This is a genomic window from Micromonospora sp. DT201, assembly GCF_049841575.1.
Classification (GTDB): Bacteria; Actinomycetota; Actinomycetes; order Mycobacteriales; family Micromonosporaceae; genus Micromonospora.
Map to the genome: position 1 here is coordinate 189,618 of NZ_JBNCKP010000001.1, position 112,314 is coordinate 301,931.

The window sequence follows — 112,314 nt, forward strand, 5'->3', positions numbered from 1 at the left end:
AGCCAGCCCTTCTGCTCGGCCGTCGGCTCGCTGGGGATGTTCGCGCCCAGATTGTTGGCCGCATCGACGACGAGCTGGTCGAGCTTCTGGTGCTCGCCGGCAATGCCGGCACCGATCTCCCGGACCTTGGCCGACTGCCCCTTCTCGGCGGCCATCTGGCCGGCCGGCATCTCCCACAGCCCGGCCAGCCGCACCCCGTTGAGCAGCGTCATGTCGGCGGCGTTGAGCTGTTGGCCGCCAGCGGGCGCGGCAATGGCGACGCCGGGCAGGACAGCGATCCCCGCGATGATCGCGATGAGCAGCAGCGCCGCTCGCTGGGTCCGGATGCCCAGTCGGCGACGGGCGGATCTGAGCGGTGCCATGTCTGTGGTGCCTCCTCGGTCCGGACCGAAACGCGTCTGGACCGGGCAGCCATAACCTGCCGGCTGCCCGTCCGCCCACTGGTACGGACTGATCGCGCGATCAGTTCATCGGAGGGCGAGGCGGATCAGCGGGAATGGGTCAGGCGGATCAGCGGGTGACAGCGAGGAAGCCGCCGAGCAGCAGCAGGGTGAGTGCGGCGGCGGCGAAAAGCATCAGCAACTCCCGACGCCCGTGCCCGACGGGATCGTCACCGTCTTTGGCCGGGGCGGGCAGGGCCGGCAGGTCGCGGGTCAGCGCGGCCAGGTCACCGAGGGTGCGCGCCGTCCACACCGCACCGGCGCGATCGGAGAACTCGTCCAGGGTCAGCCGGCCCGCCGCAGTGTGCCGGTGCAGCTCGGCGACCACCCGGTTACGGTCGTCGTCGGAAGCGCGCAGCTCGACATCCACGCCGGACAACGTACGCGGATCAGCCCACGTCAAGGGGGTCAGCGAGGAGTCGTTCGAAGGCCAACTCGGCGGCCCCGATCAGAGGGGCGTCCTCGCCCAGCTTCGGCGTACGAAGCCGGACGTGCTCCAGGCAGGCACCGAGCGCGTTGGAGTTGAGTCGGCTGCGCATCTGGGCCGCTGCCGCAAGGTAGAGGTCGCGCATTGTCCCGCCGAAGATGACCATCTCCGGGTTGAAGACGTTCACCAGGTTGGCCACCCCGAAGCCGAGCCAGTCACCGGCCTGGCGGACGGCCGTCTGGGCGCGGGCGTCACCCCGGTCGGCAGCGTCGAAGACGGCCAGCAGCGCGGCACGTCCTCGAGCGTCGGAGCGTCCGGCAGCGCGCAGTAGACCGTGCTCGCCGATCTCGGTCTCCCAGCAGCCCCGGGAGCCGCACTCACAGGGCCTGCCGTCGAGGACCACCTTCATGTGGCCGACCTCGCCGCCGTACCCACCGTGCCCGGTCAGCCGGCGCCCGCCAGCGATGATGCCGGCACCTACGCCGACGTCGCCGTACAGGTAGAGGACGTTGTCGCAGCCGGCCGCCACACCCCGTGCGTGTTCGGCGAACGCTGCCACGTCTGCCACGTTGCCCACGGTGACCGGCACATCGATGCCCAGTTCGGCACCGAGTGCCGCGCCGATCGGTTCGTCCACCCAGCCGGTGGTCGGGCCGAGCCGCACCAGGCCGTCGGGGCGCCGGACCATGCCGCAGACGGCGACGCCGGCACCGACGCAGATCGCGTCGGCCGGCACCGTCTGCTGCATGTCCTTGACTGCGCCGGCCAGCAGCGGCGCGGCCTCCGCGGCCAGCAGGTTACGCGGTCGGTCCAGATCCCGGCGGTCCAGGACCGCGCCACCCAACCCGATCCGGGCCGCGCGCAGCCGGTCCACCTCCACTGAGTACGCGTACGCGTAGACCCGGGCCGACTCGGGCCGGACGACCAGTGACGGTCGGCCGGCCCGGCCGGTCTCCTTCGGTGCGCCCTCGCTCACCAGTCCCACAGCGGACAGGTCGGCGGTGAGCGCCCCGATGGTGCTGCGGTTGAGGCCCAGCGTGGTGGTCAGTTCGGCGCGTGTGGTCGCTCCGTGGACGTGCACGTGCCGCAGCAGGGCCCCGAGGTTCTGCCGTCGGACGTCATCCTGGCTCGGTCCTGGGCGCATCGCGGTGCTACCTCCCGCGGTCAGCGGGTGCCGGTGGCTGCCGCACGGCGGCGGGAGAGCGCGTCGACGCTGGCGGCGAGGAGCAGCACAACGCCGGTCACCACGTACTTGACTCCCGCGCTGTAACCCATCAGGCCCATTCCGTTTTCGATGACCGCGACCACCGCGCCGCCGAGGACGGCGTCGAGGACGCGGCCCTTTCCGCCGAAGAGGCTGGTGCCTCCGATCACCGCTGCGCCGACCGCGTAGAGGAGTACGTTACTGCCCCCGGTGTTCGGGTCGACGGAGTTGGCCCGGCTGGCCGCCACGATGCCACCGATGGCGGCCATGGATGAGCAGATCACAAAGACGGAGATCCGGATCCGGTCGACGCCGATACCGGCCCGGCGGGCCGCTTCCCGGTTGCCGCCCACGGCGTAGATGTGCCGGCCGTAGCTGGTGCGTTGGAGCACGAAGGTCCAGATGACCAGCAGCACCGCGATGATCGGCACCACGATCGGCACACCCTTGAGCGAGACGATGAGGACGTTGCGGCTGCGCTCCAGGTTGAGGACGTACACCGCCGTGCCGAGGATGACGGCGAGCCCGCCGATCCGCAGCGCCACCACCGCGATCGGGTCGGTGATCAGACCACGGGCCGCCCGGTTGCGGTGCCGCAGCAGTTGCACCGCGCCATATCCGACAACCGCGAGGGCGGCCAGCGCCCAGCCCAGGGTGGGGGCGAGGTTGCGGTTGGCGATGGCGACAAGCGTTTCGTCGCGTACGGAGATGTTGGTGCCGTCCTTCACGAGCATCAGCACGACGCCCTGGAAGGCGAGGAAGCCGGCGAGAGTGACCACGAAGGACGGAATTCCGATCTTCGCGACCAGCAACCCGAGCGTGGTGCCGATGACCACGCCGGTGGCGACCGCGGCGAGCACGGCGACCCACCAGGGGTAGCCGAGCACGGTGACCACGTTGGCCAGCACCGCCGCGCAGACGCCGCTGGCGAAGCCGGCGGAGAGGTCGATCTCGCCGAGCAGCAGTACGAAGACCAGGCCCATCGCGATCAGCGTGACCGCCGCGCCCTGGGTGAAGAGGTTGGCGAAGTTGCCGGCCGACAGGAACGACGACGGTCGCATGATCGCGAAGACGGTGCAGAGCACGATCAGGCCGAGCACGGCTGGTAACGCGCCGACGTCCCCACCGCGTACCCGACTCAGGTAGTTGCGGACGTGGCCTCCGACGGTCGGCGGCGGTGTGACGGCCGCCGGGCCGTCCTTCCGCACGGCGGTGGTGGTCATCGGGCGCCTCCTGAGATCGAGTCGGCCGGCTGCGGGCCGTCGCCGTTGCTGCCCGGGTCGGTGGCGAGGCCGAGCCCGCCCGAACGCCCGGCGGTGATCAGCTCGACCACCTGGGCATGCGTGATGTCGGTGGTCTTCACCTGGGCGACCATCTGGCCGAGGTACAGCGCGGCGATCCGGTCGGAGACGGCGAAGACGTCGTTCATGTTGTGCGAGATGAGCACCACGGCCAGGCCGTTGTCGGCGAGGCGGCGGACCAGTTCGAGCACCTGGGCGGTCTGTGCCACGCCGAGCGCCGCGGTCGGCTCGTCCAGGATGACCAGCTTGCTGTTCCACAGCACCGCCTTGGCGATGGCCACGGTCTGGCGCTGGCCGCCGGAGAGGCTGGACACGTGTTGACGCAGTGAGGTGACGGTGCGGATGGAGAGCCCTGCCAGGGTTTCGGCGGCGAGCTGTTCCATGGTCGGCTCGTCCAGGACGATGCCGCTGCGCCGCTCGCGGCCGAGGAACATGTTCTGCACGATGTCCAGGTTGTCGCAGAGCGCGAGGTCCTGGTAGACGACCTCGATGCCGAGCGTGGCGGCGTCGCGGGGGCTGCCGATGTGCACCGGTTCACCGTTGAACAGGAACTCTCCGGCGTCGGTGGGGTGGATGCCGCTGATGCACTTCACCAGGGTCGACTTGCCGGCGCCATTGTCGCCGACCAGAGCTGTCACCTCGCCCGGGTGAACGGTCAGGGCGACGTCGCGGAGCACCTGGACGGGGCCGAAGCTCTTGTCGATCCCGCGGAGTTCCAGCAGGGGGGTCGCGGACACGGGGGTCTCCTTAAGGGAGGGTCGGGGCCCGTCCGGCCGGCGCCGCCCGGCACGGGAGGGTGCTCCCGTGCCGGGCGGCGATGGTCGTCCCGGCGGGTACTGCGGCGTCGGTCAGCTGATGCCGGCTTCGCCGCAGAGCTTGGCGTACGTCCCGGTGCAGAGCTGCTCCTTGGTCACGTAGCCGTCGGCGACGACGTCCTTGACGTTGTCCTTGTAGATCGCCTTCGGGGTGAGCAGCACCGAGGGGACGTCGCGGCCACCCTCCGGGTCCTTCACCGTCTGACCGGTCTCCTTCTTCTCGCCCTTGGCTAGCGCGATGGCCAGGTCCGCGGCGGCCTTGGCCTCTTCCCGGACGGCCTTGTAGACGGTCATGCACTGGTCACCGGCGAGGATGTTCTGCAGGCCCTCCACGCTGGCGTCCTGCCCGGTCACCGGCACCTTGCCGTTGATCTTGTTCTTCTTCAGGATCGAGATGGCGGCGTTGCCGAGAGTGTCGTTGGCGGCCAGCACGCCGTCGATCTTGCCCTTGGTCGCGGTGAGCTGCTGCTCGAAGATGGTCGCGGCGGTGGGGCCGTCCCAGCCCGGCACGGCGTCGTCCGGACCCTTGGTGTATTCCTTGGCGTCGAACTTCGGCTTGAGCACCGAGTCGTAGCCGGCCTTGAACAGGGTGGCGTTGTTGTCGGTGGGGGAGCCGTTCAGGTACGCCACGACCGGGTTCTTGGCGTTCTTCTCGGTCAGGCACTTCGCCAGACCCTCGCCCTGGAGCTTGCCGACGGTCTCGTTGTCGAAGCTGACGTAGTACTGGGCGGAGCCGCCGAGGGTGAGCCGGTCGTAGTCGATGGTGGCGACGCCCTGCGACTTGGCCTTGTCGAGCACGGCCTTGCCGGTGCCGGAGTCCAGGTTGACGATCATGAGGGCGGTGACGCCGCCGGTGATCATCTGGTCGGCGATGGTCTGGAAGGCGGCCTTGTCGTTCTGGGCGTTCTGAATGTCGGACTGGACGCCGGCGGTCTTGAACGCCTCCTCCAGGAAGCGACGGTCCGCGGTCTCCCAGCGGGGGGAGGACTTACTGTCCGGAAGAATCACGCCGATCTTGGGAGTCTTTTTGGAGTCGGCCGAGCCGGTGCCGGAGTCGTCGCTGCAGGCGGTCAAGCCGCCGGTCGTGAGCAGGCCCACGGCGGCGATGGTGAGGATCCCCTTACGCATGTGCAGGGTCCTTTCGGGGGTGGGGGAGGTGTTGTTTTTGTTGTGTCCGGCAACGTATTGCGCGTCACACCGCCTCCACAAGACCGCGCAGGCACCGAGTTTGTTGGCAGCGATAACAATTCAGCAACGCGACTGTTACTCCGTGGGTATCCCACGGGTCCGTCCACGTAACGACTGTCGTCAGCGGGCCTGAAGCGGTGCGGTACGGGCGTCCGTCAACGCCACTAGATCCGCCGCGGCCAGTTCAAGTTGCAGACCGCGTCGACCGGCCGAGACATAGATCGTCGGGAAGTCCGACGCGGAGTCGTCCAGCACCGTGGGCAACCTTTTCCGCTGCCCGAGCGGGCTGATCCCCCCGCGTACGTAGCCGGTGGCCCGCTCGGCGACCGCCCGGTCGGCAAGCGCCGCCCGCTTGCCGCCGACCGCCGCCGCGAGCGCCTTCAGATCCAACTCGCCGGTGACCGGGACGACCGCCACGGTGAGCGCGTCGTCGACCTCGGTCACCAGTGACTTGAACACGCGCTCCGGCGCCACGCCGAGCGCCACCGCCACCAACGCGCCATAGTTCGGGGCGTCTGGTGCCACCCGGTACGGATGGGTGCGATGCGCGATCCCGCGCTTGACCACCAGTGCCGTCGCCGGCGTGCCCTGTCCCGCCACATTGGCGACGCTAGTCGACCGGCCGGCCGATCAAAACGGTCGGTGCGCCGGCGACCCGGGTGAGCACCAGACTCGCCGCCGCATCGCCGGCCAGCCGCAGGTCCCGCCGGAGCTGCTCCGGGGTGAGCGCCGAACCCCGCTTCAGGATCTCCACCCGGCCCACCCGACGCTCCCGCAGCAGGGCCCGCAGGCGCTTGAGCGAGAACGGCAGCACGTCAGTGATCTCCAGACAGCGCGCGTACGGGGTGCGGGTCGGGCGGTCGGCGTAGAGGTAGGCGATGCTCGGGTCGCCGAGGGTGGCGTCCAGTTCGACGGCCAGCTCGGCGACGAGGTGCGCGCGCACCACCGCCGGGTCCGGGTCGAACAGGTATCGGCGGGGTGGCCCGACCGGCGCCTCGTCGGCACCCGAGCCGGTCAGCTGGTGGCGGTGGGCCTCGGCACCCCGCTCGCGGTAGAGGGTGGCACGGCGGGGCACCTCCGCCAGTTCGCCGCACCAGAGCGCGGCCTCGACCAGGTCGCCGTCCACGCCGACCCACTCCGCCTCCGCGCCGGCCGGAATGAGCGCGTGGTCCAGGCCCGGCGCCACCTTCACCACGGTGCGCGGCACCCGCTCGGCAAGCCCGGTGACGAAATCCCACGGTGGCGAGTAGGCGCGTGGGTCGAAGATCCGCCGTCCGGTACCGGTGGTGCGGCGGGCCGGGTCGCAGAAGACACCGTCGACACGGGAGACGTCGAACGCGGTGGCATCACCGCACTCGACCGTGAACAGGTCGGCCAGCCCGGCCGCCGTCGCGTTCGCGGCGGCCATCGCCGCGGTCACCGGGTCGGCCTCCACCCCGTACACCCGGATGCCGGCGCGGGCGGCGGCCAGTGCGTCCGCGCCGAGGCCGCAGCCGAGGTCGGCCAGGGTGCGGACGCCGGCCGCGTGCAGCCGGGCGGCCCGACGGTCGGCGACCACCCGGCGGGTGGCCTGCTCCAGGCCTGGGCGGGTGAGGAACATCCCAGCGGCAGCCGGGCCGAACTTGCCGACCGCCCGTTGGCGCAGCTCGGCCTGGGTGAGCGCCGCCGCGGCCAGCGTCGGTGGCACCCCGGCCGCGCGCAGCGCCGACGCCGCGGCCAGCGGATCACCGCCGGCCAGCTCGGCCGCCGCCGTGAGCGCGGCCGACCCCTCAGGGGTACGCAGCGCCGCCAGCTGATCGAGATCCACCCGGTCATTGTCCGGGTCGACCCGGAAATACAGGCTGGCGGGGCGCGACTCGCTGGCACTCTCCTTGACGGAGTGCTAGCCACGGAATAACCTGCGATTAGCACTCTCACCCTGAGGGTGCCAGCTTCCGGGTCTCGCGACCCGGGCGCGCACGCCAGGCGGACCGGCACCCGCGACGACGGCCCCGCCCGGTGGCATGAGGCAGATTGACGCTGGTCGGCCCCGCCGGCCAGCAACGAAACCAGTACCCCAGGAGGGTATGCCCGTGACTACCGCGACCAAGGTTGCGATCAAGCCGCTCGAGGACCGCATCGTGGTCCAGGCGAACGAGGCTGAGACCACCACGGCGTCGGGCATCGTGATCCCCGACACCGCCAAGGAGAAGCCGCAGGAGGGCACTGTCCTCGCTGTGGGCCCGGGGCGCGTCGACGACAACGGCAACCGGGTTCCGGTTGACGTTCAGGTCGGCGACACCGTTCTCTACTCGAAGTACGGCGGCACCGAGGTCAAGTACGCCGGCGAGGAGTACCTGGTGCTCTCCGCCCGCGACGTCCTCGCGGTCATCGAGAAGTAAGCAACCGATCAATGCCATTGCCCCGGTCCGGCTCGCCGGGCCGGGGCAATGGCATTTCGAAGGGACATTCATGGCGAAGATCCTGAGCTTCTCGGATGACGCCCGACACCTGCTGGAGCACGGTGTCAACGCCCTCGCGGACGCGGTCAAGGTCACCCTCGGCCCGCGCGGGCGCAACGTCGTCCTGGACAAGAAATTCGGTGCGCCGACGATCACCAACGATGGTGTGACCATCGCCAAGGAGATCGAGCTCACCAACCCGTACGAGAACCTTGGCGCGCAGCTGGTCAAGGAGGTGGCGACCAAGACCAACGACGTCGCCGGCGACGGGACCACCACCGCGACCGTGCTGGCCCAGGCGATGGTTCGCGAAGGTCTGCGCAACGTGACCGCCGGGACCAACCCGGCCGGCCTCAAGCGGGGCATCGACGCGGCGGCCACCAAGGTCTCCGAGGCGCTGCTCGGCCGTGCCGCGGAGGTCACCAGCAAGGAGTCGATCGCGAACGTGGCGACGATCTCCGCGCAGGACACCACGATCGGCGATCTGATCGCCGAGGCGATGGAGCGGGTCGGCCGCGACGGTGTCATCACCGTCGAGGAGGGCTCCATGCTCACCACCGAACTGGACGTGACCGAGGGTCTCCAGTTCGACAAGGGCTTCATCTCGCCGAACTTCGTCACCGACCTGGAGGGTCAGGAGTCCGTCCTTGAGGACGCGTACATCCTGGTCACCACCCAGAAGATCTCGGCGATCGAGGAGCTGCTGCCGCTGCTGGAGAAGGTCCTGCAGAACAGCAAGCCCCTGCTGATCATCGCCGAGGACGTGGACGGCCAGGCGCTCTCCACCCTGGTGGTCAACTCGCTGCGCAAGACCCTCAAGGTCTGCGCGGTCAAGGCCCCGGGCTTCGGTGACCGGCGCAAGGCGATGCTCCAGGACATCGCGATCTCCACGGGCGCCGAGCTGGTCGCCCCGGAGCTGGGCTACAAGCTCGACCAGGTCGGCCTTGAGGTGCTCGGCACCGCTCGGCGCGTCGTGGTCGACAAGGAGAACACCACGATCGTCGACGGCGGCGGCCAGAAGGCCGACGTTGCCGACCGGGTGTCCCAGATCCGCAAGGAGATCGAGGCCTCCGACTCCGACTGGGACCGGGAGAAGCTGGCCGAGCGGCTGGCGAAGCTCTCCGGTGGCATCGCCGTGATCAAGGCTGGTGCGGCGACCGAGGTCGAGATGAAGGAGCGCAAGCACCGCATCGAGGACGCCATCGCGGCGACCAAGGCTGCGGTCGAGGAGGGCACCGTGCCCGGCGGCGGCGCCGCCCTGGTGCAGATCCTGTCGGTCCTCGACGACGACCTGGGCTTCACCGGTGACGAGAAGGTCGGCGTCTCGGTCGTGCGCAAGTCGCTCGTCGAGCCGCTGCGCTGGATCGCGCAGAACGCCGGTCACGACGGCTACGTCGTGACGCAGAAGGTCGCCGACCTGAAGTGGGGCCACGGCCTCGACGCTGCCAAGGGCGAGTACGTCGACCTGGTCAAGGCCGGCATCATCGACCCGGTGAAGGTGACCCGTAATGCGGTCACCAACGCCGCCTCGATCGCCGGGCTGCTGCTCACCACGGAGAGCCTCGTGGTGGAGAAGCCGGAGCAGGCCGAGCCGGCCGCCGCCGGTGGGCACGGCCACGGCCACGGCCACCAGCACGGCCCGGGCTTCTGACCCGGTAGCGACACCCGTCCCGGGGCACACCGTCATACGACGGTGTGCCCCGGTTCGTCTTCGCCGGTCATTACCGGACGCTGACGTTGTTGGCGAGCGGGCGAGAAGATCGCGCACACTGGGCCGATGAGCACCACGTCGCGGCGCTACGCCGCGCTGGCCGGAGTGACCGCCGCCGCCGTCGCGATCGGGATCGCCGAACCGGTGGCAGTGTTGACCGGCCCTCGGTCAGCGCCCCTGGTCGCGGTCGGCGGGGTGGTCGTCGACGCCGTCCCCGAGTCGCTGAAGCAGTTCGCCATCGACATCTTCGGCACCGCCGACAAGATCGCACTGCTGGTCATCACGGGCCTGTTGCTCGGAGCATTCGCCGCGCTGTTCGGTGTGCTGGCGGTCCGCCGGCTGGCACTCGGGCAGGCCGGCATAGCCGCGTTCGGTGCCATCGGCGTGGCCGCCGCGCTGACCCGCCCCGGTGCGGACGCCGCCGACGCGCTGCCGTCGCTGGTCGGCGCTGGTCTTGGTGCTCTGGTGCTCTGGCTGTTCATCGCCGGTCCGTTCGAGTTGGACCCCTGGCCCTGGACGTCACCCGCACCCACCGCGCCGGCCAACCCGTCGGCTCGGGAGGGCCTGCCGGTGCCGGTGACTCCCGCCGCGCCGGTGCCGGTGACCCCGGCCGAGCCGCCGACGGCGGGCCCGCCGACCCCCGAGGACCTGCCGGTGCCGGTGACCCCGGCTGAGCCGGCGGCAGCGGCCACGACCGCGCTGGGCAGGCCGGAGGGAGTCGACCCGGAATCGCGGCGGCGGTTCCTCACCAGCAGTGGGGTGCTCCTCGGCACGGCCGTAGTCGCCGGTCTCGGTGGGCGCTGGCTGGCCGGTCGACGCGGGGTGTCCGCCGCCCGGGACGCGATCCGACTGCCCGCGCCCGTCGCCCCCGCACCGGCCGTGCCGGCTGGCGCGGACCTCTCGCTGGCACAGGTGGCGCCCTACGTCACCCCGAACTTCGGGTTCTACCGGATCGACACCGCGCTGGTGGTGCCGCAGGTGGACCCCGACACCTGGCGGCTGCGGATCCACGGGCGGGTCGGCACCGAGCGCACCTACAGCTACGCGGACCTGCTGGCCCGACCGCTCGTCGAGCGCTACGTCACGCTGGCCTGCGTCTCCAACGAGGTGGGAGGGGATCTGATCGGCAACGCCCGCTGGCTCGGCGTACCCCTCAAGGAATTGCTGGACGAGGTCGACCCGGACGCGGACGCCGACCAGGTCGTCGGCCGGTCGGTCGACGGCTGGACCTGCGGCACCCCCACCGCCGCGCTGCGCGACGGGCGGGACGCGCTGCTGGCCGTCGGCATGAACGGCGAGCCACTGCCGGTCGAGCACGGCTTCCCGGTCCGGATGGTGGTGCCCGGCCTCTACGGTTACGTGTCAGCCTGCAAATGGGTGACCGAGCTTGAGCTGACCCGGTTCGCCGACTTCGACGCGTACTGGGTGCCGCGCGGCTGGTCCCCCCAGGGGCCGATCAAGACCCAGTCGCGGATCGACACGCCCCGGGGGCGCAACAAACTGACCACCGGGCCGGTGACCGTCGCTGGCGTCGCCTGGGCGCAGCACCGGGGCATCAGCCGAGTTGAGGTACGCGTCGACGGCGGAGAGTGGCAGCAGGCGGAGTTGGCCCCGACCGTGTCGGTGGACACCTGGGTGCAGTGGTCCTGGCGCTGGGACGCCACGCCGGGCGAGCACCGGCTCCAAGTCCGGGCGACAGACGCGACCGGCGAGGCCCAGACCGAGCGTAAGCAGGGCGTGGTCCCGGACGGCGCGACCGGCTGGCACACGGTCACCGTCACCGTCCGCTGACCGCCCGGTCGGATGCCGCCGGGGTCTTAACCCGCCGTGGGAGCAGCGCCGGGCCCCTGTGCACGTGTGGCTCCAAAACCGTGCCCCACACGCGCGCCGCACGTCTGCCCTCGTCGATCAAGCAGTTGTGGTGGGGGATAAAGCTGTCCCACGCATCCTCGACCGGGCACCACAACTCCACGATTGGCGTTGGCGTTGGCGTTGGCGTTGGCGTTGGCGTTGGCGTTGGCGTTGGCGTTGGCGTGGGTGTGGGTATGCCGGTGGCCGGCACCCCGGGTTTGGGGTGCCGGCCAGCGGTTGTCTTGCCGTTCGGGTGGTGCGGTGGTTTGGTGGTCAGCTGTTCCAGTACTGGCCGACGAGGTCGGCGGCCTGCTGTTCCCACTGGGCGTAGGCGTCGGGGTAGGCCGAGACCTGTACGGTCTGCGCGGCCTGGGTCAGGGGCATGTCCTGCCACCCGTCGACCTGCTTCAGACCCTTCAGGAACGCGGTGGTCGAGTACTCAGGGTTGGTGATCTGCTCCGGCGTACCCCAACCGCTGGAGGGGCGCTGCTGGAACAGGCCCAGCGAGTCGTGGTCGTTCATGTCGCCGAGGTGGCCCAGGTTGTTCAGCTTCGACTCCTGCAGGCTCGTGGCGATGGAGATGACCGCGGCGCGCTCGGGCAGGCCGGCCTTCTTCGTGGCGGCGATGATCGCCTTGGCGTTACCGATCTGCTCGTCGTTGAGGGTGATGTGGGACTGGTCGCCCTGGGTGCCGTGCGGGATCAGCTTGGTCGTGTCGGGCTTGTCGGCCTGCACGGCGACTGCGACGGGCTTGGCGTCGACCGGGTTGGCGTGCGCGGCGATCGGACCGGCGAAGACACCACCGGCGAACGCGAGACCAGCAACGGACAGCACACTCTTACGCATGATCGTGTTCATGGGGGTAGCTCCTTCGGGGGTAGGAAACACCCGCACCGACGGGGGTCGGTTCAGGGTGTGAGCACCTCGTCCGGCGCTGCACATACACAAAGGGGAAAGTCTGCGGGGATCGGCGGCCTACAAGCGCGGGGGCTCGTGGCGCCTGGAGCGGCGGCCTGCAAGCGGGGCTTGTGGCGCCGGGTCTGTGTGTAACGACCGGGGGGCCGGGGTCATTCCGGGTCGCGGCTACGGGCGCCGGGTCCAGATGTAATGACCGGGGACCGGAGTCATTCCGGGGGGTGGCCCATCCATCGGCACCCTCGTGAAGGCGGTAGCCGGGTGGTCGTTCGTGGGGACTACAACGACCGGGCGGGGGCCGGCATTCCAACCCCGGGTCGCGGGGTGGCCGGGCCGTGGTGCTGCGATCGTCAGGGTACGTAACGACCCCGGCCCCGCCATGATTCCGAGCCACAGGTGCGACCGGTCACAGACCAGAGCACCCTAAACTCGACAAGTCGCCCACACGTACACCAGGGTCTGGCCGGGCCCGACAGTCATAGGCCGGACAAATCACCCAAGTGTGGCGGGACGTGACCTCGCCTCGGCCGCCCCGGGCGGTGATCCACTCCATATCGCCGACATTGGGGCATCCGAGGCGCGGGTTACCCCAATGTCGGCGATGTCGTGTCGATCATGTTCCGGACGGGACGGGCCGGGGCGGGGCGGCAAGGGACCGGGCCGTGCCGTCGGTCTGTACTCGGCAAACGCGTGACCGCGCCCCGGTGACGGGGCGCGGTCACGGTTGGTAGGGACGTCAGGCGACGTTGCGTTGGGCCGGAACGGTCGACTTGTGGGGTCGGCCCAGTCGGGCCTCCAGCCGTGCGACGTCGACCCGGGCGTGCCGGCGGTCGGCCAGGTCTTCCCAGCCGACGGCGAGCAGCCGCAGCCGCTCCGCCTCGCTGAAACCGCCCCACACGCCGTACGGCTCGCGGACCGACAGCGCGTGCGCGGCGCACTCGGCTCGGACCGGGCAGGCGCGGCAGACGGACTTGGCGGCGGACTCGCGGCGTAGTCGGGATGAGCCTCGCTCGCCGTCGGGGTGGAAGAACTGGGCGCTGTCCCGCCCTCGACAGGCACCGAGTCGCTGCCAGTCCCAGAGATCGACGATGGGTCCGGGCAGTCTACGTACGTTCGACATCAGCACCCCTCCTCCCGCGCGGCTCCGCGAGAATCCTTATGGCCGGCATCCGGGCGGCGGGCCGCGCAGGCGCACCGTTCCCGGCCTGGACCTCCCGGTACCCGGGCTGTCGTCAACTCACACTTCTGTGATCGAAAACGTCCGAGAAATTGCGGCTTCTGCCCTATTTGTCGGAAAAGTTCGAAGGATTGCCGGGAACCCCCTCCCCAGCCGACCCGGTCATGGTCTGCTCGTTGGCGGAGAGGAGACCACAGTGCGTACCGTTCTTGTGTGCGTTCGGACACCACTCGCGGCCCAGCACCTAAACTCTGCTGCCGCGCGGCTGGGGTTGTCCGCAATCGTTCGTACCGCCGTCTCCGATCCTGAGGTGATGCTGCGGCTGGCTGAGCGACCGGCAGACGTGGTGCTGGCCGATACGGCCCTCACTCGGCCGGACAGCGCTGGCTTCGTCCGTCGGGTGCTGGCTCGCGCGCCGCAGGCTGCGGTGCTGCTGCTCGGCACCGAAGAGTCCGAGGCGGCGGCGGCCACCATCAGCGCTGGCGCCCGAGGTCTCATTCAGAATGTCGACCAGGACCTGACCAGTGCGGTTGCCAAGGCTCTGCTGCTGCTCACGGCACCCGGCCGAGCCTCCCGGCAGAGGATCACCGATCCGGCCCGGGACGCCGCGGCGGTGGGCGGTTCCGGTCGTTCGGGGCCGTCGCCGCGTGGCTCTGGTGAGCCCGGCTGGGCGGCGACGCCCGGCGAGGGGCAGGCGGGGGTGCCGTCGGTGCCGGTGCAGCGGGGTGACGACGAGGCCGAGTCTGCGACCGGCGAGTCGGCGGCCGAGCAGACGGACCCGGCCCGGCCCGCCCCGAACGCCCGGTCCACCCGCGCGTCGATCGGGCTGACCGAACGCGAGCTTCAGGTGTTGCTGGGCATGGCCGAGGGCAAGAGCAACGCGGAGATCGGCCGGGAGTTGTTCGTCTCGGAGGACACCGTCAAGACGCACGCCCGCCGGTTGTTCCGCAAGCTCGGTGCCCGGGATCGGGCGCATGCGGTGGCGGCCGGCTTCCGGGCTGGCCTGGTCGCCTGAGGCGCGCCGTCGCGCGCCACCGTCACCCGGTGACGGTCGGGGTGCCCGGCTCGTCCTCGGTGCCCTCGGTCAGGGTGTCGTGCACCCCGTCGGCGTAGCCGCGGGCGTAGTCCCAGGTCACGTAGTGGTCCGGGTCGGGGTCGTACGCGGGCTCGTGCACCCGGGGGCGACCCGAGTTGAGAAGGTGCCGCAGGTTGCCCCGGAGCAGGTCCCAGTCGAAGTAGTGCGGCTCCCGGCAGTCCTCGCATTCGATCACCAGCCCGCGGACCCCGATCGGGGCCAGCAGAGCCTGGTAGATCTCCAGGTCGGCGAGGTCTTCCAGTACATCCTGCCGCTCGACGTCGGTCAGCGGATCCGGCGTCGCGTCATCGCCCGGGTCCTCCAGACCCGCTGTCGGATCGGCCGGGTCACCATTGAACGGGTCGATGGGCTCGTCGTGCACCCCCTCACCGTAGACCCAACGCGGCGGGGACGCCCGCCCCCCGGCTTGCGCCGGGCCGGCCCACCACGGACGAGTCGCCCAGCTCACTGGGTACGATAAGGAGACGTGCCGGCACCGTGGCGCGCTCCGGTGCCCGCCCGCGCCACCTCGCTGAAGCCCATCCGAGCAGCTCAGGGGAGCAATCGTGGAAAATTCGCCCAGCGTCGACTTTGCGGCCGGCGTCGAGTACGCCGACCTGGGCGGCCACCTGCCCGAGATGCCGACCGGCTCTGCCCGAGTGGTTCCGCTCGGTCTCACCTTCGATGACGTGCTGTTGCAGCCGGGCGAGTCGGATGTGGCGCCCAGCGAAGTGGATACCCGCACTCGGCTGACCCGGGAGATCGAGATCGCCATCCCGCTGGTCTCCAGCGCGATGGACACGGTGACCGAGGCGCGGATGGCGATCGCGATGGCCCGCAACGGCGGCATCGGTGTCCTGCACCGCAACCTTTCGATGGAGGACCAGGCCCAGCAGGTCGACCTGGTGAAGCGCTCGGAGTCGGGCATGATCACCAACCCGGTGACCTGCTCGCCCGAGGACACGGTGCGCGACGTCGACCGGCTCTGCGCGAAGTTCCGAATTTCCGGGCTGCCGGTGACCGACGCCAGCGGTGCCCTGGTGGGCATCATCACCAACCGCGACATGCGGTTCGTCTCCGACCCGGCCACCGCGGTCCACGAGGTCATGACGAAGCTCCCGCTGATCACCGCGCCGGTCGGGGTCAGTAAGGCCGACGCGCTCGACCTGCTGCGCAAGCACAAGGTCGAGAAGTTGCCGCTCGTCGACGAGGGCGGCCGACTGCGCGGTCTGATCACGGTGAAGGACTTCACCAAGAGCGAGCAGTTCCCGCTGGCGACGAAGGACTCCTCGGGCCGGCTGCGGGTCGCCGCCGCGATCGGCTTCGGCGAGGAGTCGTACAAGCGGGCTCGGACCCTGGTCGACGCCGGGGTGGACGTGATCGTGGTGGACGTGGCGCACGGCCACAGTCGGGCGATCGTCGAAATGATCCAGCGCCTGAAGCGGGAGACCGACGTCCAGGTGATCGGGGGCAACTCGGCCACGTACGCCGGGGCTCGCGCGCTGGCCGAGGCTGGCGCGGACGCCGTCAAGGTCGGAGTCGGCCCGGGGTCGATCTGCACGACCCGAGTCGTCGCCGGGGTCGGCGTACCGCAGATCACCGCGATCATGGAGGCGGCTCGGGCCTGCCGGCCGTTGGGTGTGCCGGTGATCGGCGATGGCGGGATGCAGTATTCCGGCGACATCGCCAAGGCGCTCGTCGCCGGCGCCGACTCGGTGATGCTGGGCAGCCTGCTCGCGGGTTGCGAGGAGAGCCCGGGTGAGCTGATCTTCATCAACGGTAAGCAGTACAAGTCCTACCGGGGGATGGGCTCCCTCGGCGCCATGCAGAGCCGGGGTGTGCAGAAGTCCTACTCCAAGGACCGCTACTTCCAGGACGACGTGATCTCCGACGAGAAGCTGATCCCGGAGGGGATCGAGGGGCAGGTCCCCTACCGTGGCCCGCTCGCCACCGTCGCCCACCAGCTAGTCGGCGGGCTGCGGCAGGGCATGTTCTACAGTGGCGCCCCGACCATCCCTGAGCTGCACCGGCGTGGCCAGCTGATCCGGATCACCGCGGCCGGGCTGAAGGAGAGTCACCCGCACGACGTCCAGATGACCGTCGAGGCGCCCAACTACCACTCCCGCTGACCCACCACCCCCAACCACCTGGAGTCCCCCATGCGTGACGTGGTCGAGATCGGGCTGGGCAAGACCGCGCAGCGCGGCTACCACCTGGACGACATCGCCATCGTGCCGAGCCGCCGCACGCGGGACGTCGACGACGTCTCGACCTCCTGGCAGCTCGACGCGTACCCGTTCGGCATCCCGTGCGTCGGCCACCCCTCCGACGCCACCATGAGCCCGTCGTCGGCGGTGCGGCTCGGTCAGCTCGGCGGTCTCGGCGTGCTCAACGTCGAAGGGCTCTGGACCCGCTACGAGAACCCGACCAAGGTGCTGGAGGAGCTGGCCGGCCTCGACGAGGACGCCCGCGCCACCAAGCGGCTCCAAGAGGTGTACGCGGAGCCGATCCGCCCGGACCTGATCGCCGAGCGGGTCCGCGAACTGCGTGCCGGTGGTGGCACGGTGGCGGTGCGGGTCTCTCCGCAGCACACCCTGGCGCTGGCTCCGGTGATCCTGGACGCCGGGGTGGACATCCTGGTCATCCAGGGCACCATCGTCTCGGCCGAGCACGTGTCGACCACCGACGAGCCGTTGAACCTCAAGGAGTTCATCGCCGACCTCGACCTTCCGGTGATCGTCGGCGGCTGCACGGACTACAAGACCGCTCTGCACCTGATGCGTACCGGCGCGGCCGGTGTGATCGTGGGCATCGGTGGCGACGAGTGGTCGACCACCGAGTCGGTGCTGGGCATCCGGGTGCCGATGGCCTCCGCGATCGCCGACGCCGCAGCGGCCCGCCGCGACTATCTCGACGAGACCGGCGGCCGGTACGTGCACCTGATCGCCGACGGTGACATCCAGACCTCTGGCGACATCGCCAAGGCGCTCGGCTGCGGTGCGGACGCGGTGATGCTCGGTGAGCCGCTGTCGCTCTGCGACGAGGCTCCCGCCGGTGGTGCCTGGTGGCACTCCGCGGCGAGCCACCCGTCGCTGCCCCGGGGCGCTTTCGAGGTTGCCGGTGAGCCGTTGGGCGCGATGGAGCAGTTGCTCTTCGGCCCGGCGGACGAGGCCGACGGCCAGCTCAACCTGTTCGGGGGGCTGCGTCGGGCGATGGCCAAGTGCGGGTACCGCGACCTGAAGGAGTTCCAGAAGGTCGGCCTGGTCCTCGACCGCTGACTCTTCCCGTCACACGCCGGAAGGCCGGCCCCGCGTAGGTGCGGGGTCGGCCTTCGTCGCGTTGAGCAGGGAAGCACTTCTCCGACGAAAGTAACCCACGATCGTCCATACAGGTCGCGTGGCCGACGGCGCTGACTACGCTCGTCCTGACCGGGGAAGCCGCGGGAGGAGTGTGCATGGTCCGCACCGCAGGGACGCCGGCCGGCAGTCGGCTGGCCGCCACCGCCACCGCGCTGACCTGCGTCTTCGGGTTGGTCGCGGCGGGTTGTACGGGCGACGACAGTGCCGGTTTCCGGCCCGGCGCGGCCGACGCCGGCGACCCGTACGTGCCGGGGAGTGGCAACGGTGGTTACGACGTCACGCACTATGGCCTGGACGTCCGCTACGACCCGTCGACCGACCGGCTGACCGGGCGAGCCGTCATCACCGCCACGGCCACCCAGGATCTGTCCCGTTTCAATCTGGACCTGGCCGGCCTGGACGTCGGCGCTGTCACCGTGGGTGACGCGCGGGCCGACCACCGTCGGGGCGACGGCGAGTTGGTGGTGACCCCGCGCGACGGGCTTCCGCGCGGCCGGCAGTTCACCGTGACTGTCGACTACGCGGGCGTGCCCACCCCCGTCGTCGATGGGGAGTTGGGCAGCGGCGGCTTTCTGCACACCGCCGACGGCGCGGTCGCGCTCGGCCAACCCGACTCGGCCGCCACCTGGTTCCCGGTCAACGACCACCCGTCGGACAAGGCCAGCTACGACGTGGCGGTGACCGTCCCTGACGGCCTGGCCGCGTTGAGCAACGGAGTGCCCGGGCCGAAGAGCAGCGCCGACGGCTGGACCACCTGGCGCTGGTCGGAGCACGCCCCGATGGCCAGCTACCTGAGCACGCTGGTGATCGGTGACTATCGGGTGGTGGTTGGCACTCACGCCGGCCTGCCGATGGTGACCGCGGTGGCGGCGAGCCTGCCGCCGGCTGGGGGCGCGGCCACCTCACTGGCCCGCACCGGTGCGATCGCCGACTTTCTGGCCAGCCGCTTCGGCCCGTACCCGTTCGACTCGTACGGCGGGATCGTGATCGCCGACGACCGGATCGGGTACGCGCTGGAAACCCAGTCACGCCCGGTCTACGGGCCCGCCTTCTTCACCGACGATCGGCCCAACCTCAGCGTCGTCGCGCACGAGCTTGCCCACCAGTGGTTCGGCGACAGTGTGTCGGTGGGCAGGTGGGGCGACATCTGGCTCAACGAGGGCTTCGCCAGCTATGCCGAGTGGCTGTGGGAGGAGCACGACGGCGGCCGGACCGTCCAGCGCAACTTCGAGCTCCAGTACGCGGCGACCGACTGGACACAGCCGTCGGTCGAGCCGGGCCGGGAGCGGATGTTCGGTGCGGCCGTCTACAAGCGGGGGGCGCTCGCCGTGCACGCGTTGCGTCGGACCGTCGGTGACGAGATGTTCTTCCGCATCCTGCGAACCTGGACCACCGAGCGTGCGGCGGGTAACGCGACCACCGCAGACCTCGTGGCGTTGGCCGAGCGGGTGGCGGGCCGGCAGCTGCGTCCGCTCTTCGACGCCTGGTTGGTGGGTGGGTCGGCGCCCACACTGCCCTGACGGTGCCGTGCTGGTCGGTCGATATGCTGCCGCCTACGAACGGTGGGGAAACGCCCGTTCGCGCGGAGCGGCGCGGGCCGTCACCGCCACCGTACGCGGGAGGGTGTGGGATGCGGTTGACGCGGCACGGACTGCGGATGGGCGCGGCTCTGCTGGTGACCGGGGCACTCGCACTGTCCGGTTGCGACTCGGCGGGCACGGAGGCGGAGCCGTCATCGAGCGTGTCCCCCACGCCGTCGCGGACGTTCACGGCGGGCGCGGCGGGTGTCGGGGACGCCTACTTCCCGAGCTACGGCAACGGCGGCTACGACGTGGCCCGCTACACGGTCAAGGTGCGCTACGACCCGGCGAAGGACCGGCTGACGGGTACGACCACCGTGCAGGCCACCGCGACGGCCGACCTGTCGACGTTCAACCTCGACCTGGCTGGCCTGACCGTCACCGCGGTCACGGTGGACGGCGCACCGGCAACTCACCGGCGGGAGAAGAACGAGCTGGTGATCAAGCCAGCCTCCGGCCTGATCAACGGCAACGGTTTCGTCGCCGAGATCGCCTACGAGGGAGTGCCCAAGCCGCTGAAGAACGAGACGCTCGGTGACGGTGGGTTCCTGCACACCTCCGACGGTGCCATCGCGCTGGGTCAGCCCGAGTCGGCCAGCACCTGGTTCCCGGTCAACGACCACCCGTCCGACAAAGCAGCCTACGACTTCGAGGTCACCGTTCCGGACGGCCTGACCGCGGTCAGCAACGGCGTTCCCGGCGGTAAGGCCAGCACGGACGGTTGGACCACCTGGAAGTGGTCGGAGAAGTCGCCGATGGCCAGCTACCTGAGCACGCTCGTGATCGGCAAGTTCCGGATCACCACTGGCGAGCACAAGGGCCGCCCGGTGTTCAGCGCGGTCACCACAAATGTGTCCAAGGGCGCCGCGGACACGTCGATCGCCCAGACCGTGAAGGTGGCCGACTACCTGGAGAGCGTGTTCGGGCCGTACCCGTTCGACGCGTACGGCGGTGTGGTGGTGTCGGACAGTCGAATCTCCTACGCCCTGGAGACGCAGAGCCGCCCGGTCTACGCCGCCAGCTTCTTCCGACAGGGCGAGAACACCGAGGTGGTCGCCCACGAGTTGGCGCACCAGTGGTTCGGTGACAGCGTCACGCTGGCCAAGTGGGAGGACATCTGGCTCAACGAGGGCTTCGCGACGTACGCGGAGTGGCTTTGGGCCGAGCACACCGAGGAGTACACCGCCAAGCAGGCGTTCGACATCCGGTACGCCGAGGTGCCCGCCCAGGTGTGGAGGACTCCGCCGGGCAAGCCGGGGGTGAAGGAGCTGTTCAGCGAGTCGGTCTACCAGCGTGGCGGGATGACCCTGCAAGCCCTGCGGGTGGCCGTCGGCGACAAGGCGTTCTTCGAGATCGTCAAGACCTGGGCGGCGGAGAAGCGCAACGGCACCGTCACCACGGCCGAGTTCGTGGCCCTCGCTGAGCGCATCTCCGGCAAGCAGCTCGACGCGCTCTTCGATGCCTGGCTCTACGGCACCGAGAAGCCTGCCCTGCCCAAGCGGCTCTGACCGGGGTCAGTTCTTGACGACCAGGGTGGGGTGGGCCGCCAGGTAGGCATCGGCGCGGCCGGCGCGGAGTTCGGTGATGAACTTCCGGCCGTCGTTGGTCAGTTGTTCGCCGCGGTAGGCGCTGCCCTTGCCGACGCCGGCCCCGGGTAGGCCGACAAGCGTGAAACGGTTTTCCGGCACCCCGCTGAGGGCGTATGCCACGTCGAGGATGCGGGGCCCACCCGCGTAGATGAGGGTGTCGCCCAGTGCCGCGACCACCTGGTCGACCCGCTCCGGTTGCCGGGCCAGGCCCTCGTCCAGGATCTTGCGGGTCAATGCCCGGACCAACTGCTGCTGATGGCGCTGCCGGGCGTAGTCACCGCCGGTGATGTAGCGCTGCCGCGCGTAGTCCAGCGCCTGCCAGCCGTTGAGGTGCTGGTTGCCCTTTTCGTAGACCTGCTGCGGCCCCTTGTAGCCGCCGGGCGCGCTCTCCCGGTAGCGGCCGTCCGGCCGGCGGTGCAGCGAGGCAACCCGCTGGTCGACGTAGATGTCCACCCCGCCGAGGGCGTTGACCAGCTTGTCGAACCCGTTGAACGTGAGCACCGCGCCGGCGTCGATGCGCAGCCCGGTGTATCCGCTGACCGTGCTGCGCAGCAGCTCGTACCCCTGGGCGGTGCTTGGTTGTTTGGGTTTGCCCGGCACCCGGCTGCCGAAGCTCATCGCGTGCGTGAGCTTGGTCTTGCCGCCCTTGTAGCCAGCCTTTCCGAAAGCCGGGATGTCCACCAGCAGGTCGCGGGGGAGGGAGAAGAGGTACGCCCGACCCAACCCCTTGGGTACGTGCAGCACCAGCACGGCGTCCGAGTGCGGCTCCCACCCGGGCTCGCTGACCCGGGTGTCCACGCCGACCAGCAGCAGGTTGAGAGGGCCGGTGATGTCGGCGCCCGGCGGTGGGCCGCTCGGGCTGGGCGTGGGCGTGCCGACCGGCGACGGGGTCGGCGAGGCGGCGATCGGGGCACCGCCGGGCTTGCTGTCGCCGGTCAGCCGGCTGATGACCACCGCGCCGGCTGCGATCAATGCGACGGCGGCGAGGGCGACCAGGCCCAGCAGCAGCCATCGCCGGCGCGGTGCCATCGACCCGAGGACCATCTTGGATTCCTTCCACCCGTCTCGTGACCAACGCTCCGACGGGTGCTCCGGGTTGCGGTCGGGGAGCGTCGGCTCGGTAGGCCGGTGCATGATCGCGCAAAAACTGCCGCTGGCGCGAGCGCTACTCGCGGGTAATGATGCGTCCATGCGGTACGACGTGGTCGTCATCGGGTCCGGCTTCGGTGGCAGCGTCACCGCGCTCCGGTTGGCCGAGAAGGGCTACTCGGTCGCTGTGCTGGAGGCTGGCCGGCGTTTCGCCGACGACGAGTTCCCGCAGACGTCCTGGCGGGCCCGCCGATTCCTCTGGGCACCGAAGCTGGGTTGCTACGGCATTCAGCGCCTCACCCTGCTCCGCCCGGCCGACCGGCGTTCGGGCAGCGGACTGCTGGTGCTCTCCGGCGCCGGTGTGGGCGGCGGCTCGCTGGTCTACGCGAACACCCTCTACGAGCCGCTGCCGGCCTTCTACACCGACCCGCAGTGGCGGGACATCACCGACTGGCGTGACGAACTGGCCCGCCACTACGACCAGGCGAAGCGGATGCTCGGCGTCACCGCGTACCCCCTGGACACCGGCGCGGACCGCGCCATGCGGGCGGTGGCCGAGCGGATGGGGGTGGGGCACACCTTCCACGCCACCTCAGTGGGCGTGCACATCGGCCGTCCTGGCCAACGGGCCGCCGACCCGTACTTCGGCGGCGTCGGCCCCGAGCGCACCGGTTGCCTGCACTGCGGCTCGTGTATGACCGGCTGCCGGCACGGAGCGAAGAACACGCTGGTCAAGAACTACCTCTGGCTCGCGGAGCGGCTCGGGGTCACGGTGCACCCGCTGACCACGGTGACGGCCGTCCGGCCGACCACAGGCGATGGCGGGTACGAGGTGCACACCGTCCGCACCGGCACCTGGCTGCGCACGGGGCGACAGGTGATCCGCGCCGATCAGGTGGTCTTCGCGGCCGGGGCGCTCGGCACCCAACGGCTGCTGCACGAGATGAAGGCCGGCGACGTGCTGCCCGGGCTCTCGCCGCGCCTCGGCGAGCTGACCCGCACCAACTCGGAGGCGATCCTGGGCGCCTCGGTGCCGCGCCAACGAGCCCGGTCCGAGGGGTTGGACTACACCGAGGGGGTCGCCATCACCAGCTCGTTCCACCCCGACCCGCAGACCCACGTCGAGCCGGTCCGCTACGGGCGGGGCTCCAACGCGATGGGGCTGCTCCAGTCGCTGCTGGTCGACGGCGGCCCGCACCGGGTGCGGCGCTGGTTGGGCAGCATCGTGCGGCATCCGGGGCTGGCCGCCCGGATGCTGTCGGTGCGCGGCTGGTCGGAACGGACGGTGATCGCCCTGGTGATGCAGTCGGTGGACAACTCGCTGACCACCCGGTGGCGGCGCGGCGCGTTCGGCCGCAGGCTGGTCACCGGCCCGGGCCACGGCACGCCGAGCCCGACCTGGATCCCGGCCGGCAACACTGCGGCCCGCCTGCTCGCCGCCGAGATCGGCGGCACTCCCGGCGGCTCGGTCACCGAACCGTTCGACATCCCGATGACCGCGCACATCCTGGGTGGGGCGGTGATCGGTGCCACACCGGCCGACGGGGTGATCGACCCCTGGCACCGGGTGTACGGGCATCCGGGGCTGCACGTTGTCGACGGCGCTGCGGTCTCGGCCAACCTCGGCGTGAACCCGTCGTTGACGATCACCGCCCAGGCGGAACGAGCGATGTCCTTCTGGCCCAACAAGGGCGAGGAAGATCCCCGCCCACTGCTCGGCAATCCGTACCGCCGCCTGGCACCCGTACCCCCGCACAACCCCGCGGTCCCGACGGACGCCCCGGGCGCGCTGCGACCCTGATCCTTGCGGCGATCTTGCAGTTTCGGTCGTCGTTATGCGGCAGATGTGGCTTTTGGTGCGACAGGAAGTGCAAGATCGCGGGGGGGAGGGGGTCGGGCGGCGAGCCGGTGGTCGGGTCGGTCGTGACACTGGGTAGGCTTTGTGCACATGAGCCTGCCTCGCCCCGTCCTCGTGGTGGACTTCGGAGCCCAGTACGCCCAGCTCATCGCGCGCCGGGTTCGCGAGGCGAAGGTCTACTCCGAAATCGTGCCGCACTCGATGCCGATCGCCGAGATGCTGGCGAAGAACCCCGCTGCGATCATCCTCTCCGGCGGCCCAGCCAGCGTCTACGCACCGGACGCGCCGCAGATCGACGCGGGCGTGTTCACCGCCGACGTGCCGGTCTTCGGCATTTGCTACGGCTTCCAGGCGATGGCCCAGGCGCTCGGCGGCACGGTCGCGAAGACCGGCAACCGTGAGTACGGTGGCACGCCGCTGCGCCCGCGCCTCCTCGACCCCGGTGTGCTGCTGCGCGACCTGCCGGCGGACCTGCCGGTCTGGATGAGCCACGGCGACGCCGTCACCGAGGCGCCCGAGGGCTTCACGGTGACCGCCGAGTCGGCGGGTGCGCCGGTGGCCGCATTCGAGGACCTGGCCGGGCGGCGTGCCGGCGTGCAGTTCCACCCGGAGGTCGGGCACACCTCCCACGGTCAGGAGATGCTGACCCGCTTCCTCTACGACATCGCCGGCATCGAGCCGACCTGGACGCCCGAGAACATCATCGACGAGCAGGTTGCCCGGATCCGCGCGCAGGTCGGCGACAAGGAGGTCATCTGCGGCCTGTCCGGCGGGGTGGACTCCGCAGTCGCCGCCGCGCTGGTGCACAAGGCCGTCGGTGACCAGCTCACCTGCGTCTTCGTCGACCACGGCCTGCTGCGCGCCGGCGAGGCCGAGCAGGTGGAGAAGGACTACGTGGCCGCCACCGGCATCAAGCTGAAGGTGGTCGACGCGGCCGACCGGTTCCTCGGCGCGCTGGCCGATGTGACCGACCCGGAGCAGAAGCGCAAGATCATTGGCCGGGAGTTCATCCGGGTCTTCGAGGCCGCGGCCCGCGAGATCGCCGCACATGGCGACGTGGAGTTCCTGGTCCAGGGCACCCTCTACCCGGACGTGGTCGAATCCGGCGGCGGCACCGGCACCGCCAACATCAAGAGCCACCACAACGTCGGCGGCCTGCCCGAGGACCTGAAGTTCGCGCTGGTCGAGCCGCTGCGCACGCTCTTCAAGGACGAGGTCCGCGCGCTTGGCCTGCAGTTGGGCCTGCCCGAAGCGATGGTCTGGCGGCACCCGTTCCCCGGCCCCGGCCTGGCTATCCGGATCATCGGCGCGGTCAACCAGGAGCGCCTCGACCTGCTCCGCGAGGCCGACCTGATCGCCCGCGAGGAACTGACTGCCGCCGGCCTGGACCGGGGCGTGTGGCAGTTCCCGGTGGTGCTGCTCGCCGACGTGCGCAGCGTCGGCGTACAGGGAGACGGGCGCAGCTACGGGCACCCCGTGGTGCTGCGACCCGTCTCCAGCGAGGACGCGATGACTGCGGACTGGTCACGCCTGCCCTACGAGATCGTTGCCCGGATCTCCACCCGGATCACCAACGAGGTGGCCGAGGTGAACCGTGTGGTCCTGGACGTGACCAGCAAGCCGCCGGGCACCATCGAGTGGGAGTGAGCGCGGCTCACGCTGCCTGCGGTGGGCTGCTGTCGTGCGGGTTCTGCGGCGGGCTCGGCGGCGCGTGGAACGGGGTCGTCGGCGGGTAGTGCGGCGTCGGGGCGTACCCCGGCTCCGGCCCGCCGGGCGCGGGCCCGGCGGTGGGCGGTGGGCCTGCCTGCGGCGCGACGCCCGCCGCGTGCGGCCAGGCCGGCGCGCCGGTGGGCTCCTCCGGCATCAGGAACCACATGATCGGGTACGCGAACAGCGCGAGCCCGCCGGTGAGCAGGCCGCTGACTGCGAAGATGACCCGGACCAGGGTGGGGTCGACGGCGAAGTAACGGCCGATGCCGCTGGCGACTCCCGCAACCATGCGGTCGGTCGTGGGTCGGCGGAGCTGCCGGTACGGGGCGTGGGGAGCGGTCGTGGATGTCATACCCCCACAGTCCGCGCCGGGGCCCGGCGTGCCCTCGGTGACCGCCCGGATCCTTACCCTGACCAATCCCTGAGCGGCGCCAAACAGTCAGGAATCCGACTCTTTTCCGTTCCGGTAACCCGGCCCGGGGAGAATTTGATTTCGTGACCACCTTGCTGGAGCCGCTCCGCAGGATCGCGGCATACGCAGTCTGTGCTGATTCAAAAGGCCGAGTCTTGCTGGTCCGCGCCTCGGAGCGCTCCGGCACCCCCGGCACGTGGTCCCTGCCCGGCGGGGCGGTCGACCACGGCGAGGACCCGAACCACACAGTGGTCCGCGAAACCGCCGCCGAAACCGGCCTCTCCGTCGCCGTCTCGGGCCTGGCCGACGTGCTCGCCGACATGCGGGCGCTGCCCGAGCGTGGCATCACCATCCACACCGACCGGCTGATCTACCGGGTGGCGGTGCGCGGAGGCACCCTCGCAGACCGGGTCGGCGAGCGCTCCACCGACCTGGCCCGCTGGTACACCCTCGACGAGGCGCGCGAGCTGCCGCTGCGCTCGTTCACCGCACGTGCCCTCGGGCTACCCCCCTCCTCGGCCGATGTGGTGCCCGACGAAGCACCCGAATTCCCCTCCTTCTACGCGGTGCCCGGCCCCGACGGGCTGCACCGGGCGCAGCGCTTCGCCGCGTACGCGGTGTGCACCGACCCGGCCGGCCGCGTGCTGCTCACCCGGATCTCCGACGGCTACCCGGGCGCCGGCTGCTGGCACCTGCCCGGCGGCGGCACCGACTACGGCGAGCAGCCCGGCGCCGCACTGATCCGGGAGCTGGTCGAAGAAACCGGCCAGGCTGGTCGCCTCGTCGAGCTGCTCGGGGTCGCCAGTCACCGCGACGCCGCCTCGCTCGGCCCAGAGGGCTACCCGATCGACTGGCACGGGGTACGCGCCTTCTACCGGGTCGTGGTCGACCAGCCCAACCCGCTGACCGTGGCCGACGTGGGCGGGTCCACCTGCGAGGCCCGCTGGTTCGCCCGCGAGGAGTTGGGCGCTCTCCCCACCCACCACCTCACCGAGGTAACCGCCGAAGCAGTCCAAGCCGCCCAGCTCACCTGACCCGGCCCTGCCCAACTCGGACGCTTCCGGGTCCCGGGTCCCGGCTCCCGTGTTGCGGTCGTGGGTCTCGGCGGTGCGTTCCGGGTTCCGGCTCCCGGGTTCCGGCTCCCGTGTTGCGGTCGTGGGTCTCGGCGGTGCGTCCCGGCTCCCGGCTCCCGGCTCCCGGCTCCCGGCTCCCGGCTCCCGGCTCCCGGCTCCCGGGTCCCGGGTCCCGGCTCCCGCGTCCCGGCTCCCGGGTCCCGGCTCCCGGCGGTGCGGCTGGGCGTCCCGGTGGGTGCGGGCGGGTGGTTGTAGGTGGGTTTGCGCCTGCGTGTGCGGTCGTGCGTTTGGGTGTCTCGGCGGTGGATGCGGGCGGGCGGTCGTAGGTCGGCTTGCCCGTGCGTTCGGTGGTCCTGGGTCGGGGTGCCTGTGCGTGCGGTTGTGCGTCGGGGTGCCCATGCGCGCGGGCGGTGGCGCGCCTGGATGGTCGTGCGGCGGCTTGCCGGGGCGTGATCGGCCGGAAGCCCGCGGACGAGCGGTGCGGCCGATTGATCGACTCCATTTCGCCGACATTGCGCTATCCCAGCGCTGCGATACCGCCATGTCGGCGAAACGGAGTCGATCATCGTTCAATGCGCCTCCAGTTGGCGCGAACCGAGCCCGACCAGGTTGGGGAGCGACGGGGCCCAACCAAGTCAACCCCGCCGGGCCCCTGGGCTGCGCCGGGCCCCTGCCGGTCTGCGCCGGGCTCCTGCTGGGCTGCGCCGGGTTCCTGCTGGGCTGCGCCGGGCTCCTGCTGGGCTGCGCCGGGCTCCTGCTGGGCTGCGCCGGGCTCCTGCTGGGCACTCCCGACCCTTCTCTGCGTTGATCATGAAGTTATTGTCGGGACACGTCGAGATGGACGGCGATAACTTCATGATCGACGGGCGGTTCGACGGGGGAAGCGGAGTGGGCCGGGATGAAGCTTGTACGGCGTGTCGGGGCTTATGGGATTTTGTGGGATTCGGGCCGGGTCCTGGTGGTCCGGGACGGGGGCGAGGGCGAGTTCCCGGGGGTTTGGCGGCTGGCGGGTGGTGCTGTCGCGCACGCCGAGCATCCGGAGCGCGCCGTGGTCCGTGAGGTCGCCGAGCAGACCGGACTGACTGTGACGGTGGGTCGGCTCCGCGCGGTGAGAGCCGACGTGGCCACCTATCCGGAGGACAACGTCGCTCTGCACACCGATCGGCTGTTGTTCGAGCTGAGTGTGCGGCGCGACGATCCTGCACTGCGTGACGATCCTGCACTGCGTGACGATCCTGCACTGCGCGACGGTCCTGCACTGCGCGACGCCGGAGGCGGCTCGGTCGACCAGGCCCGCTGGCTCACCCTGCCCGAGGCGGCGCAGGCGCCGCTGGCACCGTTCAGTGCCGAGGCACTCGGCCTGCCGGTCACCCCGCTGCCGCCCGGAACGCACCGGTCGCACGAGCCTTTCCCGCCGCCGCATCCCGATCGCAGGCTGCGCTTCGGGGCGTACGGGCTGGTCACCGACCCGGCTGGGCGGATTCTGCTGACGCAGATCGCGCCCGGCTACCCGGGTGCCGGCCAGTGGCACCTACCCGGCGGTGGCACCGATCACGGTGAGCAGCCGACTACCGGGCTGCTCCGAGAGTTGGTCGAGGAGGGTGGTCAACTGGGCCGGGTGGTGGAGCTTCTCGGGGTGGACAATCTGCACAATCCCGCCGCGTTCGGCCCGGAGGGTCGGCCTTTGGACTGGCATGGCGTACGGGTGATCTATCGGGTGCTGGTGGACGTACCTACCGATGCGGTTGTCACCGAATCCGCCGGAGGTTCGACGGCGCGGGCTGGGTGGTTCACCCATGCCCAAGCTGTTGACCTGCCGTTGAGCGACATCGCTGTCTCGGCAATCGGGCAGAGTGGCCGATAGCACCCCGCTCGATGAGCCGAGATGGTGACCCTCCGGTACAGTCAAAGGCGGGAATGATGGAGGAAACGGGCGATGAGGCCCGGGATGGGAATAAGCGAGCGGTTCGCGCGGTTTAACCCAGTTGTAAGCACCGCCGGCAGCTATCGCCAAGCCATGTTCCCCTATGCGATGGTGTACTCCGCAAAACGGCTGCCGGGCCAGCACGGTCCGGCACGAGACAGCCGGACACCCGCCCCACGGCGGACAGCCGATCCGGTGATGGAGGAAACGTGCCGAGAGCCCCATGGCGCCGGCGTCGTACTACTGACAGTCCGCGCCCCGCAGGGCGTCGCTGGGCGGGCCGGTTGCGCCGCAGCAGCACGTTCGCCCGCCAGGTGCTGTTGGTCCGGGTCGGTCGCCGTGACGGTGACCTGCACGCGACCGACGTGGCCCTACCCGAGCGCCGGTACGCCGACCGGCAGCGCCGTCGCTACGGCCTGGACCGGCTCAGCCGACCGGCACTGAACGTCGGTCGATCGGAGATCGAGGCGGTCATGCCGATCAGCCCGGCGATGCCGCCGATGGCGCACGCCGACGAGGCTTCGCCGCGGTCGATCCCGCTGCTCCCCGGCGAGCGCACGATCGCCCGCCGGATGAAGTTCGGCCTGGTCAACGCTTGCACGCTGGCCAGCCTGATGCTCGGCATGCTTGCCATCTTCCTGGCCATGCAGGGCGAGGTGCGTATCGCCGCGCTCTGCCTGATCGCCTGCGTCGGCTTCGACGGTCTGGACGGCGCTCTGGCCCGCCGGCTCGGCGTGGCCAGCCCGTTCGGCGCGCAGATGGACTCACTGGCCGACATGTGCTCGTTTGGCCTCGCCGCGCCGGTCGTGGTTTACGCCTCGCTCGCTGGCTCCGTCTCCACGGCCGCGGCGGCGGTGGCGTGCGCCCTGGTCGCGGCGTGTGCCGCGATTCGACTGGCCCGCTTCAACGTCTCGCCGAAGGACGGCCGCTTCTTCTGCGGTGTGCCCACCACCATGGCGGCCGCGGTGCTCGCGGTGACCGTGGCCATCGGCCTGCCCGTGCCCGGTGCCGTGCTGGTCGCGGGGGTCGCGCTGCTCGCCTTCGCAATGGTGTCGAGCTTCCCGTACGCCAAGCTCGCCCGCCTGGTGAAGCTGCCGCCGTGGCTCTGGCTGGCCCCGGTGATCGGCGCGCTGATCGACATCCGGCTCACGTTCGCCCTGATTGTGGTGGGCTACCTCGTCAGCGGGCCGGTCCTCTGGCTGCGGCAGCGTCACACCGCCTGATTTGAGCAGTCGAAACGGGGCGCCGCGGACAGCGGCGCCCCGTTCTGCGTGAGCGGGTCAGCGCCAGCGGGCGATGACCGTGGACCCGCCGATCACCTTGTCGCCCGGCCCGACCAGTGGGTCCGCAGCTTCGGCCGGGAGGTAGACGTCGGTCCGTGAGCCGAAGCGGATCAGCCCGAAGCGCTCGCCCTTGGCCAGCAGCGCGCCGATCGGCGCGCGCTGGACGATCCGGCGGGCGATCAGCCCGGTGCGCTGCGCGACCACCACCGTGCCACGGGCGGTGTCCAGCACGGTGTACGCCGCGACGTTGTGCTCGGCGTCCGGCTTCATCGCGTTGACGAAGCCGCCGTCGGCGACGAAGTAGTCCACCACCTTGCCGGCGACCGGGGCGCGGTTGACGTGCACGTCCAGCACCGATAGGAAGACCGCGATCCGCAGCCACTCACCGTCGCCGAAACGCTCGTCGTGCAGCCGCTGCACCGACAGGACCTTCCCGTCCGCGCTGGCGACCACGGCGGTCGGGTCTTCTGGCACGTCCCGCTCCGGATCCCGGAAGAACGCGGCGACCGGCCCGGCGGCCAGTGCCGGCAGTAGCCAGAGCTTGGACGACGGACGCGCCACCCGAGTCAGCGCCGCGAGGCCCAGCGCGATGCCGGCAGCGGCCACACCGTTGGAGTCGATGTGCATGCCGCGGGTCAGCGGGACACTCGACGGCCGGTACGCGGGGGTCAACCTGTCGGCCGTGGCGGGGCTGGCCGGGGTGAAGCGCAGTCGGTAGACCCGTACCGGTGGGGAGTTGCGCAGCACCAGGTCGGCGCCGACGCCGTAGAGGGCGTCCTGCCGGGCCAACTCGGCGGCGGCACCGGTGGTCCGGCCGGGCGTGGCGTTGGTCGCCACGCTGAGCACTGCACCGTCGGACAGGTATTTGGCCAGGCCCTCGATGCCGCTGCGGGTCTCCTCGGCGGTGCCGCTGAACACCTCTCCGGCGATGACGACCGCAGCGGCCTCGGCCTCGGCCAGCGAGTCGACGACGCCCACCCGGTCGGCGACCCAGCGGCCCTGGGCGGTGACGTGCTCGCGGAGCGCGGCAGCGCCGAACGGCTCGGCGGGCACCACGGTGAGCCGGTCACCGGGGAGCAGCGCCTCGATCGCCGCGGCCAGCACCGCGGACTCCGGGCCCACCCCGACCAGCAGAGCGGCCTTGGGGTCGTTGATCCGGGCCAGTTCGGTGACGAGCGTACGGGCGGCTCGCTCGCCGATGCGGACCGGACCGGACCGACCGGTGGTACGCACGGCGGGGGACTGGGTCATGTCGGGCGGGCTCCTGACGGGGGTAGAGACGGGAATCGCGGCGGGACCGCCATGGCGGGACGGGCCGGCCGGCGGAGGCGAGATCTCCACCGGCCAGCATATGCGCCCCGCCGTGTCAGCCGCACCGCCGTGTCAGCCGCACCGCCGTGTCAGCCGCACCGCCGTGGTGGTGGAGTAGGCCAACGCCGGCAGGTGCCCGACGTCAGGCCTCTCCGCGCCGACCCTCCCGCTCGTTGCCCGGTTGGTCGTCGACCGCCTCAACCGGTTGGTCGGGCCGGGTCGGCTCATCCCCCTCTACCGGCGTCGCTCGGGTGCGGATCCCGACGGTCGGTTCTTCGGTCTCGTCGTCGGGCTGAACGGGGATCGGGGCGGTCTGTGCCTCCGACGGCGGGTGAGCCAGCCAGGCCGGGTGGATCACGTCGGTGGTGGGCGCCTCCGGCGCCCGTACCGCGGTGGTCGACGTCTCCGGTGCCGATCCCGGCAGGGGCGCGTCCCAGGTGGACTGTTGGGCTTCCCAGACCGGCAGAGCCGCACCGGAGGTCGGCGCGGCGGCACCGGAAACCGGGGACGACGCGCCGGAGACGGGTGCGGTGGCCTCGGTGGCGCCGGCGTCGGCGGTCTGGCCCGGCCGACCCGACCGACCGGAGCGCAGCGCGCCGACCAGACCGAAGATCCCGATCAGGATGAGTGCGCTGGCCAGGAACCAACCGACCGCGGGCAGCGCGAGCCCGAGTATCTGGCCGAGCAGCCACCAGGCGGAGAGCGCCAGGAACACGAGCCCGAAGGCGAACGACACCAGATCTGTGCGGTGAGCCTTCACCGGGTCACCTCCAGGTTGCCAGCATTGACGTGGATGTACAGGCGCAGCGTCCCGCCACCGGGACCGTCGACGCCGAGGTCGGTGGTCTCCTGCAGGCGGCCGTCCAGCCCGCCGGAACGGTTGCCGAAGATGACGGCGTCGCCGGCGTTGACGTCGGCCACCGTTGTGACGTCGACGTTTGGCGGCACGACCACTGTCGCCTTGCCGAAGTTGATCGCGACCGTCACCTGGCTGTCCCGTTTTGCGAAGTCGATCCCCCGCAGGTCGAGCACGGCGTCACCGAAGCTGTTCTCGTACCTGTCGGCGAGGTCGCGGTAGTCCGTCGGTGCCCAGGTCACCGCGCCGTCGACCCCCCGGATCCGGTCGTAGGACTCGGCGACCGTCGCCGTGCCGAGCGCCGCCGCGGTCACCAGGCCGAGCGCGATGAGCCAGCGGGCCCGTCCGAACCAGGTGCCGACCAGCAGCCCTAGCCCGATCGTGGCCAGCGCGGCCGCGAAGTACGCGGAGGCGCTGATGGCGAAGACGTCCAGCAGGTCGAGCAGGGCGACCACACCGAGGACCAGGAAGATCAGCGAGAAGGTCACCGCGCCGAGTGGCGAACGCTCGCGGGGACGCTTCGGCGGCTTCGGTGGCTTGGGCGGCGGGGGGAGGGTGGCCGGGGCTGGCGAGGCGTACGGGCCGTGCGGCGCGAACGGGGGACGGTATCCGGACGGGGGCGTGGCGGTCGGATAGCCGGGCGGTGCCGCGGGCGGGCCGGGCACCGGTGGCGGCGGCCACCCGGCGCTGGGCGTGCTGGTGCTCGGCCAGCCCGTGCTGGGCGCAGGCCAGCCGGCCTCGACAGCTGTCGTGCGAGCCGGTTGACCGGACACCGGGCCCATTCCGGATATTGGCTCCTCCGTGGCGGACGGTTGCGGAAAACTGGTCGGCCGCACGTCGTACGCCGGGGTGGTGACGGTGGGCGCGCCCTGTGTCGTCGCGGTGGCGTACGCCGGATCACCGCCGGCCATCGGTGCCGTCGCCAGCGGGTGGGTCGATGGCGCCGCGCCGTACGACGGCGCGGGCCAGGCCACCGGCGGGACCGGACCGGGCGGGGTGGCGGACGGTGCCGGCCCGCCCGGGGTGCCCGGCTGTGGGTTGCGGTTCTCCCGGTTGAGCAGCAGCGCGCCGGCGACCAGGATGGCCGCGCCGAGCAGCACCGCGCGGAAGGCGTCGGTGACGATGTAGCCGAAGCTGGCCGCGGCCAGGATGCCCAGAATGATCACGGTCACCGGCGACATGTTGGAGCGGCCGCGGCCGAGCATGGACTCGATCGGGGACGCGGTGTCGCCCTCATTCGGGATGATCAACCAGGCGGCGACGTACACCAGGATGCCGATGCCCCCGAAGAACCCGAGCACCGCGAGCAGCACCCGCCAGAGCACCGGATCGGTGTTGGTGGCTCGTCCGATCGCCGCGCAGACACCGGCCAGATACCGTCCGTCGCGCGGTCGGACCAGCCCGTACCGCGAGGTGAAACCAGCGCCTCCCAGCGGCGGTGGCGGCACGGACGGACCGGGACCACCCTGCCCGGGTGGCGTGCCGCCGGCCCCGCCGGCCCCGTAGCCGGTGCCGGCCGCGAACCCCGGGCCCGCGCCGGCGGCGGGTGGCCCGTAGCCGCCGGGTGGTGTGCTGCCGGCGGCCGGGCCGGAGCCGGTGTACGGACCAAACGTGCTGGGCTCGGTCCAGTGGGCGGGCGTCGCGGCTGGCGGGGGCGGTGATGAACCGCCCGGTTGTGCCGACCCCGGTCGGGGTGTCGGGGCAGCTTCCTCGGTCATGCTTCGATCCTGCTGCCAGGTGAACCCGAACGACCTCAGGACCCGACCCTGACCCCACCCTGAGATCCGGCGGCCGGAATGTCGGGGGCGTCCCCGTGGTCGTGGACGCCGCAGCGTGTGACGATCGGTTTCACCGACCTCGACCAACCCGCCACCACGACCAGGGAGCCTCCGATCAGCACCGTGAATGTGCCCCCGCGCCTCTACCGCGCCCCCGAGCACCGGATGGCCGCCGGCGTCGCCGCCGGTATCGCCGACCATCTCGGCATCTCGGTGCTGCGGGTGCGCGTCGGATTCATGGTTCTGCTCGGCCTGAGCGGGCTCGGCCTGCTGCTCTACGCGGCGTTCTGGGCGGTGGTGCCGTTGCGACCCGGTGACACCGCGGTGCCGTCCCGGCGCGACGTTGCCCAACTCCTGCCGTTCGTGGGGATCGGGCTCGGCGTCCTGTTGATCCAGGTGATGGTCTTCGACTCGGTCGGCGCGGCTGGCACCGCCGGTTGGCTGGTGGCCATCATCGCGGTCGGTGCCGGGGTCATCTGGCACCAGTCCGCGCCCGAGCGTCGGCGGCAGTGGGGTGACGCGATGCCGGTGCCCTGGCTCGGCGCGGTCGTCGAGGAGAGTGACCGGCGGGCGTTCGTGCTCCGGTTCATTGGTGGGGGAGTGCTGGTCGCGGTCGGCATCATCGGCGTCGCGGCCGTCTACTCACCAGCGCAGAACTTCGACGCGGTGATCAACGGCGTGATCTTCGCGCTGGTCGGGCTGGCCGGGGTCGGCGTGGTCGCCGCGCCCGTGCTGTGGCGGACGTACAGCCAGCTCCGCTCGGAGCGCGAGGGGCGCATCCGCGAGCAGGAGCGGGCCGAGCTGGCCGCGATGGTGCACGACCAGGTGCTGCACACGTTGGCGCTGATCCAGCGCAACGCTGCCGACGTCAAGATGGTGCAGCGGCTGGCCAGGGGGCAGGAGCGTTCCCTGCGCAACTGGCTCTACAAGCCGACCGCGTCGCCGAGCGAGCGCTTCGCGGCCGCGCTTGAGCAGGCCGCCGCCGAGGTCGAGGACACTTACGCGATCACCGTAGAGGCGGTGGTGGTGGGGGACCGGGAGACCGACGAGAAGGTCGGGGCGCTGGTCGCGGCGGCGCGGGAGGCGTTGGTGAACGCGGCCCGGCACGCCGGCGTGCAGACCGTTTCGCTCTACGCCGAGGTGGAGCCCGATCAGGTCAGCGTCTTCGTCCGGGACCGGGGGAAGGGCTTCGATCCGGATACGGTGGAGGACCACCGGCACGGCGTGAGCGGCTCGATCATCGGGCGGATGAAGCGGCACGGCGGACGGGCCGAAATCCGGTCCGGCCCGGGGGAGGGGACCGAGGTCCGGTTGATTCTGCCGATCTCCCGGGACTCGTCCGCAGCGGAAAGGAACAGATGACCATGGCCGAGCAGTCGACCGAGCACCTCGACCCGGCGGATGCCCGCCCCGAGCGGCTGCGGGTGTTCCTGGTGGACGATCACGCCATGTTCCGGGCCGGGGTGCGCGCGGAGTTGGGCGCCCACGTCGAGGTGGTGGGCGAGGCGAGCACAGTGGCCGAAGCGGTCACCCGGATCGCCGCCGCCGGACCGGACGTGGTGCTGCTCGACGTGCACATGCCCGACGGTGGCGGACGCGCGGTGTTGGAGGCGATGCGGCGCACCCACCCGCAGGTCAAGTTCCTGGCGCTGAGCGTCTCCGACGCGGCGGAGGACGTAATCGGGTTGATCCGTGCCGGTGCTCGGGGTTATGTCACCAAGACCATCTCCCCGGACGAGCTTGCCGCGGCGATCCGCCGGGTGGCGGACGGGGATGCGGTGTTCAGCCCACGGCTGGCCGGGTTCGTGTTGGATGCCTTCGCAGCCCGACCGGACGCCCCGGTGGCCGACCCAGAGTTGGACCAGCTCACCAACCGTGAGCGGGAGGTGCTGCGGCTGCTGGCCCGGGGGTACGCGTACAAGGAGATCGCCAAGGAGTTGTTCATCTCCATCAAGACCGTGGAGACGCACGTGTCGAACGTGCTGCGCAAGCTTCAGATGTCCAACCGCTACGAGCTTTCCCGCTGGGCGGCGGATCGCCGGCTCGTGTGACGTTGCGGCGTTTTGGCTGAAGGAGCAGATCAAGGATCTCGGCGCCCTCGGCCACCCAGCCGGTGATCGTGCCCGTAGAGCCGTAGTCGACCCGTCCGGATGGGTGGAAACGCGAGTGGTGGCGGACGTCCGATCGGGCAGGGCCCAACCCGGGGCGGCTCATCGAGGTTGATCCCGGGTGTTCGGATGAGCTTAGGTATTGCCTGCTCAGGGCTGCCCGCGTCGACCGTTTTATGATCATTTTTCAAGTATCGGCAACGTGGCGGGCAACTAACGGCTTGATAACGGCACCTTCACGGAAGCAGCCAGTGGGTGTCACAGTGGCAGCACCTCACCATCGGTGTGTGGCACTCCGTACGGCCCATGACCACGTCCTCGTCGATTGCGACGGTTCGTGGCCGTGCCTTCTGCGTCGTGTCGCGCCTCGTTGGAGAGGGAGCCCGGCGGATCGGAACATCAGGGGTGTCCCCAACTTCCCTGTGGTCCCGGCGACCCGCGCCCCGGGGTGGTCGGGCGGTGTCACCCCCAAACGTGCGTGAAACCCACGACGGAACCTGGTTAGAAAGAGGAGGCCCCTCGGAATGAGAGTCTCGAAGCGGGCGACGAGCGCCATCGCGCTCAGCGCGGCTGCCGCGCTTGTCGCGAGCGGTTGCTCGAGCGGCGGCGGCGACGAAACTGCCGCTGGCGCGGAAGGCTCCATCGTTGTCCACGGTGTCCAGCCGGAGAACCCGCTGGTTCCGTCGAACACCACGGAGACCGGCGGCGGCAAGATCATCGACTGGATGTGGACCGGCCTGGTCGAGTACCCGAACGACGGTGGGGCCCCGCGCAACGCGCTGGCGGAGTCCATCAACACGACGGACTCCAAGGTCTTTACGATCAAGATCAAGAAGGGTACCAAGTTCCACGACGGTACCGAGGTGAAGGCGAAGAACTTCGTCGACGCCTGGAACTGGGCCGCCTACTCGCCGAACGGCGCGCAGAACGGCACCTTCTTCGCCGACATCCAGGGCTTCGAGCAGACCTACACGTCTGACCCGGACGGCGCGGAGGGCCCGAAGAAGGCCCCGACGCCGGCGGCCGACAAGATGTCCGGCCTGAAGGTCATCGACGACCAGACCTTCGAGGTCACCCTGGCAGCGCCGACCGCGGTCTTCCCGACCAAGCTCGGCTACAGCGCCTTCATGCCGCTGCCGGACGCCTTCTTCACCATGAAGCCCGACGAGTTCGGCAAGAACCCGATCGGCAACGGCCCGGTGAAGTTCGTGTCGTGGAGCGACAACGTCCTCATCAAGCTGACGCGCTTCGACGACTACAACCTGCGCGACAAGATGAAGATCAAGGACGTCGACGTCAAGCTGTACCAGGACGAGACGGCCGCCTACGCCGACGTGCTCTCCAACAACCTGGACTTCCTGGAGTCGCTGCCCACCTCGGCGCTCGCCGGTGACAAGTGGAAGACCGACCTCGGTGACCGGGGCCGGTCGACCGTCACGCCGACGACCGCGCTGATCGCGTTCCCGATCTACGACAAGCGCTTCCAGAACGCGAAGCTGCGTCGTGCCGTGTCGCTGGCGATCAACCGGCAGGAGATCTCGGACAAGATCTTCTTTGGCACCCGCAAGCCGGCCGACAGCTGGGCGAACCCGCTGACCCCGGGCGCCAAGCCGGGTAACTGCACCGCCTGCAAGTTCGACGTGGCCACGGCCAAGACCCTGCTGGCCGAGGCCGGCGGCTTCACCGGTGAGATGGTCTTCTACTACAACGCCGACTCCAGCCACGGGGACTGGATGGACGCCGTTGCGCAGCAGATCAAGACCAACCTCGGCATCAACGCTCGGGCCGAGGGTGTGCCGACCTTCGCGGTCTTCCGCCAGAAGGTCAACGCCCACCAGATGACCGGCCCGTACCGCGCTGCCTGGCAGCAGGACTACCCGGACGTCGAGAACTGGATCAACCCGCTCTACATCACGGGTGGCTCCTCGAACGACGGCCTGTACAGCAACAAGGAGGTCGACGCCCTGGCGAAGCAAGCCAGCTCCGCGCCGAGCCTGGAGGCCTCGCACGAGGCGTTCACCAAGGCCGTCGAGAAGGTCGACCAGGACGTCCCGAGCATCCCGGTCTACTTCTACGGTCAGCAGTCGGGCCACTCGGAGAAGATCAAGAAGCTCGAGCTGAACAACGTCGGCGAGCTCGACATCACCTCGGTCGAGCTCTGATCCGTTCGGTCTGACCCCGGGTCGGGCTCGCCATATCCGGTGAGCCCGACCCGGGGCCGTTCCGCGAGAGAGTGTCACAACACTCCACTCGCACGTTGTCGCCACCGTGTCGGCCGTCCGGCGCGCCCCCTGTCTGGAGGACCACCCCATGGGCCGTTATCTGTTGAGACGGCTGCTGCAACTCGTGCCGGTCTTCATCGGTACGACGTTCCTGATCTACTGGCTCGTCTGGGCTGTCCCAGGCGATCCGTTCGCAGGAAAGTGCGGCGAGCGTCGCTGCCCGGACCAGTACATCGCCTTCATGACCGATAAGTACCACCTGGACCAGAACGTCTTCGTGCAGTACGGCAACTACATGAAGAACCTGCTCCAGGGTGACTTCGGTCAGACCTTCTCGCAGCAAGAGATCAGCGACATCATCGCGACCGCGTACCCGAACACGCTGAAGCTGGCCCTGGTGGCGCTCGCCATCGAGGCCGTCATCGGCCTCGGCGCCGGCGTGCTTACCGGTCTGCGGCGCAACGGCTTCCTGGACAACCTGGTCCTGGTCTCCACGCTCTTCCTGATCGCGCTGCCGGTCTTCGTGGTCGGCTTCGTGCTCCAGTGGCTGCTGGGTGTGCAGTGGCACATCGTCAAGCCGACCGTCTCCTCCGAGATGCGGTGGTCCGAGCTGATCGTGCCGGGCTTCGTGCTCGGCAGTGCGTCAGTGGCGTACATCGCCCGGGTGGCACGTACGAGCATCGCGGAGAACCGTCGCGCGGACTACGTGCGTACTGCCATCGCCAAGGGTCTGCCGATGCGCCGGGTGGTGGGCGTTCACCTGCTGCGCAACTCGCTCATCCCGGTGGTAACCCTGCTCGGCACCGACCTCGGCGCCCTGATGGGCGGCGCGATCGTCACCGAGGGGATCTTCGGCATCAACGGTATCGGCCGCTCGGTGTATCGCGCGATCGTGACCAAGGAGAGCGCCACTGTGGTGGGCATCGTGGTCGTCCTAGTGTTGGTCTATCTCGTGATGAACCTGCTGGTTGACCTGCTCTACGCCGCCTTGGACCCGAGGATTCGTTATGAGTGACCCGAGTACCGCATCGATCGTCAGCACCCCCGCCGCGCACCCGACCGAATCCGCCGCCCCCGCCGCGGGCCAGCCGCAGAGCAACGAAAAGCCGCGGGGCCTGCTCGGTGACGCCTGGCGGGACCTGCGGCGCAAGCCGCTGTTCTGGATCTCGGTCACCCTGATCGTGATCTTCCTTCTGATGGCGGCCTTCCCGTCGCTGTTCGCCCCCGGCGACCCGGTAAACGGATCGCTGACCAACAGCCTCAAGAAGCCGTCCGCCGATGGCTGGTTCGGCTACGACGTCCAGGGCCGCGACGTCTACGCCCGGACCATCTACGGTGCGCGGGCCTCCATCATCGTCGCTGTGCTCTCCGTGCTCGGCACTCTGCTCGTCGGCGGAGCCATGGGCATCATCGCCGGCTACCGCGGTGGCTGGGTGGACGGTCTGCTGAGCCGGATCGCCGACGTCTTCTTCGGTCTGCCCTTCGTGCTCGGCGCGATCGTCATCCTGACCACGTTCAACGGTTCGGGCTCCGGCAACAGCAAGGCCCAGATCATGAGCCTGGTCATCGCCTCGCTGGTCGTGCTGAGCTGGCCGGTCGTGATGCGGTTGATGCGCTCCTCGGTGCTCTCCACCAAGGAAGCCGACTACATCGTCGCGGCCCGCGCCCTGGGTGCCGGCACCGGCCGGATCATCCTGAAGCACCTGCTGCCGAACTGCCTGGCCCCGCTGCTGGTCTACGGCACGATCATGGTCGGCTCGTTCATCGGCGCCGAGGCCACTCTGTCGTTCCTGGGCGTTGGTCTGAAGTCGCCGGTGGTGTCCTGGGGCATCATGATCAGTGGCGGTAAGGATTTCATCCGGGTCGCGCCAGGGCTGGTCTTCTTCCCCGCCGCGTTCCTCGTCACCGCAGTGCTGAGCTTCGTGATGCTCGGTGAGGCGGTCCGCGAGGCCCTCGATCCGAAACTCCGCTAGGGGATATCCAGTGTCCGACATTCTCGTGTCTGAGCAGTCCGCGCCGGGATCCGGCGGATCCGGACGTCCCTCCGGCCGGCTGCTCGAGGTCGACGACCTGCGGGTGGAGTTCCGCACCCGGGACGGCGTCGCAAAGGTCATCAACGGGGTCACGTATCACGTCGACGCGGGGGAAACCCTCGCCGTGCTCGGCGAGTCCGGCTCCGGTAAGAGCGTCACGGCGCAGACCATCATGGGCATCCTCGACACGCCACCCGGCTTCGTCACCGGTGGGCAGGTCCGCTTCCACGGCAAGGACATGCTCGGCATGTCCAACGAGGAGCGCCGCCGCATCCGCGGTGAGGGCATCGCGATGATCTTCCAGGACGCGCTCTCCGCGCTGAACCCGGTCTTCACCGTCGGGTTCCAGATCGCCGAGCAGTTCCGGGTCCGGCGGGGTATGGGTCGCGCGGAGGCCAAGAAGCGCGCGATCGACATGCTCGACCAGGTCAAGATCCCGAACGCCAAGGGTCGGTTCAACAACTACCCACACCAGTTCTCCGGCGGTATGCGGCAGCGCGCGATGATCGCGATGTCGCTGGCGCTCGACCCGGAGGTGCTGATCGCGGACGAGCCGACGACCGCACTCGACGTGACCGTGCAGGCCCAGATCATGGACCTGCTCGCTGAGCTTCAGCGTGAGCGGCACATGGGCATGATCCTGATCACCCACGACCTCGGTGTGGTCGCCGACGTCGCGGACCGGATCGCGGTCATGTACGCGGGCCGGATCGTCGAGGAAGCCGACGTCTACGACCTGTACGCCAAGCCGGCGCACCCGTACACGATGGGCTTGATCGACTCGATCCCGCGGATGGACGAAAAGGGGCAGCAGCTCCGGACGATCAAGGGCCTCCCGCCGAACCTGATGAACATCCCGCCGGGCTGCCCGTTCAACCCGCGCTGCCCCATGGCTCAGCCGGTGTGCCGGGAGAAGGTGCCGCCGCTGCTGCAGGTGGGCTCCGCCCGGGCCAGCGCCTGCCACTTCGCCGAGGAGCTGGTGAACCGTGTCTGAGAACATCCTCGAGGTCCGTGACCTGGTCAAGCACTACCCCGTCACGCAGGGCGTGGTGTTCAAGAAGACCGTCGGTCAGGTCAAAGCGGTCGACGGTGTCTCGTTCGGTCTGCGCGCCGGCGAGACGCTCGGCGTGGTCGGCGAGTCCGGCTGCGGCAAGTCGACTCTCGCCCGGGTGCTGATGAACCTGGAGAAGCCGACCGCCGGCAGCGTCGTCTACAAGGGCGAGGACACCTCGAAGCTGTCGGGCGGGGCGCTGCGGCGCCTCCGCCGGCAGATTCAGCTGGTCATGCAGGACCCGTACACCTCGCTGAACCCGCGGATGACCGTCGGCGACCTGCTTGGTGAGCCGTTCGAGATTCACCCGGAGGTGGCGCCGAAGGGCAGCCGTCGGGCCAAGGTCCGGGAGCTGCTCGACCTGGTCGGGCTGAACCCGGAGCACATCAACCGGTACCCGCACCAGTTCTCCGGCGGTCAGCGTCAGCGCATCGGCATCGCCCGCGCGCTCGCGCTGCGGCCCGAGATCATCGTCTGCGACGAGCCGGTGTCGGCGCTGGACGTCTCCATCCAGGCCCAGGTGATGAACCTGCTGGAGCAGTTGCAGGGCGAGTTCGGGCTCTCGTACGTCTTCATCGCGCACGACCTGTCGGTGGTCCGTCACCTCTCCGACCGGGTCGCGGTGATGTACCTCGGCAAGATCGTCGAGATCGGCACCGAGGACGAGATCTACGAGCGGCCGACCCACCCGTACACCCAGGCTCTGCTCTCTGCCGTGCCGGTTCCGGACCCGACGCAGCGGCACAACAAGACGATCATCCGGCTTACGGGTGACGTGCCGTCGCCGATCAGCCCGCCCTCGGGCTGCCGGTTCCGGACCCGCTGCTGGAAGGCGCAGGATGTCTGCGCCGAGCAGGTCCCGCTGCTGGAGATCCGGCAGGAGTCCGACCACCCGAGTGCCTGCCACTTCGCGGAGCGGCGCGAGATCGTCGCCACGCACGAGGCGTAGCTCTCCCGAACCGCCTGCCGACGTCACCACGACGACGGCAGGCGGTTTCGTCGGTCCGTGCCCGGATCGGGCCGCTCCCGTGCCGAATGGGTCGGCCGGTGCTTCGCGGCCGCCTCGGAGGCCAGCGGCCCGTTGACGCGGCCTACAGCGGGCCGCGGCCCGCGCGGAGCAGCAGCAGAGCCAACTGGGTGCCATCCGCGCCGAGCTCGACCCGGAACCGCTCCAGGATCTCCCGTTCCCGGGAGAGCACGAGACGTGTCCCGCCGGACGCCATCCGGGTCGCCCCCACCTCTTGGGACAACGCGGCCCGCTCCTGCCAGAGCGTGATCAGCGCGTGGTCGATCTCGTCGATCCGTTCCCTGATCTGCACGATCCGCGCGGAGGCGGCTGGCTCCCTGGTGCCGGTCAGTGGCTCGGCCGGCCCATCGCCCTCGACCGCTGGCGGCGTGGACGCCGCTGGCTCGCCCCCGGCCGCCGCAGGCTGCTCAGCCTTCGGTCGGATCGGGCCGCCGTTCTGCTCCATCACGTCTGTCATCATCGGGTACCTCTCGCACTGTGGTGCCCGGTGCCCGAAACCTGGGACGGAAAAAGCCCCGGACTCCAGGAGCCCGGGGCTTTCGAAGGTCTGAATCGATCAGGCGCGACCTACGGCAGCCGGACTCCCGGTGCCATAGTAAAAGTGGTAGCGCGCAGCGATCACGTCGTCGAGTATGCCCACGTCGGCGCCGGGTGCGCAAGGCCTCCCTTGCGCCTCGGCGCAGCGGGAGGGGAAGTGTCTGGCCGGCGGCATAGACTTGTCGGGCGATGCATCCTCTCTTCGACATCCCCGCGTCCCCGCCTGCGCCGGAGTCCGCGCCGGCCCGCCCGCACCGACCTGGGCCGGCCGCTGCGCGCCTCGATCCGCAGCAGCTGCTTGCCGGGCTGAACGGGCCACAGCGCGACGCCGTCAGCCACGCCGGCTCGCCGCTGCTCATCGTGGCCGGCGCTGGTTCCGGCAAGACCCGGGTGCTCACGCACCGGATCGCCTACCTGCTCGCCGCACGGGACGTGCATCCGGGGGAGATCATCGCGATCACCTTCACCAACAAGGCGGCCGGCGAGATGAAGGAGCGCGTCGCCGCCCTCGTGGGCCCCCGGGCCCGCCTGATGTGGGTGTCGACGTTCCACTCCGCGTGCGTCCGGATTCTGCGCGCCGAGCACGAGCACGCCGGCCTCAAGTCGACCTTCTCGATCTACGACGCGGACGACTCCCGCCGGCTGATGCAGTTGGTCACCCGCGAGCTGGATCTCGATCCAAAGCGCTACCCGGCGCGCGGGCTGGCCGCCCAGGTCTCCAATCTCAAGAACGAGCTGGTCGACCCGGAGCAGTTCGCGGCGCGGGCCACCGGGCCCAACGAGCGGGCTCTGGCCGAGGCGTACACGCTCTACCAGCGCCGGCTGCGCGAGGCGCACGCACTGGACTTCGACGACCTGATCATGACCACGGTGCACCTGCTTCAATCCCACCCGCACGTCGCGGAGAGCTACCGTCGGCGGTTCCGGCACGTGCTGGTAGACGAATACCAGGACACCAACCACGCTCAGTACACGCTGATCAAGGAGCTGGTCTCCGGCACCGACGGGCTGGAGGCCGCAGAGCTGTGCGTGGTCGGCGACGCCGATCAGTCGATCTACGCGTTCCGGGGTGCGACGATCCGCAACATCCTGGAGTTCGAACGGGACTTCACCGATGCGCGGACGATTCTGCTGGAGCAGAATTACCGCTCCACGCAGACCATCCTCAACGCGGCCAACGCGGTGATCGACCGGAACACCTCCCGCAAACCCAAGCGGCTGTGGAGTGAAGCCGGCGCCGGTGAGCAGATCGTCGGCTACGTGGCCGACACCGAGCACGCAGAGGCCGACTGGGCGGCCCGGGAGATCGACCGGCTTGTCGACGCCGACGAGACCCGGCCCGGGGACGTCGCGGTCTTCTACCGCACCAACGCCCAGTCGCGCGTCTTCGAAGAGGTGTTCATCCGCGTCGGCCTGCCTTACAAGGTGGTCGGCGGGGTGCGCTTCTACGAGCGCAAGGAGGTCCGCGACGCACTGGCGTACCTGCGTTCGGTGGTCAACGACGACGACACGGTGAGCCTGCGGCGAGTGCTCAACACTCCCCGCCGGGGGATCGGCGACCGCGCCGAGGCGTGTGTCGAGGCGCTCTCCAGCCGCGACCGGATCTCGTTCGGCGCGGCGCTGCGCCGCGCCCGCGAGGCGCCGGGCATCTCCAGCCGGGCGGCCAACGGCATCGGCGACTTCGTGGCGCTGCTCGATGGCGCCCGGGAACTGGCCGAGACCGGCACCCCCGAGGAGGTGCTGGAGGCGCTACTGACCCGCTCGGGCTACCTCACCGAGCTGGAGGAGAGCCTGGACCCACAGGACGCCGGCCGGGTGGACAACCTCCAGGAGCTGGTCAGCGTCGCCCGGGAGTACACCGAGCGGATAGAGGCGCAGGGCGAGGAGGGGGAGCGGGCCACCCTGGCCGGCTTCCTGGAGCAGGTGGCGCTGGTCGCCGACGCCGACCAGATCCCCTCGGACGACCCCGACCACCAGGGCGTGGTCACCCTGATGACGTTGCACACCGCCAAGGGGCTGGAGTTCCCGGTGGTCTTCCTGACCGGGCTGGAGGACGGCGTCTTCCCGCACCTGCGCTCGCTGGGCGACACCCGCGAGCTGGAGGAGGAGCGCCGGCTGGCGTACGTCGGCATCACCCGTGCCCGGCAGAGGCTCTACCTCTCCCGGGCGGTGACCCGCTCGGCGTGGGGGCAGCCGTCCTACAACCCACCGTCGCGGTTCCTGGAGGAGTTGCCGTCGGAGCTGGTGCGCTGGGAGCGCACCGAAGGGTCGTACACCTCGTGGGCTGGCGGGGGCGGCGGCGTCGGCGGTCGTGCGGACCGCGCGCCCGGCGGTCGAGGCACCTTCACCGGGGGCACGCCGAAGGCGGCCCAGCTGGCCCAGCGGCTCGGCGTGGACGCCAGCCGGCTGACCACGGCCAGCGAGCTGCCGCAGGGGCCGAAGGTGTCTGCCGGCGACCGGGTCAATCACCAGCGGTACGGGCTGGGGCGAGTGCTCGCCGTCGAGGGGCACGGCCCGGGTGCCCGTGCGCAGATCGACTTCGGCGACCAGACCATGTGGCTGGTGCTACGGCACGCCCCGGTCGACAAGCTCTGACCCGCCGGGCTGGGTCGGCGCCCGCCGCCCGCGAGATCACCGCCCGCAAGATCGCACTGAATCAAGGAAAGAGTGGCCTCCGGCACCACTGAGGCCACTCTTTCCTTGATGTTGCGCGCGGACCACCCGGGGGAGCAGGTGCGGTCGCGCGGCGATGCGGCACTCTGCCTCAGCAGCCCAGGTCCACGCCGTGCGCCCGCATGAACGGGGCCGGGTCGATCTGGTTCCACATGCCCTGGTGCACCTCGAAGTGCAGGTGCGGGCCGGTGGCGTCGCCGGTGGCGCCTTCGTAGCCGATGACCTGGCCGGCCTTGACCTTCTGGCCGACCGTGACCGCGATGCGGCTCTGGTGGGCGTAGTGGGTGAGGTACCCGTTGCCGTGGTCGATGAAGACGGAGTTGCCGTACCCGTCGGAGGCGTCCCCGGCCTGGGTCACGGTGCCGGCGGCCGCGGCGCGGATCGGGGTACCGGAGGGCAGCGCCAGGTCGATACCGGCGTGCAGGGTGCCCCAGCGCTCCCCGTAGCAGGAGGTGACTGCGGCGCCCGGCATCGGGTCGACCCAGGCGGGCGTGGGCTTGGTGGTCTTCTTCGGCTTCGGCTTGGCCTTCGCGGCGACCGTCGTCGTGGGTGTCGGGCTGACGCTGGCCGCTGACGGGCTCGGCGTCGGGCTGGCCGAGGGGGCGACCGGCGTGCTCGACTCGCGGGCGGAGCGGTCCGCCCGGCTGGCGGCCTCGGCCCGGGACTGCGCGTCGAGTGAGACGGCGGCCGGTGCGGGGTGGTCGGTGCCGGTGGTGGCGACGGCGACGCCACCGAGGCCGAGGGCCACCAGAGCGGCGGCGGCAAGCACGATGAGGCGGTTACGCCGACCGGCGCGCTGCGGCTGCTCGGTCCGGGTTGTGTCGGGGGTGTTCTCGTTCTGGACGGGGCTGTCTTCCTGCACGGCGGGCCTTCACAGTCGAGGGGCACTTGACCTCGAAATACTGGTGTCGGGCCGAGCGGCGGTCGGTACGGGGATCGCGCGGCCGGGCGGTGGACCGTGGGCCGCGTGCCCGGATATGACCCGATGTGCAGCGCTACATCCGGAAAAGTGATCATGTTGCCTGGTGTCGCCGGTCACAGTCGGCGCTGTGACCCGGCAGACATCGGCCGGGAGTCCGCAACGAAAAACCGCCCGGATCGACAGATCCGGGCGGTCAGCGGTCGTTACGCAGCGTCAGGAGCCGGCTACCTCGCTGTAAATTGCCTCGACTTGCAGCTTGATGTCCACTCCGCGCCTCTGGAGGAAGGGCACCGGGTCTTCCGGCTGGCCCTTGACATGGATCTCCAGGTGCAGGTGGGTGCCGTAGGCATGGCCGGTCTGGCCCACCAGGCCGAGCTGGTCGCCAGCCTTGACCTGCTGGCCTTCCTTGACGCTCACCGCGGAGGAGTGGCCGTAGATGGCCTCGCTGCCGTCGGCGTGCTGCACGATCACGGCGTTGCCGTAACCGCCGAACCAGCCGGCCTTGGTGACCAGGCCGTCGTGGATCGCCACATAGGGAGTGCCCTCAGCGGCGACCAGGTCCACGCCGGTGTGCAGCTTGCCCCAGCGCACCCCGTAGGGGGAGTTGAAGTCGTAACCCTGCAGCGGCAGCAGCCAGACCTCGGGCTCGGCGCTGTCCTTGCTGCGGCTGTCCCGGGAGGCGCGGTCGGCGTTGTCCGCACGCTCTGCGGCCTGCTGGCTGGTGACCGACGCCTGCTTGAGCTCGTCGAGGACCGTCGGGCTGACGTCCTTGGCATCCGGCAGGGCGCTCGCGCCCAGTGCGACGATGCCGGCACCGACGAACGCGGTGGTGACGACGGCGGCGTAACGGCTACGCGGTGGGGTGGGCACGCGGCGACGACCGCGATATCGATCGGGCTCAGACGACAGGCGCTGGCGCACGCACACCCTCCGTTGTCGGGGTTCCGAAGCGGCCGGTGGGCGTTCGTGAAGCTGCGATGAACGTCCGCTGACCGCGTCGTCACCCGTCCATGGACCTGATGACAACCGTGGACACGTTAGCCAACCACCAGACGAGTCACAAGCTAGACCGGAAAATTGGCGTGTCGATCTGTCCGATTGCGTCCATGATTGTCACGCATCGCGACGCTGAACGGTGCCCCTGTTGCTGCCCGTTCGTCGCCGAGCGTGACCGGTCCGGCGGAGTCGTCCAGCTTGACTGCGGGGCAGTGCAGGAACACCTCGGCGGCACAGCCGGATCGTCTCGGCCGCCCACCGAGGGCTGCTTCGTGGTCGCACCGACGGTGACCAGTCATCGAGCCCGGTTTCCGGCCCCGATTTCCCGGGCCGGGTCCGCCAGGTTACCGTTCGTTCAGGTGAAGGCCGTGGAGCCGGTGAAAGGTGTGCGCTGATGAGCTCTCGTATTCGGGTCGTCGTCGCCAAGCCGGGCCTGGACGGCCACGACCGGGGCGCGAAGGTCGTCGCGCGCGCCCTGCGGGACGCCGGGATGGAGGTCGTCTACACCGGCCTGCACCAGACCCCCGAGCAGATCGTGGAAACCGCGATCCAGGAGGACGCCGACGCGGTCGGCCTGTCTGTTCTCTCCGGCGCGCACATGACGCTCTTCCGGCGGGTGCTGGAACTGCTCGGTGAGCGGGACGCCCGCGACATCGTCGTTTTCGGCGGCGGCATCATTCCGAACGGCGACATCCCCGAGTTGGAAAAGCTGGGCGTCGCAAAGATCTTCACGCCGGGTGCCACCACTCAGTCGATTGTCGAGTGGGTCCGACAGAACGTCGCGCAGCCGGTCTCCTGAGGCAGGTCGCCAAAGGCATGCCACGGCAGGCCGCAACGGGTGACGACGACTGAGGCCGGGCACGGGGGGAGGGACCGGACGCACCCCTCACACGTCCGGCCCCTCTATGCACGATGCCCCGCCGCCACCCCTCGACCGACAGGGCATCGGCCGTCTCCCGTCATCGCGCTGTTCAGCGCTCCGACACCTGACTCAACGACGCCCCCACGGCCGGGTTACGCAACCCCGACAACATCGCCCGGACGGTGGATGCCGCCCGAGTCCGGACCGGAAATCAGCCGCGTCCGATGCCCGCATGTGCATTACCGCACACCGCGCACCCGCTCGGTTGCCAGTGGTGCCGACCTCGCTAGGCTGCGGCCAATGGCCTGTTTCAACTGATGACAGGCGTCAAACTGTTTTCTGAACGCTGGTGGCGGCGCGACGGCGCGCCGCGGAGACGGGACGGGACGCGCAAACGTGGACCTGTACGAGTACCAGGGGCGGGACCTGTTCGAGCGGCACGGCTTGCCCGTGCTGGCCGGCGGCGTCGCCACTACCCCGGAAGAGGCCCGCGCGATCGCCGAACGCCTCGGCGGTCGCGTGGTCGTCAAGGCGCAGGTGAAGGTCGGCGGCCGAGGTAAGGCCGGCGGCGTCAAGCTGGCCGAGGGCCCGGATGAGGCGGTGGCGAGGGCCACCGACATCCTCGGCATGGACATCAAGGGTCACACCGTCCACAAGGTCATGATCACGGTGACCGCGGACGTGGTCGACGAGTACTACTTCTCGTACCTGCTCGACCGGGCGAACCGCACCTTCCTCTGCATCGCCAGCGTCGCCGGCGGCATGGACATCGAGCAGGTCGCCGCCGAGACTCCCGACAAGGTCGTGAAGGCCCCGATCGACGCCGTGAAGGGCGTGGACGAGGCCAAGGCTCGCGAGATCGTGACCGCTGCCGGCTTCCCGGCCGAGGTCGCCGAGCAGGTTGTCGAGGTGGCCGTCGGCCTGTGGCAGGCGTTCGTCGCCGAGGACGCCACGCTGGTGGAGGTCAACCCGCTGGCCAAGAACGGCGACGGTCGGCTGCTGCTGCTCGACGCCAAGATCAGCCTGGACGAGAACGCGGCGTTCCGGCACCCGGACCACGAGGCACTTGTCGACCAGGCTGCGGTGGATCCGCTGGAGCAGGCCGCCAAGGCCAAGGACCTCAACTACGTCAAGCTCGACGGCGAGGTCGGCATCATCGGCAACGGCGCGGGTCTGGTCATGTCGACCCTCGACGTGGTCGCGTACGCCGGTGAGCGGCACGGCAACGTCAAGCCGGCCAACTTCCTCGACATCGGCGGCGGCGCGAGCGCCGCGGTGATGGCGAACGGGCTGGAGATCGTGCTCTCCGACCCGGCCGTGAAGAGCGTCTTCGTCAACGTCTTCGGTGGCATCACCGCCTGCGACGAGGTCGCCAACGGCATCATCCAGGCGCTGGCCCTGCTGGAGCAGCGTGGCGAGCAGGTCACCAAGCCGCTCGTCGTCCGTCTCGACGGCAACAACGCCGAGGCTGGTCGGGCGATCCTGGACAGCGCGAACAACCCGCTCGTACAGCGGGTGGACACCATGGACGGTGCGGCCGAGCGGGCCGCCGAGCTGGCAGCTGCGGGGGTCTGAACATGGCTATCTGGCTGACCAAGGACTCGAAGGTCATCGTCCAGGGGATGACCGGTTCCGAGGGTTCCAAGCACACCCGGCGGATGCTCGCCGCCGGCACCAACGTGGTGGGCGGCGTCAACCCGCGCAAGGCGGGCCAGAAGGTCGACTTCGACGGCACCGAGCTGCCGGTCTTCGCGTCCGTGGCGGACGCCATGGCCGAGACCGGTGCGGACGTCACTGTCATCTTCGTGCCGCCGCAGTTCACCAAGGCCGCCGTGGTCGAGGCGATCGACGCCGCGATTCCGCTGGCCGTGGTGATCACCGAGGGCGTTCCGGTGCACGACACCGCGTCGTTCTGGGCGTACAACGTGGCGCAGGGTGAGCGGACCCGGATCATCGGGCCGAACTGCCCGGGCATCGCCTCGCCGGGTGCCTCCAACGCCGGCATCATCCCTGCCGACATCACCGGCTCCGGCCGGATCGGCCTGGTCAGCAAGAGCGGCACGCTGACCTACCAGATGATGTACGAGCTGCGCGACATCGGCTTCTCCACCTGCGTCGGCATCGGCGGTGACCCGATCATCGGGACCACCCACATCGACGCCCTGGCGGCGTTCGAGGCCGACCCGGAGACCGACGCCATCGTGATGATCGGTGAGATCGGCGGCGACGCCGAGGAGCGGGCCGCGGAGTTCATCAAGGCCAACGTCACCAAGCCGGTGGTCGGCTACATCGCCGGCTTCACCGCCCCTCCCGGCAAGACCATGGGTCACGCCGGGGCGATCATCTCCGGCTCGGCGGGCACCGCCGAGGCGAAGCAGGCGGCGCTGGAGGCGGTCGGCGTCAAGGTCGGCAAGACGCCGACCGAGACCGCCCGTCTCATGCGGGAGATCATGTCCGGCAGCTGAGCCGGCCAGGCAACACACCGGAGGGGGTCGACCGCAGCTTGGTCGGCCCCCTCCGGCGTACCACCGGGCCGCCGAACGGACCGTAGGCTGCCGGCGTGCTGACAGTGCAGCGGCTGAGGGCCGACCACGCGGACGCTCTGCTGGCGTTCGAACGGGAGAACCGGGCGTACTTCGCGCGCTCGGTGCCGGATCGTGGCGACGCGTACTTTTCCGGGTTCGCCGATCGGCACCGCGCGTTGTTGGCGGAGCAGGAGGCGGGCCTGTGTCACTTCCACGTCGTCCTGACCGAGCAGGGTGACCTGGTCGGTCGGGTCAACCTCGTGGATGTCGCGGCCGGGTTCGCCGAACTCGGCTACCGGGTCGGTGAGCGGGCCGCCGGCAAGGGCGTCGCCACCGCGGCTGTCGAGCAGGTGTGCCACCTGGCCGCCGACGACTACCGGCTCGCCGGTCTCACCGCGCTGGCCACCCTCGACAATCCGGCGTCCCAGGCGGTGCTGGCACGCACCGGGTTCACCGTGACCGGTGAGACCAGCATCGGCGGCCGCCCCGCTCTGCGCTACCAGCGTCAGCTCGCTGGCCAACCAGCCCGCTCAGTCGTTGTTCCAGAACGGGTAGTTGCCGGTCGCGCGCAGGATTGCTCCGCCGATGATGTTGATCACGCCGAAGACGATGGCGAGGTAGCCGAGCAACGGTGACTGCCCGTACCGGCGGGCGTCTCGGATGGACAGGTATCCAAAGATGATGCCGAGGATGCCGCAGCAGATCAGCCCCAGCACGATGCCCAGCACGCCCCAGAGCGTGGTCCGGTCCCGTCCCTGGGCCGGTGGCGGCGGGGGCGGCGGGTATGGCGTCGTCACAGCTTCCTCCGCGTGGTCGTGGGCTGTGTATCGACCCGGACCGTGATCGGCGGACCGACCCGGGTGGCAACCACTCGCGCCCCTCTGGGCCGAGGCTAGACCGGACCGGACGGTCCGGACGCAGGTTCGGCCAACTCGCCGCCCTTTGGACGGGTTAACGGACTGCCGCCGCCCGCACGACGTGCCAGAGTAGAGCGGATGTCCCCCGTCACCCCTGACCGTCCCAGCCGTCCCGGCGGTGTACGCGCCGACGACCGGCCGGTCGACCGTGCCGCACGGGCCCGGCGGGTGCCCGCGCCCCGCACGGGCGGGTCACCACGCGGGCGTGCACCGTTGCCCGTCGCCGCCGCGGTGGCTGCCGGCTGGGCTGCCCTCACCTCATACCTGCCGGTCGCCATCGTGCTGGGCCTGGTCCAACTCGGCGCGGATTCCACCACCCTGACCAGCACCCTGCGCACCGCACTGGCCGGCTGGCTGCTGGGGCACGGCGTGCCAATGCACACCGAGTCCGGTCCACTCGGGCTCGCCCCGCTGGCGCTGACCGTGCTCGCGCTCTGGCGACTGACCCGAGCCGGCGTGCACGTCAGCCGCGCGATCGGTGCCCGCGACACCCGCTCACCGCGTCGGGCGCTGCTCGCCGCGGGCGCGGTCGGCATCGCGTACGCGCTGCTTGGCGCGCTCGCGGCGGTGCTGGTCGGCACCGACGGGCCGAATGTGTCCCCGATCCGTGCGGGAGCCACCTTCGCGGTGGTCGGCACACTCGCCGCGCTGGTCGGCGCGACCCGCATCACCGCGGTGACCCGGCTTCTCGTCGCCCGGCTGCCCGGCCCCGTGCGCGACGGTGTTCGCACCGGTCTGGTGGCCGGGCTGCTGGTGCTCGGCGCGGGCGCCGGCGCGGCCGGCCTGGCGGTGGCGACCGGCGGCGGCGACGCGGCGGACATGATCGGCGCGTACCGGACCGGGGTTGCCGGGCAGGCCGGAATCACCCTGGTCAGCGTGGCGTACGCGCCGAACGCGGCGATCTGGTCTGCCAGCTACCTGCTCGGGCCGGGCTTCGCGGTCGGCATCGACACCGCGGTTCGCACCAGCGAGGTTTCGGTCGGCGCGCTGCCGGCCGTGCCATTGCTCGCCGGCCTGCCGCGTGGCCCGGTGGACGGCTTCGGCACCCTGCTGCTCGCGGTGCCGGTGCTGGCCGGGATGGTCGCCGGCTGGCTGCTCGCACGCCGGGTGGCCCGACTCGCCGGGCCGGAGCGGGCCCCACAGCGCTGGGCCGAGTTGCTGGCGCCCGCGGCGCTGGCCGGGCCGGTGGCCGGCGTGCTGCTCGGAGTAGCCGCCGCGGTCTCCGGCGGGCCGCTCGGTGCCGGTCGACTGGCGCAGGTCGGGCCGGTGGGCTGGCAGGTCGGGGCGGTGGCGGCCACTGTCGTCGCGGTCGGGGCACTGCTCGGTGCCGCCGCCACCCGAGCGCTCACCCGCACCCCCTAGAAACGAGCGCGGGGCGCCCCGGACGAATCCGGAGCGCCCCAGGCGTGCTGGGTCCGTCAGGGCTGGGTCGGCAGGCCGAGGTCCAGCGCGATGCTCAGGATGATCCCGATGATGCCGAGCCCGACGCCGACCGCACCACAGATCAGGCCGGCCTTGGCCTGCCCGGCGTTGTTGGCCTGACCCTGGGCGACCTTCTGCCGGGCGAGGTAACCCGTCACGATGCCCGCGATGCCGACCGGGAGGCCCAGGTAGAAGCAGCAGAGCAGCGGGATCGACGCGATACCGAGGATCATCGACACCAGGCCGAGGGTGTTGTTCTGCCCCTGCGCCTGCGGGTAACCGGCGTTCGGGTACGTCGGGCCGCCGCCGTACTGGGGCTGCTGCTGGCCGTACTGGGGCTGCTGCTGGCCGTACGGGTCCTGGTAGGGCTGCTGCTGGCCGTACGGCTGACCGGAGACCGGCGGCTGGCCGTACGGGGCGGCCGGCGGTTGACCGTACTGGGGAGCCGGCGGCTGGCCGTACGGGGCGGCGGGCTGCTGGCCGTACGGAGCGGCCGGTTGCTGACCGTAGGGGGCGGCCGGCGGCGGGGCGTACGGGTCGTGCGGCGGCTGGGGAGCGGTCGGGTCCTGGTTGGGCTGCTGGCCGTACGGGTCCTGGCCGGGGTTACCGGGTTGCATTCGAGAAACTCCTTGAACTGGTTCCGTCAGTTGCTGCTGTTGTTTCCACCCATGATCGCTGCCAGCCCTCGGAATGCACAGCACAGCAACACGACGACATCGTCATATTGCCAGGGATTGACGGCTGCCGTTGAGAGCGGGGATCGGGCGGCATGGGTGCTCCTCAATTCAGCGACACGGCTGGCCTGCCGGGTCAGTGACGGGGCGCGGGTCGGCGCGGCGTTCGGCCCGAGCGAGCGGCAGCGTACCGGGTCGATGCTCGTCAGCCCTGTCAAGATCGGCGTGCCGCCCAGCCGAAGGGCGTCCTGACCTGCCCGATAGGGTGGCCCGGTGACCGAGCCTGCGTCTGTCGCCCGCATCGTCGTCCTCATCTCCGGCTCCGGGAGCAACCTTCAGTCGCTGCTGGATGCCGCCGCCGACCCCGCGTACGGCGCACAGGTCGTCGCGGTCGGCGCGGACCGCGACGGCATCGCGGGCCTGGACCGGGCCGAAGCGGCCGGGGTGCCGACCTTCGTCGAGCGGGTCCGCGACCACGACACCCGGGAGGACTGGGACGCCGCGCTCACCGCGCACGTCGCGAAGCACCAACCCGACCTGGTCATCTCCGCCGGTTTCCTCAAGCTGGTCGGCCCGCAGTTCCTCGCCGCGTTCGGTGACCGCTACCTGAACACGCACAACACTCTGCTGCCGGCGTTCCCCGGCATCCATGGCCCGCGTGACGCTCTCGCCTACGGCGTGAAGCTCACCGGGGCCACCCTCTTCTTCGTCGACGCGGGCATGGACACCGGGCCGATCGTCGCGCAGGTCGCGGTGCCGGTGCTCGACGACGACGACGTGGACGCGCTCACCGAGCGCATCAAGGAAGCCGAGCGGCGCCAGCTCGTCGAGCAGGTCGGTCGCCTGGTCCGCGAAGGCTGGACCATCACCGGAAGGAAGGTCACGGTTCCGTGAGTCCTACTCAGGACGGGCGCCGCCCGATCAGGCGGGCGCTGGTCAGCGTCTACGACAAGACCGGGCTGGTCGAGCTGGCTCAGGCCCTGCACGCAGCCGGTGTGGAGATCGTTTCCACCGGCAGCACGGCCGGCACCATCGCCGCCGCCGGCGTGCCGGTGACGCCGGTGGAGACGGTGACCGGGTTCCCCGAGGTGCTCGACGGTCGGGTGAAGACCCTGCACCCGAAGGTGCACGCGGGTCTCCTCGCCGACCTGCGCAAGGACACGCACGTGGCACAGCTCGACGAGCTGGGGGTGGCGGCGTTCGACCTGTTGGTCTCCAACCTCTACCCCTTCCAGGCGACCGTCGCCTCCGGCGCCGGCGTCGAGGAGTGCGTGGAGCAGATCGACATCGGTGGCCCGGCCATGGTGCGGGCTGCGGCCAAGAACCACGCCTCGGTCGCCGTACTCACCGACCCGACCGGTTACTCGTCGCTGATCGGCGCGCTCAGCGAGGGTGGCTTCACCCTGGCCCAGCGTCGCGCGTTGGCCGCGCGGGCGTTTGCCGACATCGCCGAGTACGACGTGGCAGTGGCCCAGTGGTGCGCCCAGGAGTTGGCCCCGGCCGACGACTCGTGGCCGGCGTTCACCGGGTCGGCGCTGCGTAAGTCGACGGTGCTGCGCTACGGGGAGAACCCGCACCAGCCTGCCGCGCTCTACACCGACCCGGACGCCCCGGCGGGGCTGGCCCAGGCCGAGCAGCTGCACGGCAAGGAGATGTCGTACAACAACTACGTCGACGCGGACGCCGCGTGGCGGGCCGCAAACGACTTCGCCGACCAGCCGGCCGTGGCGATCATCAAGCACGCCAACCCGTGCGGCATCGCGGTGGGCGCGGACGTGGCCGAAGCGCATCGCAAGGCCCACGCCTGCGATCCGGTGTCGGCGTACGGGGGCGTGATCGCGGTCAACCGGCCGGTCTCGGTCGAGCTGGCCCGGCAGGTCGCCGACATCTTCACCGAGGTGGTGGTCGCCCCCGGCTTCGACGAGGGTGCGGTCGAGGTGCTGCAGGGCAAGAAGAACATCCGGCTGCTGCGCGCGCCGGCCTGGAGCCCGGCGAAGGTCGAGTGGCGGCCGGTGACCGGTGGCGTGCTGACGCAGGTCGCCGACCGTGTGGACGCACCCGGTGACGACCCGGCAAGCTGGCAGTTGGCGACCGGCGAGGCCGCCGATGAGGAGCTGCTGCGGGACCTCGCGTTCGCGTGGCGGGCGGTCCGCGCGGTGAAGAGCAACGCGATCCTGCTCGCCAAGGACGGTGCCACCGTCGGGGTCGGCATGGGTCAGGTCAACCGGGTCGACTCGGCTCAGCTCGCGGTCAGCCGCGCTGGTGCCGATCGGGCACGCGGTTCGGTCGCCGCTTCGGACGCGTTCTTCCCGTTCGCCGACGGACCGCAGATCCTCATCGACGCAGGCGTCCGCGCCATCGTCCAACCCGGCGGCTCGATCCGCGACGAAGAGGTAATCGAAGCGGCCAAGAAGGCCAACGTAACGATGTACCTAACCGGAACGCGCCACTTCTTCCACTAACCCGCGTTGATCATGGGGTTGACGGGCGACAAGCCGGACGAAACGGCCCGTCAACCCCATGGTCACCGTGGTTGGGGAGTGGGGTGGGTGGGTTGGGTCAGGGGGTTGCGGGGCGCAGCTCCGCGAAGTGGCAGGCGGACGGGTGTGGGTCCGCTGCGCGGGGGACGGTCGCCGGGTCTTCGACGGCGCAGATGTCCTGGGCCTTCCAGCAGCGGGTCCGGAAGTGGCACCCGCTCGGCGGGTCGGCCGGGCTAGGCACGTCGCCAACCAGCCGGATCATGTTGCGCTGCTCGCGGGCCTCCGGGTCCGGCACCGGCACGGCAGAGAGCAGAGCCTGGGTGTACGGGTGGGTGGCCCGCTCGTAGATCTCGTCGTCGGTGCCGATCTCGACGATCCGGCCGAGGTACATCACCGCGACGCGGTCGGCGATGTGCCGCACCACGGACAGGTCGTGGGCGATGAAGATGTACGAGAGCCCGAGCTCGTCCTGCAACTGCTTCAGCAGGTTGATCACCTGGGCCTGGATGGAGACGTCCAGAGCCGACACCGGCTCGTCGCAGACGATCACCTCGGGCTTCAGCGCCAGGGCGCGGGCAATGCCGATGCGCTGACGCTGACCGCCGGAGAACTGGTGCGGGTACCGGTTGATGTGCTCCGGGTTGAGCCCGACCAGGTCAAGCAGCTCCTGGACCCGCTTCTGCTTGCTGCCCTTCGGCGCGGCATCCGGGTGGATCTCGAACGGCTCGCCGATGATGTCGCCGACGGTCATCCGCGGGTTCAGCGAGGTGTACGGGTCCTGCATCACCATCTGCATGTTGCGGCGCAGCCGACGCAGCTCGCCCCCGGAAGCCTTGAACAGGTCCCTGCCCTCCAGGGTTGCCTGTCCGGACGTGGGCGTCTCCAGCCGCATCAGCAGCCGGGCGAGGGTGGACTTGCCGCAACCGGACTCGCCGACCACACCCAGCGTCTCGCCCCGGCGCAGCTCGAAGCTCACCCCGTCGACAGCCTTGACCGCGCCGATCTGCCGCTGAAACAGCACGCCCTGGGTGATCGGGAAATGCTTCACCAGGTTGTCGACGGAGAGGATGGTCTCGCCGCGGACCTTGGTGGAGTTAGCGGGCGACGCTGTCATCACGGACCTCCTGCGCGAAGTGGCAAGCGCTGGTCCGGCCGTCGCCGAGGACCAGGTCGTGCGGCACGACGTCCACGCAGACCTGCTGGACGTACGGGCACCGCGGGTGGAACGGGCAGCCGGACGGGATGCGCATCAGGTTCGGCGGCAACCCCTTGATCGTCGACAGTTCCTGGCCACGGACGTCCAACCGCGGGATCGACTCCAACAACCCCTTGGTGTACGGGTGGGCCGGCGCCTTGTAGAGCGAACGGACGTCGGCGTGCTCGACGATCCGGCCGGCGTACATGACCGCGATCCGGTCTGCGACACCGGCGACCACACCCAGGTCGTGGGTGATCAGGATCATCGCCATGTTGAGTTCCCGGCGTAGGTCGGCCAGCAGGTCCATGATCTGGGCCTGCACGGTGACGTCGAGTGCCGTGGTGGGCTCGTCGGCGATCAGCACCTTCGGGTCCAGCGCCAGCGCCATGGCGATCATGACGCGCTGCCGCATACCGCCGGAGAACTGGTGCGGGTAGTCGCCGACCCGCTTCGCGGCGCCCGGGATCTTGACCAGGTCCATCAACTCGACGGCGCGGCGCCGGGCGTCGGCCCGGGACATGCCGGCGCGCTGGCGCAGCGTCTCGCCGATCTGCCAGCCGACCGGAAAGACCGGGTTCAGCGCGGAGAGCGCGTCCTGGAAGATCATCGCGATCTCCGAGCCGCGGATCTGCCGGCGCTGCTCCTCGGAGCGCGTGAGCAGGTCCTGACCCTGGTAGAGGATCTGGCCGGAACGGATGAAAGCGGGCGGCGTGTCCAGAATGCCCATGATCGCCTGGGCGGTGACCGACTTGCCCGAGCCCGACTCGCCGAGCACGGCCAGCGTCTCGCCAGCGTCGAGGTGGTACGAGACGCCGTTGATCACCCGGGCCACGCCCTCGTTGGTGCGGAACTCGATGTGCAGGTCCCGCAACTCCAGCAGGTGGCCGCCCTCGGGCGTGGCGGAGGCTGGCGTGGGTTGAATAGTCATGACAGTGCTTGCCTTTCGCTCGCGACTGCGGGGCTCGCTACGCTCACTCCTCGCGCTCGCATGCCTCACCGCAGCTTCGGGTCGAAGGCGTCACGGATCGCGTCGCCGAGCATGATGAACGCCAGCACGGTCAACGCGAGGAAGGTGGACGGGACGATCAGCGGTGTGGCCGCCTCGCGCATGTGGATGCGGCCGGTGTCGATGTCCTGGCCCCACGAGATGGTCGGTGCCTTCAGACCGATGCCCAGGAACGAGAGCGTCGCCTCGGCTGCGATGAACGAGCCGAGCGCGATGGTCAGCACGACGATGGCCGGTGCCAGCGAGTTCGGCAGGATGTGCCGCCACATGATCCGGCCGTTGCCGGCGCCGAGCATCCGGGCCGCCGCGACGTAGTCCTGCTCCTTCGCGGTGATCACCGAGGAACGCACGACCCGGGCGGCGGTCGTCCAGCCGAGGAGGGCGAGCACGAAGACCACCGCGCCGATCCGAGCCCACTGGTTGTCGCTGGACACCCGCTTGAGCAGCACGATCGCGGCCAGCAGCAGCGGAATGCCGAGCACCACGTCGATCACCCGCGACAGCACCGCGTCGACCCAGCGGCCGAAGTAGCCGGCCAACATGCCGACCACCAGCGCGATGATCCCGGTGCCGAGCGCGGCGAGCGCGCCGACGATCAGCGACGCCCGGGTGCCGTAGACCGCCCGGGAGAACGTGTCGCAGCCCTGGAAGTCGTACCCGAAGATTGCCCCGCCGGACGGCCCGGCGTGCTGCCGGGAGAGCACGCAGTCGTTCGGGTTGTTGGCGGTGAACACGCCGGGGAGCAGCGCCATCAGAGTGAAGGTGACGACCAGTGCCAGCGAGATCCAGAAGATCGGATTGCGGCGCAGGTCGCGCCAGGCGTCTCCGGCCAGGCTGCGAGGCTTGTGCGCTGCGCCCACCTGGTTGGGTGTGCCCGGCTCGCCCGAGGGGCCCCGCCGCGCGGCCTGGTTCTCGCTTGCCGCCACCGTTTCAAAATCACTCATGCCTGCACCTCGCTGCGCTCGCTGCCGGCCTGAGCGCCCAAGCACGCTGCGCTGATGATTCGTTCGCTGCGCTCACTCATAGCGGATCCTCGGGTCGAGTACGGCGTACAGGACGTCCACCACCAGGTTCGAGACCAGGTAGACCACGACGAGCACACTGACGATGCCCACCACCAGGGGGCCGTCCTCGGTGCGGATGCCGCGGAAAAGGTTGAAGCCCACGCCGGGGATGTTGAAGACGCCCTCGGTGATGATCGCGCCGCTCATCAGGTTGCCCAGTTCCACACCGAGGAAGGTGACCACCGGGATGAGCGAGTTGCGCAACACGTGGACGACGACGATCCGGCGCTTGACCAGGCCCTTGGAGCGGGCGGTCCGGACGTAGTCCGCGCGCAGGTTCTCCGCCACCGAGGCCCGGGTGAGCCGCAGGGCGGTGGCCAGCGACAGTGAGCCGAGCACGATGCCGGGCAGCAGGAGCGCGTAGAACGTCGGGTCGGAGCCGGCGGTGGGTGGGAAGAGCTGCCACTTGACGCCGAGGAAGTACTGCGCCAGCGGCGCCAGCACGATGGTCGGGATGCCCAGCACCAGCAGGGTCAGCACCAGCGTCGAGTTGTCGAAGATGCTGGCCCGGCGGATGCCGGCAATCACGCCGGCGCTGACGCCGAAGATGATCGCCACGGCGAGCGCGATGAGCGCGAGCTGGACGGTGACCGGCCAGGCTTGCTCAAGGATGTCACCGATGTTCCGACCCGTGAGCGATTCGCCCAGGTTGCCCTTGAGCAGGTTCTTCACGTAGTCGAAGTAGCGGTAGAAGAAGCCGCCCACGCCGGTGGCGTCCAGGTGGTACTTCTCGGTCAGGTAGGCCCGTTGGGCTGGCGTCACCGGCCGCTCACCGGCGAGCGCCTGGATGGGGTCGCCCTGCCCGGCGAATGTCAGCGCGTAAACGATCAGGGTGGTCCCGAAGAACGCCAGGACCATCTGCAGTAGGCGCCGCAAGATGTAGCGGAACATGCTTAGCAGTCTCTCCGGAAATGTGCGAAAGGGTCGCAGGACGGCATCTCTGGTCGTACCCGAAATATCCGAGACGTGCCGTCCGGCCCGGGGGAGCCGTCACCACCGACGCCGGGTCGCTGCTGCGGCCCGGCCCCGGTGGTGCGGTCCGGGCCACCCGGGCGTCTTCGCCCGGGTGGCCCGCACCATGGTCAGCTCAGCTGGCTGCTTCGATCTTGACGAGGTTGACCCGCTGGAACAGGTCCATCTGCACGTTCTTGACCTTGGACGAGGTGCCGAACACGTTCTCGCCGAAGCGGAGCGGGATCACCGGCATGTCCTTGGCCAGGATGTCCTCCGCCTGCTGGTACTTGGCGATCGCCTCGTCCTGCGTCTTGGCGGCGGAACCCTCCTTGACCAGCCGGTCGAAGTCCGGGTTGCTGTAGCCGTAGTAGTTCGACGAGCCGTTCGTGGTGTACAGCGGGCCGAGGTAGTCCTCCATGGTCGGGTAGTCCATGACCCAGGCCATCCGGAACATACCCACCGGCTGCTTCTTCTCGACCTTGGTCAGCAGGTCGGCGAACTTCGGCTCGGCCGAACCGACAGCGTCGACACCCAGGTTGGCCTTGAGCTGGTTGACCGTGGCGTCGACCCAGTCCTTGTGACCGCCGTCGCCGTTGTAGGAGATGACGATCTTCGACGGACCACCGGCGGCCTGGTAGAGCTTCTTGGCCTCGGTCGGGTTGAACTCGCCGGCCTTGCCCGCGGTGTTCTCCCGGTAGCCCGGCAGGACCGGCGAGACGAAGGAGCGCGCCGGCGTCTGCGAACCCTTGAAGACCGACTTGGTGATCTCGTCACGGTCGATCGCCATCGAGATGGCCTTACGCACGTCCGGGTTGCTGTAGTCCTTGTCGAACGTCGGGAACGACAGGAACTGGAACGACGACATCGGGCTGGTCTTGTACCGGTCGCCCAGGTCGCTCGGCGCGGTGCTCAGGCTCTCGGTCGGGATCGTCGGCAGCACGTCCAGGTTGTCCGCCAGGACGTCCGCGTAGGCCGCGGTCAGCTGCTGGTAGATCCGGAACTCAATGTTCTTGACCTTGGGCTTCTCGCCCGGGTACGCGTCGTAGCGCTCGACATCGATCTTGCTGTCGTGCTGCCAGGTGCCCTTCATCTTGAAGGGGCCCTGCCCGATCGGAGCCTGCTCGTAGGAGTCCTTGAGCACGCCCGGGGCCGAGAACGCGGCGTCCGGCATCGGGTAGAAGGCGGTGTAGCCGAGCACCGTCTTGAAGTCGATGTACGGGTCGGTCAGCGTCACGGTGAAGGTCAGGTCGTCGACCTTCTTCAGCCCGGACATCTCCTTGGCCTTGGGCGCCTTGCCCTGCAGGTCGGTGTAGCCAGCGATCTTCTCGAAGAAGTAGTTGCTGTCCTGACCGTTGGGGGCGTACGCGCCGTAGTTCCAGGCGTTGATGTAGTCCTCGGACGTGACCTTCTCACCGTTGTGGAAGGTGAAGCCGTCCTTGAGCTTGATCGTCCAGACCTTGTTGTCGGACGACGTCACAGACTCGGCTGCGACCTCGTACGGCTTGTTCTGGGCGTCGTAGTCGACGAGCGGGCTGAACAGGCCGGTGAGCACCTGCGCCCCAGACGTCTCGGTGGTGTTGGTGGGAACCAGGTGCTTCGGCTCGGCGATCTGGATGCTGACCGCTGAACTGTCGCTGCCGCCGGATCCACCGTCTCCGCCGCTGCCGCAGGCCGCGAGGCCCAGCGTCACCGCGAGCGGGAGGGCGGTCCAGGCGGCGAGTCTACGAACTCGCATTGAGCCTCCTCATCTCCTCACGCTGCGCAGTCAGGCCCGACGCTGGGTTTACGCTGCGCAACAAGCGGCAACGGTAGGTCGGCGACGGGCCTTCAGCAACGAGGCGGTTGCGGATGGGTAACGGAACAGAGCTTCCCGGCTTGCTGAAGGCGAGCAGATCTGCTAGCGGAAACCGACTCAAACGTCGTTGGACTGCTAGTTTTCGGCCGGATGCAGCGCCCACTGTGCCGGGCTCGGCCCGACTGGTGCCCTCTCGGCCCGCTGTCCGGTCCCTGCCTTGCGCCCCCACCATGTCTGATTCGACAGTGACCGAATCCACAAAATGTGACTGAGAGTGACTAGCGACACGTCACAGACCGTCACGCCCATCCGGTGGTTCTCAGGTGACAGTGGGCCGCCCGAGCGAGGTCGTCCGAACCCCGGGCGGTGTCCGTGAGACGATCTGGTCGTGACGGCGACGCTTCTGGACGGCAAGGCAACTGCGGCGGAAATCAAGGACGAGCTGCGGATACGGGTGAAGGCACTCGCGGAACGCGGCATCACCCCCGGGCTGGGCACGGTCCTGGTCGGGGCGGACCCGGGCAGCCAGGCGTACGTCAACGGCAAGCACCGCGACTGCGCCGAGGTGGGCATCGCCTCGATCCGCCGGGAGCTTCCGGCCGACGCCACGCAACAGCAGGTCGAAGACGTGCTGGCCGAGCTGAACGCCGACCCGGCGTGCCACGGCTACATCGTCCAGTTGCCGCTGCCGGCCCACCTCGACACCCAGCGGGTGCTGGAGTCGATCGACCCGGACAAGGACGCCGACGGCCTGCACCCGGTCAACCTGGGCCGGCTGGTCCTCGGCTACGACGGCCCGCTGCCCTGCACCCCGCGCGGCATCGTCGAGTTGCTGCGCCGGCACGACGTGGCGCTGCGCGGCGCCACCGTCGCGGTCGTCGGTCGGGGCAACACCGTCGGTCGGCCGCTCGGCCTGCTGCTCACCCGGCGCAGCGAGAACGCCACGGTCACCCTGTGCCACACCGGCACCCTCGACCTCGCCTCGCACACCCGGGCCGCTGACATCGTCATCGTCGCGGCCGGCGTACCGGGCCTGCTCACCGGCGACATGATCAACCCGGGTGCGGTCGTGGTCGACGTCGGCATCACTCGGGTGATCGGCGCGGACGGCAAGGGCCGTTACACCGGCGATGTGGACCCCGAGGTGGCCGAGACGGCCGGCGCGTTGGTTCCCATGCCGGGCGGTGTGGGGCCGATGACCCGCGCCATGCTGCTCACGAACGTCGTGGAGCGCGCCGAGCGCGGCTGAGGTGTAAGTCCGTAACCGTCCGCCCCTGGCCTGATCGGTGCCAGGATGGCTGATACGGTCCGGAAAACCGACTGGTATCAGGGAGTGGGACGACCATGGGTAAGAAGGTCACTGTCGTCGGGGCTGGCTTCTACGGCTCCACCACCGCACAGCGCCTGGCCGAGTACGACGTCTTCGACACCGTAGTGATCACCGACATCGTGGAGGGCAAGCCCGCGGGCCTCGCGCTCGACCTCAACCAGTCCCGGGCCATTGAGGGCTTCGAGACCAAGGTGCTCGGCGTAACCACCGGCCCCAACGGTGAGGGCTACGAGAACATCGAGGGCTCCGACGTCGTCGTGATCACCGCTGGTCTGCCGCGGAAGCCCGGCATGAGCCGGATGGACCTGCTGGAGACCAACGCGAAGATCGTCCGCCAGGTCGCGGAGAACGTTGCCAAGTACGCCCCGAACGCCGTCGTCATCGTGGTCTCCAACCCGCTGGACGAGATGACCGCGCTGGCGCAGCTCGCCACCCAGTTCCCGAAGAACCGGGTGCTCGGCCAGGCCGGCATGCTGGACACCGCCCGGTTCAGCAACTTCGTCGCCGAGGCGCTGAACGTGCCGGTGGCGTCGGTACGCACGCTGACCCTCGGCTCGCACGGGGACACCATGGTCCCGGTGCCGTCGAAGAGCACCGTCAACGGCAAGCCGCTGCGCGAAGCGATGCCGGCCGAGCAGATCGAGGAGCTGGTCGTCAAGACCCGCAACGGTGGTGCCGAGGTCGTCGCGCTGCTCAAGACCGGCTCGGCGTACTACGCCCCGTCCGCTGCTGCGGCCCGGATGGCGAAGGCCGTCGCCGAGGACTCCGGCGAGGTCATGCCGGTCTGCGCCTGGGTCGACGGCGAGTACGGCATCTCCGGTGTCTACCTCGGTGTCGAGGCCGCTATCGGCGCCGAGGGCGTCAAGCGAGTGGTCGAGACCGACCTGGACGCCGACGAGCGCGCAAGCCTCCTGGAGGCCGCCGAAGCCGTTCGCGCCAAGCAGGGCGACATCTCCAGCATGTAGTTCCCCGCACCACTCGAAGGGCCCGCCGGCCAAGCCGGCGGGCCCGTCCCCGTCCCCACCCGTCCGCCCCCACCCGTCGCGTCGACCAGGGTGACCGGCCCGTCACCGGATCGGATCGCGAAGCTGCGGAACGGCAGCCACCACTGCCCGTCGGCGGTCACCGAGTCGGGGTCGCGCCGGTCGGCCTCCTGCCATTGAGCCGCTGTGGCCTGCGGAAACGCCTCCGTGCGGGGCTGGAAGAAGGCACTCTCGGCGTCGGTGAGTGCCGTGACCGTGATAGACCCGAGGGTGCGGCTCAGTGGCATCGGGCGATCCTGCCAGCGAACCCCTGTGCCGTGCAGCCCGGTTTCCGCCGGCCGGTCGAGGCCGGCTGGGAGCTGCCGGCCCAATTGCAGTACGCTCGTACTGCTTGAGCATGTCCCCCGAGAGGAGCGCCGGCCGATGGCGAAGATCAAGGTAAACAACCCGGTCGTAGAACTCGACGGCGACGAGATGACCCGGATTATCTGGAAGCAGATCCGGGAGCAGCTGATCCTGCCCTACCTCGACGTCGACCTGCACTACTACGACCTGTCGATCCAGCACCGCGACGAGACCGACGACCAGGTCACCATTGACGCCGCCAACGCCATCAAGGAGCACGGCGTCGGCGTCAAGTGCGCGACCATCACCCCGGACGAGGCCCGGGTGGAGGAGTTCGGCCTGAAGAAGATGTGGCGGTCGCCCAACGGCACCATCCGCAACATCCTCGGCGGCGTCGTCTTCCGCGAGCCGATCATCATGTCCAACGTGCCGCGGCTGGTCCCGGGCTGGACCAAGCCGATCATCATCGGCCGGCACGCCCACGGTGACCAGTACAAGGCCACCGACTTCGTCGTCCCCGGCCCGGGCACGGTGACCATCACCTACACCCCGGCCGACGGCGGCGCGCCGATGGAGATGGAGGTCGCCAACTTCCCGGGCGGCGGCATCGCCATGGGCATGTACAACTACGACGAGTCGATCCGGGACTTCGCCCGGGCCTCGTTCCGGTACGGGCTGGACCGTAACTACCCGGTCTACCTGTCCACCAAGAACACCATCCTCAAGGCGTACGACGGTCGGTTCAAGGACATCTTCGCCGAGGTGTTCGAGGCCGAGTTCAAGGCCGAGTTCGCCGCTGCCGGCATCACCTACGAGCACCGGCTGATCGACGACATGGTCGCCGCCGCGCTCAAGTGGGAGGGCGGCTACGTCTGGGCCTGCAAGAACTACGACGGTGACGTGCAGTCCGACACCGTCGCGCAGGGCTTCGGCTCGCTGGGCCTGATGACCTCGGTGCTGCTCTCCCCGGATGGCCGGACCGTCGAGGCCGAGGCCGCGCACGGCACCGTCACCCGGCACTACCGGCAGTGGCAGAAGGGTGAGAAGACGTCGACGAACCCGATCGCGTCGATCTACGCCTGGACGCGGGGCCTGGCCCACCGGGGCAAGCTGGACGGCACCCCGGCGGTCACCGAGTTTGCCAACACGCTGGAGCAGGTCATCGTCGACACCGTCGAGGGCGGCCAGATGACCAAGGACCTCTCGCTGCTCATCTCGCGCGACGCTCCGTGGCTCACCACCGACGAGTTCATGAACGCGCTCGACGAGAACCTGGCCCGTCGGATCGCCGCCTGATTCAGGCGTACCGCATGATCGGAGCCCGCCGGCACCTGCCGGCGGGCTTCGGCGTTTCCGGCGTTTCCGGCGGCGACGCGCCGGTCGGCGTCACTTCGCCCGGCGCGCCTCGTTGACCAGGATGGACGAGATGCCAGTCGCGTCCGAGGAAGGTTGACCACGGTCGACCCGCGGCACCCGTGCGCCGATCAGCCAGCCTTCCCGGCTGTGCCGTGCACAGCCAGCCGTCCCTTCCCTGCGGGGGGCCCTGTCCCGGGCCCCCCGCGCCCTGTTTTCAGCCGTCTCCTAGCGGCGAGCCGCCCGTCGTCCCCGCACCGGGCCGACCACTCAGCGAGCCGACAGGCGGTGCCGCCCGCCCTCTCAGACGGCGCGCAGCAGGTCGGCGGCGCGCTCGGGGGCGATGTCGTTGATGAAGACACCCATGGCGGACTCGGAGCCCGCCAGGTACTTCAGCTTGTCCTTGGCCCGCCGGATGCTGAACAGCTGCAGGTGCAGGTGGCCCAACTCCCGGTCGATCCGCACGGGTGCCTGGTGCCAAGCCGAGATGTACGGCATCGGCATGTCGAACAGGCCGTCGAAGCGGCGTAGCAGATCCAGGTAGAGCGGCCCGAAAGCGTCCCGCTCGCTGTCGCTGAGCGCCGGGATGTCCGGCACCACACGGTTCGGCGCGACGTGCACCTCGAACGGCCAGCGGGCAGCCGCTGGCACGAACGCCGTCCAGTGTTCGTTCTCGGCGACCACCCGGTCGCCGGTGGCGCGTTCGGCGGCCAGCACGTCCGCGTACAGGTTGCCCCCGCCGGTCCGCTCGGCGTGCCGGCGTGCCGCACCCAGCATCGCGCGGGTGCGCGGCGTCACGAAGGGGTACGCGTAGATCTGCCCGTGCGGGTGGTGCAGCGTGACGCCGATTTCGACGCCCCGGTTTTCGAAGCAGAAGACCTGCTCCACGCCGGGCAGTTCCCCGAGCACCTCGGTGCGGTCGGCGAGTGCGTCCAGCACGGTGCGGACCCGGCGCGGAGGCAGGCTTGCGAAGGAGGCGTTGTGGTCCGAGGTGAAGCAGACCACCTCGCACCGCCCGAGACCTGGGCGAACCGCTGTGAACGGGGTGATTTCCCCGGGCTCGTCGGCCACTCGGCCGCTCAGCGACGGGAAACGGTTCTCGAAGACCACGACGTCGTAGTCGGGTGCGGGGATCTCGGTCAGCCGGTCGCCCACCGACGGGTCGAGGGGGCACTCGCTCGCCGGCGGGAGGAAGATGCGGGTCTGCCGGTGCACGGCGACCGCCACCCACTCGTCGGTCAGCGGGTCGTAGCGCAGCTGTGACGCAGGGGGCGGCGGCGGCAGATCGCGCCGGTCCGGCTGGTCGCGGACCGCGTCGTCGCGCTCGTCGAAGTAGATCAGCTCCCGGCCGTCGGCCAGGTCGATCGCGGTGCGTTTCACTGCGCCGCCTCCTCACTTGTTGGCGTGCGCGACGCGCGGCCCGCCCCTGTCGCCTTTACCATGATCAATTCGCCCACCTGCTCGCCGAGTACCCGTCGTGCGGGCGGGGGCAACCGGTCGTCGCTGACCAGTACGTGTGCTGCTGCCAACTCGACGATCGAGGAGATGCCCACCGTGCCCCACTTGGTGTGGTCGGCGAGCACCACCAGCTGATCCGCTGCGGCCACGAGCGCCCGGTCGGTCTCCGCCTCCATCAGGTTCGGGGTGGTGAAGCCGGCACGTTCGGTGATGCCGTGGACGCCCAGGAAGAGCAGGTCCAGGTGCAGTGACCGGACGGCCCCGACAGCGAGTGGGCCGACCAGCGCGTCCGATGGCGTACGCACGCCGCCGGTGAGCACGACCGTCTGGTCCGGACGACCACCGGCGTGCAAAATCTCGGCCACCGGCAGCGAGTTGGTCACCACGGTCAGGCCGGGCACGTCCACCAGCCTCCGGGCCAGCTCGGCCGTGGTGGTGCCGGCGGAGAGCGCGACCGCCGCGCCAGGCCGGACCAGTTGGGCCGCCCGGTCCGCGATGGCGGCCTTCTCCGACAGTTGGCGGACCGACTTGGCGTCAAAGCCCGGCTCGTCGGTCGAGCTCGACCCGGCTGTCGTGGCGCCGCCATGCACCTTGGCCAGCAGGCCACGCTCGTGCAGCGCCTCCAGATCGCGCCGGATGGTCATGTCGGAGACACCGAACTCGCCGGCCAACTCGCTGACTCGGACACCGCCGGTCGACCGGACCCGCTCCAGGATGGCCGCCTGCCGCTGCTGAGCGAGCATTCGCCGTGCCTCCCGGGGATCCACGTACTCTCACGCGGTCGAACGTGTTCCAACAAAGATGAACACTAGCGCGTAGCCGGCAGCGGTGGAAGAAACGGGGTACGGCGACGCCGTCAGGCAGACGCGACCTTCAGCTCCACCCAACCGGTCTCGGTCAGGTGGTGCAGCACGGCCTGCACCGCGTCCGGGACGCTCAGGTCGGTGGTGTCGAGCACCAGGTCGGCGTCGGTCGGCTCCTCGTACGGGTCGTCGATGCCGGTCATCCCGGTCAGCAGGCCGGCCCGTGCTCGCGCGTACAGGCCCTTGCGGTCCCGACGCTCACACACCTCCAGCGGAGTGGCGACGTGCACCAGCACGAAACCCGCCCCGGCGGCCAGGGCCATCTCACGGGCGGTTGCGCGGGCCGCCGCGTACGGGGCGATCGGGCAGCAGATGCCCACCCCCCGGTGCCGGGCGATCTCGGCGGCCACCCACCCGATCCGCCGCACGTTGAGATCCCGGTCGGTCTTGCTGAAGCCCAGCCCGGCAGAGAGCTCCCGGCGCACCACGTCCCCGTCGAGCAGGGTCACCGTGCGGTCGCCGCTCTCCCGCAAGGCGTCCGCCAGCCCTCGGGCGATTGTCGACTTGCCGGAGCCGGAGAGGCCGGTCAGGAAGACCACCAGCCCACGGTGCCGGCGCGGTGGCCGGGCCCGTGCCAACTCCCTCGCCACAGCCGGCGGGGTGTGCCACTCCGGCAACGGGAAGCCCCGATCGAGCAGGTCGTCGATCTCCTGCTGAGTCAGCGCGAGCCGACGGTTGCGCGGTGGGATGTCCTCCCGCCAGCGCCACTGCCCGTCCCGGTTGTCGTACGCGAGTTCGCGCGGCACCAGCACCCGCAGCCCGGCACCGGAGAGCATCTCCCCGGTGGAGAGCAGGTGGGTGACGCCGTACGCGGCGGAGACCCGGGCGCGCAGCAGCGCGTCGCTGATCTCCTCCCGCCGGTGCGACAGCGGCACCGCGACCACGGTGGCGGGCGGCATCCGGTCCCGGGCGGCGAAGATGGTGCGCACCAGTGACTCCGGTGGAAGCCCAGCGACGCCACCCTCACCGACCGGGATCATCACGAGCAGGTGCGCGGCCAAGGTGCGGGCAGCGTGGGCGATCTGCGCGAGCTGCGGACGATGCAGCGGCCGGTCGGCGATCACCCCGAGCACCCGACCCGGGGGCAGCAGCGCGCGGACCTCCTCCGGGCTGCGGCGCAGTCGCTGGAACGGGCCGTGACCGCCATCGCCGAGCCGCCGGATCTGGCCGCCCACCCCTGCCACGCCCTCGCGCACCTGCCAGACGTCCGCCACGTCCAGGGCAGCCGCTGGCGCGCCCTCGCCGTCGGTCAGCACCAGCGCCCGGCGGGCCGGGTCGCGCGGATCGAAGCCCTGGGCCAGCGCGGCCGGCACCTGGAGGGTCACCGCGACCTGCCACGGAGTGCCGTCGGCCAGCCGGCCTCGTCGGCTGACCGACACCAGGTCGGCGCGGGTCATGAAACCGCTCAGAGGGGCGTACGCGCCGGTCAGCAGCAGCTCCAGATCCGCGAGCTCACCAGGACGCGGCGTGTACGCCGGTGCGTCCCGGAGCACCTCGTCGGGCAGCACCCAGCCGTTGCTCATCCACACCCCCCACTCGCTGACCGGCACACAGTTTCGCAGCCGACCGCCGATCGGTCGAGGGCGCCACTCCACGACCAGGGCGGGCGGATCAGCGCCGGATCCGCCGGCCCAATGACCGCGTCCGGCTCCACACCGAACCAGTCGTCGTCGGCGAAGAAGACGTACTCGCCGCGGGAGTGCTCGACGCCCAGGTGGCGCGGGCGCGACGGCCAGCCGGCTGGGAGGTGAATGGTGTCACCCTGGACTGGCCTTTCCCGAGGCGGGGTCGCGCCGGACGCGCAACCGGCGACAACGTTCCAACCACCTTCGTGGGAACCTTAGGGGTCCGCTGCGGCAAGGATCAGGGAAGCGCCGGGGGCGCGCCGGTGTCCGCGGTGGGCGTCAACTCCCTACGCTGGGCGGCGTGACACTGATCGCGACCCAGTCGCTCACCAAGACGTACGGAGGTCGGGTCACTGCGTTGACCGACCTCACCGTCGCCGTCGAGCCCGGGATCATCGGCCTGGTGGGCGCGAACGGCGCCGGAAAATCCACGCTGATCAAGATCCTGCTCGGCCTGATCGCCCCGACCAGCGGTCAGGTCTCGGTGCTCGGCATCGACCCGACCGTCGACCCGGCGGCGGTCCGTGCTCGCGTCGGCTACATGCCCGAGCATGACTGCCTCCCGCCGGACCTGTCCGCCGCCGAGCTGGTCACCCACCTCGGACGGATGAGTGGCCTGCCACGCACCGCCGCCCGCGAGCGGGCGTCGGAGGCGCTGCGGCACGTCGGGCTCTACGAGGAGCGCTATCGCCCGGTCGGTGGCTACTCGACTGGCATGAAGCAACGGGTCAAGCTGGCCCAGGCGCTGGTGCACGACCCCGACCTGCTGTTGCTCGACGAGCCGACCAACGGCCTGGACCCGTCCGGCCGCGACGCCATGCTGGCCCTGGTGCACCGGATCGGCACCGAGTTCGGCATCTCCGTGCTGGTCTGCTCACACCTGCTCGGCGAGGTGGAGCGGATCTGCGACACGCTGATCGCCATCGACGGCGGCAAGCTGCTGCGTGCCGACCACATCTCCGCGATGACCTCGGCGACCGACGTGCTCGCCGTGGAGGTCAGCGAGGGCACCGAGGAGCTTGCCGCCCGGCTCACGGCGCTCAAGCTGCCGGTGGCGCGCGACGGGCGTCTGCTCCTCGTGCCGCTCGCCGACGACGGCACCTACGACCTGATCCTCGGCGCGGTCGCCGAACTGGACCTGCCACTACACCGACTGGACCAGCGCCGGCACCGGGTGGCCGAACTCTTCGCCACGAGGGAGATCACCCATGCCTGAGCCGTCTACCGCCGCCGTGCGCACCGCGCCGAGCGGCGTCATCCACGACATCGGCTACCAGCGCTACGAGGGCCCGAGGCTGGGCCGCCGGCACGTTTTCGGCGCGCTCTACCTGCACGGGCTGCGCACCACGTTCGGGTTCGGCCGCAGCGCCAAGGCCAAGATCTTCCCGTGGCTGGTGGTCGGCATCGTCACCCTGGTCGCGGTGGCCCTCGCGGCCGTACGCAGCCAGATCGGCGAGGTGGTCGCCACGTACGCCCAGTTCGCCGACGCGATGAGCTGGCTGGTCATCTTCTTCGTCGCGGTGGCCGCGCCCGAGCTGGTCTCCCGCGACCTGCGCAGCGGGGTGCTGCCGCTGTACTTCTCCCGACCGCTGCCGCGCACCGACTACGCGTTGGCCAAGCTGCTGGCGCTCGTCACCGCGCTCTGGCTGCTGCTCGGTGGGCCGCAGCTGGTGATGTTCCTGGGTGCCGCTTTCACCACCAAGGCCGGCATGCGCGGGGTCTGGAACGAGCTGCTGGACCTGCTGCCCGGGCTGCTCTACGCCGGCCTCTGGGCGGTGGTCTTCGCCTCGATCGGGCTGCTGGTCGCGTCGCTGACCGGCAAGCGGGCCTTCGCCGCCGGCGGTGTGGTCGCGGTCTTCCTCATGACCACCCCGATCGTCGGGGTGCTGAGCATCCTGCCGTCGCGCGCCGCCAACGAGCTGGCGGGGCTCGCCTCGCCCTCCACCCTGGTGCAGGGGGTGGGCATCTGGTCGCTGGGTGACCTGCTGGTCGAGGGCGATTCGGGCGAGATGACGATCGGCGGGTTCGGCCCGGTCTATGCCCTGGCCGCGGTGCTGTTGGTCGCCGGTGCGACCGCCCTCCTGCTGGCCCGCTACCGGAAGGTCGCCTCCTGATGAGCACGCTGAGTCTGACCGGGGTGTCCCGGTGGTACGGCAACGTGGTCGCTGTGAACGACATCAGCATGGCCCTCGGGCCGGGCGTGACCGGCCTGCTCGGCCCGAACGGCGCCGGCAAGACCACGCTGCTGCACATGATGGCCGGGTTCCTCGCGCCGTCGCGTGGCACGGTCACCCTCGACGACGAGCCGACCTGGCGCAACCCGGACGTCTACCGGCGGTTGGGGCTGGTCAGCGAACGGGAAGCGGTGCAGGGCTTCCTCACCGCGTACGAGTTCGTGCTGGCCAGCGCGAAGCTGCACCGGCTGGCCGATCCGGCGGAGGCCGCCCGACGGGCGATCGACCTGGTGGAGCTGGAATCGGCGCAGGACCGCCGGATCGGCACGTACTCCAAGGGCATGCGGCAGCGGGCCCGGGTGGCAGCCGCGTTGGTGCACGACCCGCAGGTGCTGCTGCTCGACGAACCGTTCAACGGGATGGACCCGCGCCAGCGGCTGCACATGATGCAGTTGCTGCACACGTTGGGTGACGCCGGCCGGACGATCCTGTTCAGCTCGCACATCCTGGAGGAGGTCGAGCAGGTCTCCGGGACGGTGCAGGTGATGGTGGCCGGCCGGTTGGCGGCCTCCGGTGACTTCCGGACCATCCGCCGGCTGATGACCAATCGCCCGCACGTCTTCGCGGTGCGCTCCACCGACGACCGGGCGCTGGCCGTCGCGCTGATCGCCGAGCCGTCGGTGAGTGGGGTCGAGTTGGACCCCACGGGCCTGACCGTGCGGGCCGGTGACTACGGCGCCTTCACCCGGGCGCTACCCCGGATCGCGCTCAAGCAAGGCATCCGGGTGCGCCAACTGGTGCCGTCCGACGAGTCTTTGGAGAGCGTCTTCTCCTACCTGGTGGAGGCCTAACAACATGTCGACAATTACCTGGATCACCGCGCGCGGGCTGTTCGGTCGGCGTCGGTTCCTGCTGCTGCTCCCGCTGCCGTTGGTGCTGCTTGGGCTGGCCGTGCTCTGCCGGTCGCTGGGGGTGGACCCGGGCGAGTGGGGGCCGCCGGTGCTGGTCGGCCTCGGGCTGGCCGTGGTGCTGCCGGTGGTTGCGCTGATCATCGGCACGGGTGTGCTGGGCGCGGAGATCGACGACGGCACTGTCGTGCACATCCTGACCAAGCCGATGCCGCGCTGGCAGATCGTGCTGCCGAAGCTCGCGGTGGCCGCCGGGGTCACCGCGGTCACCGTCGCGGTGCCGCTCTACGTCGCGGGCGTGCTTGCCGATTCGGTACGCCTCGGTCTGGCGCTGGCGGTCTCGGCGGCGCTCGGGGCGCTGGCGTACTCGGCGTTGTTCCTCGCGCTCAGCCTGGTCACCAGGCGGCCGGTGCTGCTCGGCCTGGTGTACGTGCTGATCTGGGAGGGGCTGCTGGGCAACTTCGTCAGCGGCACCAAGGTGCTCTCCATCCAGCAGTACGTGATCGCCCTCGCCGACCGGCTCGCCCCCACCGAGCTGCTGGAGACCACCGTGTCGGTGCCGGTGGCGTCGGTGATGACCGCGCTGGTCAGCGTCGGTTTCACCGTGCTGGCCATCGACCGCCTGCGCTCGTTCAGCGTGGCTGGCGAGACGAGCTGAGACCAGTGCGAAGCGGTGTTCCGGCCAGCCACCGTCCGGCGGTAGGGCTGGCCGGATGGACCGGTGGGCCCACACCGGGCCACGCTGTGGGGCGTGAGCGTCGAAGCGGAGCGAACGTCGTTGGCTGAGCCGTACTCCCGGAGTAGCCGGCCGTGGCTGACCAGCCTGGCGGTTGCCGGGCTGGCCTGCGCCACGGTCGCCACGGCTGCGCAGGGCAGCGGCCAGTTCCACTGGTGGGCCGTTTTCATCCTGATTCCGGCCGCGTTGATCGCGGCCAGCGGCGGGCCGTTGCTGGCCCGGCGTGGTGGCCGAGCCTTCGCCGGTTACCTGCTCGCCTGCGTGGGCACCCTGGTGTTCGCGGTGGGCGCGTTGCTGATGTTCGGCGTGATGGGGCGGGGCTGGCCACTGCTGGTGGTGCTGCCGTGCCTGGCGGTCGCCGGCACCTACGGCTGGCGGGCGGCCCACCCGCTGGCCCGCGGCCTGCACCGGGCAGTGGCTCTGCTCGCGCTGACCGGCGCGTTGATCGGCCTGACCCTACAACTGATCCGGGTGGATCTGATCGACCTGGAGACCGGTTGGTGGGGTGCGTTCCTGATGCTGGCCGGGGCCATCGTGCTGGGCAACGCGGGCGAGCTGACCCGGCACCGGATGCCGTACCGCCTCCAGGCGATCACTCTGCTGGTGGGGCCCGCCGTGATCGCGCTCCTGCTCGGGCTGCGCTTCCTGCGCGGCTGGTGATGGCTGGTCCGCCGCCGCCCCGGCGGGGTGGGCGGCGGCGGACGCCGGTCAGAAGGCGCAGGCGATGACGAGTTCCGGGGTGCGGTCGGGGAGCAGGTCGAGTTTGCCGATCCGGCCGGCCGCCCGTAGGTCGTCGGCGACCAGGGTGAGCTGTTCCAGGAGCGCCGCGGGGCCGAGCGCCTCGGCCAGTGGCACCTCCGCCTTCATCGACAGCTTCCGCTCCGACTTGGCGCGCCGGACCTGGCTCAACGCGTCGCCGGCAAGCCGCAGCAGCGCCGGCTCACCCGACCCCTCGATCGTCCGGGCCACCTCGTGGGTGGTGGGCCACGGCGCGCGGTGCACCGAGCCGTACCGCCACCACGACCAGACCTCCTCGGTCACGTAGGGCAGCACCGGGGCGAACAGCCGTAGCTGCACCGACAGCGCCGAGGCCAGCGCAGCCCGCGCCGAGTCGGCGGCCGCGCCGGTGCCATAGGCGCGCTCCTTGACCAGCTCGATGTAGTCGTCGCAGAACCGCCAGAAGAACGCCTCGGTCGCCTGCAACGCCGCCGTGTGGTCGTACGCGTCGAAGGCGGTGGTCGCGGCGCTGACCACGGTGGCAAGCTCGGCGAGCATGGCCCGGTCGAGTGGAGCGGTCGTCGGGGTGCGCAGCGCGTCCGCCGCGCCCAGCCCGAGCGCGAACTTGGACGCGTTGAGCAGTTTGGTGCCCAGCCGCCGGCCGACCTTGATCTGCGCCGGGTCGAAGGCCAGGTCCATGCCGGGCTTGCCGCTGGCCGCCCAGTAGCGAACCGCGTCCGAGCCGTGCTGCTCCAACAGCGCCAGCGGAGTGACCACGTTCCCCTTGGACTTGGCCATCTTCTTGTGGTCCGGGTCGAGGATCCAGCCCGAGAGCACGGTGTCCCGCCAGGGCAGCACCCCGTGCTCGAAGTGCGAACGGACCACGCTGTCGAAGAGCCAGGTCCGAATGATCTCCTGCCCCTGCGGACGGAGGTCCATCGGGAAGATCTGGGCGAACAGGTCCGGGTCGGTTTCCCAGCCGCCGACGATCTGCGGTGTCAACGACGAGGTGGCCCAGGTGTCCAGCACGTCCGGGTCACCGATGAAGCCACCGGGTAGGCCGCGCTGCGACTCGTCGTAGCCGGGTGCCGGGTCGCTGGATGGGTCGACCGGCAGCGCGGACTCGTCCGGCGTGAGAGGGTGGGACCAGTCCGGCTCGCCAGTGTTGTCGAGCCGGTACCACACCGGCACGGGCACCCCGAAGAAGCGTTGGCGACTGACCAGCCAGTCTCCGGTCAGGCCGCCCACCCAGTGGTCGTAGCGGTGTTTCATGTGCGCCGGCACCCAGTGCAGCTCTTCGCCCCGGGCCAGCAGCGTCGCCCGCAGGGCGTCGTCCCGGCCGCCGTTGCGCAGATACCACTGTCGGGTCGAGACGATCTCCAGTGGCCGGTCTCCGCGTTCGTAGAACTTGACCGGGTGGGTGATCGGGCGCGGCTCGCCGATCAGGTCACCCGCGTCGGCCAGCATTCCGACGATCTCCCGGCGGGCACCGTTGACGGTCAGCCCGGCCAGTGCCTCGTACGGCTGTGCAGGCACCCCGGCCGGCGGCTCGGGGAGCAGCCGACCGTCCCGGCCGATCACCACCCGAGTGGGCAGCCGCAGCTCACGCCACCAGGTCACGTCGGTCAGGTCACCGAATGTGCAGACCATCGCGACGCCGGTGCCCTTGGCCGGGTCGGCGAGCGGGTGGGCGTGCAGCGGCACTTCGACGTCGAACAGCGGGCTGCGCACGGTGCCGCCCACCAGGTCGGCGTACCGCTCGTCGTCGGGGTGACAGACCAACGCCACACAGGCCGGCAACAGCTCGGGCCGGGTGGTGTCGATGAGCACCTCGCGCCCGTCGGACGCGACGAACCGCAGCCGGTGGTAGGCGCCCGGACGCTCCCGGTCCTCCAACTCCGCCTGGGCGACCGCGGTGGCGAAGCCCACGTCCCAGAGCGTCGGCGCCTCCGACTGGTACGCCTCGCCGCGCAGCAGGTTGCGCACGAACGCCCGCTGACTGGTGGCCCGGGCGATCCGACCGATCGTCGTGTATGTCAAGGACCAGTCCACCGAGAGCCCGAGCCGCCGCCACAGCGCCTCGAAGGCCTGCTCGTCGGTGACCGTCAGCTGTTCGCACAGCTCGATGAAGTTGCGCCGAGGGATCGGGGTGGGGTCGCGGCGGGCAGCGTCGTCGACCGGGGCCGCCGGTGGCTGCCACTGGGGGTCGTACGGCAGCGCCGGATCGCAGCGCACCCCGTAGACGTTCTGCACGCGACGCTCGGTGGGCAGGCCGTTGTCGTCCCAGCCCATCGGGTAGAAGACGGCCTTGCCGCGCATCCGCTGGTACCGCGCGACGGTGTCGGTGTGCGTGTACGAGTAGACGTGCCCCATGTGCAACTCGCCCGATACGGTCGGCGGCGGGGTGTCGATCGAGAACACGTTGCTCCTGCGACCATTCCCGCTCGGCGCGTCTGACGCCGCGCCGCGACCGGGAACAGTCGTCCTCGCGCGGTCGAACGCGTACGTGCCCTCCTCCTGCCAGCGGTGTGCCCAGCGCTCCTCGAGCCCGTCCAAACTCGGACGCTCGGGAACGCCGGCGCGGGCCGTCCTCGCCGTTTCGGTCATTCTGCGATCGTAGGCACCGCCGGGGGGTCGGGCCACGCAGTTGCCGCATCGCTGGTTCAGATCAGCGAGTCACGCCACTGCCGGTGCAGGGCCGCGTACCTGCCATCGGCCTCGGCCAGCTCAGCGGGTGGGCCATCCTCGACGATCTTTCCGCCGTCGAGGACGAGCACCCGGTCGGCTGTCTCCACGGTGGAGAGTCGGTGTGCGATAACCAGGGCGGTGCGGTCGCGCAGGATGGTGCCGAGTGCCCGCTGCACGAGCCGTTCGGTCGGTACGTCCAGCGACGATGTCGCCTCGTCCAGGATCAGCACGGACGGGTCGGCCAGGAACGCCCGGGCGAACGCGACCAGTTGCCGCTGCCCGGCGGAGAGCCGGCCGCCGCGTCGGTGCACCTGAGTGGCGTACCCCTCGGGTAGTGCGGCGATGAAGTCGTGCGCGCCGATCGACCGCGCGGCGGCCTGGACGGTGGCGTCGTCCGCGCCTGGGCGGCCGAACCGGATGTTGTCCGCGACGGTCCCACTGAACAGGTGGTTCTCCTGCGTCACCAACACCACCGCACGGCGCAGGTCGGCGTCGCTCACCTCGCGCAGGTCGACGCCGTCCAGCCGAACTGTGCCGGTGTCCGGGTCGTGGAACCGGGCGACCAGCTTGGCGATTGTCGACTTGCCCGCGCCGGTCGGCCCGATCAGCGCCACGGTCTGCCCGGCGGGCACGGTCAGCTCCAGCCCGCCGAGGATCGGGGTGCCCGCGCGGTATCCGAAGGAGACGGCCCGGAAGGTCAACTCGCCACGACCGGGCCCGGTCGGCAGCGGTGTGGGCCGGGCCGGCTCGGCCACGGCCGGCCGTTCGTCGAGCACCCCGGCCAACTTTTCCAGCGCGGCGGTGGCTGACTGCAGTGAGTTGTAGAACTGGCTCAGCTCCTGCATCGGCTCGAAGAAGCGACGTAGGTAGAGCAGGAACGCGGCGAGAACGCCGACCTCGGTGTGCCCGCCGAGCACCCGCCAGCCGCCGTAGCAGAGCACCGCCGCCACGGTGACGTTGCCGATCAGTTTGATCGCCGGTGAGTACGTGGCGATCAGCCGGAACGTGTGCAGGCTGCTTCGTCGGTAGTCGTCGCCGAGTGCCACGAAGATCCGTTGGTTGCGCGGCTCGCGGCGGAACGCCTGCACCGCCCGAATGCCCCGCATCGACTCGACGAAGTGCACGATGACCAGCGCGACCGCGTCTCGGGTCCGTCGGTACGCGCTCGCCGACGACCGGGCGAACCAGCGGGAGAGCCAGAACAGGAACGGGAACGCGAGCAGTGTCACGGCGGCCAGCGGCAGGTCCAGCCAGAGCAGGATGGCGGCCACCGACAGCATCGACAGCCCGGCCATCACCAGGCTGTCGATCCCACCGTCGACCAGCTCGGCAATCGAGTCCAGGTCACTTGTGAGCCGGGAGACCATCCGGCCGGAGGTGTAGCGCTCGTGGAAGCCCACGGACAGCCGCAGGAAGTGCCCGAACACCCGTTGCCGCAGGTCGAGCAGGACGGCCTGGCCGATCCGGGCGGAGATTGTGAGGAACCCGCGGCGGGCTGCGTACTCGGTGACCGCGGCGACCACGAACGCCCCGGCGACGGTGACCAGCGGGCCAGGGTCGCCGACGCGCAGCGGCGGGATAGCCCGGTCGATGCCGACCATGACCAGGTACGGGCCAGCCATCGCGGCGGCGTTCTGGGTCAGCAGCAGGCCGACCGCGGCGGCGAGTCGTCCCCGGTGTGGTCGGAGCTCGTCGGCCAGCAGGGCACGGCTGAGCCGGCGCAGCCGAGCCACTGCCTCGGGTGTGGAGTCCTCGGCTCGGCTCCGGTCAGCCTCCGGGTCGGTGGCTGTTCCGCGCCAGCGGGTCAGCTCCGGTTCCTCCTCGGGCGGTGGGTCGGCCTGCTTCGGCACGGTCACGAGTGCACCAGCCCCCACCCGCCCGAAGGCGAAGGGCTCCCGCCGGCGGCTCCGGCTGCCGGCGGATGTCCGGTGGGCGGCTCGGCGGCGAGCAGCGCCCGGTACGCCGGCACGGTGGCCAGCAGTTCGGAGTGCCGACCGAGGGCGGTGATCCGCCCGTCTTCGAGGAGGGCGACCCGGTCGGCCAGAGCGATAGTCGAGGGTCGGTGCACCACCAGCAGCGCGGTGCTGTTGCGCAGGACCCGCCGCAGTGCCGTTTCGACGAGCGCCTCGGTGTGCACGTCGAGGGCTGACAGTGGGTCGTCCATCACCAGCACCGCCGGTCGGCCGAGTACGGCCCGCGCCAACGCGAGTCGTTGCCGTTGCCCGCCGGAGAGGGACAGCCCCTGCTCACCGACCCGGGTGGCCAGGCCCCACGGCAACTCGTACGCGAAGTCCGCCTGGGCCAGCGCGAGGGCTGCCCGGACGTCGTCGTCGCTGGCGTCCGGGCGGCCCAGGGTGAGGTTTTCCAGGACCGACATGGAGAAGAGTGTGGGTTCCTCGAACGCCACCCCGACCAGTCGGCGCAGGGAGGCAAGCCGCAGCTCGCGCAGGTCGTGCCCGTCGAGGGTGATCCGGCCGGAGGTCGCCTCGTGCAGACGGGGCACCAGGGAGAGCAGGGTGCTCTTGCCGGAGCCGGTGGCACCAACCAGGGCGAGCGTCTCGCCTGGCTCGATGACCAGGTCGATTTCGCGTAGCACCGGCGTGGTGGCACCCGGGTAGCTGAACGCGACCCGCTCGAAGTGGAGCCGGCCGCGGACCGCGTCGCGGGGCAGCGCGAGCGCGCCGGGCAGGTCCACGATCTGCGGTGGGGTGTCCAGCACCTCCTGGAGCCGGTCGGCGGCGGTGGCGGCCTCCTGACCATTGGCGATGATCCAACCCAGTGACTGCACGGGCCAGATGAGCATCAGTTGGAGGCTGACGAACGCGACCAGCTCGCCGATGGTGAGCGCGCCCTTTGCGGCGGCGGATGCCCCGGCCACCAGCACCACGCCCAGGGTCACGTTTGGCACCAGGTCGAGCAACGCCGAGGTGGTGGCCAGCAGCCGCGCCTTGCCGACACCCGTGTCGTGCAACCTCCGGGCTCCACCGGCGAAGCGGGCCGCCAGTTCGGGCCCCCGGCCGTACGCCTTCATGGTGCGGAGGCCCTGTGCGGTCTCCTCGACCAGGGTTGCCACGTCGCCCTGCTGGTCCTGCATCCGTCGGGACGCGGCATGGTAGTGCCGCCCGAACCGTCGACTGATCAGCAGCAGCGGCACCGCGCTGGCCGCGACCAGTACCCCGAGTAGCGCGTGCAGGTCGATCAGCAGCACAACCACGACCACATAGGTGGTCAGGTTGAGCACCAGGAAGAACACGCCGAAGGACAGGAACCGGCGGATCACCGACAGGTCGCTGGTGATCCGGGACAGCAACTGACCGGACTGCCAGCGGTCGTGGAAGCTCGTCGGCAGTCGTTGCAGGTGGGCGTAGACGTCGGCGCGTAACGCCGCCTCCATGCCCACGGCCGAGGACGACTGCACCCACCGGCGGATGAAGATGAGCACCGCCTCGACCACGCCGAGCAGCAGCGCCAGACCGCCGAGCTGGAGCAGCCCGGCAGCTTCGTGTCGGGCCACCGGCCCGTCCACCACCCGCTGCACGACCAGCGGTACGGCGATCCCGGCCGCCGTCCCGGCGAGGCCCGCTACGAGCAGCCAGACGAACTCCTTGGCGTACGGGCGCAGGTAGGGATGCAGCCGCCAGAGGTTGCGCAACGGGTGGGGGGGCGCGGCGACCCGATTGGCCGGGTTGCCGCCGCTCTCCACTGGCACTACCAGACGGTAGCGTCAATAGAAGGCGACACGTGTCAGCTTGTCGTCATGCGCCGCTCATGACCGAGAAGCCACTTCTTCACGTCCAGCCCCCAGCGATAGCCGCCGAGCGTGCCGTCGGTACGAAGTACCCGGTGGCAGGGCACGAACAGTGCCGCCGCGTTCCGGGCGCACGCAGCCGCGGCGGCCCGCACCGCCGGTGGCCGACCGGCAAGAGCCGCGTACCCGGTGTAGGTGACCGGGGTGCCCGGTGGCACCTCACGCAGCACCTGCCAGGCGTGCGCCATGAACTCCCCGCCGGTGTGTTGGCGGACCGGCACCGCGTCGATGGCGTTGAGGTCACCGTCCAGGTAGGACCGGACTGCCGCACTGACCGGGCCGAGATCCGGCCGCTCTCGCAGCGACGCCCGCAGGGTCGGGTGGACCAGGGGCAGCAGCGTCGCCGGGTCCGGGGTGAAACCGGCCGCACGAACGTCGCCGTCCGGGCCGACGAGGATGCTGAGCGGGCCGGCCGGTGTGCTCAGCACTGTGCTGTCGATGCTCATGCCGCTCTCCAGAGTCTGATCGTGGCGTAGGACCGCCAGGGGCGCCAGCGCTCGGCGTACCCGTCGAGGGTTTTCGGGGTGTCGGGCAGGCCGAGCGCGGCGGCGCCGCGCTGGACCGCGAGGTCGGTGCTGAGGAGGACGTCCGGGTCGCCGAAGGCGCGCATGGCCAGGTAGTTGGCGGTCCACGGGCCGATACCGGGCAGTGCGAGCAGCCGTCGGACGGCCTCCTCCCGGTCGGTGCCGGCCGCGAGGTCCACGGACCCGTCAACCACCGCCCGCGCCAACCCACGCAGGGTCTCCCGCCGTGCAACAGGCATCCCAAACCCCGAGTCCGGCAGCGACAAGAGATCCTCCGCGCCCAAAAACCCCCGCAGCCCCCCACCCCCCGGCTCGCCCGGACTGTCTTCGCCCAGATGATCATGAGGTTGACCTGAGGTTTGATCGCTATCCGCCCCGTCAACCTCATGATCGACGCGAGAGGGGGTGGGGGTTTGTAGGAGGCGGGTCAGGGTTTTTTGGGCTGATCGGACCGAGACCTGTTGGCCGATGATGGCGCGGACGGCCATCTCGAAGCTGTCCACGGCACGGGGGACCCGGATTCCCGGTTCGGCGGCGACCGCCGGGGCGAGCGCCGGGTCGGCGGCGAGCGTGGCGTCGATGGCCATCGGGTCCGCGTCCAGGTCGAGCAGCCGGCGACAGCGGGCCACCGCAGGTGCCAGGTCACGCAGGTCGGCCAGCCGCAGCGTCGCCGCCACATGCCCGTCCGCCGGGGTCAGCGCCACCTGGCCGCCGCCGTGTGGCAACCGCAAACCCCGGTGGTACGTCCCGTCGCGGACCTCGTCCAAGCCGGGCAGCGCCCGCACCGCGAGGAAATCCAGCAGCGCCCGGGCGTGCAGCGGCGGGCGGTACGCCAGCCGGAGCGCGATGGTCCCCGCCCCGGCGAGCGCCTGCTGGCCGCCACGGGCCGTCCGCAGGTCGGACGGGGCGCTCGCGTACACCTCGCGGAGCGTGTCGTTGAACTGCCGGACGCTGCCGAAGCCCGCGGCGAACGCGATCTCCGCCATCGGAAGGCCGGTCGTCTCGATCAGGATCCGGGCGGTCTGTGCCCGCTGAGCCCGGGCCAGCGCGAGCGGCCCGGCGCCCATTTCGGCGCGCAACATCCGGTGCAGGTGCCGCTCGGTGTAGCCCAGGCGAGAGGCCAGCCCCGGCACGCCGTCCCGGTCCACCACCCCGTCGGCGATCAGCCGCATCGCGCGGCCGACCACGTCCGCGCGGACGTCCCACTGGGGTGAGCCTGGCGCGGCGTCCGGCCGGCAGCGGCGGCAGGCGCGCAGCCCAATGCCCTGCGCTGCGGCAGCGGACGGGAAGAACCGGACGTTCTGCCGCTTGGGAGTGATCGCCGGGCAGGACGGCCGGCAGTAGATGCCGGTGGACGTCACGCCGGTGTAGAACCAGCCGTCGAACCGCTGGTCACGGCTGTCCACGGCCCGGTAGCACCGTTCGAAGTCCAACTCCATGACACCGATGATGCCCCGCTCGCTGGGCCGCCTGCTGGCGGGAATCGGACCTCAGCGTGCTCGGCAAATGAGCGGCGGTCGGCCCTCGACGGGGGCGTGGGCAGTCAGCGACGGCGCCGATGAGGCTGACCGGATCGGCCCTGCTGACCGGATCGAGTCGACTGGCCAGATCGGCTCGACTGGCTGGCGCGGCTTTGCTGACCGGATCGGGTGGGCTGGCCGGTCAGCAGAGCCGGCCGGAAGACGCCATCCGGGTCGTACCGTTTCCACAGCCGCCGCACCCGGGCCCCGGTCTCGCCCGGGTAGATCCGGGCGAACGCGGCCGGGTCCGGCCGGCTCTCGAAATTGACGTACGCGCCGTCGGCGCGGGCTCCGACGGGCCGCCAGGCGGCGTCCAACGCCGACCCGCTCTGCGGTGGGAACACCGAGGCGATGACCAGCGTGTCCTGGTGGCGATGCGGGTACGCGGTCGCGTCCGCAGCGACGTCGTTGACCGCCCCACCCAGCGAACGGAGCTGGATCACGGCCCGCCCCGGCCCGGTCACCGCTCGCAGCACGGCTCGTGCACGTGCCTCGTCCAGGCCAGTGAACAGACCGTTGGTGGTGGTGCCCCGCTGCTGCCCGACGTTGGGGTGCAGGTGCGCGGTCGGCACCAGGGCCGGGTAGGGCAGCAGGTCGGTCCGGTGTTCGAGCACCTTTCCGATGGCGAGCAACGGCTCCACCACGGGCCGAGCCCGGCGCAGGCTCTCGGCGGCCACCACGGCGGTGATGGACATGAGGGCCGAGCGGCCCTCCGCGTACAGCACGGCGGCAGCCGACAACTCCCGTGGGGCCTGCGCGAGGTAGCTCGTCCACTCCCGGATGGTGCGGCCGTCCGGATGCGCCTCGACGACCAACTGCGCCACGCCAACGTTGCGCTGCTCGACGGCCTCGATCTCGAAGGCCACCACGATCCCCGCACCAGCTCCGGCACCCCGGACCAGCCAGAACAGCTCCGGCTCGTGCTCCGCGTCCGCGCGTACCAGCGTCCCGTCGGCGAGCACCACCTCGACCGCGCGGACACGGTCGATGGTCAGGCCGTGGGCGCGGACCAGCCAGCCGACACCGCCGCCGGTGGCCAGGCCGCCGACGCCGACACCGCCGTAGTCACCTGAGCTGATCACCAGACCGTGCGGGGCCAGCGCCTTCGCGACGTTCGCCCAGCGGGCACCGGCCTCGACCCGGACCAGCCCGGCCCGCTCGTCGAGCACCTGCACCCGGTTGAGCATGGACAGGTCGATGACCACGCCACCGTTGTTGGAGGACGCCCCGGAGAAGCCGTGCCCACCGCTGCGGACGGCAATTGGCAGCCCCTGTTCCCGCGCGTAGCGGAGCGCGTCGATCACCTGTGCGGTGGTCTTCGGCAGCAGGACGGCGGCCGGCGACGCCGACGTGGTGTACGTCGAGCGCAGCTGCGCGTACCGGCGGTCACCGGGTGTGACGATCTGCCCGGTGAGCGAGTTGGGCACCCGGGCCATGGCGGTGGTCATCGCTGCCCCCGCAGCTCGCAGCACGGGCGTCCGGGATCGGTCATGGCCCAACAATGAGCGGGCGTGCCGGCCTCGGCAAACCTGGCGGGCCGGCGCATCGTGTGCGCCGGGGCGCGCGGCGCTCGCCGGTGCGGGGAGTGCCGCGCGGAGGTGACCGGGATCTCCGATCGACTCCTGCACAGACGTCCCAGGTCATCGTCGCGATCCATGATCGGTGAGGCTTTTCGGCCCGGAAGTGTCGGTCGTGCCGGGTAACGTCCGGCCACCAACTGAAGAAGGGGTGCGGCGAATGGCGAGCGTGGCGGGTTGGACGGCGGCGTCGACACAGGGCGCGTTTCCGCCGCTGCCGCGCGCGGTGGCGCAGTCCCTCTACCGCCGCATGCGGGCCGTCGCGCCGGCCGCTGGTGGCGCCATCGAACGGGACCGGGCGACCGACCCGGAGCAGGCCTTCGCCGACACCGCCTGCGGCCGCTTGGCGGGCTCACTCGACGACGCGGGTCTGCGTGCCCTGGGGATGTGGACGCACCACTGGTGCATGCGCTTCTACGACGACGACACCCGCGTCGGCCGGCGGTTGGTTGGCGAGATCGCCGCGCGGCCGGGGCTGGGCTGGACTGCGGACGAGGTGCACTGGATGCTGCGCGAGTCGGTCTCGGCTGGCCCGGCCGCCGCTGATCGATTCACTCTGCCCCACGCCGCCGCCGCGCAGCTGCCCCCGGCCGACGAGCTGGCCTCGGGTCGATGGCCCGAGGTCGAGGTGCCCCGCCAACGGCGACCGGACCTGTCCCGTTGATCACGGGCCTGGCGGGGGTTCGATCTGCGCAGGCCACGCCAAGCCATGATCACCGTGGGCGGGAGGTGAGCGACCGGCCCACGGGCGGAGGGCTGGCTGCGGCAGGATGGACGCCGCAACGCCCCGACGGAAGGACGCCCCGATGCCCGCCAGCGACCCGACAATCCTCGCCACCAGCATGGGCTTCTTCCGGGGCGACCGGGGCCCCGCCGACCTGCGCCCCGGCCCGGTCTTCGAGTTGGCGGCCGAGCTGGCCGAGGCCGGTCCGCAGCCGCGGATCTGCTACCTCGGGCAGGCCCTCGGGGACCAGCCCACCTCGCTGAGCGCGGTCTACGGCGCGTTCGCGGACACCCGGTTCCGGCTGTCGCACCTCAACCTGTTCCCGATGCCGAACGTCGAGGACGTCCGCGCCCACCTGCTCGCCCAGGACGTGGTCTGGGTCGGCGGCGGCAGCGTGGCCAACCTGGTCGCCGTCTGGCGGGTGCATGGGCTCGACGAGATCCTGCACGAGTGCTGGCAGGCTGGCGTGGTGCTGGCCGGGGTCTCCGCCGGTTCGATCTGCTGGCACGTCGGCGGTGCCACCGACAGCTTCGGTCCCCGCCTGCGCGGCTTCACCGAGGGCTTGGCCTGGCTGCCGTACGGCAACGGGGTGCACTACGACAGCGAGGCCGAGCGGCGCCCGCTCATGCACGAGCTGGTCGGCAACGGGACGCTGCCGACCAGCCACTGCACCGACGACGGAGTCGGCCTGGTCTACCGCGGCACCCGGCTGGTCGAGGCAATCGCGGACCGCGAGGGCGTCTCGGCGTACGAGGTCAGCCGCAGCGCGGACGGCAACGTCCAGGAGACGGTCATCGCCCCACGCCTGCTCGGCTGACCGTCATTCCTGCTCGCCTGACAGGCGGCGGCGGAGCACCGCGTCGAAGACCTGCGCCAGCTCGGCGGCGTCCTCCCCGGCGTGGTGCGTGTGTGACACGTCATGCAGGCCCAGCTCATTCTTGATCGTGCTTTGGTGGCTCTGACTCCACTCGCTGCCGGTCAGCCCCATCCAGTAGCTGCGGAGATCGATACCAGAGCCGGTGACACCGAACGGGCTGCGGCCGACGAAGCGGACGAAGTACCAGTGCACGAACATCCCGTCCCAGACGGCGGGCGCGGCGAGGAAGACCGGGCGGCCGATTCGGCGCAGGCCGTCGACCCAGGTCGCGGCGGCCGACATCGCCTCCTGCGCGGTGGGCGCCTCCCGCAGCAGGCGGTCCCGGTCCAGGCCGGAGACGGCCAGCGCCGCCGGCACGAACTCGTCGGAGATGGGACGCAGCTCCGTGTAGAAGGTCAGATCCGGTTGGCCGGCCACGGCCATCCCCAGCGAGATCATGCTGTACGGCCCGGGGATCGGCCCGTCCGCCTCCACATCGACGGCGATGTACAGCTCGGGCAAGGTCGAGTTCATCCCACCTCCAACAGCGCGACATCGAACCGGGAGGGTAGCAATGCTCGCCGAGGCGCGGCGGAAGCGACGATCGATCGCCCGGCCCGTCGAATCGGAGCCACGTGGGTCGGCCCAATCGGCACCCGCGTAAGCTGGCTGGTCGTGAGTCTCTCCATCGGCATCGTCGGCCTGCCCAACGTCGGCAAGAGCACGCTTTTCAACGCGTTGACCAAGAACGACGTGCTGGCGGCGAACTACCCGTTCGCCACCATCGAGCCCAACGTCGGCGTGGTCGGGCTGCCCGACGAGCGGCTGGGCAAGCTGGCCGAGATCTTCTCCTCGCAGAAGGTGCTGCCGGCCCCGGTGTCGTTCGTCGACATCGCCGGCCTGGTTCGCGGCGCGTCGAAGGGACAGGGTCGGGGCAACGCCTTCCTGGCCAACATCCGCGACGCCTCGGCGATCTGCCAGGTCGTCCGGGCCTTCTCCGACCCGAACGTGGTGCACGTCGACGGCAAGATCTCCCCGGCCGACGACATCGAGACGATCAACACCGAGCTGATCCTCGCTGACCTGCAGACCCTGGACAAGGCGCTGCCCCGGTTGGAGAAGGAAGCCAAGCTCCGCAAGGACCGGGCCGCCGCGGTCGCCGCCGCGAAGGCCGCCATCGAGGTGCTCGACGGCGGCACCACCCTCTACTCCGGCGCCGCCGCCGCCAAGATCGAGCTGGAGCATCTGCGCGAGCTGCACCTGCTCACCACCAAGCCCTTCCTGTACGTCTTCAACGTCGACGAGGCCGAGCTGGCCAACGATGCGTTCCTCGACGAGCTGCGCGCCCTGGTCGCTCCCGCCGAGGCCGTCTTCATGGACGCCAAGATCGAGTCTGAGTTGGTGGACCTGCCCGAGGAAGAGGCCCGCGAGCTGCTGGAGTCGATCGGGCAGAACGAGCCCGGCCTCAACCAGCTCGTGCGGGTCGGCTTCCGCACACTCGGCCTCCAGACGTACCTCACGGCTGGCCCCAAGGAAGCGCGCGCCTGGACCGTCCCGGTCGGCGCCACCGCGCCGGAGGCCGCGGGTGTCATCCACAGCGACTTCCAGCGCGGCTTCATCAAGGCCGAGGTGGTCTCCTACCACGACCTGGTCGAGCACGGTTCGATGTCGGCGGCCAAGGCGGCGGGCAAGGTCCGCATCGAAGGCAAGGAATACGTCATGCAGGACGGCGACGTCGTCGAGTTCAGGTTCAACGTCTGAATATGGCCTGTTCTCGCAGGTCAGGCGGTTGAGTCGTTGCCCGGGGGCACGTCGGGGGCACAACCCCCACGCGTCATCGACGGCGCGGCGGGTGCGTTCTTCCGAGTCCGGCATCAGGTGGCCGTACGTCGACAGGACCAAGGTCGCGTTCTCGTGCCCCAGCCGCTCGGCGACCACGATGACCGACTCGCCCTGCATCAGCAGAACCGAGGCGTAGTGGTGCCGCAGGTCGTGACTCGTGGTGCCCTTCGATAGCCCAGCCCGCTCGACGGCCGCCGAGAAGATCAGCGAGCCGTAGTAGTCGTGCCGGTACGGGCTGGCGAAGCGAGTGGTGAAGATGGTGCCGTCGGCAGCCGGCGGGAATTGCGCCGAGTGCTCGCGGATAGCGGTCGCCACCACTTGGGGGAGCGGGACGGAGTTGGGTCAGCCCGTCGCCCCGGCACTGATAGGCGAACGGGATCCTCTACAGGTTCTCCGAGTCACTGGCCGCTTGTATTCGACCACGGTTCTCGCCAAGGTGGACGCGGCATTCCGTGCCGCTGAGTGCGCAGCCGCAAAGACAGCGCTCCCCACGCCTGGCGTCGATGACGTGATCGAGTCCGCGCTAGCGACAGGGAGAACATTGACTGTCGTAAGCAACAACTCCCGCGAAGCTGTCGTGGCGTACTTGAGGTCGCACAGCTTGCTGGACTCCTTTGAGGCTGTCATCGGCCGGTACGAGGGGTTGAACCCGGAACTTCTCAAGCTGGATAGGCATCTACTGGACCTTGCACTCGAAGGAATCGACGCCCAGCGGGCGACGTCTGTCCTGGTAGGCGACTCCACGACCGACATCCAAGCCGCTCAAGCAGCAGGCGTCGGCAGCGTCGGCTACGCGAACAAGCCAGGGAAGAGCGAAGCCCTCACCCAAGTTGGCGCAGACGCGGTCATCCGCCAGATGGCCGAGCTTGCAACGGTGCTTCGTGACGCGCCTCGCCACTGGTGACTTGGGCAGCGCGGACAGGAAACCAGCCGGACTGCCGGCGCGTCTAGTCCCACCACATGTTTGACAGAGTCGTCCCACCTGATGCTTGTCAGCCTAGGTTTGTTGCGTCTCCAAATGTGACGTCAGGTCGCTACGCGAAGATCACGAGGTTCGGGCGAAGCGCCGGATTCATCGATCATCAGCGGGCCGGATGGCAGCGAGGTTCGTCCCGTCGGTGGTCTTGGCAATGAGTTCCTTGAACCGGACCGGGTCGGATTCGGCGATAGCGCGGGCCGCAGCCATCCTGCGGTGAAAGTTCGACGGGTAAAAGGACTCGTCCAGAATGAAGCCTCGGGCCAGCCATTCGCGTGTGGTGTTGTGGTCGCACTCGACGAAGGCGGTGAGACAGGCTGCGCGATACCACGCGCGAAGGTCGGCAACCTCCTCATCTTGGGCTTGGCTACCCGTCGTGGGCTGACTGCTGGTCAGCGCCTCAGGCGACTCGTACACGAGCACGGCCTGCGACCAATACCAGGCGCGGACTGCGCAGACGCGTTGCAGTAGCGGTCCAGAGGTGACGACCGAGATGAGGTACTCCTGGACCCTGCGACGGCCCACCGCCGTCAACATCGGCTCGATGAGTTGGCGATTGGCGGCCACATCTTCGTCGCAGACCACAGCGGCCAGGACCCGATCGGCCAGGGTGGCCGCCAGGTCAGGACGTTCTCGAAGAACGCAGGCAAGCTGCCAGCGCTTGCCGTTCCTCCGGTGGTAGCGACGGAACGACTCGTTGCTCGCGAACCTCGGCGGCAGTTCGGGCTCTACCCAGTCTGAGTTCAGCTCAGCCAGGAGGTCATCAAGCTGCCGCTCGAACTCGCCAGCCAGGTCGCCGTCTGCCCATGCGTCCATGCCGACATCATCTCCGCCGACCCACTCCGTCATCGACTGGCCGAACGGATCTTGTAAAGGACGTGGTGGGCCGCGAGTGTCAAGCATGTCCCGTGACCGGACACCGGACTGCCGGCGATGTTGTGCAAAGTTTCTGTACGTCTTCAAGGCGGCCCGAGACGGGCCGCACGCGCCGCCGCCTGGGCGCGCGTCCGTCGCTCCGCTGGCGCTCCGACTCCGGCCACGCAGAACGCCCGGCGGCTGGCGCGGAGAGCGGGGAGCCCGGGGGCCGCCGCTGACGGTAAGCGGCGAGAGTGGTGGAGGTTGGTCGGCCGGCAGCCGGCCGAGCCGCGCCCGATCGGCGCGGCGTAGGGAAGGGCACGACAGGTCCGCGCGGCGGGTCGCGGCGGCGGGCTGGTCGCGGTTACCGCGCCTCCGGCGGGGGCGCAACGACTCCGAGATGGTCCGGGGTCCGTCGGCGGGGTTGCGGTCCGTGGGTGGTTGCGCAGGACCATCCCGCCAGCCGGCGACCCGGGCGAGCCGAGCAGACCACCACCCGGTCCGCCAGCGTCCGAACGTGCGTCAAGGTCCGCTTGACGTGGCGGGCCGGGCGGAGGCCCGCTCCCCAGGAGGGCGGGTCGGCGGCAGACGGGATGGCAGGATTGGCCTCGTTCTGACGACCAACGGAAGGCACCAGGATGTCTGGCTGGGTTGATCTCTTGAGTGAGTCGCACGGCATCCGGGCGATTTATGGTGAGGACCTGCCGGCGCTGACGTCGGTTGACCTCCATGAGTTGGTCCTGCATCGCGACGGGCCACGCGCTACGTTGCGCTTTGACCTTTCCCAGTTCCCCAAGTCGCCACCAAAGAAGTGGGCGGATCAAGGCTTCAACGTCGTTCAGGTCCAACTCACGCTGGTGGATGTGCTGCACCTGACCATGGTCGGTTGGACGACTCGCGCTCTGCTTGACATCAATGTCGAGCGCATGGGCAAAGCGCTTTCGTTGAGGGCTAACAATGGCCCGGTGGGTATCAACATTGACGCCCGATGGCTTGTTCTGTCACACCTGTCGGCCTATTGCGGTGCCTCGGCTGAGTGACTATCTGGGTGACGACGGGTACGAGCGGCGGCGGACGTCCACGGACGATCCCAGACGGTTGCCGCAGGGACATGCCCATAACCGCGCAGGTCAGCGAGCCGTGTTGGTTGCCTGGGGGTCAAGGGGTCATCCTGCTGTCCCGCGACGCGACTGGGAGCCTACGGTTGCTGTGTGCCGCGCATCGAGCTGACTACGGACGTCCAGGCGGTCCCGGAAACCGTCTTCGACGCTTGCCTCGACGTTGAACTGCACACCGCGTCCATGGGGACTACTAGCGCCGAACGGGCGGTCGGCGGCGTAACGACCGGACGGTTGAGGGCCGGAGACGCCGTCACGTGGGAAGCCAGGCACTTTGGCCTCCCTTGGCGGATGACGGTTCGGATCACTGACTACCGGCGGCCGGACGGCTTCACGGACAAGCAGATCAGCGGCCCGTTCGGCCGATGGCACCACGAGCACAGCTTCAAACGGAACCCGGCTGACTCCTCGGCAACCGTCATGCGGGATGTCATCGACTTCACTGCACCGATGGGACCGATTGGCCGCCTCGTGGCCAGCCTCATCCTGCGGCCGTACCTGCAACGCCTCATCGCACGCCGCAACACCCATCTAGCTGCGACCCTGGCAAGGCTTCCTCGCCCAGCCGATGAGGAGGCGGGGGCGGAGATGCCCGGTGACGGCGGGGCACAGATGGGGCACAAGACAGTGTGAAACGTCGTCAACCAGCAATCAACAGTGGCAGCCCCAGACGCCCTGTGAGCAGGCGGCGAACACCATTCCCGATGGTAGCGGCATAGCGTCTCTTAGTTCCGCTTCAACGTCTGAATCCGGGGCGATTGCGTAGTCGGGCGGCGGGTGTGGTGAGCTGGGGATCTGTGGGTTGAGTGGCCTCTGTGGAGGCGGTAGGAGCGGATGAGGCCGTGTAGGTGATCATGGAGTTCTCTAGGCTTCACGACACCCCGAGGACCTCACCCGCCGATGGCATCATCTCCCATCCCCGCGCTGGCAGTGACAACGCCCGTCACCGAAACTGCTCCCACACCGGTCACCGAAAGTGAGCACGGTGGGCTGCGGCAGGCGCTGACCGAGGTCCCGGACCCGCGTGACCCGCGCGGGGTGCGGTATCCCCTCGCCGGCCTCCTCGTGGTCGCGGTGTGTGCCGTGCTGGCCGGCGCGTCATCGTTCGCGGCGATCACGGATTGGCTGCACGATCTGGACGAGCAGGCCCAGGACCGGCTCGGCTTCGCCCGTGGTGTCCCCGTGGGCACGACGGTGTGGCGACTGCTGACCCGCCTCGACGCCGACCTGCTCAGCACGGTCCTAGCCAGCTGGCTACGGACCCGCGCCCGGCCGGCCGCGCCCCCGCCGAAGCGGTATCGGACGGTGATCGCCGTGGACGGGAAAACTCTGCGCGGGACCCGCCGACCCGACGGCGGACACGTCCATCTGCTATCCGCGTTAGACACCAGCACCGGCGTCGTCCTGGCCCAGGTCACCGTCGAGGCGAAGAGCAACGAGATTCCCGCCTTCGCACCGCTGCTCAACGCCATCGAAACCGTGCTGGGCAGCCTGGTGGGCCTGCTGTTCATCGCCGATGCCCCGCACACCCAGACCGCCCACGCCCACGAGATCGCCGCCCGAGGCGCCCACCTGATGATCCCCGCGAAAGGGAACCAGCCCACCCTGTTCAAGCAGCTCAAAGCTCTGCCCTGGCCCCAGATCCCGGCCGGGGACAGTACCCGCGACACCGGACACGGCCGCCGCGAGACCCGAACCGTCAAAGCCATCACCGTGCGCACCCCCGGCGGCATCGCCTTCCCCCACGCCGAGCAGGCCATCCGGATCACTCGCACCCGCACCCTCGGCGGCAAGACCAGCCGTGAGACCTGCCACTACACGGTGTCCCTTCCCGCCAACCAGGCCCAACCCGCCGACCTACAGGACTGGGCCCGCCGCGAATGGCACATCGAAAACCGCATCCACCACGTCAGAGATGTCACGTTCCGTGAAGATCTCCACCAAGCCCGAACCGGCACCGGGCCCGCCGTCATCGCCACACTGCGTAACACCGCGATCGGCTATCACCGCACCAACGGCGAGGCCAACATCGCCCGTGCCACCCGACGCGCCAACCGCCGCCCACACGACCTCATCACCGCCGTGACCAGCAGTTACCCGACAACGCAATGACCCTGAGGGTCAAGCTGGTCAGGGGTTCACCGAATGTGGGGGTGTGGAACGGGTTTGGGAGTTGTGGGGTCGAATGTTCCGAGTAGGCGGCCCGGTGGATTGCGCTCAGGCGTGTGGAACGGAGCAGATGGCAGGGGGTTGGTGAGGTAGGCGGTGAGCAGCGGCCCTTCCAGCAGGTCCTGGCGCAGCGGCGCGCCAATGTGTTCCTCGACGGCTTCAAGCGCGGCACGGTCTGGAGGCATCGAATTCATCCTGGCCAGTCGTTCGGTTCTCGTCCAGAACGTATGTGGTCGCTGGCCTCGGACCGAGTAGGTAAAGCCGGGCTCGAACGACTCGACGCGTAGCCCGTTTCGAAAATGCTGGAGGCTGCTCTTACCCGACATGTTGTAGAACGAGAAGACCTCGGTGTCGGCCGACAACCCGGCGAGGACCTCGGGCCGGCTGCCCTCATAGCCGACCTCTTCGAAGCAGAATCCCCAGTTGTTGAGTACGCCAGCGCGCAACTGAGCGCCAGCGTGGTTGGGTGGGTACTTGTCCAATGCCGCCTGCCGGGTAAGCACTTCAGCCTGGGTGGAATCTGCCCCGTAACGATTGAGTAGGTCCTCGGGGGTCAGGTCGCAGCTGAAGGTGACGGTAAAACCAAGATCGACCCACTTCCATGGCCCATGGTCAGTGTCCATGATGTCCTCGCCTAGGAAAGCGGGCTGCACCCCGGGCAGAAGCCCGAAGCACAGCCCATGTTGCTACAGTTATTTAGTCACAGGGTGATCAGAACCGCGTATGCCTCCAGGTCCAACACCCGGTCAGTTTGGGCAAAACTCCTGAGCTTTCCGCCCGCCGCCGATTTCTGCACTCCAGGGACATGTGCACGGATGTGCCACGAGTATCAGGATCGTGCAGCCTTGAGTATGGCGATAATCTGCTCAAATGCTTTTAGGCGTTCGGGGTCGGACCGAAACTCGGCAGCTCTACTTTCGGCGCGCTCCAAGGCCGCGAGCGTCGGAGTAGCACCCCGATCCAACAGCATGCGAACGATTACAGGCGACCCGCCTGCCGCCGCACCAGTCAACGGTGTGCCCATTTTTCCCTCAATATAGTGAATGCTGGCTCCATGCTTCAGCAGCAGCTCTACCATGACTACATGGCCTTGAACGGCTGCCAACACCAACGGTGTCGCCTGCTTGACATGCGCACGACCGTCAGGGTCAGCACCTGCTTCAAGCAGCAGACGAAGAATCTGTGTCATGTTCCTGGGAGCGGCGAACCGCACTGGCACATCTTCGCCATATTCGCCGATGCGCTGATCCGGGTCCGCATTCGACTCTAACAGAAGTCGGACCACCTCCGCTTGTTCTGCCCAGATAGCCCGATCCAAAGCCGTGCGAGACCGATCAACGATGTTTCTGGCATCAACCGGGACACCCGCGTTAAGTAGCCGGGCGACTTGCTGTAGGTCACCGATTTCCGCGGCGTGTCCCAACTGTTGTATCTCGTCCATGGCATGAAAGTTTGCCAGTCCCACCGCGTAATGTCACGCCGCAACTTTCTCTAACCGTCTTCTGGTTATCCGCAATCCCCATTCGGGTGACCGTGCTCCGTATGCCGCAGAAGCGTCGGTAGGACCAGTGATAGCTGGCTCCCACCGACGCTTCGCAAGCTAGTGTTACGTCCTACTTATCTGCAGGAAACATCGTGATAACGTCAACCAGTCCCCACTCGTTGGGGAACCGTGAAACCACCAGAGTTACGTAGTCGGCGGCCCCGCCGTTTCCGTATTGGAGTGACTTCTTGCCAACATTTCCGTAGGCGAACGTCTTCTCGTAGTAGCCCTTAGCGTTCAGTATCCAGGGTCCCGAATCCTTAAGGCCCGCGTCGAAGATAATCGCTAGGCCCCTTTTTGTTACTGTCGGCAGAAAGAGGCCCTTGCTGTTGTCCTGGTTAGAACCACCCTCGAAGTGAGTGTCGAGCATGTCCTGGATAGCCTTCAGGGATAGCTGAACGTTACCCGACGGAGGAAAGTTGTAACATGCTGCACTGGCCGCGATAAGCGGGTAGCGAATGGATCCCGCAGCGGCTGCCGGAGTCGCCGTACAGGGTGGCGAGGACAAGGCGAACAGCGGAGCAAAACCGACGAATGCGGTTTGTGAACATTGCAGTACAGTGCCGGCAGCTGCACAGCTTCCACTGCCAGAGTTGAATGTCTGGCCAGGCGGAGCCGTCAAGACGGCACGGTAGCCCACCTGCCATCCGCCCGCGCAGTTCACCGCAATGGTGTCGCCTTGGACGCACGTGTAGCCGGTCGGGGTCGTCGTGGCCTGCAAGCATCCCGCGCAGGAACCAGCGGCGATCGGATGAGATACACCCTGGGGATCTATCGCGAAAGCGTTGTACGAAATACTCGCCATTGGGATGGTACATGTCGTGCTCGCGTTGGCCGTCCACGCGATGCCCGCCAACATTGCGGGCGACCCGGTGCCCCACTGGTACGAGCCGCTGTAGCTCGGACTGTTGACCTGACAGCTGAAGGGAACCGCAGCCGTGGATGCTAAGCCTGCCGCAGCGTAACCGGCTCCGGCGCCGATAGAGTCGAACGCCTTGTCAAAAGCGCCCAGACTACCTGCCGCTGACGCAATCTGCCCCTTGGATACAGCGTATGCCGGACCGCTGATTCCCGCTAGCATCGTTATGGCCGCAATCACGGCCACGCCTAGTTTGCCGATACGTTTCACGACTTCCCGCCTCCCCTTGGTGACCCGTCACATTGCCTATCACACGCCGAATTCCATCGACAGCTGAAGATCATAGGAGGGTAATTTTGAGGAGTCAAGGAACAATTACCGACCGTAGTGTAATAAAGATCACGTGAACTATTCATTCGTGAATTTGTTGCAAAATTCTTGCGCGCTGCAACCGGCTACGAACCTCTGGCGGGAATCGCAGGGCGCCTTCGGAACGGATGGCCGTCGCGATCCCCTGATGACACCATGTGCTGCCATCCTCTACACCGAATCCATAACCGAACCCTTGTTACGCAGTTGGCAACTCTCCTCGCCACGCGTCGAGCGCTCGGCGTACCTGCGGCCACTCTTCACCGATGACGCTGTAGTACACCGAATGGCGGACATGACCGTCACGCAGGATCCGATGGTTGCGGAACAAGCCGCCGCAGCAGGGTGGTTCGAGGGGCAGACGGGAAGGCAACGCGAGCACCGGCTGCGTTTGCATCGAGGCTGGATACTCTCACCATGAACCAGATCTGGCCGGTTCTTCTAGTCGCCGCGCTTGGTGTAATAGGCACCCTCGGGGCCGCTATTTCGACCCAGGTCCTTACCACTCGCCGAACCGACTCAAGCGCATCCAGTACCGGGCCGACCTGCTAGACAGCTTCCTCGCCCACACCGGCCTGACCCTCGAACCCGATTCAACCTAACCATTCAAGATCTGTAGCGGCGATGGAGTAGTTTCCGACTCGTGCGGGCTGCTTTGGTGTACCTAGCGCGTAGCAGGCCACTTGCTGCGTTTCGCGGGTCGCCGGCAGCGTTGCGACGAACATGGTGTCGCTAGCCGGACCGCTCTCCAAGCGCCTGGTTCAGCGCGGTGCCGAGTACCACCAGCAGCGCGTCACGAACGGAGGTCCGCTCGCGCGCGTCGAACCGCACCACTGGCACCTGATCGTTGATCGCGAGGGCCCAACGGATCTCCGTCAGCTCGTGCGCCATCTGGCCATGAAAGGCGTTGACGCCGACGACGAAGGGCAGGCCGCTGTGCTCGAAGTAGTCGATGGCGGGGTAGCAGTCGTCGAGCCGGGCGCTGTCGACCACGACGAGCGCGCCGAGCGCGCCGTGGGCCAGGTCGTCCCACATGAAGCCGAACCGCGCCTGTCCGGGCGTACCGAAAAGGTAGAGCTTGAGGCTCTGGTCAATGGTGACGCAGCCGAAGTCCATGGCCACCGTGGTCGTGGTCTTCTGCGATTCGAGGCCGAGGTTGTCGATGCCGAGCGCAGCCTCGGTCATTTCCGCCTCGGTCGTCAGCGGTGCGATGTCGGAGATGGCGCCGACGGTGGTGGTCTTACCAACGCCGAAGCCGCCTGCGACGACGATCTTCACGGGCATCGGCACGGATGGTCGGCCGTGGCTCGGGTCGACCTCAGGAGATTGCGCTAAGTCCATCGATCACTCTCTGAATCACATCGGGGTTGGTAGGTTCGGCGCCGTGACGCACGTGTACGTCCAGGTAGCCGGCGGCCCGCAGGTCGCCGACCAGGACCTTGGTCACGCCGAGCTGCAGTCGTAGCTGAGCGGAGACCTCCGCCACCGAGAGCGGCTCGGCGCAGAGCAGGACGATGTTGCGCATCTCGAAAGTCAGGCGCGACAGCTCGGGCGAGTCCCAGTTCTGGCCCGGATGCCGCGCTGTCACCTGGGTTTCCAGCCTGATTGTGGGGTCGATTCCCGCCACTCGTCCCGAGGTCAGTACGAAGGGACGCGGAACGTGGGCGACGGCAGCATCGGCCGTTGCCGGGGCGGTCGGCACCTGCCCACCGAATTGCTCGACCGGCGCTACGGCCCGCAGATAGGGGCGGATCCGGACGTCTGGCGCCGGCTCCTCCCAGTTCTGTTCCTTCCAGTGCATGACGTCGCTGTTGGCTCGCTCAGCCCTGAACCGAGTTCTTCAGCTCAACGATGAGCTGCGGGGTGAGCGCGCCACCTGCTCGGGTCGTGAAGAGGGTCATCTCGTATGCCACCGTGCCAAGGTTTGCCGAACGATCGGCCACGACACCGAGTACCGATCCGCTGCTGATGGCGGTGATCATCAGGTAGCCGTCGGTCATGTCAATGATGATCCGATTGAGCATCCCGAGGGCGTACCAGTTGGCGGCGCCAGCGGCCATGCTGGTCATCCCGGACACCACTGCGGCCAGCCGTTCCGCGTTCGGTCGGTCCTTGCTCGCCGACATCGCCATCAGCAGGCCGTCCGAAGAGACAGCGATCGCCTCCACCACCCCGGCAGTGTTGGTGGTGAACGCATCGAGCAACCAGTTGAAGGTCCTCGCCTCATGGCTGAGGCCGGCGAAGTCTCTGTTCGGGGTGTACGGGACGTTGTCGTGGAGGAATGGACTGGTCATCGTGGTGAACTTTCTTCGCGGTGGTAACTCGGGCTTACCTCACTTAGGGCGCGCTGGATGCCCGCCTCGAACTGGTTGATCTGGCGGCGAACCTCGTCGGGATTCTCGGGCGCTCGCGCGCCGCTGTGGTAGCTCGAGACCGGATCGGGGTCGCGCAGGCTGGCACCGGGTATCCGTCGGGTGAGTTGGGGCGTGCCCGCCGCCGCTGGTCGGGCTTGCGAGGTCGGGGGAACGACCAGTGACCCCGAGCCGCCCATGGACACGGGGCCGCCCACCACGGGGCTCGCGGACACCTCGGCGGAGAGGGTGACGGCACCGCCGGGGGGTGCCGCGGTGGCCGGGCTGTCGAGCGGGGCGAACGCGTTCCATTTGGCGCCGGTGGAGAGTGCCTGCCTCGCCCGGTCGAGCAGCGCCGGGTTCAGCGATAGCTCGGTGGGTGGCTGGCCGACCGAATCGGCAGGTGCACGTCCCGCGATGCCCGGCCTGCCTGAGCTCGGTGCTCCCGCTGGGGTGCCGACCAGGAGGCGGGAATCGATGTCTATTTCGGCAGTGACGCCACCACCCGGAGTCGTGGTGAGGCCGACCCGCCAGTTGTGTCGCCGGGCCAACCGACCGACGACGAAGAGCCCCAACAGTTCGGTCGGTACGAGATCGAGCCGCTCGCGTCGGGTCAGGCGTACGTTCTCCTCGACGAGCCGCTCCGGGGGCATGCCGATGCCGTGGTCGACCAGCGAGATGCGTACCCCGTCAGGGTGCTTCTGGGATATGACCGTGAGCCGGGTGTGGGGCGGTGAGAAGGCGGTGCCGTTCTCCATCAGCTCGGCGAGGGTGAGCGTGAGGTCGCCGATCGCGGCCGGGACGACCGAAACGTCGTCGGTAACCTCGACGTCGACTCGGGTGTAGTCCTCGATTTCGCCGAGCGCGAGCCGGACCACGTTGCCGAGCGGCAGCGGAGCCATGTGCTCCTCCGAGTTGTTCCAGCCCGAGAGGACCACCAGGCTGTTCGCGTTGCGGCGCAGCCGGCTGGAGACGTGGTCCAGCCGGTAGAGGTGCTGCAAGCGGTCCGGATCGGTCTCCTGCTGCTCCAGCCGGTCGATGAGCGCGAGCTGCCGACCGACGAGGTTCTGGGTGCGCCGACCGATGTGCCCGAACATCTGTGCCACGTTTCGTCTACTCGCGGCCTGCCGCTCCACCAACCGTGCCGCGGTATGTTGCACCCGATCGAAGGCGCGCGCCAGGTCGCCGATCTCGTCGTTGCCGCTGACGTCGATCGGGTCAAGGCGGACCGGCGCCGGTGACTCCGTCTCGTCGTCGGCGATGCGGACCAGTTCCGCCTCCGAGAGGCGGGCGATTCGCTCGGCGGAGCTGGTCAGCCACGTCAGCGGGAGTGCCACGAAGCGGGCCACCGCGACGCTGAGGGCCACCACCAACAGGAGCGCGAGCAGCACCAGCCCGCCAACCGTGTACGCGGTGGTGAGCGCGCGGCGTTGTTGGTTGGTGACCTCGGTGATGATGTCGGCGACGAGTTTCTTCTTGACGAACTCGCCGAGTCGGCCCAGCGAGGAGACCGCGGGGAAGATGGTGGTGACCGGGACTGTTGCGACGGCGGACCTCGGGTCGGCTGCCCCCAGAGCCAGGAAGTCTTGTCCGGTTCGGGCGATCACCCCAGTGTTGAGCAGCAGGTGGAGTGCGGTCTGCTCACTGGTGGCGAAGGCGTGGAACCGGTCGAGCTCCACCTGCAGCGATGCCAGCGTGGCGATGTAGCGGGTGCTGACGGACTGGCTCGGCGCTGCGGCAGTGAGGAGGAGCAGCGTCCCCGCGGCACTGATCTGCTCGTCGGTGCGCAGCAGTGCGTCGAGAGCGACAAGCTGACGACCTGCGGCGGTCGCGGTGTCCGCATCGGACAGCAACTGGGGTGCCTCGATGAGCGGCTCGATCACGCTCGTGAAGCTCGTCAGTGTCGCGTCGGCGCTGGTCTGGTGCGCCAGGATGGCGGTACGCGTATCGGTGATCTTGCGAACGCCGTCCAGCGCCGCGACGATCGGGCCAGAATGGTCGACGTCGACGTTTGCGCGCAGATCCTCGACCTTGTCGTCTACCGTCGTCGACTGCTGCACCACAGACGCATGGTCGGCCACGCCGAGCAGGTAGCCGACGGAGAGTAACCGCTCCTCCTGCAACTCCTGCACGACCGTGCCGACCAGCTCCGCGGTGCGTGCGGCGACGGCGGCCCGGTCCGCTCGTGCTGCGGCGTCTGCCCGCTCGGCGACCACCGGCACGGCCAGCGCAGCCATGCTGAACAGCGGAATGACCAGCAGGACGGCGAGCTTTCCCCGGATGCGGAGTTTATCGAGCAGCATTTGTCCGGCTCCAGTGCGTCGGGCTGCTGTCCTCGTCGAGCGTGGGGTATCTAGCCTGCGCGTAGCCGCCGCGTCCGTTCGGCAGGGTCGACGGTGTGGCTGGCCGGAGCGCGGTCGACGAAGACGGTGGGTTGGCGTCGGGCCCGGCGGCGCGTCGTCTCCGGCGCGCCCTGCGAGGAAGGGCGACCCACACCGCGGCGACCGCGAGGGCAACCGCGAGAGCGGCGACGCCCAGGACGAGTCGCCGCTCGCCGTCGAGGTCATCGACCCGAGCAGAAAGCCGTGCGTCCAACTCGCCGAGGATGGCCGTGTTGAGCTTGACCGCGGCGTTCTGGGCGGCGGCGCGGGCCGCACTGATCCTGGTGACGTCGACGACGAGACTCGTCGCGGCGCTGGAGCCACCGCCCACGGGGTCAGCTCCGTCTGACTTGTCACCCCTGCCGTTGGAGGTCGGCTTGGCGGTAGCGGCCGGACTCGGCTTCGCTCTGGTCGCGAAGGTGACGGCGCCCAACGTCTCCATCGCCCGCTGGAAGGCGTCGATCTCGCCGAGCACTCCGCCGCTCAGGCTGACCTTTTCGGTCTCTGCTGCAAGCAGGTCGTCGATCAGGTCGCTGGCCGAGGAGACCGCCGCTGCGCGGTAAGCGCCGAGGTCGGCGATCGTTCGCTCGTGGTCCGTCGTGTTCTGGGCTGGGGCGATCATCGCGAGGTCACTGAATCGCCCGACGTACACCAGTGCCTCGGGCAGTTCCTCGGCCGCACCGTCCTGCAAGTAATAGGTGTCGGCGACGGAGTCGCGCGCTAGTCCGGAAGCTTCGCGTACTTTGCGGTAGAGCCCCAGGAGCAGGTCGGCGGCCTCGCTGTAGGCGGCCATGGTGCTGGCGGCTTTGCCGGTGGCACGATCGGGTAGCGCGTCGATCTTCGCGCGGAGCCCGGCCCAACGCTCGCGTGCCAGCAGGTCGCCGCCCAGCCGGGTGTCGACCACGGCCATCTCGGCTACCGCCTCCTTGAGTGGCTCACCCGAGACGGGCCGACCGGCCACGGCTGCGGACTGGGCATCCACCAGCGCGACGGCAAGTTTGCCCAGTGGACGGAGATACTCGGCGCCGTCGCGTTCTCGCTGCACACTGACACGGTCGTCGCCGGTCGGATGAGCATGCTGGAAGAGAACCGCGACGGGTGCCAGGAGCAACACCGCGATCAGTGGGGGCAGGCCGAATCTGAGCGCCTCCGGCCAACTCCGGGACCGCCGCCGCGCAGGCAACTCCATGTTCTGTTCCTCCGGAAGGTCAGGAGGGCGACTAGCCCCACTGGTGGGTCTCGTGCACGCGGTCGGATTGACGAAGCCTGCGACGGGCAGTCCGCACCGGGACGACCAGTTGCCTGGCCGCTGGCCGATCACGTGTTGCCGTCGTGCTCACGACGAGCCATAGGTGTCGCGCAGATGAATGAAAGGTCAACTAAGGGTTGCGAGAAGCCGAACCCTTGTCTCTGCCTGATAGCCCGAGTCAGCCCCTGAGCTGGGAAGCTCGTGCTGGTACGGGCAAGTGGTCGCTGTGCACTTGCGCTGCAGCGGCCAATATCGCCGCGTGGCCGTGGCACTGCCGGCGAGGCGATGTCCGGCCCGGCAGCGTCACAAGCTTCGATGCCTTCAAACGGGAGTGGCGCGGCGGTAGGGTGACCGGCGTGGATGATCGGCTGCTGCTCAGTTCGTCGTTCGGCGCGGCGGCGACCGCGTACGCCGAACATCGCCCGGACTACGCGCAGGCCGCGGTGCGTTGGGCGCTTGAGCTCGTGCCTGGCCCGCGAGTGCTCGACCTTGGCGCCGGCACCGGCAAGCTGTCCGCCACGCTTGTCGCGCTGGGTGCGGATGTTGTCGCGGTCGAGCCCGACCCGGCGATGCTCGGCGAGCTGCGCCGCGCGCTGCCCGCCGTCCGTGCCCTGCCGGGAAGCGCTGAAACGATCCCGTTGCCGGACGCGTCCGTCGATGCCGTGCTTGCCGGCAATGCGCTGCACTGGTTCGACATGTCGGTCGCAGGGCCGGAAATCGCCAGAGTCCTCGCGCCCGGAGGCAGTCTGGCCGGCTTGTGGAACGTCATGGACGACCGGGTCGATTGGGTCGCCGGGCTCGAGCGGGTCAGCGGAAGCGCGGCCATTGGTCCCCGAGACACGCTGAGCAGTTGGCGCGCGGCGACGGCAGGCATGCTCGTTCCCAGCTCTGGCCTGGTCGGGTTCGGCTCGCCGGAGCAGGTCGAGTTCCCGCACGGGCAGCGCCGAACCGCCGACTCCCTCGTCGCGACACTCGCGACGCGGGCAGGGATGCTGGTCATGGCAGATCAGGACCGGGAGGCGACCCTCGGCGGGATCCGCGACTTCCTCGCGAGCAGGCCCGAAACCGCGCAAGGCGAGTTCACCCTGCCGATGCTGACCGGCGTGCTGCGCGTCCGGCGGCCAGAAAAGATCGACCAATCGCTGGGTCCTGGTTGCTAGCGTGACCGGATGCACAGCGAGCTCCAGGCAGCGGTAGACGACCTCTACGCGGTGTTCGGCCGGTACCCGCTGATCGAGGACGTCGAATACTGTGATCACTGCGTCGACCCGGAGCAGGTTCTAGCGCTGCACCGACCGCCACTTCGTCAGGTCACTGCTGAGCAGCTCGGTCCGTTGCTGTTCAGCTCGACGACGACGTGGGGTGATCAGAGATACCTCAATCACTTCCTGCCTCGCCTCCTGGAGTTGGTGGCGGCTGGCGACATGGACGACTGGAGCTACGAGGTTTTCTTGCCGTCTCGACTCGAAGACTTGTGGCGGTCGGGTTCGGACGACGAGCGCAGTGCGATCAGCGACTTCGGGTGGGCCTGGTGGCGCGAAACCATCTCGACGTGGCCCAGCGCGTGTGAGGTAGGGGATGTGTTGAACACGATCGCCGATTGCGGACAGGACGTTTCGCCGTATCTCGCCGAATTGGAGGGGCGCGTCGGAGAACCCGCAGCCCGGCAGCTTGCCGAACTCGTCAGCCGCCTCGTCTTTCGAAGGCGACAGGACGACCAGTTCTGGCGCGAGGTCGACGATTGGCTGTCGGGCCCGGCACCCGCGAATGTGCTCGTTGCCGAACTCTCGGCGACCGCAGATCCCGACGTGGCCCAGCAGCTCAGCGATGCATACGAAAAGCTGGCCCTGTGGCGACAGACGCGATCGGCCAACACCGGACGGTGACAGGGCTTTGGGGCGACCCGGCTCCAGGTTGGCACCGACCTGGTTGGACGCAACGAGGATCCCTACTTACTGAGGCGGGCCGTGCAGACCACGTGGCCCTTTGGGTCGCGCCATGCTCCCTCGGCGGAGGTGAACCAGGCGCGTACCTTCGTTTCGATGGCGCGCGTCAGCTCCGGCCGGAGTGCAGAGTCGGGCTCGACGCCGTAGAACGACAGTTGAGCCACTGCGAACGCGATGACCGGCTCAGGTCGATCGAAGACGAGTGCGTTGTCGTACCGATGCACGACGACTGACGTAAAGGTGGATTCGAGCATCTGGGGCAGGTTGTCGCTGTGGACTCGCGAGTTGGGCGGAACCGGCAGCTCGACCCCTGCCGCAGATACCAGGTCAGCCACGAGCGCGGATATCCGAGGCGTCGCGTCGGAGTGATTGACGACGGCTGCGAAGATCCCCTCCGGCCTGAGCACCCGCCGGCATTCGGCCAGCGCCCGCTGCACGTCGGGGACGTGGTAGAGCATGTGGCGCGCCGTGACGACGCCAAACGACGCCGCGTCGAAGGGCAGGTCCATCGCGTTACCGAGGTGCGCCGACACGCCGGCAACGCCGCCGAGTGCCTGCACGGCCGCGGGTGAGGTGTCCAGCCCCACAAGTCGGCCCTGATGGCCCTGCGCCGCCAAGTCGCGAAGAAAGGCCCCGGTGCCGCAACCGACGTCGAGCAGATCCGCGTCTCTGGACAGCGACACCGCCTTCAGGACGGTGCCGTCGACGTCGTTGGGGAGTTCGCTGTAGCGCTGGTGTGTGTGGATCCGCGTGGTCAGCGGTTCCAGCGAGAGATACTCCTGCACGTCAGAGATCGAGGGTTTCACTGGGTTTCCCTTCTTAACTCAGCTCAAGAAGTAGTCGGCTCTCCACCGCTTCTGCTCATCGACCGAGAAGTTCGCGAAGTCGCCCGCGGCCTCACACTCAAGTAGATAGCGCAACGCATCGACCGCGTCTTCAGAGCTCTGGGCCTCAAGGTGCGCCTTGGTCGCTCCCAGCCCTGCTCCACAAAGGAGCTGGATGTCGATCGAACAATGGGCATCCCAGCTCGACTCCTTGGCCAGCCAGATGGGGAGGACGTCGCTTAGCTGACCAGCGTTGAACAGTTGCAGGCAGCACAGATTCATGAGTTCTGTGTCCTGGTCGCTTTGATCGAGGTCTGCCTCTGCCTTGAGGATGTCGCGGATGTGCACCAGGTCCGCAGTCTTCGGGTGGAGGCCGTAACGGTCGAGACTCTCGTCAACGTTCACGCGTGATCAGCCGTGAGCTCGACGTAGTCGATGGCGTGGTGTCGGTGCGGCGATGGCTCAGACATGCGCCGATCGTGCACCCCGGGTACGACGGAACCACAACATGCAACGAAAGGTTGCGCGAAGGGCGCGGGCTGTCGTAGGTTAAGCGCAACCAAAGGTTGCGGAAGGTTGTGGGCATGGAACAGGGAACGATCGAACGCGACATCCACGTCAACGCGTCCCCGGAAATCGTCTTCGAGGTGGTCAGCCAGCCCGAGCACATGCGGGAGTGGTGGCCCGACGACGCGCGGTTCGAGTCGCTCGCCGGCGCGCCCGGCGAGCTGGTCTGGCGCGACGCCGACACCGGCGAGACGAAGACCGTCGCGCTCGCCGTCGTCGAGGTCGACCCGCCGAAGCGGTTCTCCTTCCGGTGGTGTTTCACCGAGCCGGACCGGAGCGGGCAGGCGCTGCTCGTCACCTTCGACCTGGTGCCCAGTGGCGCGGGAACGCTGGTCCGGATGACCGAGACCGGGTTCCGCGAGCTGGGTTGGGAGGTCGCTGTCCTGGAAGAGCAGTACCGCGACCACGAGAACGGTTGGGACCACTACATGCCCCGGCTGGGCGGGTACGTCGCGCGGCTGGTCGCGACCCCGTGAGCGCGGTGGTCGACGACGAGTTGTGGTCGGCGATCGGCGACCCGATCCGACGTACGATGATCGATTTTCTTCTCTCCGAGGGGCAGGGCACTGCCACGTCGCTGAGCAGGCGGCTGCCCGTCACGCGCCAGGCCGTCTCGAAGCACCTGGCCGTCCTGGACCGGGTCGGGCTGATTCACGCTGAGCAGGCCGGTCGTGAGCGTCACTACCAGGTCGACGAGGCACAACTCGCCCGCGCGGTCGCTCAACTGTCGGCGGTCGGCTCCACCTGGGACGCCCGACTCCGTCGGATCAAGCGGATCGCCGAGGCGATCGAGCGCAACCGCCACGACGAAGGAGAATGACAATCGTCGACATTCTGCACCGCGTTGGTGTCGTCGCCCCGCTCGACGACGTCTACGGTGCGCTGGCAACTCCGGAAGGCATCGCCGGCTGGTGGACCACCGACACGGTGGGCAAGAGTGAGGGCGGCGGGCAGTTGGCCTTCCGGTTCGGCGACGTCGGCGGCTTCGACATGGAGGTTCTGGAGCTGGATCGCGCCGGCCGGGTGCGGTGGCGGGTCATCGACGGTCCCGGATGACGTCAGGATCAGCGACTGGCACTGATCCTGGTGACGGCTGAACCGCCGGGGGGTCGCGCGCTCCGCCGTGAGATCGCGTACCCCCCGGCGAGCAGGCCGAGGGCCACGATCGCCACGGCGCAGAGCAGCAGCGTCGGGCGGGCGCCGATGGCACCCACCAGGGGCCCACCGAGCATGGTGCCCAGGGGCACCGCCAGCACGAGGATGGCACCGTTCGCGGCGAGCACCGCCGGCAGCTGCTCGGTCGACGTGCTGCGCTGGAACAGCGCCATCGAGGTGGACATGTACGGCGCCCAGATCAGGCCCGCCAGTGCGAAGGCCGGCAACGACACGCCGAGCGGTGCGCCCAGGCCGAGAGGCAGCATGGTGATCCCGAACCCGACGACGATGCCGATGGTGGTGACCCGCAGCGGCCAGCGGCGCAGGTAACCGGTCACCACCCCGCCGACGAGGCCGCCGACGCCGAAGGCGGTGTAGTAGATGCCGAGCAGCGTCGCGGAGGCGTGCAGGTCGTCGGTGATATGGATCGGCATGGCCACGTACACCGGTCCGAAGAGGAAGAAGAACCCGACGCTCAGCACCAGGAGGCCCAGCAGTGCGGGGTTGCGGCGGATGACCGCGAAGCCGGCGGTCCGCGAAGCGTCGCGCTCGGCCCGCTGTGCTTTGTCGGTGGCGGGAAGGGCGAGGCGGTACGTAAGGGCCAGCGCGGCGAATGTGGCGGCGTCGATGGCGAGGACCCACACCGGCCCCGCCCAGCCGATCAGGATGCCCGCCAGTGGTGGGCCGACGATCGTGGCGAACCCGGCGATGGTGCCGAGCACCGCGTTGGCGGGTAGGTGGTGTCGCTGCGGCAGCAGTTCGGCGATCAGAGTGAACCGCCCGGCCGAGCCCCACGAGTGCAGCAGGGCCGACGCGGCCAGCAGCACCACGTACAGCCCGATGGTGAGCACGCCGGCGAGATACGCGAGCGGGATCGCCGCGAGCGCCGAGGCCCGCAGGATCGCGTCCCACCCGGCAAGCTGGGCACCGCCGCGCCCGCGCAGCAGCCGGCCGAAGATGACAGTCCCGGCCGCGCTGGGCAGGGTGTACGCCGCCATGGCCACCGCGATCCAGGTGCCGCGCTGACCCGACGGTGCGAGTTGGATGGCAAGCCAGGTCACCGCGACAACCGCCATGCCGTCGCCCAGAGCGGACACGGCGAGACCGGGCAGGACGCGCCGGAGCTGCGGATGACTGACCACCGGCCAGTACGGCGAGGAGCGCGGGAAACGAGCGACGTCCATGGGCATGGTGCCAGCTCACCCGTCGGAAACCCTGCGGCTCAAGTAAGACTGCCGACAGCAGAATCAGCCCAGGGCGGAAAGGCGCCGGTGACCGGCTCCGGTTCCTTCACGTCGGGGGGTCGAGAAGACTCGACACCCCGGGTTTCCGGAAACCGGAGCCGATCACCCGCCGCTACTCCGCGCGGTAGACGGAGATGTGCGCTGGGCTGTCCGCGTGGAACGGTCGTCGCTGCCAGTCGGCGTACCGCTCGGTGAGCTGGAGCCCTGCCTGCTGTGCCATGGCGTCGATCTGGTGCGGCCAGGCGTACCGCATGGCGAACGGCTTGAGGTGCACACCGTCACCGTCGAAGGTGATGGTCTGCCGGATGAACCGCTGCGCCGGCCGGTCGTACCGGTGCAGCCGGATCGTCGCGGAGTCCTCGGTCACGGACCGCACCTGCACCTGCTCGTCGTCGTCGAAGCTGCGCGGGTCGGGCACGAACGCCTCGATGACGAATGCGCCACCGGGAGCCAGCACCCGGGCGACGTTGCGGAAGCAGTCCGCCTGGCGTTCGGCGTCCACCAGGTTGAACAGCGTGTTGTAGACCAGGTAGGCGAGCCGGAACTCACCGGCCACCGGTACGTCCGCCATGTCGGCGACGACCACCGGGATCCGGTCGCCGCCGGGTTTCGCCCGCAGTTGCGCGAGCATCTCCTCGGACGCCTCGACGCCGTGCACGGCGAGGCCACGCTCGGCCAGCGGCAGCGCGACCCGGCCGGTGCCGATCGCCAGTTCGAGAACCGGGCCGCCGTCGGCCAGGTCGGCCAGGAAGTCAACGGCGGGGGCCGGGTCCGGGTTGGTGCCGCCGTCGTCGTATCCGGCGGCCCAGAGCCGGCCGAAGAGGCCGGGATCGTCGAAGACCGACATCAGCGGCCTCCGGGGTTGGGGTCAGTGGCACCCAGCAGCGCCAGGGGAACGGTCCTGCTCACGAGGCCTCGATTCCTCAGGTCGAATGACTGTCGGTTCGGGGGACTTCGTGGTGTCAGGCATGGTGGCTGCTCCCTTCGCGCGGCTGTCGACCGAGGACATCAGAAGGCGCCGAGGCCCGGCAAGGCATTTACCCCAGCCGGGCCGGCGGCGGGTCGGGCGGTCAGGAGATGTGGTGCAGGATCACGTTGTGCACGTGGTGGCTCTTCTGCGCGCCACGGAACTCCACCTCGTAGGTGTGCGTACCGACGTGGATGGCGATCGCACCGGTGGAGAAGAACGAACCACCCCAGGACTTGTTGCTGACCACGCTCACGCTGGTGATCTTCGAGTACGGGATGCTGGTGATCGCGAACCGCTTCCCGATGAAGGAGCGGTCCTGGATGATCACCCGTCGGTCGGTCAGCCCGATGAACCCGGTGCCGGTGCCGACAGCGTCGTAGACGGCGATGATCTGCTCACCGTCGAGGAGGCCACTCTCGATCTGCTGGACCTGCTCTTTGCGGTCATACGCGATGTTCGCCATGCGTCCAAGGCTAGAAAACCGGTGCCAGCGTCTCCGCGCGGGCGATGACGACGAACTCGCCGTCGCCCTGGCCCACCGGCTCGCCGTGCCAGCCGCCGTGGATGCGGTCCACAGTGAAGCCAGCCCTGGTCAGGGAGTCGCGCAGCTCGTCTTCTGTGCGGAAGCGGAGGGTCGCCGAGCTGAGCAGCTCGCCACCATCGGCGAAGTGGTAGTGGTGGGTGAAGTCGACCACTCCGTCGCGTACCCCGGTGACCTTGGTCCATGCGCGGACCTCGCCGCCGTCCGGCAGCGTGATCCGCCGCTGCGAATCCACCGGGTTCCACCGCTCCCAGCGACGGTCCGCCGGGTCGCGGGCGTCGAACACCAGCCGGCCGCCGGGCGCGAGTGCCCGCCGCAGGTCGCCGAGGGTACGCGCCCACTCCGCGTCGTCGACGAAGAACTGCGCGACGTGGCTGGTCAGCACGGCCACGTCGAACGCCTGGCTTGGTAGCAGTGCCGAGGTGCCCTCGATCCAGGTCACCCGCTCACCGCCCGGCCTGGCGCGGGCCACGGTGAGGGACGCGCTGGCGGGGTCCACGCCGGTGACGGTGTGCCCGGCGCCGGCGAGGGCGACGGTCAGCCGGCCGGTGCCGCAGCCCAAATCGAGGACCCGGGCGGCCGGGGTTTCGTCGACCACCGCCTGGAAGAAGTCGTCGTCGGGCCCCCACGGGCACTCGGCGTCGTAGACCTGGACCAGCCGGTGGTGGCGGAACTCCCCGTGCCTCATCGGGTGTTCGCGTCGGCTGCGGCGCGGACGAACTCGCGTACCCGGGTGGTGGTGTTGCTGGGCAACCAGACCGGCCCACGTTCGATCGGTGGCGCGTCGCGGATGGGCACGTAGGCCACGTCGGGGCGCGGGTAGTAGCGCCGCGTCTGTTCGCCCACCGGCAGTACGCCCCGACCCAGCGCGACCAGGGACAGCATCTCGGAGAAGGTGTTCCCGGCGGGGCCCTTCGGCACCGGCCGGCCGGACGGGGTGCGCTCCGGGGTGCGGTCCCGCTTGAACTCCGCCGAGGTCGCTGTCGGGTACTGCACCACCGGGTGGTCGGCGAGCACCTCCAGCGAAACGGACCGTTCCCGGGCGAGCGGGTGATTCGCTGCCACCGCCAGTGCCCGGTCCTCGGAGAGCAGCGCCGGGCCGGTGGCCATCCCGTCGAAGGGGTACGAGGCGATCAACACGTCGGTGGAGCCGTCGAGCAGCCCGGAACGAGTGTTGGACAACTGCGCCTCGTGCACCTCCACCTGGCAGTCGGGGTGCCGTTCGGTGAACAGGGCGACTGCTCTAAGCAGCACCGGCGCGGTCCACTCACCGACGAACGCCACCCGTAGCGTCCCGGTGACGCCTCGGCCGGTGTCGACCGCGCGGCGGACCGCTTCGTTCATCCCGGCGACCAACGGGGCGAGGTCGTCGGCGAGTTGCCGGCCGATCGGAGTGAGCTGGACGACCCGACTGGTCCGGGCGAACAGCGGTGCACCGATGCGGCGCTCCAGCTTCTTGACGACGTGGCTGACCCGGCCGGTGCTGACGGTCAGCCGCTCGGCGGTCCGGCCGAAGTGCAGCTCCTCGGCGAGCGTCAGGAACGTCTCGACCTCGTACCGCTCCAGCACCGTGCCCCCATCGTTGACCTGTGGGCAACGATCGTAGCGGTATCAGGTCTTGGTCGGCGGTCTCGGTTCGCGGATCGTAAACGCCGCACGGCAACCATTCGACCGAGAGGCTGCGAGATGAGCATCGACGACTACCTGGCCGGACTGGCCGGCCCGCTGCGCGAGATCGGGGAGAAGCTGACGCCGGTGATCGCTGCGGCCGTACCCCGGGCAACCGGAGCGGTCTGGCATGGGCACCCGGTCTGGAGCCTGGGCGACCGGCCTGGTCAACGCCCGGTCTGCTTCGTCAAGGCCCACGGGTCCTACGTCACCTTCGGCCTGTGGCGGGGGCAGGAGATCACCGACCCGTCCGGGCGGCTGGTGCCCGCCGCCCGAGCGATGGCAGTGGTGAAGGTGCGCGCCCTCGCCGACATCGATCCGGCCCTGTTCACCGACTGGCTGCGCGCGGCCGCCGAACTGGAGGAGGCGTGAGCATGGTGCGAGTGACTGGCTTCGACCATCTTGTGCTGACCGTCGCCGACGTGGAGCGCTCTCTGGACTTCTATTGCGGAAAGCTCGGGCTGGCGCCGGTACGGGCCGACGAGTGGCGTGCAGGTGCTGTCCCGTTCCCGTCGGTGCGGATCAGCCGCGACAGCATCATCGACCTCGTCCGAGGCGAGCCGCAGGGCGCGAACGTCGACCACTTCTGCCTGGTGGTGGCACCGCTGGACTGGGCCCAGGTGGTCGACTCTGGGGTTTTCACGGTGCTGACCGGGCCGGTCGGG

At 69.5% G+C, this 112,314-nt stretch carries 102 protein-coding genes and 2 pseudogenes (2 of these 104 running past the window's edge); 51 read left to right on the forward strand and 53 right to left on the reverse strand.

What is annotated here, in order from left to right:
- The 8 genes from ACLQ28_RS00985 to ACLQ28_RS01020 all read right to left on the reverse strand — a co-directional run.
- Positions 1-362, reverse strand: partial view of a DUF4142 domain-containing protein gene (locus tag ACLQ28_RS00985; protein WP_425684285.1) — the 5' end (the start) only. It extends 379 nt beyond the left edge of the window; 362 of the gene's 741 nt are visible here — the first part of the coding sequence; the start codon lies at positions 360-362; the stop codon falls past the left edge of the window.
- A gap of 148 nt (positions 363-510) precedes the next feature.
- Entirely contained in the window at positions 511-810 is a 300-nt protein-coding gene (locus ACLQ28_RS00990) for a DUF1707 SHOCT-like domain-containing protein (protein WP_425684286.1), read from the reverse strand.
- Between the two features lie 19 nt (positions 811-829).
- Positions 830-2,011, reverse strand: a complete 1,182-nt coding sequence (locus ACLQ28_RS00995; RefSeq protein ID WP_425684287.1) for an ROK family protein — start codon at positions 2,009-2,011, stop codon at positions 830-832.
- 20 nt (positions 2,012-2,031) lie between these two features.
- Positions 2,032-3,294, reverse strand: a complete 1,263-nt coding sequence (locus ACLQ28_RS01000) for a sugar ABC transporter permease (protein ID WP_425684288.1) — start codon at positions 3,292-3,294, stop codon at positions 2,032-2,034.
- The gene (locus ACLQ28_RS01005) at positions 3,291-4,109 is read right to left on the reverse strand and encodes an ATP-binding cassette domain-containing protein (protein WP_357112382.1); all 819 of its coding nucleotides are present in this window, start codon (positions 4,107-4,109) and stop codon (positions 3,291-3,293) included. Before ACLQ28_RS01005 ends, ACLQ28_RS01000 begins: the two co-directional genes overlap by 4 nt.
- Positions 4,110-4,220: 111 nt before the next feature.
- A complete protein-coding gene (locus ACLQ28_RS01010) occupies positions 4,221-5,315 on the reverse strand; it encodes a sugar ABC transporter substrate-binding protein (protein ID WP_425684289.1) in 1,095 nt (364 codons plus the stop codon).
- A 180-nt stretch (positions 5,316-5,495) separates the two neighbouring features.
- Positions 5,496-5,975: a Cys-tRNA(Pro) deacylase gene (gene ybaK, locus ACLQ28_RS01015; protein ID WP_425684290.1), complete on the reverse strand. Its 480-nt coding sequence runs from the start codon at positions 5,973-5,975 to the stop codon at positions 5,496-5,498.
- A 10-nt stretch (positions 5,976-5,985) separates the two neighbouring features.
- Complete coding sequence (locus tag ACLQ28_RS01020) at positions 5,986-7,182, reverse strand: THUMP-like domain-containing protein (RefSeq protein ID WP_425684291.1); 1,197 nt, start codon at positions 7,180-7,182, stop codon at positions 5,986-5,988.
- Positions 7,183-7,441: 259 nt separating this feature from the next.
- On the opposite strand from ACLQ28_RS01020, the gene groES reads away from it, so the two are divergent.
- The 3 genes from groES to ACLQ28_RS01035 all read left to right on the forward strand — a co-directional run bounded on the left by groES (position 7,442) and on the right by ACLQ28_RS01035 (position 11,318).
- Positions 7,442-7,756, forward strand: coding sequence for a co-chaperone GroES (groES, locus tag ACLQ28_RS01025; RefSeq protein ID WP_030330046.1), 315 nt, complete (start codon positions 7,442-7,444; stop codon positions 7,754-7,756).
- A 70-nt stretch (positions 7,757-7,826) separates the two neighbouring features.
- Positions 7,827-9,467, forward strand: coding sequence for a chaperonin GroEL (gene groL, locus ACLQ28_RS01030; RefSeq protein ID WP_425684292.1), 1,641 nt, complete (start codon positions 7,827-7,829; stop codon positions 9,465-9,467).
- Between the two features lie 126 nt (positions 9,468-9,593).
- Complete coding sequence (locus tag ACLQ28_RS01035; RefSeq protein ID WP_425684293.1) at positions 9,594-11,318, forward strand: molybdopterin-dependent oxidoreductase; 1,725 nt, start codon at positions 9,594-9,596, stop codon at positions 11,316-11,318.
- Between the two features lie 333 nt (positions 11,319-11,651).
- Here ACLQ28_RS01035 and ACLQ28_RS01040 read toward each other — a convergent pair whose 3' ends face one another.
- Positions 11,652-12,236, reverse strand: a complete 585-nt coding sequence (locus ACLQ28_RS01040; RefSeq protein WP_425684294.1) for a hypothetical protein — start codon at positions 12,234-12,236, stop codon at positions 11,652-11,654.
- Between the two features lie 793 nt (positions 12,237-13,029).
- Entirely contained in the window at positions 13,030-13,413 is a 384-nt protein-coding gene (locus tag ACLQ28_RS01045) for a WhiB family transcriptional regulator (RefSeq protein ID WP_184178586.1), read from the reverse strand.
- Positions 13,414-13,666: 253 nt separating this feature from the next.
- On the opposite strand from ACLQ28_RS01045, the gene ACLQ28_RS01050 reads away from it, so the two are divergent.
- The gene (locus tag ACLQ28_RS01050; protein WP_425684295.1) at positions 13,667-14,485 is read left to right on the forward strand and encodes a response regulator transcription factor; all 819 of its coding nucleotides are present in this window, start codon (positions 13,667-13,669) and stop codon (positions 14,483-14,485) included.
- A gap of 22 nt (positions 14,486-14,507) precedes the next feature.
- Here ACLQ28_RS01050 and ACLQ28_RS01055 read toward each other — a convergent pair whose 3' ends face one another.
- Positions 14,508-14,927 carry a DUF5319 domain-containing protein gene (locus ACLQ28_RS01055; protein ID WP_425684296.1) on the reverse strand — a complete coding sequence of 140 codons (420 nt, stop codon included), beginning with the start codon at positions 14,925-14,927 and terminating at the stop codon, positions 14,508-14,510.
- A 184-nt stretch (positions 14,928-15,111) separates the two neighbouring features.
- On the opposite strand from ACLQ28_RS01055, the gene guaB reads away from it, so the two are divergent.
- From guaB to ACLQ28_RS01075, 4 genes are all read left to right on the forward strand, one after another.
- The gene (gene guaB / locus ACLQ28_RS01060) at positions 15,112-16,674 is read left to right on the forward strand and encodes an IMP dehydrogenase (protein WP_425684297.1); all 1,563 of its coding nucleotides are present in this window, start codon (positions 15,112-15,114) and stop codon (positions 16,672-16,674) included.
- Positions 16,675-16,704: 30 nt separating this feature from the next.
- Positions 16,705-17,823 (forward strand): GuaB3 family IMP dehydrogenase-related protein, encoded by a 1,119-nt coding sequence (locus ACLQ28_RS01065; protein ID WP_425684298.1) that lies wholly within the window; start codon positions 16,705-16,707, stop codon positions 17,821-17,823.
- 176 nt (positions 17,824-17,999) lie between these two features.
- The gene (locus ACLQ28_RS01070) at positions 18,000-19,424 is read left to right on the forward strand and encodes a M1 family metallopeptidase (protein WP_425684299.1); all 1,425 of its coding nucleotides are present in this window, start codon (positions 18,000-18,002) and stop codon (positions 19,422-19,424) included.
- Between the two features lie 110 nt (positions 19,425-19,534).
- A complete protein-coding gene (locus ACLQ28_RS01075) occupies positions 19,535-20,992 on the forward strand; it encodes a M1 family metallopeptidase (RefSeq protein WP_425684300.1) in 1,458 nt (485 codons plus the stop codon).
- 6 nt (positions 20,993-20,998) lie between these two features.
- Here the strand turns inward: ACLQ28_RS01075 and ACLQ28_RS01080 are convergent, their stop codons facing one another.
- Complete coding sequence (locus ACLQ28_RS01080) at positions 20,999-22,117, reverse strand: LCP family protein (RefSeq protein WP_425684301.1); 1,119 nt, start codon at positions 22,115-22,117, stop codon at positions 20,999-21,001.
- A gap of 145 nt (positions 22,118-22,262) precedes the next feature.
- Between ACLQ28_RS01080 and ACLQ28_RS01085 the strand changes: the two genes are divergently transcribed.
- Together ACLQ28_RS01085 and guaA are read left to right on the forward strand one after the other, a co-directional pair.
- Positions 22,263-23,963, forward strand: a complete 1,701-nt coding sequence (locus tag ACLQ28_RS01085) for an FAD-dependent oxidoreductase (RefSeq protein WP_425684302.1) — start codon at positions 22,263-22,265, stop codon at positions 23,961-23,963.
- Between the two features lie 147 nt (positions 23,964-24,110).
- On the forward strand, positions 24,111-25,667 hold the full coding sequence (gene guaA, locus ACLQ28_RS01090) for a glutamine-hydrolyzing GMP synthase (RefSeq protein WP_425684303.1): 1,557 nt from the start codon (positions 24,111-24,113) through the stop codon (positions 25,665-25,667).
- Between the two features lie 7 nt (positions 25,668-25,674).
- Here the strand turns inward: guaA and ACLQ28_RS01095 are convergent, their stop codons facing one another.
- Positions 25,675-26,082 carry a PspC domain-containing protein gene (locus ACLQ28_RS01095; protein ID WP_425684304.1) on the reverse strand — a complete coding sequence of 136 codons (408 nt, stop codon included), beginning with the start codon at positions 26,080-26,082 and terminating at the stop codon, positions 25,675-25,677.
- A gap of 143 nt (positions 26,083-26,225) precedes the next feature.
- Here ACLQ28_RS01095 and ACLQ28_RS01100 point away from each other — a divergent pair, with 143 nt between their 5' ends.
- The 3 genes from ACLQ28_RS01100 to ACLQ28_RS01110 all read left to right on the forward strand — a co-directional run bounded on the left by ACLQ28_RS01100 (position 26,226) and on the right by ACLQ28_RS01110 (position 30,362).
- Entirely contained in the window at positions 26,226-27,176 is a 951-nt protein-coding gene (locus ACLQ28_RS01100) for an NUDIX hydrolase (RefSeq protein WP_425684305.1), read from the forward strand.
- Positions 27,177-28,113: 937 nt separating this feature from the next.
- A complete protein-coding gene (locus ACLQ28_RS01105; RefSeq protein WP_425684306.1) occupies positions 28,114-29,079 on the forward strand; it encodes an NUDIX hydrolase in 966 nt (321 codons plus the stop codon).
- 344 nt (positions 29,080-29,423) lie between these two features.
- Positions 29,424-30,362 carry a CDP-alcohol phosphatidyltransferase family protein gene (locus tag ACLQ28_RS01110; protein WP_425684307.1) on the forward strand — a complete coding sequence of 313 codons (939 nt, stop codon included), beginning with the start codon at positions 29,424-29,426 and terminating at the stop codon, positions 30,360-30,362.
- Positions 30,363-30,419: 57 nt separating this feature from the next.
- Here ACLQ28_RS01110 and ACLQ28_RS01115 read toward each other — a convergent pair whose 3' ends face one another.
- The 3 genes and pseudogenes from ACLQ28_RS01115 to ACLQ28_RS01125 all read right to left on the reverse strand — a co-directional run bounded on the left by ACLQ28_RS01115 (position 30,420) and on the right by ACLQ28_RS01125 (position 34,307).
- Positions 30,420-31,673 (reverse strand): phosphatidylserine decarboxylase, encoded by a 1,254-nt coding sequence (locus ACLQ28_RS01115; RefSeq protein ID WP_425684308.1) that lies wholly within the window; start codon positions 31,671-31,673, stop codon positions 30,420-30,422.
- A 598-nt stretch (positions 31,674-32,271) separates the two neighbouring features.
- Positions 32,272-32,493: pseudogene (locus ACLQ28_RS01120) on the reverse strand (hypothetical protein); the annotation flags it as partial.
- Complete coding sequence (locus ACLQ28_RS01125; RefSeq protein ID WP_425684309.1) at positions 32,490-34,307, reverse strand: PspC domain-containing protein; 1,818 nt, start codon at positions 34,305-34,307, stop codon at positions 32,490-32,492. The pseudogene ACLQ28_RS01120 and the gene ACLQ28_RS01125, both read right to left, overlap by 4 nt.
- 183 nt (positions 34,308-34,490) lie before the next feature.
- Between ACLQ28_RS01125 and ACLQ28_RS01130 the strand changes: the two genes are divergently transcribed.
- The 7 genes from ACLQ28_RS01130 to ACLQ28_RS01160 all read left to right on the forward strand — a co-directional run bounded on the left by ACLQ28_RS01130 (position 34,491) and on the right by ACLQ28_RS01160 (position 42,730).
- Positions 34,491-35,729: a PspC domain-containing protein gene (locus ACLQ28_RS01130; RefSeq protein WP_425684310.1), complete on the forward strand. Its 1,239-nt coding sequence runs from the start codon at positions 34,491-34,493 to the stop codon at positions 35,727-35,729.
- A gap of 2 nt (positions 35,730-35,731) precedes the next feature.
- Positions 35,732-36,418: a response regulator gene (locus ACLQ28_RS01135; protein WP_425684311.1), complete on the forward strand. Its 687-nt coding sequence runs from the start codon at positions 35,732-35,734 to the stop codon at positions 36,416-36,418.
- Positions 36,419-36,999: 581 nt separating this feature from the next.
- A complete protein-coding gene (locus ACLQ28_RS01140; protein ID WP_425684312.1) occupies positions 37,000-38,637 on the forward strand; it encodes a peptide ABC transporter substrate-binding protein in 1,638 nt (545 codons plus the stop codon).
- A gap of 148 nt (positions 38,638-38,785) precedes the next feature.
- On the forward strand, positions 38,786-39,712 hold the full coding sequence (locus tag ACLQ28_RS01145; RefSeq protein WP_425684313.1) for an ABC transporter permease: 927 nt from the start codon (positions 38,786-38,788) through the stop codon (positions 39,710-39,712).
- On the forward strand, positions 39,705-40,670 hold the full coding sequence (locus tag ACLQ28_RS01150; protein WP_425684314.1) for an ABC transporter permease: 966 nt from the start codon (positions 39,705-39,707) through the stop codon (positions 40,668-40,670). The genes ACLQ28_RS01145 and ACLQ28_RS01150 overlap by 8 nt, the downstream gene beginning before the upstream one ends.
- Before the next feature lie 25 nt (positions 40,671-40,695).
- Entirely contained in the window at positions 40,696-41,724 is a 1,029-nt protein-coding gene (locus tag ACLQ28_RS01155; protein ID WP_425684743.1) for an ABC transporter ATP-binding protein, read from the forward strand.
- A complete protein-coding gene (locus ACLQ28_RS01160) occupies positions 41,717-42,730 on the forward strand; it encodes an ABC transporter ATP-binding protein (RefSeq protein WP_425684315.1) in 1,014 nt (337 codons plus the stop codon). Before ACLQ28_RS01155 ends, ACLQ28_RS01160 begins: the two co-directional genes overlap by 8 nt.
- A 142-nt stretch (positions 42,731-42,872) precedes the next feature.
- On the opposite strand, the gene ACLQ28_RS01165 is transcribed toward ACLQ28_RS01160, so the two are convergent.
- On the reverse strand, positions 42,873-43,268 hold the full coding sequence (locus ACLQ28_RS01165) for a chorismate mutase (RefSeq protein WP_425684316.1): 396 nt from the start codon (positions 43,266-43,268) through the stop codon (positions 42,873-42,875).
- Between the two features lie 266 nt (positions 43,269-43,534).
- Here ACLQ28_RS01165 and pcrA point away from each other — a divergent pair, with 266 nt between their 5' ends.
- Complete coding sequence (pcrA, locus tag ACLQ28_RS01170; protein ID WP_425684317.1) at positions 43,535-45,940, forward strand: DNA helicase PcrA; 2,406 nt, start codon at positions 43,535-43,537, stop codon at positions 45,938-45,940.
- Positions 45,941-46,109: 169 nt separating this feature from the next.
- Here the strand turns inward: pcrA and ACLQ28_RS01175 are convergent, their stop codons facing one another.
- Together ACLQ28_RS01175 and ACLQ28_RS01180 are read right to left on the reverse strand one after the other, a co-directional pair.
- Positions 46,110-46,880, reverse strand: coding sequence for a M23 family metallopeptidase (locus tag ACLQ28_RS01175; RefSeq protein WP_425684318.1), 771 nt, complete (start codon positions 46,878-46,880; stop codon positions 46,110-46,112).
- A 273-nt stretch (positions 46,881-47,153) separates the two neighbouring features.
- Positions 47,154-47,861: a M23 family metallopeptidase gene (locus ACLQ28_RS01180; RefSeq protein WP_425684319.1), complete on the reverse strand. Its 708-nt coding sequence runs from the start codon at positions 47,859-47,861 to the stop codon at positions 47,154-47,156.
- 469 nt (positions 47,862-48,330) lie between these two features.
- Here ACLQ28_RS01180 and ACLQ28_RS01185 point away from each other — a divergent pair, with 469 nt between their 5' ends.
- The 4 genes from ACLQ28_RS01185 to ACLQ28_RS01200 all read left to right on the forward strand — a co-directional run bounded on the left by ACLQ28_RS01185 (position 48,331) and on the right by ACLQ28_RS01200 (position 51,958).
- On the forward strand, positions 48,331-48,735 hold the full coding sequence (locus ACLQ28_RS01185) for a cobalamin B12-binding domain-containing protein (RefSeq protein ID WP_425684320.1): 405 nt from the start codon (positions 48,331-48,333) through the stop codon (positions 48,733-48,735).
- A gap of 459 nt (positions 48,736-49,194) precedes the next feature.
- Positions 49,195-50,373: an ADP-forming succinate--CoA ligase subunit beta gene (gene sucC, locus ACLQ28_RS01190; protein WP_425684321.1), complete on the forward strand. Its 1,179-nt coding sequence runs from the start codon at positions 49,195-49,197 to the stop codon at positions 50,371-50,373.
- A gap of 2 nt (positions 50,374-50,375) precedes the next feature.
- Entirely contained in the window at positions 50,376-51,263 is an 888-nt protein-coding gene (sucD, locus tag ACLQ28_RS01195; protein WP_425684322.1) for a succinate--CoA ligase subunit alpha, read from the forward strand.
- Positions 51,264-51,358: 95 nt separating this feature from the next.
- Positions 51,359-51,958: a GNAT family N-acetyltransferase gene (locus tag ACLQ28_RS01200; protein WP_425684323.1), complete on the forward strand. Its 600-nt coding sequence runs from the start codon at positions 51,359-51,361 to the stop codon at positions 51,956-51,958.
- Here the strand turns inward: ACLQ28_RS01200 and ACLQ28_RS01205 are convergent.
- Positions 51,854-52,120 (reverse strand): DUF4190 domain-containing protein, encoded by a 267-nt coding sequence (locus tag ACLQ28_RS01205; protein WP_110563003.1) that lies wholly within the window; start codon positions 52,118-52,120, stop codon positions 51,854-51,856. The two genes, ACLQ28_RS01200 and ACLQ28_RS01205, sit on opposite strands and share 105 nt — an antisense overlap.
- A gap of 198 nt (positions 52,121-52,318) precedes the next feature.
- On the opposite strand from ACLQ28_RS01205, the gene ACLQ28_RS01210 reads away from it, so the two are divergent.
- Positions 52,319-53,602 carry a DUF6350 family protein gene (locus ACLQ28_RS01210; protein ID WP_425684324.1) on the forward strand — a complete coding sequence of 428 codons (1,284 nt, stop codon included), beginning with the start codon at positions 52,319-52,321 and terminating at the stop codon, positions 53,600-53,602.
- Between the two features lie 56 nt (positions 53,603-53,658).
- On the opposite strand, the gene ACLQ28_RS01215 is transcribed toward ACLQ28_RS01210, so the two are convergent.
- Complete coding sequence (locus ACLQ28_RS01215; RefSeq protein ID WP_425684325.1) at positions 53,659-54,279, reverse strand: DUF4190 domain-containing protein; 621 nt, start codon at positions 54,277-54,279, stop codon at positions 53,659-53,661.
- A 330-nt stretch (positions 54,280-54,609) separates the two neighbouring features.
- On the opposite strand from ACLQ28_RS01215, the gene purN reads away from it, so the two are divergent.
- Positions 54,610-55,230, forward strand: a complete 621-nt coding sequence (purN, locus tag ACLQ28_RS01220; protein ID WP_425684326.1) for a phosphoribosylglycinamide formyltransferase — start codon at positions 54,610-54,612, stop codon at positions 55,228-55,230.
- On the forward strand, positions 55,227-56,798 hold the full coding sequence (purH, locus tag ACLQ28_RS01225) for a bifunctional phosphoribosylaminoimidazolecarboxamide formyltransferase/IMP cyclohydrolase (protein WP_425684327.1): 1,572 nt from the start codon (positions 55,227-55,229) through the stop codon (positions 56,796-56,798). The genes purN and purH overlap by 4 nt, the downstream gene beginning before the upstream one ends.
- 97 nt (positions 56,799-56,895) lie before the next feature.
- On the opposite strand, the gene ACLQ28_RS01230 is transcribed toward purH, so the two are convergent.
- The 5 genes from ACLQ28_RS01230 to ACLQ28_RS01250 form a co-directional block, all read right to left on the reverse strand.
- The gene (locus ACLQ28_RS01230) at positions 56,896-57,930 is read right to left on the reverse strand and encodes an ABC transporter ATP-binding protein (RefSeq protein WP_110562998.1); all 1,035 of its coding nucleotides are present in this window, start codon (positions 57,928-57,930) and stop codon (positions 56,896-56,898) included.
- Positions 57,911-58,942: an ABC transporter ATP-binding protein gene (locus ACLQ28_RS01235; protein ID WP_425684328.1), complete on the reverse strand. Its 1,032-nt coding sequence runs from the start codon at positions 58,940-58,942 to the stop codon at positions 57,911-57,913. The genes ACLQ28_RS01230 and ACLQ28_RS01235 overlap by 20 nt, the downstream gene beginning before the upstream one ends.
- A gap of 65 nt (positions 58,943-59,007) precedes the next feature.
- A complete protein-coding gene (locus ACLQ28_RS01240) occupies positions 59,008-59,964 on the reverse strand; it encodes an ABC transporter permease (RefSeq protein WP_425684329.1) in 957 nt (318 codons plus the stop codon).
- 72 nt (positions 59,965-60,036) lie between these two features.
- Positions 60,037-60,975 carry an ABC transporter permease gene (locus ACLQ28_RS01245; protein WP_425684330.1) on the reverse strand — a complete coding sequence of 313 codons (939 nt, stop codon included), beginning with the start codon at positions 60,973-60,975 and terminating at the stop codon, positions 60,037-60,039.
- A 196-nt stretch (positions 60,976-61,171) separates the two neighbouring features.
- Positions 61,172-62,773 (reverse strand): peptide ABC transporter substrate-binding protein, encoded by a 1,602-nt coding sequence (locus ACLQ28_RS01250; RefSeq protein ID WP_425684331.1) that lies wholly within the window; start codon positions 62,771-62,773, stop codon positions 61,172-61,174.
- Positions 62,774-63,221: 448 nt separating this feature from the next.
- Between ACLQ28_RS01250 and ACLQ28_RS01255 the strand changes: the two genes are divergently transcribed.
- The 3 genes from ACLQ28_RS01255 to ACLQ28_RS01265 all read left to right on the forward strand — a co-directional run bounded on the left by ACLQ28_RS01255 (position 63,222) and on the right by ACLQ28_RS01265 (position 66,787).
- Positions 63,222-64,082, forward strand: a complete 861-nt coding sequence (locus ACLQ28_RS01255) for a bifunctional methylenetetrahydrofolate dehydrogenase/methenyltetrahydrofolate cyclohydrolase (RefSeq protein WP_425684332.1) — start codon at positions 63,222-63,224, stop codon at positions 64,080-64,082.
- Positions 64,083-64,177: 95 nt separating this feature from the next.
- The gene (locus ACLQ28_RS01260; RefSeq protein ID WP_425684333.1) at positions 64,178-65,128 is read left to right on the forward strand and encodes a malate dehydrogenase; all 951 of its coding nucleotides are present in this window, start codon (positions 64,178-64,180) and stop codon (positions 65,126-65,128) included.
- A gap of 441 nt (positions 65,129-65,569) precedes the next feature.
- The gene (locus tag ACLQ28_RS01265) at positions 65,570-66,787 is read left to right on the forward strand and encodes an NADP-dependent isocitrate dehydrogenase (protein WP_110563593.1); all 1,218 of its coding nucleotides are present in this window, start codon (positions 65,570-65,572) and stop codon (positions 66,785-66,787) included.
- A 360-nt stretch (positions 66,788-67,147) separates the two neighbouring features.
- Here the strand turns inward: ACLQ28_RS01265 and galT are convergent, their stop codons facing one another.
- The 3 genes from galT to cysC form a co-directional block, all read right to left on the reverse strand.
- Positions 67,148-68,224 carry a galactose-1-phosphate uridylyltransferase gene (galT, locus tag ACLQ28_RS01270; RefSeq protein ID WP_425684334.1) on the reverse strand — a complete coding sequence of 359 codons (1,077 nt, stop codon included), beginning with the start codon at positions 68,222-68,224 and terminating at the stop codon, positions 67,148-67,150.
- On the reverse strand, positions 68,221-69,045 hold the full coding sequence (locus ACLQ28_RS01275; RefSeq protein ID WP_425684335.1) for a DeoR/GlpR family DNA-binding transcription regulator: 825 nt from the start codon (positions 69,043-69,045) through the stop codon (positions 68,221-68,223). The genes galT and ACLQ28_RS01275 overlap by 4 nt, the downstream gene beginning before the upstream one ends.
- Positions 69,046-69,158: 113 nt before the next feature.
- Positions 69,159-70,688, reverse strand: a complete 1,530-nt coding sequence (gene cysC, locus ACLQ28_RS01280; protein ID WP_425684336.1) for an adenylyl-sulfate kinase — start codon at positions 70,686-70,688, stop codon at positions 69,159-69,161.
- Positions 70,689-71,091: 403 nt separating this feature from the next.
- Here cysC and ACLQ28_RS01285 point away from each other — a divergent pair, with 403 nt between their 5' ends.
- The 5 genes from ACLQ28_RS01285 to ACLQ28_RS01305 all read left to right on the forward strand — a co-directional run bounded on the left by ACLQ28_RS01285 (position 71,092) and on the right by ACLQ28_RS01305 (position 75,268).
- Positions 71,092-72,006 (forward strand): ABC transporter ATP-binding protein, encoded by a 915-nt coding sequence (locus ACLQ28_RS01285; RefSeq protein ID WP_425684337.1) that lies wholly within the window; start codon positions 71,092-71,094, stop codon positions 72,004-72,006.
- A complete protein-coding gene (locus tag ACLQ28_RS01290; protein WP_425684338.1) occupies positions 71,999-72,904 on the forward strand; it encodes an ABC transporter permease in 906 nt (301 codons plus the stop codon). Before ACLQ28_RS01285 ends, ACLQ28_RS01290 begins: the two co-directional genes overlap by 8 nt.
- The gene (locus ACLQ28_RS01295) at positions 72,904-73,815 is read left to right on the forward strand and encodes an ABC transporter ATP-binding protein (protein WP_425684339.1); all 912 of its coding nucleotides are present in this window, start codon (positions 72,904-72,906) and stop codon (positions 73,813-73,815) included. Before ACLQ28_RS01290 ends, ACLQ28_RS01295 begins: the two co-directional genes overlap by 1 nt.
- A gap of 4 nt (positions 73,816-73,819) precedes the next feature.
- Positions 73,820-74,530, forward strand: a complete 711-nt coding sequence (locus ACLQ28_RS01300; protein WP_425684340.1) for an ABC transporter permease subunit — start codon at positions 73,820-73,822, stop codon at positions 74,528-74,530.
- Between the two features lie 93 nt (positions 74,531-74,623).
- A complete protein-coding gene (locus ACLQ28_RS01305; RefSeq protein ID WP_425684341.1) occupies positions 74,624-75,268 on the forward strand; it encodes a hypothetical protein in 645 nt (214 codons plus the stop codon).
- A 48-nt stretch (positions 75,269-75,316) separates the two neighbouring features.
- On the opposite strand, the gene valS is transcribed toward ACLQ28_RS01305, so the two are convergent.
- The 6 genes from valS to ACLQ28_RS01335 form a co-directional block, all read right to left on the reverse strand.
- On the reverse strand, positions 75,317-77,932 hold the full coding sequence (valS, locus tag ACLQ28_RS01310; protein ID WP_425684342.1) for a valine--tRNA ligase: 2,616 nt from the start codon (positions 77,930-77,932) through the stop codon (positions 75,317-75,319).
- Positions 77,933-77,988: 56 nt separating this feature from the next.
- Positions 77,989-79,869 (reverse strand): ABC transporter ATP-binding protein, encoded by a 1,881-nt coding sequence (locus ACLQ28_RS01315; RefSeq protein ID WP_425684343.1) that lies wholly within the window; start codon positions 79,867-79,869, stop codon positions 77,989-77,991.
- A complete protein-coding gene (locus ACLQ28_RS01320) occupies positions 79,866-81,722 on the reverse strand; it encodes an ABC transporter ATP-binding protein (RefSeq protein WP_425684344.1) in 1,857 nt (618 codons plus the stop codon). Before ACLQ28_RS01320 ends, ACLQ28_RS01315 begins: the two co-directional genes overlap by 4 nt.
- Positions 81,723-81,757: 35 nt before the next feature.
- On the reverse strand, positions 81,758-82,267 hold the full coding sequence (locus ACLQ28_RS01325; protein WP_425684345.1) for a methylated-DNA--[protein]-cysteine S-methyltransferase: 510 nt from the start codon (positions 82,265-82,267) through the stop codon (positions 81,758-81,760).
- On the reverse strand, positions 82,264-83,784 hold the full coding sequence (locus ACLQ28_RS01330; RefSeq protein ID WP_425684346.1) for a DNA-3-methyladenine glycosylase 2 family protein: 1,521 nt from the start codon (positions 83,782-83,784) through the stop codon (positions 82,264-82,266). The genes ACLQ28_RS01325 and ACLQ28_RS01330 overlap by 4 nt, the downstream gene beginning before the upstream one ends.
- A gap of 104 nt (positions 83,785-83,888) precedes the next feature.
- Positions 83,889-85,313, reverse strand: coding sequence for an FAD-binding oxidoreductase (locus ACLQ28_RS01335; RefSeq protein WP_425684347.1), 1,425 nt, complete (start codon positions 85,311-85,313; stop codon positions 83,889-83,891).
- 289 nt (positions 85,314-85,602) lie between these two features.
- On the opposite strand from ACLQ28_RS01335, the gene ACLQ28_RS01340 reads away from it, so the two are divergent.
- Together ACLQ28_RS01340 and ACLQ28_RS01345 are read left to right on the forward strand one after the other, a co-directional pair.
- A complete protein-coding gene (locus tag ACLQ28_RS01340; RefSeq protein ID WP_425684348.1) occupies positions 85,603-86,106 on the forward strand; it encodes a hypothetical protein in 504 nt (167 codons plus the stop codon).
- Between the two features lie 142 nt (positions 86,107-86,248).
- A complete protein-coding gene (locus ACLQ28_RS01345) occupies positions 86,249-86,983 on the forward strand; it encodes a Type 1 glutamine amidotransferase-like domain-containing protein (protein WP_425684349.1) in 735 nt (244 codons plus the stop codon).
- 3 nt (positions 86,984-86,986) lie between these two features.
- Here ACLQ28_RS01345 and ACLQ28_RS01350 read toward each other — a convergent pair whose 3' ends face one another.
- The gene (locus ACLQ28_RS01350) at positions 86,987-87,556 is read right to left on the reverse strand and encodes an exonuclease (RefSeq protein ID WP_425684744.1); all 570 of its coding nucleotides are present in this window, start codon (positions 87,554-87,556) and stop codon (positions 86,987-86,989) included.
- Between the two features lie 141 nt (positions 87,557-87,697).
- On the opposite strand from ACLQ28_RS01350, the gene ychF reads away from it, so the two are divergent.
- Positions 87,698-88,783: a redox-regulated ATPase YchF gene (gene ychF / locus ACLQ28_RS01355; RefSeq protein WP_425684350.1), complete on the forward strand. Its 1,086-nt coding sequence runs from the start codon at positions 87,698-87,700 to the stop codon at positions 88,781-88,783.
- Positions 88,784-88,957: 174 nt separating this feature from the next.
- Here ychF and ACLQ28_RS01360 read toward each other — a convergent pair.
- A pseudogene (locus ACLQ28_RS01360) lies at positions 88,958-89,182 on the reverse strand (tyrosine-type recombinase/integrase); the annotation flags it as partial.
- On the opposite strand from ACLQ28_RS01360, the gene ACLQ28_RS01365 reads away from it, so the two are divergent.
- A complete protein-coding gene (locus ACLQ28_RS01365; protein ID WP_425684745.1) occupies positions 89,121-89,768 on the forward strand; it encodes an HAD family hydrolase in 648 nt (215 codons plus the stop codon). The pseudogene ACLQ28_RS01360 and the gene ACLQ28_RS01365 sit on opposite strands and share 62 nt — an antisense overlap.
- Before the next feature lie 168 nt (positions 89,769-89,936).
- On the opposite strand, the gene ACLQ28_RS01370 is transcribed toward ACLQ28_RS01365, so the two are convergent.
- Positions 89,937-90,743, reverse strand: coding sequence for a hypothetical protein (locus tag ACLQ28_RS01370; protein ID WP_425684351.1), 807 nt, complete (start codon positions 90,741-90,743; stop codon positions 89,937-89,939).
- A 590-nt stretch (positions 90,744-91,333) separates the two neighbouring features.
- Between ACLQ28_RS01370 and ACLQ28_RS01375 the strand changes: the two genes are divergently transcribed.
- The 3 genes from ACLQ28_RS01375 to ACLQ28_RS01385 all read left to right on the forward strand — a co-directional run bounded on the left by ACLQ28_RS01375 (position 91,334) and on the right by ACLQ28_RS01385 (position 93,925).
- Positions 91,334-91,735, forward strand: a complete 402-nt coding sequence (locus ACLQ28_RS01375; RefSeq protein ID WP_425684352.1) for an Imm50 family immunity protein — start codon at positions 91,334-91,336, stop codon at positions 91,733-91,735.
- A 171-nt stretch (positions 91,736-91,906) separates the two neighbouring features.
- A complete protein-coding gene (locus ACLQ28_RS01380) occupies positions 91,907-92,446 on the forward strand; it encodes an SRPBCC family protein (protein ID WP_425684353.1) in 540 nt (179 codons plus the stop codon).
- 267 nt (positions 92,447-92,713) lie between these two features.
- Positions 92,714-93,925: an ISAs1 family transposase gene (locus ACLQ28_RS01385; protein ID WP_425684354.1), complete on the forward strand. Its 1,212-nt coding sequence runs from the start codon at positions 92,714-92,716 to the stop codon at positions 93,923-93,925.
- A 26-nt stretch (positions 93,926-93,951) separates the two neighbouring features.
- Here ACLQ28_RS01385 and ACLQ28_RS01390 read toward each other — a convergent pair whose 3' ends face one another.
- From ACLQ28_RS01390 to ACLQ28_RS01400, 3 genes are all read right to left on the reverse strand, one after another.
- A complete protein-coding gene (locus ACLQ28_RS01390; RefSeq protein WP_425684355.1) occupies positions 93,952-94,605 on the reverse strand; it encodes a DUF6461 domain-containing protein in 654 nt (217 codons plus the stop codon).
- A gap of 206 nt (positions 94,606-94,811) precedes the next feature.
- Positions 94,812-95,423, reverse strand: coding sequence for an ankyrin repeat domain-containing protein (locus tag ACLQ28_RS01395; RefSeq protein ID WP_425684356.1), 612 nt, complete (start codon positions 95,421-95,423; stop codon positions 94,812-94,814).
- Positions 95,424-95,595: 172 nt separating this feature from the next.
- Positions 95,596-95,895 (reverse strand): hypothetical protein, encoded by a 300-nt coding sequence (locus tag ACLQ28_RS01400; RefSeq protein ID WP_425684357.1) that lies wholly within the window; start codon positions 95,893-95,895, stop codon positions 95,596-95,598.
- A gap of 892 nt (positions 95,896-96,787) precedes the next feature.
- Between ACLQ28_RS01400 and ACLQ28_RS01405 the strand changes: the two genes are divergently transcribed.
- Complete coding sequence (locus tag ACLQ28_RS01405; RefSeq protein WP_425684358.1) at positions 96,788-97,174, forward strand: hypothetical protein; 387 nt, start codon at positions 96,788-96,790, stop codon at positions 97,172-97,174.
- A 311-nt stretch (positions 97,175-97,485) separates the two neighbouring features.
- Here ACLQ28_RS01405 and ACLQ28_RS01410 read toward each other — a convergent pair whose 3' ends face one another.
- Genes ACLQ28_RS01410 through ACLQ28_RS01430 form a run of 5 tightly spaced genes read right to left on the reverse strand, consistent with a single transcriptional unit; the run spans position 97,486 to position 102,674 of the window.
- Positions 97,486-98,094, reverse strand: coding sequence for a GTP-binding protein (locus tag ACLQ28_RS01410; protein ID WP_425684359.1), 609 nt, complete (start codon positions 98,092-98,094; stop codon positions 97,486-97,488).
- A complete protein-coding gene (locus ACLQ28_RS01415; RefSeq protein WP_425684360.1) occupies positions 98,072-98,554 on the reverse strand; it encodes a DUF742 domain-containing protein in 483 nt (160 codons plus the stop codon). Before ACLQ28_RS01415 ends, ACLQ28_RS01410 begins: the two co-directional genes overlap by 23 nt.
- Positions 98,555-98,573: 19 nt before the next feature.
- Positions 98,574-99,047, reverse strand: coding sequence for a roadblock/LC7 domain-containing protein (locus tag ACLQ28_RS01420; RefSeq protein ID WP_425684361.1), 474 nt, complete (start codon positions 99,045-99,047; stop codon positions 98,574-98,576).
- Positions 99,044-101,407, reverse strand: coding sequence for a nitrate- and nitrite sensing domain-containing protein (locus ACLQ28_RS01425; protein ID WP_425684362.1), 2,364 nt, complete (start codon positions 101,405-101,407; stop codon positions 99,044-99,046). The genes ACLQ28_RS01420 and ACLQ28_RS01425 overlap by 4 nt, the downstream gene beginning before the upstream one ends.
- Positions 101,394-102,674, reverse strand: a complete 1,281-nt coding sequence (locus ACLQ28_RS01430; RefSeq protein WP_425684363.1) for a hypothetical protein — start codon at positions 102,672-102,674, stop codon at positions 101,394-101,396. The genes ACLQ28_RS01425 and ACLQ28_RS01430 overlap by 14 nt, the downstream gene beginning before the upstream one ends.
- A 197-nt stretch (positions 102,675-102,871) precedes the next feature.
- Here ACLQ28_RS01430 and ACLQ28_RS01435 point away from each other — a divergent pair, with 197 nt between their 5' ends.
- Complete coding sequence (locus ACLQ28_RS01435) at positions 102,872-103,894, forward strand: class I SAM-dependent methyltransferase (protein ID WP_425684364.1); 1,023 nt, start codon at positions 102,872-102,874, stop codon at positions 103,892-103,894.
- 9 nt (positions 103,895-103,903) lie between these two features.
- Complete coding sequence (locus ACLQ28_RS01440) at positions 103,904-104,620, forward strand: hypothetical protein (protein ID WP_425684365.1); 717 nt, start codon at positions 103,904-103,906, stop codon at positions 104,618-104,620.
- Positions 104,621-104,682: 62 nt separating this feature from the next.
- On the opposite strand, the gene ACLQ28_RS01445 is transcribed toward ACLQ28_RS01440, so the two are convergent.
- Positions 104,683-105,486 (reverse strand): class I SAM-dependent methyltransferase, encoded by an 804-nt coding sequence (locus ACLQ28_RS01445; RefSeq protein ID WP_425684366.1) that lies wholly within the window; start codon positions 105,484-105,486, stop codon positions 104,683-104,685.
- Between the two features lie 18 nt (positions 105,487-105,504).
- Positions 105,505-105,909, reverse strand: a complete 405-nt coding sequence (locus ACLQ28_RS01450; protein WP_425684367.1) for a hypothetical protein — start codon at positions 105,907-105,909, stop codon at positions 105,505-105,507.
- 179 nt (positions 105,910-106,088) lie between these two features.
- On the opposite strand from ACLQ28_RS01450, the gene ACLQ28_RS01455 reads away from it, so the two are divergent.
- Genes ACLQ28_RS01455 through ACLQ28_RS01465 form a run of 3 tightly spaced genes read left to right on the forward strand, consistent with a single transcriptional unit; the run spans position 106,089 to position 107,127 of the window.
- Entirely contained in the window at positions 106,089-106,547 is a 459-nt protein-coding gene (locus ACLQ28_RS01455; RefSeq protein WP_425684368.1) for an SRPBCC domain-containing protein, read from the forward strand.
- A complete protein-coding gene (locus ACLQ28_RS01460) occupies positions 106,544-106,891 on the forward strand; it encodes an ArsR/SmtB family transcription factor (RefSeq protein WP_425684369.1) in 348 nt (115 codons plus the stop codon). Before ACLQ28_RS01455 ends, ACLQ28_RS01460 begins: the two co-directional genes overlap by 4 nt.
- Complete coding sequence (locus ACLQ28_RS01465) at positions 106,888-107,127, forward strand: hypothetical protein (RefSeq protein ID WP_425684370.1); 240 nt, start codon at positions 106,888-106,890, stop codon at positions 107,125-107,127. The genes ACLQ28_RS01460 and ACLQ28_RS01465 overlap by 4 nt, the downstream gene beginning before the upstream one ends.
- An 8-nt stretch (positions 107,128-107,135) precedes the next feature.
- On the opposite strand, the gene ACLQ28_RS01470 is transcribed toward ACLQ28_RS01465, so the two are convergent.
- From ACLQ28_RS01470 to ACLQ28_RS01490, 5 genes are all read right to left on the reverse strand, one after another.
- Positions 107,136-108,416, reverse strand: coding sequence for an MFS transporter (locus tag ACLQ28_RS01470; protein ID WP_425684371.1), 1,281 nt, complete (start codon positions 108,414-108,416; stop codon positions 107,136-107,138).
- A 166-nt stretch (positions 108,417-108,582) separates the two neighbouring features.
- Positions 108,583-109,317, reverse strand: a complete 735-nt coding sequence (locus tag ACLQ28_RS01475) for a class I SAM-dependent methyltransferase (protein WP_425684372.1) — start codon at positions 109,315-109,317, stop codon at positions 108,583-108,585.
- 223 nt (positions 109,318-109,540) lie between these two features.
- Positions 109,541-109,903: a PH domain-containing protein gene (locus tag ACLQ28_RS01480; protein ID WP_110563545.1), complete on the reverse strand. Its 363-nt coding sequence runs from the start codon at positions 109,901-109,903 to the stop codon at positions 109,541-109,543.
- 10 nt (positions 109,904-109,913) lie between these two features.
- Positions 109,914-110,669, reverse strand: coding sequence for a class I SAM-dependent methyltransferase (locus tag ACLQ28_RS01485; protein WP_425684373.1), 756 nt, complete (start codon positions 110,667-110,669; stop codon positions 109,914-109,916).
- Positions 110,666-111,550 (reverse strand): LysR family transcriptional regulator, encoded by an 885-nt coding sequence (locus tag ACLQ28_RS01490; RefSeq protein ID WP_425684374.1) that lies wholly within the window; start codon positions 111,548-111,550, stop codon positions 110,666-110,668. The genes ACLQ28_RS01485 and ACLQ28_RS01490 overlap by 4 nt, the downstream gene beginning before the upstream one ends.
- A gap of 117 nt (positions 111,551-111,667) precedes the next feature.
- On the opposite strand from ACLQ28_RS01490, the gene ACLQ28_RS01495 reads away from it, so the two are divergent.
- Together ACLQ28_RS01495 and ACLQ28_RS01500 are read left to right on the forward strand one after the other, a co-directional pair.
- On the forward strand, positions 111,668-112,021 hold the full coding sequence (locus ACLQ28_RS01495) for a DUF1801 domain-containing protein (protein ID WP_425684375.1): 354 nt from the start codon (positions 111,668-111,670) through the stop codon (positions 112,019-112,021).
- Between the two features lie 2 nt (positions 112,022-112,023).
- On the forward strand, positions 112,024-112,314 hold the 5' portion of the coding sequence (locus ACLQ28_RS01500) for a VOC family protein (RefSeq protein WP_425684376.1). 126 nt of this gene lie beyond the right edge of the window; the window shows 291 of its 417 coding nt (coding positions 1-291); its start codon is at positions 112,024-112,026; its stop codon lies off the right edge, out of view.

What these genes read in the sequence shown, in the direction of transcription:
- ACLQ28_RS01300 (WP_425684340.1), top strand. Translation starts at nt 73,820, where the DNA reads ATGTCGACAATTACCTGGATCACCGCGCGCGGGCTGTTCGGTCGGCGT.
- ACLQ28_RS01115 (WP_425684308.1), bottom strand. Translation starts at nt 31,673, where the DNA reads ATGACCCAGTCCCCCGCCGTGCGTACCACCGGTCGGTCCGGTCCGGTC.
- ACLQ28_RS01345 (WP_425684349.1), top strand. Translation starts at nt 86,249, where the DNA reads ATGCCCGCCAGCGACCCGACAATCCTCGCCACCAGCATGGGCTTCTTC.
- pcrA (WP_425684317.1), top strand. Translation starts at nt 43,535, where the DNA reads ATGCATCCTCTCTTCGACATCCCCGCGTCCCCGCCTGCGCCGGAGTCC.
- ACLQ28_RS01000 (WP_425684288.1), bottom strand. Translation starts at nt 3,294, where the DNA reads ATGACCACCACCGCCGTGCGGAAGGACGGCCCGGCGGCCGTCACACCG.
- ACLQ28_RS01035 (WP_425684293.1), top strand. Translation starts at nt 9,594, where the DNA reads ATGAGCACCACGTCGCGGCGCTACGCCGCGCTGGCCGGAGTGACCGCC.
- ACLQ28_RS01475 (WP_425684372.1), bottom strand. Translation starts at nt 109,317, where the DNA reads ATGTCGGTCTTCGACGATCCCGGCCTCTTCGGCCGGCTCTGGGCCGCC.
- ACLQ28_RS01485 (WP_425684373.1), bottom strand. Translation starts at nt 110,669, where the DNA reads ATGAGGCACGGGGAGTTCCGCCACCACCGGCTGGTCCAGGTCTACGAC.
- ACLQ28_RS01085 (WP_425684302.1), top strand. Translation starts at nt 22,263, where the DNA reads ATGCGGTACGACGTGGTCGTCATCGGGTCCGGCTTCGGTGGCAGCGTC.
- ACLQ28_RS01275 (WP_425684335.1), bottom strand. Translation starts at nt 69,045, where the DNA reads ATGCTCGCTCAGCAGCGGCAGGCGGCCATCCTGGAGCGGGTCCGGTCG.
- ACLQ28_RS01395 (WP_425684356.1), bottom strand. Translation starts at nt 95,423, where the DNA reads ATGGACGAGATACAACAGTTGGGACACGCCGCGGAAATCGGTGACCTA.
- ACLQ28_RS01150 (WP_425684314.1), top strand. Translation starts at nt 39,705, where the DNA reads ATGAGTGACCCGAGTACCGCATCGATCGTCAGCACCCCCGCCGCGCAC.
- ACLQ28_RS01010 (WP_425684289.1), bottom strand. Translation starts at nt 5,315, where the DNA reads ATGCGTAAGGGGATCCTCACCATCGCCGCCGTGGGCCTGCTCACGACC.
- ACLQ28_RS01455 (WP_425684368.1), top strand. Translation starts at nt 106,089, where the DNA reads ATGGAACAGGGAACGATCGAACGCGACATCCACGTCAACGCGTCCCCG.
- ACLQ28_RS01480 (WP_110563545.1), bottom strand. Translation starts at nt 109,903, where the DNA reads ATGGCGAACATCGCGTATGACCGCAAAGAGCAGGTCCAGCAGATCGAG.
- ACLQ28_RS00995 (WP_425684287.1), bottom strand. Translation starts at nt 2,011, where the DNA reads ATGCGCCCAGGACCGAGCCAGGATGACGTCCGACGGCAGAACCTCGGG.
- ACLQ28_RS01210 (WP_425684324.1), top strand. Translation starts at nt 52,319, where the DNA reads ATGTCCCCCGTCACCCCTGACCGTCCCAGCCGTCCCGGCGGTGTACGC.
- ACLQ28_RS01370 (WP_425684351.1), bottom strand. Translation starts at nt 90,743, where the DNA reads ATGCTTGACACTCGCGGCCCACCACGTCCTTTACAAGATCCGTTCGGC.
- ACLQ28_RS01440 (WP_425684365.1), top strand. Translation starts at nt 103,904, where the DNA reads ATGCACAGCGAGCTCCAGGCAGCGGTAGACGACCTCTACGCGGTGTTC.
- groL (WP_425684292.1), top strand. Translation starts at nt 7,827, where the DNA reads ATGGCGAAGATCCTGAGCTTCTCGGATGACGCCCGACACCTGCTGGAG.
- ACLQ28_RS01340 (WP_425684348.1), top strand. Translation starts at nt 85,603, where the DNA reads ATGGCGAGCGTGGCGGGTTGGACGGCGGCGTCGACACAGGGCGCGTTT.
- ACLQ28_RS01105 (WP_425684306.1), top strand. Translation starts at nt 28,114, where the DNA reads ATGAAGCTTGTACGGCGTGTCGGGGCTTATGGGATTTTGTGGGATTCG.
- cysC (WP_425684336.1), bottom strand. Translation starts at nt 70,688, where the DNA reads ATGAGCAACGGCTGGGTGCTGCCCGACGAGGTGCTCCGGGACGCACCG.
- sucD (WP_425684322.1), top strand. Translation starts at nt 50,376, where the DNA reads ATGGCTATCTGGCTGACCAAGGACTCGAAGGTCATCGTCCAGGGGATG.
- ACLQ28_RS01230 (WP_110562998.1), bottom strand. Translation starts at nt 57,930, where the DNA reads ATGACAGCGTCGCCCGCTAACTCCACCAAGGTCCGCGGCGAGACCATC.
- ACLQ28_RS01135 (WP_425684311.1), top strand. Translation starts at nt 35,732, where the DNA reads ATGGCCGAGCAGTCGACCGAGCACCTCGACCCGGCGGATGCCCGCCCC.
- ACLQ28_RS01145 (WP_425684313.1), top strand. Translation starts at nt 38,786, where the DNA reads ATGGGCCGTTATCTGTTGAGACGGCTGCTGCAACTCGTGCCGGTCTTC.
- ACLQ28_RS01045 (WP_184178586.1), bottom strand. Translation starts at nt 13,413, where the DNA reads ATGTCGAACGTACGTAGACTGCCCGGACCCATCGTCGATCTCTGGGAC.
- ACLQ28_RS01240 (WP_425684329.1), bottom strand. Translation starts at nt 59,964, where the DNA reads ATGAGTGATTTTGAAACGGTGGCGGCAAGCGAGAACCAGGCCGCGCGG.
- ACLQ28_RS01330 (WP_425684346.1), bottom strand. Translation starts at nt 83,784, where the DNA reads ATGGAGTTGGACTTCGAACGGTGCTACCGGGCCGTGGACAGCCGTGAC.
- ACLQ28_RS01265 (WP_110563593.1), top strand. Translation starts at nt 65,570, where the DNA reads ATGGCGAAGATCAAGGTAAACAACCCGGTCGTAGAACTCGACGGCGAC.
- ACLQ28_RS01235 (WP_425684328.1), bottom strand. Translation starts at nt 58,942, where the DNA reads ATGACTATTCAACCCACGCCAGCCTCCGCCACGCCCGAGGGCGGCCAC.
- ACLQ28_RS01385 (WP_425684354.1), top strand. Translation starts at nt 92,714, where the DNA reads ATGGCATCATCTCCCATCCCCGCGCTGGCAGTGACAACGCCCGTCACC.
- ACLQ28_RS01375 (WP_425684352.1), top strand. Translation starts at nt 91,334, where the DNA reads ATGTCTGGCTGGGTTGATCTCTTGAGTGAGTCGCACGGCATCCGGGCG.
- ACLQ28_RS01410 (WP_425684359.1), bottom strand. Translation starts at nt 98,094, where the DNA reads ATGGACTTAGCGCAATCTCCTGAGGTCGACCCGAGCCACGGCCGACCA.
- ACLQ28_RS01390 (WP_425684355.1), bottom strand. Translation starts at nt 94,605, where the DNA reads ATGGACACTGACCATGGGCCATGGAAGTGGGTCGATCTTGGTTTTACC.
- ACLQ28_RS01350 (WP_425684744.1), bottom strand. Translation starts at nt 87,556, where the DNA reads ATGAACTCGACCTTGCCCGAGCTGTACATCGCCGTCGATGTGGAGGCG.
- ACLQ28_RS01065 (WP_425684298.1), top strand. Translation starts at nt 16,705, where the DNA reads ATGCGTGACGTGGTCGAGATCGGGCTGGGCAAGACCGCGCAGCGCGGC.
- ACLQ28_RS01095 (WP_425684304.1), bottom strand. Translation starts at nt 26,082, where the DNA reads ATGACATCCACGACCGCTCCCCACGCCCCGTACCGGCAGCTCCGCCGA.
- ACLQ28_RS01465 (WP_425684370.1), top strand. Translation starts at nt 106,888, where the DNA reads ATGACAATCGTCGACATTCTGCACCGCGTTGGTGTCGTCGCCCCGCTC.
- ACLQ28_RS01075 (WP_425684300.1), top strand. Translation starts at nt 19,535, where the DNA reads ATGCGGTTGACGCGGCACGGACTGCGGATGGGCGCGGCTCTGCTGGTG.
- ACLQ28_RS01185 (WP_425684320.1), top strand. Translation starts at nt 48,331, where the DNA reads ATGAGCTCTCGTATTCGGGTCGTCGTCGCCAAGCCGGGCCTGGACGGC.
- ACLQ28_RS01335 (WP_425684347.1), bottom strand. Translation starts at nt 85,313, where the DNA reads ATGACCACCGCCATGGCCCGGGTGCCCAACTCGCTCACCGGGCAGATC.
- ACLQ28_RS01165 (WP_425684316.1), bottom strand. Translation starts at nt 43,268, where the DNA reads ATGATGACAGACGTGATGGAGCAGAACGGCGGCCCGATCCGACCGAAG.
- guaA (WP_425684303.1), top strand. Translation starts at nt 24,111, where the DNA reads ATGAGCCTGCCTCGCCCCGTCCTCGTGGTGGACTTCGGAGCCCAGTAC.
- ACLQ28_RS01495 (WP_425684375.1), top strand. Translation starts at nt 111,668, where the DNA reads ATGAGCATCGACGACTACCTGGCCGGACTGGCCGGCCCGCTGCGCGAG.
- ACLQ28_RS01125 (WP_425684309.1), bottom strand. Translation starts at nt 34,307, where the DNA reads ATGACCGAGGAAGCTGCCCCGACACCCCGACCGGGGTCGGCACAACCG.
- ACLQ28_RS01140 (WP_425684312.1), top strand. Translation starts at nt 37,000, where the DNA reads ATGAGAGTCTCGAAGCGGGCGACGAGCGCCATCGCGCTCAGCGCGGCT.
- ACLQ28_RS01290 (WP_425684338.1), top strand. Translation starts at nt 71,999, where the DNA reads ATGCCTGAGCCGTCTACCGCCGCCGTGCGCACCGCGCCGAGCGGCGTC.
- ACLQ28_RS01325 (WP_425684345.1), bottom strand. Translation starts at nt 82,267, where the DNA reads ATGAGCATCGACAGCACAGTGCTGAGCACACCGGCCGGCCCGCTCAGC.
- ACLQ28_RS01070 (WP_425684299.1), top strand. Translation starts at nt 18,000, where the DNA reads ATGGTCCGCACCGCAGGGACGCCGGCCGGCAGTCGGCTGGCCGCCACC.
- ACLQ28_RS01215 (WP_425684325.1), bottom strand. Translation starts at nt 54,279, where the DNA reads ATGCAACCCGGTAACCCCGGCCAGGACCCGTACGGCCAGCAGCCCAAC.
- valS (WP_425684342.1), bottom strand. Translation starts at nt 77,932, where the DNA reads ATGACCGAAACGGCGAGGACGGCCCGCGCCGGCGTTCCCGAGCGTCCG.
- ACLQ28_RS01430 (WP_425684363.1), bottom strand. Translation starts at nt 102,674, where the DNA reads ATGGAGTTGCCTGCGCGGCGGCGGTCCCGGAGTTGGCCGGAGGCGCTC.
- ACLQ28_RS01250 (WP_425684331.1), bottom strand. Translation starts at nt 62,773, where the DNA reads ATGCGAGTTCGTAGACTCGCCGCCTGGACCGCCCTCCCGCTCGCGGTG.
- ACLQ28_RS01365 (WP_425684745.1), top strand. Translation starts at nt 89,121, where the DNA reads ATGGTGCCGTCGGCAGCCGGCGGGAATTGCGCCGAGTGCTCGCGGATA.
- ACLQ28_RS01040 (WP_425684294.1), bottom strand. Translation starts at nt 12,236, where the DNA reads ATGAACACGATCATGCGTAAGAGTGTGCTGTCCGTTGCTGGTCTCGCG.
- ACLQ28_RS01080 (WP_425684301.1), bottom strand. Translation starts at nt 22,117, where the DNA reads ATGGTCCTCGGGTCGATGGCACCGCGCCGGCGATGGCTGCTGCTGGGC.
- groES (WP_030330046.1), top strand. Translation starts at nt 7,442, where the DNA reads ATGCCCGTGACTACCGCGACCAAGGTTGCGATCAAGCCGCTCGAGGAC.
- ACLQ28_RS01470 (WP_425684371.1), bottom strand. Translation starts at nt 108,416, where the DNA reads ATGCCCATGGACGTCGCTCGTTTCCCGCGCTCCTCGCCGTACTGGCCG.
- ACLQ28_RS01295 (WP_425684339.1), top strand. Translation starts at nt 72,904, where the DNA reads ATGAGCACGCTGAGTCTGACCGGGGTGTCCCGGTGGTACGGCAACGTG.
- ACLQ28_RS01245 (WP_425684330.1), bottom strand. Translation starts at nt 60,975, where the DNA reads ATGTTCCGCTACATCTTGCGGCGCCTACTGCAGATGGTCCTGGCGTTC.
- ACLQ28_RS01425 (WP_425684362.1), bottom strand. Translation starts at nt 101,407, where the DNA reads ATGCTGCTCGATAAACTCCGCATCCGGGGAAAGCTCGCCGTCCTGCTG.
- ACLQ28_RS01400 (WP_425684357.1), bottom strand. Translation starts at nt 95,895, where the DNA reads ATGCTCGACACTCACTTCGAGGGTGGTTCTAACCAGGACAACAGCAAG.
- ACLQ28_RS01260 (WP_425684333.1), top strand. Translation starts at nt 64,178, where the DNA reads ATGGGTAAGAAGGTCACTGTCGTCGGGGCTGGCTTCTACGGCTCCACC.
- ACLQ28_RS01415 (WP_425684360.1), bottom strand. Translation starts at nt 98,554, where the DNA reads ATGCACTGGAAGGAACAGAACTGGGAGGAGCCGGCGCCAGACGTCCGG.
- ACLQ28_RS01420 (WP_425684361.1), bottom strand. Translation starts at nt 99,047, where the DNA reads ATGACCAGTCCATTCCTCCACGACAACGTCCCGTACACCCCGAACAGA.